The sequence below is a fragment of the Photorhabdus australis DSM 17609 genome (assembly GCF_000711895.1).
Classification (GTDB): domain Bacteria; phylum Pseudomonadota; class Gammaproteobacteria; order Enterobacterales; family Enterobacteriaceae; genus Photorhabdus; species Photorhabdus australis.
Map to the genome: position 1 here is coordinate 115,344 of NZ_JONO01000004.1, position 80,844 is coordinate 196,187.

Consider the following 80,844-nt stretch of genomic DNA (forward strand, 5'->3'; position numbering starts at 1 on the left):
GGTAATTGCATACGAATAACATTCAGGCGGTGATACAAATCTTCACGGAATTTGCCTTTCTGTACCAAACGTTCTAGATCCTGATGGGTTGCTGCGATAATTCTTACATCCACCTTCACGGGGGCATAGCCACCAATCCGGTAGAACTGGCCTTCTGCCAGTACCCGTAGCAGGCGAGTTTGAATATCCAGTGGCATATCACCAATTTCATCAAGAAATAGCGAGCCGTGGTTAGCTTGTTCAAACCGTCCATGACGCACCTGATTGGCACCGGTAAAAGCGCCTTTCTCATGACCAAATAGCTCTGATTCAATCAAATCCTTAGGAATTGCGGCCATGTTGAGCGCAATAAATGGCTGATTAGCCCGTGGGCTGTGGCGATGTAGGGCATGGGCTACTAATTCTTTTCCTGTACCGGATTCGCCATTAATCAGAACGCTGATAGAAGAACGGGAGAGACGGCCAATGATACGGTAAACGTCCTGCATGGCAGGCGCTTCACCTATCATGTCGGAAACTGGCGTGATTGCTAGTGGGTTTCTGGTCGGCTGATTCTGTTCGCGGGAGTGGCCTAGCGCCCGTTCCATGAGTGCGACTGCTTCATCAATGTCAAAGGGTTTTGGTAGGTAATCAAAAGCGCCTTGCTGGTAGGCACTGACTGCGGCATCCAGATCCGAGTGGGCAGTCATAATAATGACTGGCAGTAATGGGTTACTCTGCTTGATACTATTCAGTAGGTTGAGTCCATTCATTCCCGGCATGCGGATATCGGAAATCAGTACATCAGGCGTGTTTTGCGCCAACGCGGTTAGTACGCTGCCAGCATCGGTAAAACAGGTGCATTCCATCCCTGTGCTACTTAATGCTCGCTCAAGCACCCAGCGGATTGAGTTATCATCATCGACGATCCAGATTTTTCCTGGTTGCATAGTTATCCTCTATTTCTTGATAGGTAAGTAGATAGAAAATTCTGTGTGCCCCGGCCAACTGGTAAATTCTATTTTGCCGGCGTGTTGATCTATCAAATTGCGGGCAATGGATAGACCAAGACCTGTTCCACCTTCATGAGCACTGACCATTGGATAAAATAAGGTGTCCTGTATTTGTGGCGGGATACCTGGCCCGTTATCTTCCACATCAATTCTGGCGGCCAAACGATGGCGCTTACCATGCAGAGTGATCTGAAAGGCGGTTCGGGTACGCAGGGTAATAGATCCCCCCTGTTTTCCTAAAGCTTGCAAGGCATTACGGGTGATGTTTAGCAACACTTGTTCAATCTGATCAGGGTAGTGGGCCAATTCTGGCAGGCTGGGATCGTAATCTTTTATCAGTGTTACGTTATCCGGCATTTCCAGTGAGACTAACTGATAGACCCGTTCAGCAACATAATGAATGCTTTGCTTAATTTGTTCGCCTGGGTGTTGTGGCCCAAGTAATCTGTCCACCAGATGGCGCAATCGATCAGCTTGTTCAATAATCACTTGGGTATATTCCTGTAAAGCAGGATCAGGCAGTGCTCTTGAAAGTAATTGCGCGGCTCCCCTCAGTCCGCCGAGGGGATTTTTGATTTCATGTGCCAGCCCCCGAACCAATTCCCGTGCAGCTATCTGTTGGGCTTGTTGTACCTGCTCTTGGCTTAACCGGCGTTGACTATCCATAGGCGCCAGTTCCAGCAAGATAAATTGCTCGGAAATCGGTTGGGCACTGAGCGACATGATGTGAGAGCGGTTATCAACCACTAATGTCACTTCGCTATCAGTAAAACTCTGACCACTAACCAGACTGGAGCGCATCAATTCTGTATCCAGTGAAAAATAACTAAACAGTACTGGAAGCGGTGTACCAAATAGTTTACGGGCACTCTGAGCTAATAATTGCAGTGCTGAATGATTGGCATAACGGATCACAAGGTCGGTATCCAGTACCAGCACACTGTTAATCAGTGAGTTTAGTATTTGCCCAGTATCGGGTAGATTTTCCGTTTTCATCTGGTTACACTCCTGCACCTTTTTGGTGCACTGTATCATGTTCGAGCGTAAAACCTAGCAAAAGCCTGAACTCGGAAAGAGGGAAAAGGGCCCATCCGAGGATGGGCTAAAGGTTTCACGGCAACAAAAAATGATCAGCAGGAATGATGCTGCTAATTACACACTGTAATATAGTTCAAACTCTAGTGGGTGTGGTGTCAGGCGGACACGTTCCATTTCGCTGTTTTTCAATTCAATATAAGCATCAATGGCGTCGTCGGTGAATACACCACCACGGGTCAAAAACTCACGGTCGGTATCCAGTGCTGCCAATGCTTCATCCAGAGAAGAAGCGACAGTTGGGATCTCTTTGGCCTCTTCCGGTGGCAGGTCATATAAGTTTTTATCCATTGCATCACCCGGATGGATTTTGTTGATAATACCATCAAGACCAGCCATCAACTGAGCAGCAAAAGCCAGGTAAGGGTTAGCTGCTGGGTCTGGGAAGCGTATTTCAATTCGGCGAGCCTTAGTGCTTGCCACAACGGGAATACGGATAGATGCAGAACGGTTACGGGCAGAATAGGCCAGCATAACGGGTGCTTCATAGCCCGGAACCAGACGTTTATAGGAGTTGGTTGTCGGGTTAGTAAACGCGTTTAGGGCACGGGCATGTTTGATAATACCGCCAATGTAGAACAGCGCCAGTTCGGACAGGCCACCGTATTTGTCCCCGGCAAACAGGTTAGTGCCGTTTTTGGATAGGGACATGTGGCAATGCATACCGGAGCCATTATCGCCAACCAGCGGTTTTGGCATAAAGGTGGCGGTCTTGCCGAAATTGTGCGCCACATTATGCACGACGTATTTGTAAATCTGAGTTTCGTCAGCTTTCTTGGTCATGGTGTTGAAGCGGGTCGCGATTTCATTTTGGCCTGCTGTTCCAACTTCATGGTGGTGGGCCTCTACGACCAGTCCCATTTCTTCCATCGTCAGGCACATAGCTGAACGTAAATCCTGGGAAGAATCAACAGGAGGCATTGGGGCATAACCGCCTTTTACCGCCGGTCGATGACCTTTGTTGCCACCTTCGTATCGAGTCCCAGAGTTCCATGCGGCTTCGATATCATCAAGATGATAGTAAGAACCTGACATAGAGCTGCCAAAGCGCACGTCATCAAACAGGAAAAACTCGGGTTCCGGTCCGCACAGGACGGTATCTGCAATTCCGCTTGAACGCAGGAAATCTTCAGCACGTTTGGATATGGAACGAGGGTCACGGTCATAGCCTTGCATGGTGCCTGGTTCCAGGATGTCGCAACGTAGGATTAGCGTGGCATCATCAAAGAAAGGATCAAGCATGGCTGTGCTTGGATCTGGCATCAGCACCATGTCAGATTCGTTAATGCCTTTCCACCCGCCAATTGAGGAGCCGTCGAACATTTTGCCATCTTCAAAGAAGTCTGCATTAACCTGATGAGCAGGAATGGTCATATGTTGTTCTTTGCCTTTGGTATCAGTGAAACGCAAATCAATAAACTTCACCTGATGCTCTTCAATCATGGTTAAAATATGTTCAGCGGACATACTCGGTTTCTCCTGGTTTGTATCGGTCTTGATGAAATGGTCGTATAAGACTTAAAGAAAACACAGCTATATCATTTTACCTTAACAAGGCTATTTACTCGTTTGCAAACTATTACGTGTTTGTGAATGAATTGCGAAAAGCGTGCCAACTTTCTAGCACCTTGCAATATACTGTGTTATGGGTATGCCCATGGTAGGGTATCCTTATCTTTAGTGGAATTGCACCATGTTGGTGCGGTTATGTTACTATCGCGCACCATGTTAGTGCGTTTGTGCTGGAGTGCGTCTGTTTATGGGCGTGAAAGGGATCACAATTCCATCGGTGCCAAGTTGTTAAGAATAGATTATTGTGATCCTGTTTAGTACTTCGACTAATGTGTGTACAATAGCGCGCCATTTCTAAATGCCTGAGGCAAAGTTTGTGATCGAAAAATTGCGTAATATCGCCATCATCGCGCATGTTGACCACGGTAAAACCACCCTGGTTGACAAGCTGCTGCAACAATCCGGTACTTTCGGTGACCGTGCGACAGCGACAGAGCGTGTGATGGACTCCAATGATCTGGAGAAAGAGCGTGGAATTACTATCCTCGCAAAAAATACCGCCATTAAATGGAATGACTACCGTATTAATATCGTAGACACTCCGGGACATGCTGATTTCGGCGGTGAAGTAGAACGTGTTATGTCTATGGTTGACAGCGTACTGTTGCTGGTCGATGCCATGGATGGGCCGATGCCTCAGACCCGTTTTGTGACACAGAAAGCGTTCGCTCATGGTTTAAAGCCAATTGTAGTCATTAACAAAGTTGACCGTCCAGGAGCACGTCCTGATTGGGTTGTTGATCAGGTATTTGACCTGTTTGTTAACCTGGGGGCGACTGACGAACAGCTGGACTTCCCAATTATCTATGCATCAGCATTGATGGGAATTGCCGGTACTGAGCATGAAGATATGGCTGAAGATATGACGCCATTATATCAGGCGATTGTTGAGCATGTAGAGCCACCAAAAGTCGACCTTAATGGTTCATTCCAGATGCAGATCTCTCAGCTGGATTACAACAACTATGTTGGTGTTATCGGGATTGGTCGTATCAAGCGCGGGACTGTTAAACCAAACCAGAACGTCACGATTATTGATAGCGAAGGGAAAACCCGGAACGGCAAAGTTGGTAAAGTGTTGGGCCACTTGGGTCTGGAGCGTATTGAGAGTGAGCAAGCAGAAGCGGGTGATATCATTGCGATTACTGGCTTGGGTGAGTTGAATATCTCCGATACCTTGTGTGATACCAACGCGGTTGAAGCGCTGCCACCGCTGGCTGTTGATGAGCCAACGGTAAGCATGTATTTCTGTGTTAACACTTCTCCTTTCTGTGGGCGCGAAGGTAAGTATGTGACTTCACGTCAGATCCTTGAGCGCCTGAAGAAAGAGCTGGTTCACAACGTCGCATTGCGTGTTGAAGAAACCGAAGATCCGGATGCGTTCCGTGTTTCTGGCCGTGGTGAGTTACACTTATCTGTTCTGATTGAGAACATGCGCCGTGAAGGTTTTGAACTGGCGGTATCTCGCCCGAAAGTGATCTTCCGTGAGATCGATGGCCGTAAACAAGAGCCATTCGAGCAGGTGACTCTGGATATTGAAGAGCAGCATCAAGGTGATGTGATGCAGGCGTTAGGTGAGCGTAAAGCGGATCTACGTGATATGTTGCCAGACGGTAAAGGCCGTGTGCGCCTTGATTATGTTATCCCAAGCCGTGGTTTGATTGGTTTCCGTACTGAGTTCATGACGATGACTTCTGGTACTGGGCTGTTGTATGCAACATTCAGTCACTATGATGATATTCGTCCAGGTGAAATCGGTCGCCGTCAGAACGGCGTGATGATTTCTAATGGTCAGGGTAAAGCAGTTGCTTATGCGCTTTATAGCTTACAGGATCGCGGCAAGTTGTTCCTAGGTCATGGAGCGGAAGTGTATGAAGGCCAGGTGATCGGCATTCATTCCCGCTCAAATGACCTGACAGTTAACTGTCTGACCGGTAAAAAACTGACTAACGTCCGTGCATCAGGCACTGACGAAGCGACAACTCTGTCTCCACATATAAAGAAAACTCTGGAGCAGGCTTTGGAGTTTATTGATGATGATGAGCTGGTAGAAGTGACTCCTGTGTCTATTCGCCTGCGTAAACGTCATCTGACAGAAAACGAACGTCGTCGTGCGTACCGCAGTAAAGAGGCATCATAATCTTACTGTGATACTAATGCTTAGGGCGCCGATGGCGCCCTGAGTTTTTTAATTTTAAACAGATAAGATTATTTACCCAGCAATTGGTAGAACGTTGGGTTGTCATCGCATTGCCCACCACCACATTCCAAAACGGTGGAGATTAAATTTGCTGTAATTAATAGGACAAATAATCCAATAATAATCTGACCGAAAACAGGTGTGTTTTCCTTTTCCTCGGTTGTTTTTTCCAGGCTCTTTAATATCAACATGACTGATATGGCAATAATAGCAATAACTGAGGAAAGAAGAGCCCAAGTATAAAAGTGTATACCAAAAAGGGCGGAGCCATAGCCGATATCACCGGGCAGAATATGTAAGAATACTTGTCGGATGGCAATAATCCCAGTCACGATACAGCCAATAAGTGCGAGGCCATAATGTGCGCTTTTAATACCAAAGCGTAGATTAAATAAGAAACCAAATCCTATCATTATCATGCCTGTTCGCTGTAGCAAACATAATGGGCAGGGAAGTTCTGAAAGGACTAACTGGTAATAGAAGGCAACAGTAAGTGCAGCGCTAATACCCAATAATCCAATGATGTTGAATATCATGCCGTAGCTGATCTTCTGTTTTGTTGCTAATACCTGATTCATCAGATTGTCTCCAGTTAAAAAGATAGATTTAACGAATCAGTTGCATGATGGATAAACCAAGCGACAGTCGTCACCAAAAGAAGGCCCCATAGGGTATAACTGGTTTTATACTTGCCATATAGGGTGGTGATAACCGCAAATAATGCGAGTAAAAAAGGTAAAAACATATACATGGTTGATTCTCCTGTTTTTTAAGAACATTTAAGACCTTTCCCTGTAGTAGATTACGTTCTTCAGGGTTGGGAATTCATCGTACTAAGTTTAGGAACATTTACTGCGAATTACCCAAAGGCAAGTTGTCCATTAAAAGAAACGCTTTGGTGTCATTAATGGGAGCCACTCTCTTTGGTATCGCATTTGAAAACGTACAAACCTGCATTTATTAAAGCGAAGTTTGAATGGTGGTTTAACCCACTATTCATACTGTGTTACTAATAACAATTGTAGTCAATATTGTTTATGTCTGCCACTATTCATAAGGATGAGCGTGATTATAATTTGGTGAGAGTTTTAATGAGTCGTTTTTTATTTAATAGTTAAGCAAGAAACGATTAAAAGCGGTAAAGGGTATCTTGCTTTAAGACTCTCCATTTAACCATTATTAGTAGGGTTGTTTTTAAATGGTTTAGCCTATCTAATTTTTTACAATTCATTCTGCCAAAAGTTTGAGAAGCTATATTTAAATAGTAAATACCCAAGTTTTAGTTGATGTTGGGATGCTCTTTCAGATAAGAAGTCATAGGTTGGATACTCATTGCTTATAGAAAAGCAGTTATCTCAGACATTTTCTATGAGGAAATTATGTTTTTCTTATATAAAGAAATCGGAAATTAAAACCCCTCAACCGCTGATAGTGAGGGGCTATAATTAATATTCAACTATCTCTTTGGTTTTTATTCATTAAATACTTCGGTTTCTATATTGTTAGAAACTGATTTAGAGCGGACTTTCGCAAAGAAAACGATAGTGACAATTGCCATTGAGGCTAGACCGATAACGACGGAGGTATTCCAGTTTAAAGCAAAACCTTCTGGAGCGAATGCCAGATAGGTGAAGCATACCGCTGTCATAAACATGGCTGGCAGGGTAGTGATCCAATGGAACTTATCGCGGCGCAACAGCCATGCTGAGGCAGCCCATAACATGACCATGGCTGTGGTTTGGTTCGCCCAGCCGAAGTAACGCCAGATGATATTGAAGTCAGTTTTGGTAATCAGATAGCCGACAATAAACATTGGCACACTTAATAACAGGCGTTTAATCATTTTTTGCTGAGGAATATCCAGGAATTCAGCAATAATAAGCCGGGCAGAACGGAATGCGGTATCGCCAGAAGTGATTGGCAGAATCACCACGCCAAGGATTGCCAGAATCCCGCCGACAGTGCCCAGCAGAGAAGTGGAAACTTCGTGAACGACTAAAGATGCCGTACCTTTATCAATCACCGTCTGTAATGCGTTAGTATCTTCATAGAAGCTCAGACCCAGCGTACACCAAATTAGCGCGATAATACCTTCACCAATCATTGCACCGTAGAAAACAAAGCGGCCATTCTTCTCGTTCTGCATACAACGCGCCATTAGTGGAGACTGTGTGGCGTGAAAACCAGAAATAGCACCACAGGCAATAGTGACAAACAACAATGGCCAAACAGGCAGATCTTTCGGGTTAAAGTTAGTGGTGAAGTCCAACCCTTGTGAATAGAAAGGCTTATCACTCATAACTAAACCGACCATCAGCGCGACAGACATAAACAACAGTAATGCACCGAACAGTGGATAAAGGCGGCCAATGATTTTATCGATAGGAACCAGGGTTGCGAGAATATAGTAAGCAAAGATGACTCCAACCCAGATGCCAATGTTATCCCAGCCGATAGAATCTTTTAATAAGTTATTCAGTAAACCGGCTGGACTCAGAACAAATACCACACCAACCAGCATCAGCAGAATGACGGCAAAGATGTTCATGAAATGCTTCATGGTCTTGCCCAGTTCATTGCCGACGATGACAGGTACTGATGCTCCGCGAGCACGAACGCTGAGCATACCGGAGAAGTAATCGTGTACTGCACCGGCAAAAATGCAGCCGAATACAATCCATAGCATGGCGAGTGGACCATACAGAGCACCAAGAATCGGGCCGAAAATGGGGCCAACACCGGCAATATTCAGCAACTGAATTAACCAAACTTTGGGAGTGGACATGGCGACATAATCAACACCGTCAGCCATAGAAATAGCAGGGGTTTTTCTCTCTGGTCGAATAGTGAATATCTTTTCTACAATTTTGCCATATATGAAATATCCAGCCAGAAGAAGCCCAATACAAAGGAAGAACCACAACATATACTATAATACCTTACTCTACGTTTTTAATCTGGTTGCTACTTTATCGTTTCATAAGAAAAATACCGTGAAGTAATTCGCTTTTTACTTTTCTACTCTGTTTTCTAATTGGAAATACGATTAAAGTAAAAAGTTATTAATTAGCCAGGAGGTGGTTATGCTATATATTTTCGATATGGGTAACGTGATTATTGATATTGATTTTAAAAGAGTTTTAGCTGTGTGGAGTAATCTTAGTGGTACACCTCTTGCTACGTTGACAAAAAGTTTCTCTATGGGGGAAATGTTTGAAAAGCATGAGCGTGGTCAAATTACTGATCTGGAATTCGCTGATACTTTATGTCAGGAAATGAGTATTTCACTCAGTTTTGAGCAGTTTGCTGCTGGATGGCATGCTATTTTTATTGATATACGGCCTGAAGTCATTCAGATAATGAAGAAATTGCGTGAAGCAGGGCATCGGGTAGTGGTGTTATCTAACACGAACCGTCTGCACCAGGATTACTGGCCGCATAATTACCCTGAGATTGCGGCATCAGCAGATTACCTCTATTTATCTCAAGATTTGGCAATGCGTAAACCTGAACCTGATATTTTCAAATATGTTCTTGAGACAGAAGGGTTTTCACCGGATCAAGCCGTGTTTTTCGACGATATGCTGGAAAATGTGGCAGCAGCCAGTGCACTAGGGATCAAGGGCGTTCATGTTGTGGATAGGCAGACAGTACCAGGTTATTTCAAAGCAATCGGTTTTTCTGAATGAAATGAGGGATTGTACGGATAATGGGGGACGATATGCTGATGCTAACCTCTGAACAAGGAAAAATATGATTGCATTAATCCAGCGAGTAACACAGGCAAATGTTGTTGTTGAGAATGAAATTGTTGGAGAGATTGGGCACGGTCTGCTGGTGTTGCTGGGCGTTGAAAAGGAAGATGATCAACAGAAGACAAAACGGTTATGTGAGAAGGTGATAGGGTATCGGATATTCAATGATGAGCAGGACAAAATGAATTTGAATGTTCAACAGGTCGGGGGCAGCTTGCTGGTTGTCTCCCAGTTTACACTGGCTGCCGATACTCAAAAGGGCATGAGACCAAGCTTTTCTGGCGGAGCAAGCCCGGATAAGGCTGATGAATTATATCGCTATTTTGTTGAACGATGTCGCCAAAGTGGTGTAAAAACAGAAACCGGGCGGTTTGCTGCTGATATGAAAGTTAGCCTGACAAATAATGGGCCAGTCACTTTCTGGTTGCAGGTCTAGAACGCAAAACAGCCAGTAAAGCGCAACCATCCCCGATTACACATCATGATCAAGAGAAAAGGGCAGTTTCTATGTATCATCTGCGAGTACCTGAAACAGAACAAGAATTGGAAGCATATTACCGATTTCGTTGGGAAATGTTGCGTAAGCCGCTGAATCAGCCTGTAGGCTCCGAGAAAGATGGTTATGACACCATGGCCCATCACCAGATGGTCGTGGATGAGAAAGGTAACCCGGTGGCGGTAGGACGTTTATATATCAATGCGGATAGCGAAGGTGCAATCCGTTTCCTGGCAGTACATCCTCATGTACAGGGCAAAGGTCTGGGAAAACTCATAGCAATGGCTTTGGAATCAGTTGCCCGTCAGGAAGGTGTGAAACGGGTAGTATGCAGTGCTCGTGAATATGCGGTAGATTTTTTCAGCAAATTAGGATTTGAAAACCGAGGGCCAATTACCAGCCCACAAACGACACCTGTTCGCCATTTTCTGATGATCAAACCGGTTGCAACACTTGATGATATTCTCCATCGGCCGGATTGGTGCAACGAACTGCAAAAAGCCTGGTATAAGTATATTCCCCTCAGTGAGAAGATGGGTGTGCGGATTTCTCAATATACTGGCCAGAGTTTTATTACCACGATGCCGGAATCGGGCAATCAAAATCCTCATCAAACTCTCTTTGCGGGTAGTTTGTTCTCACTGGCAACGCTGACCGGTTGGGGGTTGATTTGGTTGTTGTTACAAGAACGCCAACTGGGTGGTGATATTATTCTAGTTGATGCCAATATCCGCTATAAAAAGCCGGTTGTTGGTAGGCCAAAATCTGTTGCTGATCTTAAAAATATGAGTGGTGATTTGGCTCGCCTGGCACAGGGCAGCAAAGCGAGAGTGAAGTTGGAAGTGGCGGTTAGTGGTGAGCATGGGCTAGGTGCTGTGTTTACTGGTACCTACATGGTATTGCCAAATGCTTACACGGCGATAGCTTAGGTTTTACAGTGGCATTAAATATGCCACTGGTGGTATTTAGCTCTATAGAATACAGACTTTGTGTGTTTATTAATCTGACAATCTTGATTTGTGTCCACAATAGTCCTACGATAAGGGAGCAAACAGTCAGAAGAGGGGGATACTATGAATACGGCCATATTAAAAGTTCGTGTTCCTGAAGAATTAAAAAATGCGGTAGTGAGAGCTGCTCAGGATAACAGTTTGGATATGTCTAGTTTTGTCCGCCTGGTATTAACCAGAGCGACAAAGGAACGCCACATTCCTAATGCCACAACGCAGGCGGCGATCCGTGAGCTAGAAAGTGGTGGTGGTACAAGTGTAGATACCGTAGATGAATTTTGGGATGAAATTTTTAAATAAAATATGCTCAAAATTCGATATTCATCTGCATTTAAAAAGGATTTAAAACCCTTTCAGCATGATAAATCAGCTATTTCTGTTATTAATACTGTATTAAAACTGCTTGTCACGGGAAAACCACTTCCCCGTGAATATAAAGAGCACTCATTGAAGGGAAATTATATTGGGTATCTGGAATATCATGGAAAGCCGGATCTCCTATTGATTTATAAGAGAACTGAGCAAGAGGTTTTCTTATATCGGGTTGGAAGTCATGCAAAACTATTTAAGCTGTGATCTCATCCCAAATAGCCCAATTTTTGGGCTATTTGGTGTTACTGGGTGTTTACACGGCTATAGCTTAATAACTGAACAGGTTTCACAGCCCATTGTAGATATCTGCCCTTTATTGATGGTTTGAGTTTCTTTGCCTGATTGTTTATCAGTAGCATCAAGTATGCCATTGATGGAGCTTTTCACGTCGTCAGCAGAAAGATCTCCTTGTATCCGCAGAGTGAAATTGCCTTTGCCCTGTAATTTCAACGGTACCCACTTCCAATGAGGCAAAATCGCTAAATCGGCATCTATTCCCCGGAAATCTAAAGTGAATGGCTTATGTACTTGTTGATCTATTGTGCCCTTAGCTTTCAGTAGCCCATCATCAACAGAGGCATCTAATTGATCAATGATCAATTTATTGCTCTCTGTGTGTAATTTAAGGTAAGGGCGATGTAATTCAATTTTGTTGAATGTTGCGCTGGTGGCGCTCAGATTTGAAGAACCGTGCCAGATTCCCCATTTCCCTTCTTTCAGTAATTCCATATCATGGATATAACCAGTGAGAGCGGTAAGCTGGAATGGAAAATCGGGATTAATATCAATCAACAAGCTGTTATTAATCGTCAGCTGGTTAATGGAAAATTCGGATATCCATTTAGGCAATGATTTTTTCAATGACTGATACCAATTCTGTGGCAAGGTATAAGTTAAACCAGCAACCGTAGCATTTGCGATGTTGAATTGCTTTGTTTGGTGATCCCATTGAGCTTTGATGTGGAATAATCCCTTTTCCCAACGGGTAGTGAGATTGGAAATACGGAGTTCATTGCCTGCAAGAAGCAGATGACCAATAGCGTCGGTGAAATGCAGATCATTCAGCGTAGTATCCATAACGTTGAAATCAATAATTCCCTCTTTTGCTTGCCAACTTCCGTTAGTCAAACCGATATTTTTTACTGAGGCATCCAAATAGTTAGCAGACCAGTTTTTACCTTCCAGCTTGGCATTAGTCAGGCTCAGATCTTTGATGCTGATTGCGGGTAATTGACTCACTTTTGACCATAACTCTTCAAGTGTCATTGGTGTTTGCCAGCGAACATTGCTGATAAGTAAATTATCCCACTGCCAGCTACCATCAGATAGACGTTGTCCATTACCCGATATTGAACCTTGTGCCAATGTTGCACCAAGTGAACGGATAATCAGGGTATTTTGCTGGCTATCTCCTTGCATAATGACTTTTTCAAGAGAAATATCATCAAAATTCAGCTTATCAGCACTGAATTGGAATTTTCCATTACCTGTCAATTTATTTGATTGTGGGTTCCAGGGGGTGATGCCGCCGATAATGTTTTGTCCCTGGATTTGCCAGTTTGCATTTTCTGACTGAATAGCCATCTGATTAAATTGCAGAATATTGGCGCTAAAAGGTAAAGATTGTTGCGGGCCTTTTATTGTTAATTGGCCCTGCTGTAATAACAGACGATGAAAATGACGTGGGGAAGTGAGTTGGTGCCAGTTGAAATCGAACGCTGCTATTTGAGCTTCTAAAGCAAAAGTGAGTTGCTTATTACGAATGACGATATTGGAAAATGTCAGAGTGCCTGGTTGTAGCCAGCGATGTTCGATATTGCCGATTTGGACCTGATAACGGCTGTGATGACTGAGCCATTGACTAAGCTGATGTGCTCCCCAGTTTGTCTGTATCACGACATAAATAGTGACCACTGCCAGTATTAGCAGTAATAACAGAGTAACCAGCGATTTTCCTAACCATTTCATCATCAAACTCCAACTTAAGCGGCTTAACAGCTTCCTTTTATGCCGTAATTTTCTTGTTCACTCAAGATATGATGTATAAAAGTTAAAAACACACAGAGGTGATTATTTACAAGGTTTATATCATTAATTGGACAATGAAAAACAGAGATACCAATCAATAACCATATTAATTTCCAGTCTTAATGATTTTCAGATGATAAAATAAATTGAAAATAAGCCATTGTTGTTTGTGAATTTATTTCAATAAAAATAAGTCGTAAGTGTTTATTTTTATTTAATTGTATTTTTATTTCCTATACAAATCTGAATTTTTTGTTAAAATTTTATGACATGTTTTTAGCTATACCCAATAGATTTCAAGTTGCAGAGCGGCGGCAAGAGAACGCATCCCCAGGAGCATAGATAACGATGTGACCGGGGTGAGTGAGTGCAGCCAACAAAGAGGCAACTTGAAAGATAACAGGTATATATTAATGGTTATATTGTGTGATTAATATAACCATTAAAATTATCAAAAATGGCGTAATAATATCGCAAAACTCTTCCGGAAAATGAATGTATTACGAGGTGACTGGCAATAAAGTAACAGTTTATTTGCATGATTAAACCTATTTTTATCTTAGTTTGATTGATGTTTGGAATAAAACGTTACGATTGATTTTACTTATTTTGCGGCGAATAACATAATGTCAGGAATATATTATGTCAGATGAAACGAAACAAAAATCGCAGGCTGAAAATAATACCCGCATAACCCGTCCACTAAATGGCAAGGAATTTCTGGATGGGTTAAATGATGGTCGGGAAATTTGGGCTTATGGTGAGCGTATCCACGATATTGCTAGCCATCCAGCTTTTCAAAATCCAGCTCGCGCTGTTGCAAAACTCTATGATGCCTTGCACGATCCTGCTTATCGTGACGTACTGACTACAGAGACTGATACGGGTAGCTGTGGTGTGACACATCCCTTTTTTCGTATCCCGCGATCACAGAAAGATTTAATTGCTGATCGTGATGCTATCGTCGCTTGGGCACGTATAAGTTACGGTTGGTTGGGACGAAGTCCTGATTATAAGGCTTCGTTTCTCACCACATTGGGCGTAAATCCGGAGTTTTATGGTGATTTTGCTGATAATGCGAAAACCTGGTACACCCGTTCACAGGAAAAAGTACTCTACTGGAATCACGCGCTTATTAACCCACCAATAGATCGTCATTTACCTGCTGATGAAATTGGTGATGTTTGTATTCATGTGGAAAAAGAGTGCGATGATGGATTAATTGTCAGCGGCGCTAAAGTCGTTGCCACGGGGTCGGCGATCACTCATTACAACTTTATCGGCCATTATGGTTTACCGATTAAAAAACGAGAATTTGCGTTGGTCTGTACGTTGCCGATGAATTCACCGGGATTAAAATTAATCTGTCGTCCCTCTTATGCACTGGCGGCAGATAGAATGGGAAGTCCTTTTGATTACCCGCTTTCTTCTCGCTTTGATGAGAACGATACTATTATTGTTTTGGATAAAGTGAAGGTCCCTTGGGAAAACATATTTATCTACGGTGATGTCGAGAAAACATCGTCGTTCTTTGCTGAAGCTGGCTTTTTTCATCGGGCATTGTTACATGGCGTGACCCGGTTGGCCGTTAAACTTGATTTTCTTTGTGGATTAATTATTAAAGGCGTTGAAGCGACGGGGACGCAGGCTTTTCGTGGTGTGCAAACACGTATTGGTGAGGTATTAGCATGGCGTAATATGTTTTGGGCGATTAGTGATGCGATGGTTAAATCACCTCAACCCTGGCATGGGGATGCTGTATTACCGCGATCTGAATATGGTATGGCTTATCGTTGGTTTATGACACTAGGCTACCCACGGATAAAAGAAATTATTGAGCAGGATTTAGGTAGTGCACTGATTTATGTTAACTCTCATGCCAGAGATTTTACTAACCCGGAACTTGCTCCTTATCTTAATAAGTATGTGCGTGGCTCAAATGGTTATAGCGCTGTTGAGCGCGTAAAACTGATGAAACTAATTTGGGATTCTATCGGTACGGAATTTGCCGGCAGGCACGAATTATATGAGCGCAATTACTCTGGCAACCATGAAAATATAAGAATCGAATTGCTATTAACCGCCCAGCAATCAGGGTTAGTGGATCAATTTAAGGGATTTGCTGAGCAGTGTATGAGTGAATACGATCTTAATGGTTGGATTGGTGACGATTTTATTTGGCCTTCCAGTCGCTAGGGCTAAACCATAATCACGCACAACTATGATTTTATGTGCGTGATTATTAAGTTGATTATCTGTGACCTGATATTGGATTTTTCGGCGGATATTATTTTTCCTGAGGAAATACCAGATTAAGAATGATAGCTGTCATACCACCAGCGACAATACCAGAAGAGAGTAAAGTTTTTAGCCAGTCAGGCGCGAACTGTAAAATTAACGGTTATTGAGAAACGCCCATTCCAACCGCTAAAGATAGTGTGATAATCATAATTGCCCGGCGGTTAAGTGCCTCTTTGGAAACAATACGGACACCAGACGCGGCAATTGTACCAAACATCACGATAGTAGCCCTCCTAATATCGGTTCAGGGATCTGTTGTACAAATCCTGCCACCGCAGGGAACAGACCTAACAGAATCAGCAATCCACCTCAATCGTGGGGCTGGATGCAGGAGTGGCCAAACTGGCCACACTTTCAGACGGCGCCATTTTCGAGCTGGTTACCCGTTTTAAAACCCGTCTGCGCAAACTGGCGAGGTTCCAGCGCCAGTTAAGCCGCAAATTCCGGGGATGAGGTGAAATTCCGGACTGAAAAAAACGCATTTTAATGATCAATCGCGTAAAAGCAATCGTTTGCGTAAAAATTATGTTATTTGTCATGATTTGCTCTGGTCACATTTTTATATGTTTTAACTTGTTTTTGTTGCAGATTTTTTTTCTAATCCAGCGTTGCCTGCTTTTGGCGTTTTCTAAAGGATGAGTCTAACGTCGTAGTAACTTACATAATTTTAACAATATAGCTGGGGTACACAGATGTATCATCTTGATGTTTATGGCACGCTTGTTGCGTCCGCATTAGTACTATTACTTGGGCGTAAACTTGTACAATCAGTTCCATTTCTTGAAAAATACACCATTCCTGAACCTGTCGCGGGTGGCCTGTTAGTTGCTCTGATTCTTTTAATACTTAAGCAAACGACTGGCTGGGAAATCAGTTTTGATCTGTCTCTTAAAGACCCTTTGATGTTAACTTTCTTCGCCACTATCGGCTTGAATGCAAACCTCTCCAGCCTGAAAGCGGGTGGTAAGGTTCTTTTCACTTTTGTCTTCGTCGTTGTTGGCTTGTTGTTGGTGCAAAACACAGTGGGGATCGCGTTAGCGGAATTGTTGGGTTTGGACCCACTTATGGGCTTGCTGGCGGGGTCTGTTACGTTGTCTGGTGGTCATGGTACGGGGGCTGCCTGGGGTAAGCTATTTAGTGAGCGTTATGGTTTTGAAAATGCCACCGAAGTAGCGATGGCCTGTGCGACTTTCGGACTAGTTCTGGGTGGTTTAATTGGTGGTCCGGTTGCTCGTTTTCTGGTGAGAAATACTCAAACTCCAGGTTTGAGGTCAGATGATACAGAAGTACCAACCGCCTTTGAAAAACCTTATACCGGTCGAATGATCACGGCGTTGGTCATGTTGGAAACTATCGCATTGATTGCTATCTGTCTGATGGCCGGTAATTTTGTGTCTGAATTTCTGCAAGGTACATGGTTTGAATTACCGACATTCGTCTGTGTGTTGTTTATCGGGGTTATCCTGAGTAACAGCCTGTCGGTGTTAGGTTTCTACCGGGTATTTGATCGGGCGGTGTCTGTTCTGGGTAACGTGAGCCTTTCCCTGTTCCTGGCAATGGCGTTAATGAGCCTGAAATTGTGGCAGATGGCATCACTGGCATTGCCGATGTTGACCATTCTCACCATACAAGCCATCGTCATGGCGTTGTATGCAATTTTTGTCACTTATCGGGTGATGGGTAAAAACTATGACGCAGCGGTTCTGGCGGCGGGTCACTGTGGTTTCGGTTTGGGCGCGACACCTACCGCTATTGCGAACATGCAGGCGATTACCGATCGCTTCGGACCATCTCATGTGGCATTTCTGGTGGTGCCGATGGTCGGGGCGTTTTTTATCGATATCGTTAACGCGATCGTGATTAAACTCTATCTGCTGTTGCCGGTATTTCCGGCGGTGTAGGGTAAATTAGTAAGATACTGCGCCAGCGATTCAGTTGGTGCAGTATTGTCTTTGTGCTCTTTGATCATTATTTATTTTAAGCAAGCACCGTCATGGTTTCACCGTCAAAACGACAATACAACGTAATATATTCGCAACCAGACGGCCACCAAGGGCCGCGAGTGTTCCAATTTATCAGCCAAAACCCCGGTGTGGTTCTCAAAACCTTTGCCAGCAACAAGGCCGTTTCCGCATATACCGTTAAACATTAAAGGATGGAAATATTTCCTCAAATAACGACGGGTCATTGTCATCTCTTTATTGTTTAAACGGCATAATAATTATTATATTAATAATAGTTTCCACAAAACATATCATAAGTGTCAAATATTTATTTTCTCCCTTATATTTATCCGAAAATTAACCAATATTAAAAAATCATATCCAATTCCTCACTAACGTATTAATATAAATAACGTTTCATAATTCTGCTACACGCAATCTTACTAACCCATTGTTATGCATGAAATTATGAATGATATAAAATGTAGAGCTATTTTGGAATCTTATTTATAACAAGAGAAAAACTTTCAGCAATTATTAATTCATACTAAATAATATATACCCAATAGATTTCAAGATGCATCTCGGCGGCAAGGGAGCGAATCCCCGGGAGCATTAGATAATTATGTGACCGGGGTGAGTGAGTACAGCCAACAAAGAGGCAACTTGAAAGATGACGGGTATAAAGTATTTTGGCCTTTAGCTAAGGATAAAAAAACATGAAAGATAATGCCTTATATGACCCTATTGCACATCTTTACGAGAGCTTTTCAGATGCTGCTGCCCATATCGAAGTAGAAATCAGAACCGTTTTCAATTTGGCAGGAGATATACACGGGAAATCAGTGTTAGATTTAGCCTGTGGATATGGTCTCTTTAGTCGAGAATACAAGAATCGTGGCGCGTCAAAAGTCATTGGAGTCGATATATCAGAGAACATGATAGCCATTGCGAAAAGCAAATCACAACAATACGGTGACGATATCGAATTTCACGTAAGAGATGTTTGCAAGATGGAGTCATTTGGCAAATTTGACATAGTTAATGCAGCTTGGTTATTTTGCCATGCAGAATCTCTTGAAGACCTTGAAACTATGTTCCGTGTTATTGCCGCTCATCTCAAGCCTTCCGGCAAACTAATTGCGTATACCGCTGAACCTGATTGTCAATTAGAAAAAGTGGATTATGAAAAATTTTGTATAAAAATTTTGAGTAAAGAACCGGTGAAAGACACAACTCTCGTAAGAGCTGAATTTCTTACCACACCACCTAGCCCTTTCACTATGTATCATTGGAGTCGTGAACAGTATCAAGCAGCGATCCAAAAGGCAGGGTTTAAACAATTTAAATGGCAAAAACCCATGCTGTTAGAAAGCGATATTGAGGCTCATCCCCCAGGTTTTTGGGATGATTATCAACGAAATTGCCTTGATACCGCTCTTGTTTGTCAGTTTTAATAAAATAATCCCCGAGATCTGTTGTCTTTCCTATACAAATCCCCCGATGAAAATCGAGGGATTTTTTTGAATTTCCCTCGTCCTGCAAAACAACTTTTCCTGACCTCCAGCCGGGATTCAGGTTTCTGAGGAAAACGGCGCTCGGGTAACTCACTTAAGCCGGGGAAACTCAGCACACCAAAATAAAGATCCTCACTGCGATCACGACCGGGGGATAGGTGACGATCAAGAATTTCCGTCATAGTCACACGTAATGAAGTTGAATAAGCTTCCGCGACATTCGCCCCCATCGGCGCATAGAATAGCGTTTGATTAGACGAATATGCTCTCACCCTAAATGTCCATTAAATTTTGTCCAACCTTTTTTGTCTAGGTGATTGCGCGTCTCCTAGAAAACATGCACAATCAACCCTGTTACTTTCATCACCTTATAAGGAGTGAATCATGCAAAGCATGACCATTGAGCAGCTACGCGCCGCAAGCGATGCCGGCGGCGTGGAAGGTGTGACCCTGAAAGGGCAGGGCGGAACCTTCCTTGTGCAGATCGCAACCCGCAGCGGTGCCGCCGTTTTGCTGGCGAAGGCCCGCAGCCAGGAGCCGCGCCGTTTCGGCAACCCCATTGCCGCCCTGAACGTGTTGCGCGACGTAGGCATCACCATCGGCCAGTTCGACGCCAGTGAGTGGAACCCAGACGAGAAAGAAAAAACCGCCGGCAATCGTGGCCGGGCCGAGGCAATGCGCAAGGCCCACCAAGCCGCCGCCTACTCGGAGTGGCTGGCCGCCGAGATTCAGGATGCTATCGACGACCCGCGCCCGAATCTTTCACACGATGAGGTTATGGCCGAGATGGACGCCGATATTGCCGCCTTGGCCGCCGAACACAAGCCCGCCAAAAGGAAGCGCGCTTGAGCGCGGCTGGCTGATTTATGGCGAAGGCAAAGACCCCTTACCGCATCGAGTGGCGACCGAAGGCCCGCGAGGATTTGCGCGCCATTGTTCGATACATAGGCAAAGACAACCCGACCAGGGCGCGCAGCTTCGGTCAGGAGCTACGCGACAAGACCTTGCCGCTTGCGCAGCACCCGGAGCTTGGCCGCACCGGGCGGCCCGGCCTGCCGGATTATGTGCGCGAGCTGGTCGCGCATCGGAACTACATTATTTTTTATCGCGTGCTGGACGAGGCGCGCACCGTCGAAATTTTGCGAGTGAAACACGTGGCGCAGCAAACGCCGTGACATGGTGACAGCGGATCTCTCTGCAGGAGATGGAGAGCGTAAAAAAGTGCCCCAGACTTTTTTACGCTCTCAATTAAAAGGGGTAGTGACCGGGTAGCTGCGATAACTGCCAACAAATGCAGGGCTGGCGTAGCCCCGCATTTACTATTGCTTAATGCTTTAAGATGACCTGCGACATTTCGTCACACAGACGATATCCGCAGCTTTTAACTTGTTCTTTGCTGCCGTTATCACTGACTTTGTAATATTGTCCGTGAATCATAATCGTCTAATAGATCATTCTGAATGTCGATAATGAATGGGTATTGCTCTCTTTAGTTAATCTATTAAGTATTATTTTGTTATTGCCGGTCATTAATCAATGGCTGAGAAAAATATAATAATTCAACCTATGGAATATTTACTTGAAATTTTATCACTCCCGCTCTCTACGAAATAGTTTTTAATGTAAATCCTAAAAAAACAAAGTAACTCACTTTTTTATAAATAGAAAATATATTTCGCCTCTCTTGGTGATTTTTATTGTTTGCTTTACAGTTAATACTTAGTAAATTAAGTTACATGTTTGCGTATTAATAAAAGTAGCAATAAGGATGTACAGATCCCCTAAATTCTGTTTCCCAAGTCTCATAATTTTAATTTTTACGCTTTATCGATAAAAATAATCTAAAACCAACTGCCAAAAAACCAATTTAGTATTAACCTATAGGTATCAGGAGATAATTTTTTCTATTATCTGATTCATCAAATATTGGGACTAAACACTTGGCCTTGAAATGCGGGCAGAGGAAATTAATAAAGCAACTGATTAATTATAAAGAGGCTGTAAATATCTTTATCAATCAAGCAGAAAAATAAGCATTAGGGGAGAAAGTAGCAAGCCGTTAAATATAAATAGCTCAGGAATGGAGATTCCATTCCTGATTATGGTGATTTAATCTTGTCTAACACTCAATTAAATCAGATGACAAACTCTCATTTATCTCTCTTGAGGAGATATATTGGTGCCGCTATCTTGTACATAATCATCAAAAATAATAATAAAACTGTTATGAGAAGTAGAATATGATTTTTCAATACCTCTCTGTATTACTGACAATATAAAACCATGCGTATCGGATAGATCCCACACCTTGACATCTTCACAATCAAGATCTAAATATTCTTCTCTACCCTATTCTCCACATTTATTAACTGGGGCTTTAGCCGGTTCAGTTGAGGGATTTTTAACATAAATATAAGTCATCCACTATGTTAATAATATAAATTTATAATAAATTCAATAGCATGATGGTGTAAATTAAGAAAACTAGAGAAATAATAAATTTTTTTAGACGGATAATGTCAAATATAAATAACCTATCTCTTTGCTATTATTTTCAATCTTGTTACTATATTCGTCATTACCTTCTTTACTACTCCATTTACTAATTGCAACTTTAACCACATTATCTGAAATATTTTTGACATAAATCATATTAACCTCTCCATTATATCAACGTAGATTTATTTAGTTCTAATTTAAAAATATCATAATGAAATCTAAATATAGTAAAAAAACCAACAAAACTACTATTTGTGTGACCTCCATCAAGGTTTTATACTTCGAAAAGAAAATATGTAAAATTACATTCATTGGGTTAATAGAAACATTTACTATTTAAACTTAGCAACTCAATATTACATTGATGTAAATATAATGATTACCATTAATATATTAATGACAATTTCCTATCATAGGTTTACATCTATTTCCGTTTTAACCTTTGAGCATAACATTGCGCTAATACCGCATACACTATAACTGAATTTGATAAAAAATGGCGGAATCGCCTGTTACCCCAGTTAGCTGATAAAAGACTGCGGATAGTGACACGTCGTATCAATTAATCCGAGGTATTAGATTCGATTTTTTAAGAAAAAAATAAAAACCATTTATATTTTTTGGGGGTATATTGTAATGCTGGTGCTAATTTGGAAATAATCGTAGTTTTCGTTCTTCTTAAATAATACATTGCAAATTAAATGGAATAATTCAAATAAAGCCCTATAGCAGAGCATCTTAATAATTGGATAAAGGATAAAACCAGATATCCGTATTTTTGGCCGTGTTGAGAAACAAAAAGTCCACTCCGATATATTCTCAATTACGCATTACTATAATGTGTCCGTTCCGGTAACCAGCGTTCAATTAAGGCGCGGGCATGTTCAGGATAGCGTTGGTGAATATGACGGGCAATGCGCTGAACTTCCGGTAACATCCCCTGATCTCTTAGCAAGTCAGCCACCTTGAATTCCGCATTCCCTGTTTGGCGTGTTCCTAATAACTCCCCGGGGCCACGAATTTCCAGATCTTTCTGCGCGATAACAAAACCATCATTACTGTCTCTAAGCACTTGCAGACGTATTCTGGCGGTACTGCTTAAGGGCGTTTTGTAAAGTAAAACACAATGAGAAGCGATAGCCCCACGGCCAACCCGTCCGCGTAATTGATGTAGTTGCGCCAAGCCGAGCCGTTCCGGGTTATCAATAACCATCAAACTGGCATTCGGCACATCTACGCCCACTTCGATAACCGTTGTTGCAACCAGAAGCTGTAGTTCTCCACGTTTGAAAGCCTCCATCACTGCCAGCTTTTCTGCGGCTTTCATTCGGCCATGTACCAACCCAACTTTTAATTCCGGCAAGGCGAGCGTCAATTCTTCACTGGTGACTTGTGCCGCTTGTGCTTCCAGCACATCGGAATCTTCAATCAGCGTACAGACCCAATAGGCTTGTCTGTTTTCATCAAGACAGGCGTTTCTGATCCGTTTGATAATTTCTTCACGGCGTGTATCCGGGATCGCAACGGTTGTTACCGGTGTCCTTCCCGGTGGTAATTCGTCAATAATAGAAGTGTCGAGATCTGCATAGGCGGTCATGGCTAAGGTTCGGGGAATCGGGGTGGCCGTCATAATCAATTGGTGAGGATGAAAACCTTGCTCACGCCCTTTTTCCCACAAAGCCAGACGTTGATGAACACCAAACCGATGTTGCTCATCAATAATCACCAACGCCAGACCGGAAAATTTCACTTGTTCCTGAAACATGGCATGCGTACCAACAATCATGGCGACCTGCCCGCTGGCAATAGCTTCCTGTTGTTTCTGACGCGCTTTTCCTTTTTGCTTGCCAGCCAGCCAGCCGATCTGAATATCCAAAGGCTCCAGCCATTGCCGGAATGTATTAGCGTGTTGTTCTGCCAGCAGTTCAGTCGGCGCCATTAAGGCGACCTGTTTACCATGCGCAATGGCACGCAACGCAGCCAATGCGGCAACCAGCGTTTTTCCTGAACCTACGTCACCTTGAATCAGTCGCATCATGGGAACATCTTTTGCCAGATCCTGCTCAATTTCCGCTACAACCCGTTGTTGCGCGTTAGTTGGAGAAAATGGCAGGCGGTTGAGGAATTGCGGTTTTAACTTGTCTTCAGTCGGCAGCGACTGAGCGTGATAGCGTTGGGCACCGGCCTTAACTGCTAACATACTCAAATGGTGGGCCAGAAGTTCTTCCAGGATCAAACGGCGATGAGCTGGGTGTTTGCCGGTTTCCAGATCAGCCAGCACAATATCTGGTGTGGGGCGGTGCAGAGTACGTAATGCTTGTGGCAGGCTGATCATAGAACGGCTTAGCTCTTCCGGCAGGAGTTCGTTGATAGCACAGGTATCTAGCAATTGCAGGGCCTGCTCAATTAGCTTACGAAGAGTCGCCTGACGAACCCCTTCCGTCGTGGGATAAATAGGCGTTAATGTTTCTTGAAGACGTACATTGCCAGCATAATTTTGAATCTTATACTCAGGATGGATAATTTCCGCCCCTTGACTACCTCTTCTGATTTCACCGTAAGCAACAACCTGCTTACCCTTTGCAAGATTGTTTTTCATTGCTGCAGAGAAATGAAAAAAACGCAGTGTGAGTACACCAGTGCCATCACTAATTTGGCAAATCATCATCCGGCGGCGGCCAAAAATAACATCGGTATGGAGAATTTCACCGGTGACTGTGGCAGAGATACCCGGTGAAAGATCATTAATCGTATAAAGGCGGGTTTGGTCTTCATAACGAAGGGGAAAGTGCAATAGCAGATCCTGCATGTTGATCAGGCCCATTTTTGCCAGTTTAGCTGCCTGACTTGCCCCGACTCCATGCAGGGAAGTTAAAGGGATGGCATCAAGCAGTTGGCCTTTCATACGATTTTTTTCTCCATTGATTACATGGCAGTTCGTCATGTTTCATTGGTTACGAACCGATCTTGCTTATTCTCCATAATAATACAGACCGGGTTAATGTAAGCAACGTAATATTTTCCTAATAATTGGTTGAAAATCATGTCAATACATTGCGAGTTAACATCTGTAATCATCAAGGTCATGTATCGTGTGCTAACGCTTGTCTAATCTTTACTTAGTCAACCAAATTTAACAGCAGAGTTCATAAGATGAAAAAATAATCAAAAAAAGATGTTTAAATCCTACCTCTCATCTGTATAACCCTCTGTAGCCCCGGTGAACAACATACCATTTGGGCAAATTGATGGTGTGTATTTTATTTCTGGATTGAGTCTGTTACTGGTTTATGTCTCGAAGTTGGGAACAGTTCTGTCAGGGGATAACCGCCGGGTTGTGCTATCTAATATATGTTTGGAGAAATAGTCATGGGCCAAAGAAAATATCTGACTCAGTCGGAAGTGGAAAGCATGCTGGAAATGGCGAAAGTTGGTGCTAATCCAGAGCGGAACTATTGTCTGGTGTACATGAGTTTTATCCATGGTTTTCGTGTCAGCGAAGCCAGACATTTACGATTATCTGATATGGAATTGAAAGAGCGATGCCTGTACATCCGGCGATTAAAGGGGGGATTTTGTACTAACCATCCCTTATTGCGTCGTGAAATTCGGGCAATTAAGGCATGGCTCAAAGTACGCAAAACTTTTTTGGGGGCAGATAGTGATTGGCTGTTCTTGTCTCGTTCCGGGAAGCCGCTTACACGTCAGCGGATTTACCAGATTATCAGTCGATTAGGGCAACTGGCGAATATTGCGGTTGTTCCGCATCCGCATATGTTGCGTCATGCCTGTGGTTTTGCCCTTGCAGACCGGGGTGTGGATACAAGATTGATACAAGATTACCTTGGACATAAAAACATTCGCCATACTGTACGTTATACGGCGAGTAATGCTGAACGTTTTCAAGGAGTTTGGGGAATGAAAGGTAAACGTTGATCGTTACAATTAGGACCATTTTGACAACGGAGATACACCCACCCTGAAACTATACTCAAACTTTTCTAATAAGAAAAGATACAGAATTGTATATCTTTGTAAAGCATTATGTATTCTAACATAGTTACACCATAATAACCTACTTTTTTCACTACGCCCTCCACAAACACCTCATTTCTCAGGCCCCTTTGATGAAATTGTTGATCTTATTTTTCGGATTCAACAACAAAATATTCTTAAGTTTTGCAAGTTGTCGTTTGATTATTTTATGTACGGTGAATTTTTGAACATAAATTCCAGGGTGTATCTCCGTTGTCAAAATGGTCCTAATTGACAATTTTATGTACAGCCGGGTGTTGCTGTTTATCAGCAAATGATATGTAAATCTATGTTGGACTTTTGTTCGATAGTTAAGTGGAATTAATGAAATGAAAAAGATATTAAAGATAAGCGTCGTGGCGGCGTTGGTTATGGGGGCAGCTTCGGCTGCTTTGGCAGAAGGTGAAACCACTAAGGTAGGACGTGTGGCGAAGAACACCCAGGTAAGGATTACCGGTAAGGTTGTGGCTGCGACGTGTGATGTAACCAGCCCCAATGCAAACGGGGACGTGGATTTGGGGAACGCTTCGGCAAACGCATTTGTAGCCAGCACTTTTACGGATCAAAAAGGCATCGCATCTTATGCTAAGGATGCCCCGAGATTCATTACTGTCTCTCTTATTAACTGTGATGACGACAATGCCGATGCCAGCAAAGTTCAGCTGCAGGTGACAGGGAGAACATTGGATGGATCGAATAACGCCATCTTTAATAACAGTGAAAAAGGTAAGAATGTAGGTGCAATACTCACTTATGAAAGTGGCGCTAATAAAAACGAAGTTGTTCCAAACAATGGCTATGTCCCTCTGAAAGGGGATGTTAAGGACAACGCCAAGGGCAAGGACTTCGATGGTCATTCCGTAACATTCACTGCGTATATGGCATCAACAATCCTTAAGCCGGGATCAGATCAGACTATTGAAGCTCCTATCACCTTCTCCTATGCATATAACTAACGTTTATGTGGTTTTAGCCTGAGGAGTAGCACTTCCTCGGGCTTCTTTGGTGAAAAATTCCAGATGATTGATGATGCCTTTTATTAGGTGGTTGCTGGCGGGCAGAGCCGAAATAGTGAGAAAGAAAAGATGATCAGTAAACTCCGACTTCCCAACATCATAGTAAAAAGCTTTGTATTGGGAGCTTTTTTGTTCGCGTCACAGAGTCAGGCCGAAGGCGGATTTGGCATCAATGCTACACGCATTATTTTCTTACAGGATAAAGCTGGAGCAACGGTATCGGTGCGCAATACAACAACCAATATTCCTTACCTGGTGACGACTAAAATCACTCGCACCGTCGATGGCAAGGGTAAAACACCCTTTTACGTCACGCCTCCTTTATTCCGTTTGGATCCTAAAGGAACCAATGTTTTGCGCATCTTAGGTGATACCAGCAAGTTGCCGACTGACCGGGAGAGTGTTTTTTATTTTAATGCTTCCGCTATTCCCGGTAGTAATAATCCTCCGGGCCAGCGCTTTGACAGCGCCAGGATTGGTGGCGGGATAGCTTATGCCATCGGCAATACCATCAAACTATTTTATCGGCCAACGGGGTTGGTGGGTACACCAGAGCAGGCATACAAAGCGCTGCGCTTTACCCATGCTTCTGGGGGCGTTCAAGTCAGTAACAATTCGCCTTATCACATCAGCTTTACCCAGATCAAAGTTGATGGCGTACCTGTGAAGTTTTCTGACAGTCATCCACAAATGCTGGCGCCTTTCAGTAGCCATGTTTATCCCGCTCAGAATAATCAGAACAAAAAGAGAGTGGAGTGGACGGTGATCAGCGATCTCGGCGGTGGAGAGAGCTTCAATGGTGAAATTCAGTAAAACTGGTATCTCAAGGGTTCAGCGTCTACGCGGGTACCTGAATTACATCGGCGTGGGCGGCGTTCTGTGGCTCTCTTCCGGTCCCTTGTGGGCGGCGAATTCCGCCATCGTCACATTTAAGGCTGATATTGCCTACGGAACGTGTGATATCGCTGTGGATAACAACAATATCGATCTGGGCAAAGTGCAATTTGCCAGCCTGGTATCAGGGAGCGCCTACGGGGAAACCAATCTCACTCTGAGAAATTGCTCAGATGTGATCGATGCAAACAGGGTTGCGCCTGCGATTACCATTACTGGAGAGCATTTTGGTACAAATGATAAGACGCTGTTTCGTACTAAAGACAGCGAGGTTCCAGCGGCAGTGGGCGTCACGGTGCGCTTGAAGAAACTGAATGGAACGGAATGGTCCTCAAATATAGCGGATAGTGAACCATTTTATCTGGCGGATAAAGGCACAGTCATAAATGCTCAAACTCCTTCTGTGCCGGTGAGGTTTTCACTGGTATGCGCCCCGGGCGCCGGGGAGACGGTAATGGTCTGTAAAAAGTCAGGAAACATTGCGGCCGTTGTGAATTTTACGTTTGATTATCGTTGAGTTTGCAGCGCGATATCCAGTTAACAAAATGGCTGTAAACGAGAGAGTTTTAAGGTGAACCAAAGTGACAAGGCGAGAAAAAAACAGAGTGAGTGACCAAGCAGCTTTGCTGAGTAATGGCGGCTGCTCGACGTTACGTATGGTGATACTCCGGCTTTGTTGGGGGATATTGGTTTCGCTGTGCTTGGCAGGCGGCGTTATGGCTGAATCCGAAGATCCTAAAAAACCGCCATTCCCACCGACGCAATCGAGTGGGATAAACGTAGCTCTGTCCATAGCTGTCGTGCCTGAACCTTGTGACGTCGGGATCAGTGGTGGTGATATCAATGGTTCGGAGCTGAATTTCGGCTCGCTGCCGGCGGCGGAGTTCAGTCAGGCAGGGGATGTATCAAGCACCAAGAGATTTAATCTGGAATTAACCAATTGTGGCGATCCGGATGCTGCGCCGAACGGACCTGATATCACCGTGTCAGGCAGCACCATCGACGCTGAACAAGGTTCAATATTTCGTGATCCTGTCTCTGGTTCCGATGATAACGCCTCTGAGGGGTTGGGGTTTATTTTTCACTTAGGGGATGATGAAAAGAAAATAAATCTGGATAGTGATTTGGTAATAAATAATCTTGAGAATCCTCTCAATTTGTTATTTGAGGATGGTCGTGCACAGCTTCCGGTAATGGTAGCGGTTGCACGTGGAAAGGATAGCAAGATTATTCGACCTGGCTCGTTAATTGCGCGAGTCGCGTTTACCTACTCTTATCCCTGAGATGCGGTTGATCACAATGATAAAAATGGGGACCAATGAGGGGAAGAGAGTTAGATGAAAATGAAAAATAACACTCTTATAAGCCGTGAGTTAATAACATGTCACAGCAGAGCGAAGTATTTGTGGCTCATCATGGTGCTGATTGGATGGATCATCGGTTGTGTGGCTTTGTCGGCTCAGGCAATTGAGATCACAATTAAAGGCAATCTGTTACGTCCGACTTGTGCGTTGAGTGTGAACGGCAACTACGGCGGCGCTACTGGTACTTATGAAGGTACTATGCCTCAGGTCTATGCGAGTCAACTGAAAAATAGCAAATATGTGGAGAGTTCCTTCTTAGACTTGGAATTTCAGCTCAGTCACTGTAGTCCAGGACAATCGCCAGCGTTGTACATATGGACTGCTGGTCCTATCAACTCAGGTGATTCGGAGCTGTTTATTCCTGTAAATGATGCTGGTACTACCAAGGGAGTGGGGATTAGGTTACAGGACCTGGGCGACCAGACGTTTGTAACGGTGAAGCCTAGCAGTGATCCGTTTCAGGTGTTGCTACCGTTGGCAAAAGATGGAGTAACGAGGACGTTCCGGGCTTATGTGGGTGGTTTAGGCGACAAAAATAATCCAGCAACGTGTAAAACCGAGAGTAACGAGACCAATGTGTTATGCGGAGGAGAGACGCGAGTGACCATACATTTTGAGTTTTCCTATGAGCGCTTAAAGTAGATAACGTTATCAGCCGGGTGTAGTTGAGGAATAGTGTCTGAGATGAAGTGGGATATGAGAAAGCAGATAGTTATAGGGATGCTGGGGATATGGGTGGTTATGGCGTCGTCATCAGCCCATGCGGGCCTGATGTTGAGGAAGACACGCATTATTTATCAGCAGGGTGACAAGGTGCAAAGCATCTCACTGCAAAATTCAGGCGCAGAGGTCTATTTGGTACAAGCCGCGGTGACGTCGTGGGATAACCCAAATACCCGTTCATCGGAGTTTACGGTGCTGCCCCCGTTGTTCCGTATGGAGGGCGATAGCTTGAATGTGATGCGTGTTATACGTACCGGTGGTGATTTCCCAGCTGATCGTGAGTCTCTGTTTCGTTTTCGGATTAACGCGATTCCGGCGAAGAAAACAACTGATGAGAACAAGGAAAATAGCGACGGCAAACAAGATGAGATTGGCGCGTCGCTATCTATCTCGCTGGGTATGAATATTAAACTTATCTACCGGCCGGATAAGCTGCCGATGACACCGGAACAGGCCCGTGGTCGGCTGACGTTTACACGAACGGGCAATAGTGTGGTAGTGACCAATCCAACACCGTATTACCAAACTTTTGCCCAACTGAAACTCGACGGCAAGGCGGTAGATTTTGATAAAGCCCCATCAATATTGGCGCCTTTCGGCCAGACGACTCTTCCCCTGGCCGGTAAGGTTGGCGGTAAGGTGGAATGGTCGATGATCACCGATATCGGCGGGGTGAGTAAGCTACAGAGCGGTACGTTACAGGCTGGCTGAGTATATTTTGAGATTGGAAGAGCATCACATGGCGGAGCGTAAGGTTTCAATCAAGCGGAGAGTGACGTCTGTGTTATGCGCTCTGGCAATGGTATCACCTGTTTTGCCACTGAGGGCGGAAGAGAGTCTGGAGGGGGTGTTATATATCAATGACGCCCGTGTGATTTACCTTGAATCATTCAACAATGGTGTTCCTTCGGCATTTATTAATAACAGCGACAGCAATTATCTGATTCAGTCAACGGTGCGGGAATTGGACCCTGCCACCGGTTTACCATTGGATGCTAAGGCGCCATTTATCGTGATTCCGCCTATTGCCAAGGTGGATGCGCATGAACGGCAGGTGCTGAAAATCCTGCGTACCGGCGGAGATTTTCCGAAGGATCGAGAATCTCTGTTTTTTCTGAATGTGCGTATGTTGCCTTCGGAGAAACCCTCATCGGCATCTAAGGGTTTCTCCGGCAAGGTGAAAATGACGACGGCGCTGGCGGTGAAGGTATTCTATCGTCCTGAAGGATTGCCAAAAGAGGGAGTCGCCGGTGCGGTGAAACAATTAAGCGCGTCAGTAAAAGAAAATGTTGTGACGCTGACTAATCCGTCACCGTTCTGGATAACGTTGCAGGCTTTACAGGTGAATTCATTTGCCGTGCGAGACCAGGATTTATTTAGGATGGTGCCGCCATTTGGTCGGCAGAGCTGGTCATTGCCGGTGGGTAAAGTGTCCCTAGGCAATAATGTCACGATATCGTGGCGTGCTATTGATGAATTCGGGTTAAGCACCGATGAAGAGAGTCGATCTATTGCTGTGTCTGGCAGCGGTGAATAGCGATATTGCGGGATACCGACAGAATAGATGTGAATTGAATATATTTAAATAAGAGATGGCGGTTTTAATAATGAAAATATTAATTCCGGTGATAGGCTGTCGTTTAGAGCAGCCGCCTATTTATCATCGTGTAAATCAAAGTATTTCTATTTCTCTGGTTTTATTAAAGTACTCAGTGAGATTACGCTTTTCTCTCATTTTCTGTCGGATGGTGTTGGTATTGCTGACTGGATGGGGTGTGCAGGCGACAGCGCGTGATTATTTTGATCCTGCTTTATTGGATTTTGGCTCGAATTCAGGACAACCGGTGGATTTATCACAGTTTGAAACTGCCGGAGGTCAGGCACCCGGGACTTATCGTGTTGACATCTACGTAAATGGCACTTTTTTTGATTCCCGGGATATTACGTTCCAGCGTCATGGCGACAGCGAGTTGGTCCCGGTATTGACGCCAGATTTGTTAGATATGGCTGGTGTCAATATCAGCGACACACCGACACTGAAAACCTTGCCGGCGGATAAGCCGATAGGGAGTCCGTTAGGTAAATTGATTCCCCAGGCTACGGCCCGCCTGAACTTTTCCCAGATGCGGTTAAATTTGAGTATACCCCAAATAGCGATGAAGCCTTCAACCAATGGTCAGGTGGACCCGAAATTATGGCAAGAGGGTATCCCGGCTTTTATCTTGAACTACAGCGTCAATGGCAGCCAGAATCGACGCTCGCAATTTGGCAATCAACAGACTAATCAGAGTCTGTTCGGTAGCTTCAATTCTGGATTGAATCTCGGGGCCTGGCGTCTTCGTAACACCTCCACTTATTCATATAACACTCAAACTTATAACCGGTATGACTCACTCAATGATGCAATGAAAAAAACCACTCAATCCCGGCAAAGATGGAACTTCCTGCAAACCTATTTGCAGCGGGATGTGGTGGCGTTACGCAGCGATCTGACGATAGGGGATACTTCGACCGGCAGTGTGGCGGGGCAGGTATTTGATGGTTTCCCCTATCGTGGGATTGGGCTGGCCACCAGCGATTCGATGATACCGGGTAGGCAGAGTGGTTTTGCACCGATTATCAGTGGGATAGCTAAATCTAACGCGCAGGTGACGGTGACACAGAATGGCAGTGTGATTTATCAAACCAATGTCGCGCCAGGCCCATTTCGAATCACAGATTTGGTGGGGAGCAGTACCGGCGGGGATTTACAGGTAACAGTCACCGAGGCTGATGGTACCCATCATGGTTTCAGTCAAGCTTATTCTAGCCTGCCGATGATGTTGCGGCAGGGGCAATTCAAATACGAAGCAGCGGCAGGGCGCTATCACACGAGTGGATATAGTAGCGGCGGGCGTAAGCCAGTGTTTGGCATGGTCTCAATGATTTATGGTCTGCCCGGCAACGTCACATTATATGGTGGTGGTTTGGTAGCGCAATCGTACCAGTCCGCGGCGCTGGGGACTGGGCTTTCCTTGGGTATGATGGGGGCGTTATCCGCGGATATCACCACTTCCCGGGCGCGGTTGAAAAATATGGCTGACATCCAGCGCGGAGAATCTTACCGGGCGAAGTATTCGAAAAGTATGCTGACCTCCGGCACGACGGTGGATTTAACCGCGTACCGCTATTCCACCCGTAATTACCTCAGTTTTTCCGATGTTAATACCCAAGGTTACAGTGTGTGGGGGGAGCTTCCCTCTTGGATGTCTCAGCGACGTCGTAGTAGTTGGCAAATGAGATTGAGCCAGTCATTGCCGGGTAACTATTCCCTGTGGCTCAGTGGTCAGCGGGATAACTACTGGGGCAGTTCTAAAACTAACACCACCCTGTCGATGGGATTGAACGGTTCTTTCTACCGTGTGGGCTGGGGGCTTAATTACAGCATCGATCGCATACGCGGCAACGGCGACTGGCCCGAGAACCGACAAGTTTCATTGAACGTCAACATTCCTCTGAGTCTGTTTGGCTCTTATGCGGCGCTGAACAATGCGTATGCCAACTATAGCTTGTTCCACGATAGCACGGGGCGCAGCAGTAACCAGTTAGGTTTGGGCGGTTCATTGCTGGATGACAATAGTCTGTCCTGGAGTGTATCGCAAAGTCAGGCTAATAAAGGGCAGGGAAACAGCGGGTCAGTATCAATGGGATACAGTGGTTCCCTTGGGCAGGCCAGCTTGGGATACAACTACGATTCATCGGGCGGGCGAGGGGTGAACTACGGGGTTAGTGGCGGATTGATCGCCCATCAGCATGGTGTCACGTTGGCATCGCGTATTGGTGATGCCGCGGTATTGGTGCGGACATCGGGGGTTGGCGGTATTCGTGTGATGAACTCCAGCTCGATTTCGACTAATCGCTGGGGATATGCGGTGGTGCCTTATGCCCAGACGTACAGCCGTAATAGTATCAGTTTAGATCCGTCATCGCTGCCGGAAGGGGCTGATATGGCACAAGGCAGCAAGAACGTATTCCCGACCAAAGGGGCGGTTGTGATGGTGGATTACCCCGTACGTATCGGGCAGCAATTGCTGATGAATCTGCTCTATCACGGTAAGCCGGTACCGTTTGGGGCAATGGCGGGGCTTAAAGGGGATACAACAACCAATCTGGCGGCGATCGTCGGAGAGGGCGGGCAAGTGTACCTGAGTGGCATGCCTCCCAACGGGGTACTCAAAGTGAAGTGGGGCAGCGCGCCGGACAGTCAGTGCGAGGTGGTGTTTAACCTGGGGCCGCCGCCGGTAAAAGCGAAGCAAGATAAGGGCTGGAGCCCCATGAGGCAATTGAACGAGACCTGCCGTTAAGATGGCAAGGTTAAGATGAGGTGGTGCACAGATAATTTGATGCGGAAAACCATCATTGTTAGAGGAAGAGGAACTCCTGAAAGGTGAGTGTAATCTGGCCGGAATGGAGGGAGATCAACGAATGAAAATTTCTAATATGGCAACTGGGAAGTTACTCCCGGTTGGGCAGCCGATGAATACGAAGAAGATGTTTATTAACAAGCTAAAACAGGATATTGGTTGGATGGTGGTTCATTGTCGCTGGTGGTCGATGCCGATATGGGTGGGGATGATATGCCTATCCGTGGGTATTTTTTCTTCTCCCTCAGTGTTTGCCGATCAGTCCCGAAATTGGAATGCTGATGTAGCTTTGAAAGCTTTGGGGCCTGAGCGGATGGTAAAACGGAGTGATGGAGTCATCAATTACCCGGCAGCGGGTAAAGCGACCTTAGATCTGTTTCAAATTCATAGTATGAGGGATATGGTGCCTCGTACAACTTCGTATGATCAAGAAGATCTGGATAAGGTCCGGTTCCAGCTCAGAGCTAGAGGGGAAATTTTTAAAGTTCCGAGATTAGTTTCAGGCAGTTACGAATGTACAATTATGGCTAAAACTAAATATTCTAAATGGCTTCCAGATGATGAACCTTCAAAAGGAACAGCCATTCAACACCTTACGGTGAATCTTGATAAGCCATACCCAAATGAAAATCTTTCCGACCCAGTACAGCTTGAGCCGGAACATCCTAATAATCAAGGTGATTGGGATAGAGCACATGAAAGAATAAGTGACCTCTATTTTGACGTGTCTTGTCGTGGGGTAAATTTTTCATGGCAGCGAAACCCTGATGAAAAAGTCGAATTCAATCGTGACGATAACTCACCAATTTTGAGTGTCTTAATTAATGGCGAGGAGCTTATGTCGTGGTCTAAACCAAGCCTTCCGCCTATTAAAGACCCGGTAACAGTACTGGAGCCGCCGGTTTGTGGTTTAGATGCTGGTACAGATGGTAAACAGTCGGAGGCAGTGTTTATGGGAGAGGTTCTCCGGTCGCCTGGGCCATATCCGGCACGGCTCCCAACAAATGGATTCAGCGGGTATGGAGCGTTTCGTATGAACATTACATGCACGGTAAGCGATAAGAAGAGTGCCGGTGGTGTGGCCACTGTGCGGTTTTCCGCCCCACAGCTAGCTGATAATAATGAAAGTATCGTAGTGCCTGATTTCGATGACGCGTTGAGGATTAAAGTGGTACCGGCTGTGATAGGTGGGAATACTAAGCTGGCGGCGTCAAACGCGATGGGGAGGCCAGTAAAATTGGGTCCTCCGACTAACCCGGCGGATGTTCTGTACTTTACTGTGGGTGATACGCCAAACACCTATTTATCTGAAAACAAATTTAATGTGGAAGTTTGGCAAGCAAAGGCGTTAGACCCTGGTACTTTTGGTGAATTTCAGGCCACGATGAACGCAACGTTAGTCGTGCGATAACGCCTAATGGCAGGGTATTTAAATATGGCATGGTGGCTTAGCCGCCCGAGTGCTTCATCTCAATAAATCACACTATTTCATTTCTCATGTGGTAACCGATCGACCAGTTAGTCACCAAGGGAGAGTAAAATGACAATCGATGTTAATGATTCAATGCCGCTTCAAATGAGCGGCAATCAGGCTGATTTGCCCGGAAATCAGACTATTACTGGCAAGCAGAGTAATCATGGGACTTTTCGTCTGCCTGTCTGCTTGTCTCATTTGAATGATACGCCGTTGTACATGGCGGTGGCATATTGGGGATTATTGAAGGGGCGTGCATTTACCAAAAGTGAAATCAGTCAGGTGTTTCGGGTGTCAGAAAGCCGGGCAAAGGATGTGATGAATTATATCTATAATGAGCGGCGTGATGTGATTTCCTGTGAAAAGGTCTTTTTTCGTGAGAAGCAGAGGAGTCGGCGTCTCATGCTGATTGTCACAGCAGTAACTGAACCTATGCCCCAGAGGAGTCCGACATCGGTAACGAAAACGACGAAGTCGGCACGTTCCCGAACATCATCACAGGCTAATCATATGCGTACCTGGTTTTTGCAACGCGCTTGCGGCCCATTTATTTCCTAAAGCGTATTACAATGTGGTTGTCTGGCGGGGCATAATGGAGGGTGAGTTTTTATCTATTCTGTGGGGGATGCCTTATGGGATGCTGGTAAGCCGGGTGGTACTGGTTATCAGCATTGTATTACTTATTGTCTGTGGACTGTTATTGGGCAACAAGGTTCGCCACTCTCGCTATCCCCGTATGCTGCTAGCGTATTGGTGCCGGGCATGGATTTTGCCACTATTGTTTATTGCTATTGGGTTGGTGTTAATGTTTGGTGTGGAGGGTGAGGGGGGGTTAGGCCGCATACTGGGTGAAGTTGATTCCGTATTGATGGGCCTATTCCTTGATTATCAGTATGATGCGCCGTCGGCTCTGTATCCGGAGACGTCATCGACAGCGGTCTCTTGTGGGGCGGCGGCGGATAGCGCTGTTGGCTGTTCACCTGCTGATCCGCACGGGCTGCATAGAGTAGAAAACAGTAATTAAAATAATAAGTAAAAGAAGATTTCCTAAGCGACGAGGGGAGTTTATCTGGTTTAGTTTCTGTTACGGCTGACTCGCATCACATCCGGCATAATGCGGATTTTGCGCATAATATTCGCTAATTGGATACGGTCTTTGGTGGTCAGCCGGATAAAAGCGCAGTAAACACGACCGTCTTTCTCTTCTGTATTCATGCTCTGAATATTGGAATTTACCGCGTTAATTGCGGCGGTCAGATTTGCCAGCGCCCCTTGATGGTTAAACATATCCACTTTTATTTCAGCAATAAAATCGCTGTTGATATCTTTATCCCACTCTACCGCCATAAATTTCTCTGGTTCTTTCTGATAGCCACGAATATTACGACAGGATTCATGGTGGATAACTAATCCTTTGCCGGGACTGATATGGGCGATAATCGGGTCGCCGGGGATGGGCCGACAGCATTTGGCAAAAGTAATCAACACACCGTCAGCGCCTTTGATCGGTAGTTTACGTGCTCCGTTGTTACTGCTGCTGGTGCTCGCGCTGCTCTCCTGTGCGCCTAGCAGGTTGCGAGCGACGACGATACTCATGGTATTGCCAAGCCCGATTTCAGCCAGCAGATCATCTATTGTCGCGAGTTTCATTCTCGTCAACTCTTTATTGATATTTTCTTGGGGAATATCAACCAGCTTTTTCCCATTACCCAGCGCGTGATTTAGTAGGCGGCGACCTAGCCCAATCGAATCTTCCCGCTTAAGGTTTTTTAGCAATTGACGAATTTTGGCGCGCGCTTTTGAGCTGACGACAAAGTTTAGCCAGGCGGCGTTTGGTCGAGCGCCCGGCGCGGTAATAATCTCAACCGTCTGGCCGTTGGTCAGCGATTGCGATAATGGATATGGCTGGCGATCAACCCGCGAACCCACACAGGCATGACCAATATCGGTATGTACGGCGTAAGCGAAGTCAACCGGGGTAGCGCCGACGGGTAATTCCACAATGCGCCCTTTCGGGGTAAAAACGTAAATCTCATCGGGAAATAGATCAGATTTCACGCTTTCGATAAATTCAAAAGAGTTGCCGGCGCTTTGTTGTAATTCCAGCAGGCTCTGCATCCAGCGTTGTGCGCGAACTTGCGCGGCGGTGCTCGACTCTTTCTGTTCCTTGTAAGCCCAGTGTGCTGCGACGCCCATTTCAGCCATTTGATCCATATCTTCGGTGCGAATCTGGATTTCAACTGGTACGCCGTGAGGGCCAATCAGAGAAGTGTGCAAGGATTGATAGCCGTTGGCTTTAGGGATGGCGATATAATCTTTTATTCTGCCTGGACGGGGTTTATACAGGCTGTGCATCTGCCCCAAAACGCGATAGCAGATATCAACATTGTTGACGATGACCCGAAAGGCATAGATATCCATAATGGAGTGGAAACGCTGCTCTTTGAGGTGCATTTTCTGGTAGATAGAGTAGAGATGTTTTTCCCGCCCGCTGACTTTGCATTCAATATTGGCTTCGGCCAGCCTGCCTGCGATTTCAGACAGAATTTTCTGGATCATCTCTTTACGGTTGCCACGGGCTGCTTTTACCACCTCTTTGATAACCCGGTAGCGGTTAGGGTGAAGGGCCTCAAACCCAAGCTCTTCTAACTCGGTTTTCAGATGGTGAATACCCAGACGATGAGCCAAGGGGCTGTAAATCTCTAACGTTTCTCGGGCGATACGACGGCGCTTATCTGGACGTAACGCCCCGAGAGTACGCATATTATGGGTACGGTCTGCCAGTTTGATCAAAATGACGCGGATATCTTGCACCATCGCCATGATCATTTTGCGGAAGTTTTCCGCCTGCGCCTCTTTTTTATCGCGGAAATTCAGCTTATCAAGCTTGGAAACCCCTTCAACTAACCCGGCGACCACCGGGCCGAAAGGTTGGGCGATATCTTGAAAGGTGGCGGGCGTGTCTTCAATAACATCATGCAGCAAAGCGGCCATCAGTGTTTCATGGTCGAGACGCATCTCGGCCAGAATACAGGCAACCGCGACAGGGTGCGTAATGTAGGGTTCGCCACTGGTGCGGGTTTGCCCTTCATGGGCATCCCGCGCAACAGAATAAGCCTGCTTGAGGAGTCCAATTTGACTCTCAGGCAGGTATTTCTGGATAAGCAGATTCAGGCTTTCGAACAGATACAAGGCAGACCTACCGTAGATTAACGACGACTTTCTGCGATAGCAGAAACCGCCTGCATTTCTGCGGCTTCCTGCTCTTGTTGTTCCTGGCGCTCACGGACATCCAGGATCTTACCGTTAATTAGCCCCTCTTCCACTTCACGTAGGGCAATAACCGTGACTTTATCGTTCTCTTCCGCCACCAGCGGGTCTTTACCGCCTGTTTGTAGTTGACGCGCTCGACGAGCGGCGACCAATACCAGGTCAAAACGGTTACCAATTTTTTCTACAGCGTCTTGAACAGTTACGCGTGCCATATGTGTGTGACTCCACAGGTAAAGAAATGACTGGGCATGATACTGAAACTTGGTTCAGTCTGCCAATAATTTGCTGATTAAAGCATCATGCCGTTGTGCCTGGCGCTCCCGATGCAGGCGTTCTGAACGGATGATGGTGTGCAGATCGGCCAATGCCGTATTGAAATCATCATTAACGATTAAATAATCATACTCGTTATAGTGAACCATTTCAGCAACGGCTTGCTCCATACGTTTCTCAATAACGTCTTCACTGTCCTGCCCCCGGCCACGCAGACGGCGACAAAGCTCCTCCTTCGACGGCGGCAGGATAAAAATACTACGGGCAGATGGCATTTGTTTGCGGATCTGCTGTGCTCCTTGCCAATCGATATCAAGAAAGACATCAACCCCACTGGCAAGCGTTTCTTCAATCACTTTCCGGGATGTACCGTAATAATTATCAAAAACACGAGCATGTTCCAGAAATTCATTATTATCGATCATCTGGCGAAAGGCTTCTTCCGTGATAAAAAAATAGTGTTCACCATGATTCTCACCGGGGCGCATTGCACGCGTGGTATGGGAGACAGAAACCTGAGTATCATACAAAGGTTGAGTTTTTAATAAAGCCTGAATCAGACTTGATTTACCCGCCCCGCTTGGCGCGGAAACAATATATAACGTGCCTTGGATCATGATGGTGTCTTGGTTGGGTAATAACAGCAACGCAGCAGAATAAAATTCTAGTATACACGCACCTGCTCATACCTGTCGCGTTATCGATGGGTTTTCGCCGAAATTTTATTGGTGAAGGATTGCTAATGGGTATTTTGTATCGTTTGGGGGAGCTCTTTGCTTAGAATTTTGCTCTATGAATTATCACAACTGTTGTTAAATGAAACAAAAATGTTGTATTTATTGTTTTATGTGTCATAAGAGATCCCTGAACCATTGAGGAAGAAAATAATGAAGGATCTGGGGCTTTAAGTTCCGGTTATCTATCTTAAAGAGAGGTACTATGTTTAATTATCCGATAAAACTAGAATATGACGAAGAGACAGGAAGTTATGTGGCTAGTTGTCGTGATCTTCCCTTATTCAACTCAGTAGGTGACTCAGTTGATGAAGCTCTTCTCGAATCTATTGATGGGTTGGTTACGGCTATTGCTATAGAAATTGACAAACGTCGGCCTATACCTGAAGCATCTGTGTTGGAGGCAGGTGAATATGCTGTCAGTCTCCCTATCCTCGTCGCAATGAAAGCGGCATTGCATAATGCAATGATAGAGACAGGAACACGCAAAGCCGATCTTGCTCGACGATTAGGGCAAAAGGGGCCACAGATTGATCGGCTTCTTGATGTTGAACATTCATCAAAGGTTGAAGTTGTTGAATTGGCCTTGCATCAGTTAAATAGAAAGCTAGATATAGCGGTTAATACTACACTACATCATTAAATAAAATATCACATAAGTTGAGATATTTTGTGAATGAAAGTAATTGAAAGAGTAACATGAACAAGTAAGCGGATAATACGATTGAGTGTGAGTGAATTAGCAAATCAGTATAATCACTGGAATTAAATATTCTGATATTTCAGATTAATAGCAAATAAGATGAATTATAACTCGGTCTATTATCTGTATTGCTTGGATATTCAACCGGGGATTGCTCCCCGGCTGTTTTGTTAATGATCTTTATTGATTATTGCTATCCGCTTTTCTCTTCCAGGGGAGATTATCTGGGTTATCATGGGGGGCTGACTGCTTCTGGTTAGCACTTTCCGCACTAGTCGGCCTCATGACAGCCGGGTCTTTAAACTTATCATTTGGATTGTCGTCTGGTGGCGTCCAGAAAGCGACATTATGAATCCAATTACAGTTGTCTTGCATCTCAATTGACGGCACCCCGTTTGCCCACTCACTTTCCCACTCAAATTTCTCTTCAGGTTTACGTTCCCATGAAAATCCAGCCCCTTTGCAGGTTGCTGTGTAAACTAGGTCTGTTATGCTAGATTCCATAACATTTTGGTCCCCCTGGAACCGGTGGATCTCATGATTTACAACGGCAGCATCCGTGTAAAGGTTTGCGATGGCTTCGCCGGGCGCGCCATCTTTACGCTTGGCAACCATCTTGCAGTAATACTTACCTGTGATCACATGTGGAACCCTGAAGATTCTGTTTTGTGCTCTAACCCAAAACATGCCGTCTTTTAACATTAAATCTCCGGTCGGCGTTGGAAACTCATGATCGACTACTTGTGGAAAGGCAATTGTTAAGTTAGTGGACCCCCTTGCTGGGTAATGAACCGGTTTACCTTGGTTGTCTTTCCCATTGATGATTGGTTGCCCGAGAGTTTTGAATATGTATCTTGCATCCCAGGAGGGAGTAGCAGGGTATATTGGGTCTGGTGTTGGTTGTTTACTGGGGCAGTTATTAGTAGCGGCCAATACCGAGGTGGAAAAAAGCGCCCCGATGGATACGCACATTACCCATACCGGCCATCGTTTATTTCGGCCAACATTCTGCTTGACGCTGTTGATGAACGTTTTTTCAGTATTCATCGGATATTCTGACGGGGATTGTTCCCCGGTTGGTATATTAAAAATTTTCATTCTCTGTGATAACCCTGTCCCGGCCAGATTGTATTGGCCTTTTAAGGGCACTCCTTCTTTAAATGATTATTTTCTGCATCGGGTTATCCGTGCAGGCCAACATTACAGATTGCATTCATATAAGGGTATTGCTGGAACTTATGTTTGAGGCGAAATCGTCTGGATTCATATTACCCTCCTAAATTTAAGGTTGTAGTGAATTAACCTTTTTACCCACAGGGGAGCCTGTACCGTAAAACTAAACCCCTTGCGGATTACGCTGATTTTTTATTGCGACTGATAAGACATAAATAAGTTTAGCAACTCTTTAAAAAAAAGATAATAGAAATATAAAAAGATTAAAAGAATGTGATAACTAATAGTTATCGGTTGATAACTGTAGGTTAACGCTAAAGTTGATTGTTGTTGGTGGTTGCTAAGATTGTTTTTCACAAATAAATGATAAGAGTGACAATAATGAGATTTAAATAGAGGAATTTAACGGGGATATACATCTTTATGACTATTATTACGTGAACGAGTAACTTAATTAACTAATAACCTGTTGTCGGGCTGGAAATAAGGTGTTGCTAAGTTGTTTTCGTAATTTACGTTCTATATGGTTTGGGGAGTGGTGGTTATTTTGTGGTTTTTAATATTTATTCTTAAAATTGTCGCGTTAAGTTATTGTCTTTTAATTTTTATTTGCCAGTGGATTTTGCTAATAACAGCGAGCGGGGAGTTGATATTTTAAATGGAATAAACGATAGGCTGAACCGAGTGTTGTGGCTCAGCCTTGGTTTTAGTAACACTTATTAAGTGCCTAACTGGGGATTGCTCCCCGGCTGTTTTGTTAACGATTTTTATTTATTGCCGCTATCCGTACTAGTCGGCCTCATGACAGCCGGGTCTTTAAACCGATCATTCGGGTTGTCGTCTGGTGGTACCCAGAAAGCGACATCATGAGCCCAATTGCAAAGGTCTTGCATTTTAATTAACAGTGCTGGGTTGTCCCACACACTTTCCCATTCAAATTTCTCTTCGGGTTTACGTTCCCATGAAAATCCGCTCCCTCTGCAGCCTGCTGTGTAAACCAGGTCTGTCACATTAGATTCCAGAACGTTTTTGTCTCCCTGGAATCTGTGGATGATATGATTTGCGATGATAGCATCCGTCTCAAGGGTTGTTGTGGCTTCGCCAGGCGTGCCATCTTTACGCTTGGCAGTCATCTTACAGCTATACTTACCTGTGACCACATGTGGAACCTTGAAGATTCCGTTTGGTGTTTTAACCCAAAACAGGCCCTCTTTCAGCTTTAAATCTCCTGTCGGTGTTGGAAACTCATGATCGACTACTGTTGGAAAGATACCCGCTAAGTTAGTGTACTTCCTTGCCGGGTAATGAACCGGCTTACCTTTGTTGCCTTTCCCATTGATGATTGGCTGCCCGAGAGCTTTAAATATGGATTCTGCTCTCCAGGCAGGAGTGGCAGGGTATATTGGGTCTGGTGTTGATTGATCTGGGCATTTTGCAGCGGCCAATACCGAGGTGGAAAAGAGCGCCCCGATAGACACGCCCATTACCCATACCGGCCAGCGGCGTATTCGGCCAATATCCTGCTTGACGCGGTTGATGAATGTTTTTTCCGTATTTATCGGAGACTCTGACGGGGATTGTTCCCCGGTTGGTATATTAAAAATTTTCATTTTTTGTGATAACCCTGTCCCGGCCAGATTGCATTGGCCTTTTAAGGGTACTCCTTCTTTAAATGATTATTTTCTGCATCGGGTTATCCGTGCAGGCCAGCGCCAACGTTACAGGTTGCATTTATATAAGGGTATTGCTGGCACTTATGTTTGAGGAGAAATCGTCTTGATGCATATTACCCTCCGAAATTTAAGCTTGTATTGAATTGACTTTTTTACCTACAGGGGAGTCCGTTAACAAAAACTTAATCCTTTTGGGGTTAAGCTGATTTTCTATCGCGACTAATAAGACATAAATAAGTTTAGCAATTCTTTAAAAAAAAGATAATAGAAAAGGCAAAAAACGAAAAGAATGTGATAACGAAAAATTATCAGCCAATAACTATAGATTAACGCTAAAGTTGATTATTGGTAGTGGTTTTCAAGATTGTTTTTCACAGGTAAATGACAATAATGAGATTTAGGCGGAATAGTTTGTCGGGGATGTACATCTTTATGGCTATTATTTACTTACGTGTACGAGTAACTTAATTTACTAACAACTGATTGCAAGGCGGAAAATAAGTCGTTGTTAAGTTGTTGCCGTAACTCTCGTTCTGTGTGGTTTATGAAAAATTAGTTATTTTGGGATTTTTGATATTTGTTTTGAGAACTGTTTCGTAAAATTATTGTTTTTTCAATCTTTATTTGTAAGCTAATTTGGGTAATAACAGTGGGTGGGTGAGATGATATTTAAAGTAGAATAAGCGATAGGCTGAACCGAGGTATTGTGGTTCAGCCTTGGTTTTACTGTTTTTTAGTCATTCATAATACCAATCGGCTAATCATCATATTCGCTATGTACTATATTATTCCCCCTATCCAAAAGGTCCCAGGCTAATCTTTGGCCATTCGCCCGTAAAATGGTGAATGCGCTGCTGGATGCACTTAGGCTGATGATATCTTGTAGTTGGGCTATTCCAGGTGGTATCTGGATATTAAGTTCTTTGGACCCCCAAGCGACCACGCTACGGTTTGCCCGTAGAGCCGCGAAAGCATAATGACCTCGCGAGGAATCATCAAGATCGGTTGTACTCAGGCTGACGATATCCTTTAATTTGGCAATCTCGGGTGGAACACTAATAAGACCCCAGGAGACCACACTGCGGTCTGCCCGTAGGGCTACAAATGTGTTCCTTGATGAGTATAGGCTGACGATATCCTTTAATGCGGCAATTGCGGGTGGAACCTGACCACCAGAGTCCGGGTCCCCCCAGGCGACGACACTGCGATCTGTACGCAAAGCGGCGAAAGCACCATTTGTTGCACTTAAGCTGACAATATCCCGTAATGCGGCAATTTCTGGTGGGACTTGGCCGCCATAGTTTTGATGCCCCCAGGCGACTACGCTACGGTTTGCCCGCAGGGCGGCTACAGCATAGGTTGTTACACTTAGGTGGATAATATCCTGCCATTTTGTAATTTCAGGAGGTATGGGATACCCGGGCCAGGTGACTACGCTGAGGTCTGCTCGCCGGGCGATAAAAATATTATTTATTGAACTTAGACTAATAATATCCTCTAACTTTTTAATGTCTGGCGGGACCGGGACTTTTCCCCAAGCGACCACCCTACCGTTTGCCCTAAGGGCGGTAAAGGTGTCATTTGTGAAGCTATATGTTATAACTTGTTTGGGCCAGCCACGGTTGTAATCTCCGCAAGCGTTTGGGTTACGGCCTGGCCACCAGGCTGCACAGACACTATCCGAAATGTTATGTATTGAACTTATGCTTATAATGTCCTTTAATTCAGCAATTTCTGCTGGTAATTTGCCGCCATATTCCTGATGTCCCCAAGCGACTACACTACCGTCTGCCCGCAAGGCTGAGAAAGCATAATTTGTTGAACTCAGGCTGACAATATCCTGTAATTTGGCAATTTCTGGCGGTATAGAGCCGCCATACTTCTCATCTCCCCAAGCGACCACGCTACGGTCTGCTCGCAGGGCTGCGAATGCATAGCCTGTTGAACTCAGGCTGACGATATCTTGTAATTTGGCAATTTCTGACGGGATAGAGCCGCCACCGCTCTCATCTCCCCAGGCGACTATTCTGCCATTGGTTAATAACATGGCGCTCGCGGTGTAAGTGGAGGTGATGGAGACCTTGTTGTCTTTCCTATTGATTATTGGCTGCCCGAGAGATTTGAATATGTATTCTGCGTCCCCTAGATCTGGTGTTGGTTTACTGGGGGATTCAGTAGCAGCCAATACCGAAGTGAAAAAAAGCGCTCCTATAGATACACACATTACCCATGCCGACCACCGGCGATTTCGGCCAACATTCTGCTTCACTCTATTGATGAACGTTTTTTCAGTATTCATCGGATACTCTGGCGGGGATTGTTCCCCGGTTGGCATATTAAAAATTTTCATTCTTTGTGATAACCCTGTCCCGGCCAGATTACATTGGCCTTTTAAGGGCACTCCTTTTTTAAATGATTATTTTCTGCATCGGGTTACCCGTGCAGACCGTTATTACAGGTTCATTCATATAAGAGTATTGCTGGAACTCATGTTTGAGGAGAAATCGTCTTGATGCATATTACCCTCCGAAATTTAAGGTGGTATTGGATTGACCTTACCTACAGGCAGTCTGTACCGTAAAACCTCTGCTCAATGGATTAACTAGTAGTCGTATTCATAATGTAATTTATTATCATCAGCTGAACCCCAGCCAACTCTCTGACCATCGGCCCGCAGTATGGTAAATGAGTTTCTTGATGCACTTAGGCTAACGATATCCCGTAATTGGGCAATATCGGGTGGGATTTGGCTGCTGGAATCATTTCCCCAAGCGATTACTCTGCCATTTGGCAATAACATGGCGGTTGCCCCTTTGGTAGAGGCGATAGGAATATTATCATCAGCGTGACTATTCCTGCTTGGTTGCCAATATTGTTTTATAGGATTACCGCCAGTATCCATGTTTGGTGAGGGATCGTTATTTTGACTCATATTATTCTCCTAATGATGGTGATATCGGATTGACCTTTTTACCTACATTACCCACAGGGGAATCTATGCCATAAAACCTATCCTTTGTGGGTTAAGCTGATTTAATACTAGCCATTCTTTGATGAGTAAGATAATAGAGAGAGGTTATCGGCTAATAACTTTAGGTTAATACTAAATTGATTTTTTGGTAGTTGGTTTTAGATTATTTTTTATCGATAAGTGATGAAGGTTAAAATTATGAGGCTTGAACGACAGAATTGAGCGGGAATATACATCTTTATGGCTAAGATAATTAATACGTGAATATGTAACTTAATCTGCTAAGTATTAATTGTAAAAAAAGAATAAAAAACACCAGGGTGGTTTCTGTAATATTCGTTCATTCTGTTTATGAAAGTATCAATTGTTTGGGGAGTTATTTCATTTTGAGATTTATTTGGAAGTTGATATTGGTGATAACAGAGGAAGAGCGCGCTAGGATTTGGATCAGGTACAGTTTGAATTCCGCATTTAGCTAGACCAAACTCGAAAGCGATATCACGGTGGGTATAAGTAGCGCTACCCCGGCCTGACTTGGCGTACAGGCCAATGGCGTCGGTAGCATCGATCCATTTTTTGGGTGATAGTGAGAAACGGTTCAAACACGCCTGGCTTTTAAACCTCTCGGATTCCAGTTAATGCGTCAGATTTTCATCATAATATCTGCTCTGTGCAGTATATGAAAAAGTCTGTCACCTTAGAATTTCAAGAACTTATTTTTTCGAACCGCTTCGCAAAGTTGTTATTTCTGCCTTGGACTGTATCTCTTTATCCTCTATTTTGCCGTTATGCATGGATAGCCAAGGAGCAACGGATGCTTAATTTATTGATATTGGTTCTATTTATTGTTTTCAATACACCGATAGTTGCGGCTGAGATATTAGATACAGAGAATAATTGTCCTGATTGAGCCGGTATTTTTTACATGATGATATATTCAGGCGTTATAGTCGTTCGATCACCAGCTCGTAGTTAGATGGATGTGTTGGAAATAACGTAAGAAAAATTCTATTGTCATAAATAACTAAGGCCATTGTCGGGCAGAATGTAACACCCTGAGTACTTGCAAAAGATTTCCCTGAACTTGGTAGATAATAACGTAATGGGGATGAACGACAGCCTCTCGTGTCCCTTTTACCCTACCGGGTCTATACATATTAGGGTGTTGGCAGGCAGTTTCTGCCGTCAATTCAAATCCATTATCTAGTTCAATTGCAGCTAGTGGATTATCCAGCGCGATATACTCCATAATAGCCTCACGATCAGCCAAAGCCATTGGCTTCCATTCCAACTCCATTATATCTCCTTACGTAGGGCCGCTTTTTTGGCTGCAAACCGTGCTTTAACTTCCTCATGGGGAATGCTGGGGTGGGGATCATCGATAGCTGCCTGAACTTGCTTACGGAACCATGCATCATAAGCAGCAGCCTTATGCGTCCGTTTCAGAGCTTCTGCTCTGTCTGGGCGGGCCGTTTTCGTTGGTGTGTCCAGATGATAATTGGCTGCATCTACATTGAACTGTGCAATGCCTACGTCTTTAAGATAGGTGACAAGGGTTTCCAGTCGTTTGAACAGGCGTACTTGACGGCTACGCTGGGCAACCAGAGGACGTTCCACCGTGCCATATTTCACCATCAGGGCCCATCCATCGTTGTGACCTACCACGTGTACCGAGTTAACAGCGCCAGCTTCAACCAGTCGATTTAGTGTGGAATGATCAATTGTTTCTATGACCATAAATGTTCTCCTGAGTTATTTATATGCCAAGTATTTAGAGTAGCATATGCATTTAATTATTAATTGCAATGCAATAAATAGTTAAATGAGTCAGGTTCTCACCATAATTATCGGTTTTGTGCAGTATATGAAAAAGTTCGCTATCTTGGGATTTCAGAAAGTTATTCCTTCGAACCGCTTCGCAAAGTTATTATCTCTACCTTGGACTGCATCTCTTTATCCTCTATTTTGCCGTTATGCATGGATAGCCAAGGAGCAACGGATGCTTAATTTATTGATATTGATTCTGTTTATTGTTTTCAGTACATCGATAGTTGCGGCTGAGACATTGAATACAGAGAAAAATTGCCCGGATTGAGCGGGTATTTTTTACATTCTCCGCAGAAGGGGTCTGACGGTTCTAGTTATCTTTCTTCTCTTTGCGGGTTCAGGTGTTCGTTATGATGGCATCGAGGGCTGAGATAATTTTGTTTCTGGATGAGGCAATGTCATTTTTAGCAAAATCCGCCGTAAACCCTCGCCCAATGCGGGCGGTGATATAAGGCGAAAAGCCCGCAGGGCTTTCAGGTTATTAACCATCACGTTCACTGCCAGCTTGGGGGGGGACATGGCCAAAAAAAGCGGTTAAAATACATAAACTATCCCGATGAGCGCTGATGATGTTAAGAGCCACCAAAGTCCGCATTTACCCGACACCAGAACAGGCAGAATTTCTCAATGCCCAGTTCGGCGCTGTTCGTTTTGCGTACAACAAGGCTTTGCACATCAAAAAACAGGCTTATCGGCGGCACGGTGTCAGTTTAAGCCCCCGTAAAGATCTGAAGCCTTTATTGGCTGTAGCGAAGAAATCCCGTCAGTATTCATGGCTCAAAGAGTATGATTCTATCGCGCTACAGCAGGCGATAATCAATCTTGATGTGGCTTTTTCCAACTTTTTCAATCCGAAACTGAAAGCACGTTTCCCAACATTTAAGCGTAAGCATGGAAAACAATCCAGCTATCATTGCGTTGGAGTGAAAGTGCTTGATGGTGCAATCAAAATCCCGAAAGCCTCGCCGATTGCAGCCCGGTTGCACCGTGATATTACGGGGACGTTGAAAAGCATCACGTTGAGTCGCAGCGCGACAGGGAAATACTATGCGTCGTTACTCTGTGATGATGGAGCAGAAGTGCCAGCCAAGTCAGCATTGATAACCAATATCACGGGGCTTGATGTAGGGCTGAGTCATTATGCAATCAAATCAGACGGTACAAAGGTAAGTAATCCACGGCACTTAATTAATGCCCGTCGAAACTTACGGCGAAAACAAAAAGCCTTATCCCGCAAGCAAAAAGGGAGTGCCAATCGTCGTAAAGCCCGAATACAGCTAGCGGGTGTACACGAACGGGTAGCTAATGCCCGTGCTGACTTTCAACATAAACTCTCTCGAGCAATTGTTGACGAAAACCAAGCGGTAATTGTAGAGACGTTGAAATCAGTCAATATGATGAAGAACCATAATCTGGCTCGTGCTATCGGCGATGCGGGCTGGCATGGATTCATCACAAAACTGGAATACAAAGCAGCAGAAAGAGGAGTTCATCTGGTCAAACTGGATCAATGGTTCGCCAGTTCGAAAATCTGTCACTGCTGCGGTAACAAAATGACTGAAATGCCATTACACAAGCGTATCTGGCAGTGTCCAGTGTGTGGAGTTGAGCATGACCGAGATATTAATGCGGCAATCAATATCCGACACAAGGGCATATTGGAATTAAAGGCGGCGGGACTCGTCGTAACAGCTCATGGAGACCCGTGTAAATCCGTCATATCGACGGTCGCGGTCTGAGAAGTGGGAAGCCTCGCCGTTTACGGCGGGGAGCAGTCACATACCAGAGGAACAATAATCCTTGTTGTTAAATCATCAAAATAATCATTCTGGATAATAAGGTAAAACGGCCAAAGCCTGTTTGTTTTGGCCGATGGATTACGATACACATCAAATTGCTGTGGCATTACAGGCTCCCGAAAAATTCATCGTCTGTGAGCATTCCAGCTTTCGCCATGAATATGTTCATAGCCTGCATATCTTCTTTCTCTTTCTCATCCTGTTTAGCTTTTATAGCCTGCGCCAGAAGGATATCTAGTGTTGCTGAGAGATTCATGTCCATACTATGGGCTTTATCGACCAGTGAAGCCGTCAGGTACACGTTGGTGCTTCTTTTGGTGCTGTTACGGGGAGAGGTAACGGTATTCATGGTGTTTACTCCTATGCGCAAAGGTATGATGGGTAACGGAAAAACAATCAAGTATCCTGCTTCTTGAAAGACTTAGAATTTAATTATTAATTGCAATGCGATAAATAGTTAAATGAGTCAGGTTCTCACCATAATTATCGGTTTTGTGCAGTATATGAAAAAGTTCGTTATCTTGGGATTTCAGGAAGGTATTCCTTCGAACCGCTTCGCAAAATTATTATCTTTGCCTTGGACAGCATCTCTTTATCCTCTATTTTGCCGTTATGCATGGATAGCCAAGGAGCAGCGGATGCTTAATTTATTGGTATTAATTCTGTTCATTGTTTTCAGTACACCGATAGTTGCGTCTGAGACATTGAATATAGAGAAAGATTGCCCGATATGGTCGCAGGACAAATTACAACGTGAAACAAAAAGCCTGATGCAACAAATGGCTCGCTGGGATCAACTTTATCGTCAGAAAGGGATCAGTGAGATCGATGATGAAGTTTATGATCAATTAATGGCAGAGTTAATTCATTGGCAACTTTGTTTGAAACAAGTACCTGATTCAGATTTTCCGGTGGAAGTTTTTTCCGATAATAAGCTCGCTCACCCGGTTGCTCATACTGGATTAAGTAAACTGAAAGACGAACGGGAAATTAACCGATGGTTGCACGGCAGATTACCTGTTTGGTTACAGCCAAAGATTGATGGCGTGGCGGTGACATTGATTTATCAGAACGGAAAGCTGGTTTCATTAATCAGCCGGGGCAATGGCGCCGAAGGGGTAAACTGGACAGCAAAAAGCCAACATATTTCCGATATTCCCCAAGAGATAGAAAACGCGCCGCCTTATATGGTATTGCAAGGGGAGCTTTTTCTGCATAAGGATGGGCATATACAGCAATCTTCTGGCAGTGATGGCGCGCGTAATCGTGTTGCCGGTTTAATGATGCGTAAGGAGCATTCGCCAGAATTAAAGCAAGTCGGTTTATTTATCTGGAGCTGGCCGGATGGCCCTGTGGATATGGAAAGTAAATTGCGGAAATTAGCAGATATGGGTTTTCCATTAGCGCAGCGCTACAGCCATAAAATAGAGAGGCCAGAACAGGTACAGAAACTACGGATGCATTATTTTGCACAACCCATGCCTTTTGCCACAGACGGTATCGTGCTGAAACAGGAAATTGAACCTAAAGGGAATCAGTGGCGGTCTGGATCTAACAGTTGGGCTGTGGCATGGAAACACCCTTTACGCCATCAGGTCACACAAGTCAGAGAAGTGAGTTTTACTATTGGCAGAACGGGCAAAATCTCAGTTGTGCTTGGGCTGGATAAGGTAAAACTGGATGACCGACAAGTCAGCCGAGTCAATATTGGTTCTGTTCGTCGCTGGCAACAGTTGGATGTGTTGCCGGGGGATCGGGTGACTCTCACGCTGGCAGGTCATGGTATTCCGAAATTAGCTCAGGTGGTGTGGCGGATCAAAGAGCGTCAGAATATTCAGCCGCCAGATAAGCAGCGTTATCATGTGCTGAGTTGCCTGACGTTAACGGCGGGTTGCGAACAACAGTTTAATGCGCGACTGAAATGGCTTGGTGAAAGTTTGCAAATGACAGGTGTCAGTAGCGGTAGTTGGGCAATGTTGACCGAACAGAAGTTAGTTACTGATTTAACCGATTGGTTAGCGCTTTCAGTTCAACAAATTGCGGCCTTACCGGGCATTGGAGATAAACGAGCACAGGCTATTTATTCACAATTCATCAAGGCAAAAAATCAGCCTTTTTCCTATTGGATGAAAGGGATTGGAGTGCCTTATATGGATAAGTTGTCTGACGATGTTGAGCACTGGCAGCAACTGGAACAGAAATTAGCTGAAGCACAGTTAAAGCAACAGCTGACTTCCAGGCAATTGAAAAAGTTGTCTGATTTTGTCAATGACACGCAGATTAAAGCAATCGCGGAAAAACTGTCGGTAACAGGAATAAAAGGCTTTGATCGGGGAAACGGGGCTGAGCTGGACCCCGTTGGTATGGATCAGTGATCAGAATGTTCATAATTAAAGACAGGTAATCCAAGGCGGTAGCGAATAGCAACCAATCTTGCTGTCAGACCTGCGATTAGGGTAATCAGTACAATGCCGTTTTGCGGTAACGGTGTGTGTTGTAAGCCAATATATAACCAGGCGGCGGCAAAAGAGACACCGGCATAAATCTCTTTCTGGAAAACCAACGGAATGGTGTTACATAGCATATCGCGTAACACACCACCGAAAACACCGGTGATAACCGCAGCAATGGCAGCAATGATTGGGCCATAGTTCATATCCAACGCAATCTGGGCGCCGATAATGGAGAAGACAATCAAGCCAATGGCATCAAGAATAAGAAACAGACGGCGTAAATGCTTCATCATGGGTGCAACCCACGTGGTGATCACGGCGGCGCAGGCGACGGTGACGATATATTCAGGGTGCTTAACCCAGCCAAGAGGATAGTGTCCAAGCAGGATGTCCCGAACGGAGCCTCCGCCAATGGCGGTTACCGAAGCAATAATAATCACGCCGAACATATCCATTTTTCGGCGGCCCGCAGCTAAAGCGCCGGTCATCGCTTCGGCAGTAATACCAATGATATAAAGAACACTTAGTAACATAGGTTATTCGATGTGCATAACGTAAATAAGGTAAGAATAATGTCGAAGTGGTAAAGTCTCGACTGAAATTTTTTAGTTCCATCTGTTTCGAATTAATATTATTTATCCGAAAAAACTTGATGTAAGGATAATGCAATGGCCTTTCAGGATCGGCAAATCACGTTTGATAATCGCAGCCATCAGCTTACTAATATTAATGTCTGGACACCAGACAGCCAGTGGTTAGCTTATGATGTTCGTCCCCATGGTGCTTCTTTTACCGGTTTAACGATAGAAAAAATTCATGTGCATAGTGGCAAAACAGAAATTATCTATCAGGCCAAAGAGGGCGCTCATGTTGGCGTGGTGACAGTCAGCCCAACAAAACCTGTCCGGTATGTGTTTATTCATGGGCCAGAATTCCCAGATGAGCAATGGCATTATGATTTTCATCACCGACGAGGGGTGATTGTTAGTGAGGATTTACCGGAAAAAGCGGTCACCTTGGATGCCATGGATATTACTGCCCCTTATACACCGGGAGCGTTACGCGGAGGCAGTCACGTTCATGTATTCAGCCCGGATGGTAGTCGTTTGAGTTTTACTTATAACGACCATGTTATGCATGAGCTTGATCCAGCACTGGATTTACGTAATGTCGCTGTCGCTGTGCCCTTCAAATCAGTTGAGCCGCCTAAACACCATCCCCGTGAATATGATGGTAGTTATTTCTCTGTCGTGGTCAGTAGTACCAATTTTCAGCCGGAACCGGGTAGTGATGAGATTAACCGTGCCTATGAAGAGTGTTGGGTCGGTCAAGCTGGATATCGTAAAGTGGAGGGAAGTTGGCAGCGTTGGGCGTTGGCATTTATTGGCGATACTATTTCTACAACAGGGGAAAAAGTACCGGAAATCTATATCGTTGATTTACCTGAACAGAATGCTGATTATGCAATTGCAGGGGAAAAATCGCTGGAAGGTACGGAAACGACATTACCTGCACCGCCTGCTAATGTTATGCAACGTCGTCTGACATTTACCAATCATAAACGTTGGCCGGGAGTAGTGAATAATCCACGCCACTGGTTGCGGGCTTCACCGGATGGTGAACAGATTGGTTTTTTGATGAAAGATGACAATGACATTGTCCAACTGTGGACGATATCGCCAAATGGTGGAGAACCGCGTCAGATAACGAAGAATCATTATGGTATCCAATCTGCTTTTAGTTGGGATCGTAGCGGTCAGTATGTTGTTTTTATTTGTGATAACAGTGTGATGCTGTGTGATGTGCAAAATAGTCAAATGCAGCGTTTGACAAAGCGTACCGAGAAAGCACCTGCTGCGGAGGCAGTTGTGATTTCGCCTGATAGCCGTCATGTTGCCTTTATGCGTGAAGTCGATGGCTATACGCAAATTTTCCTGGTGGAAACCGGGCTAAAATAAATATATTTACTACCAGTTGGCTATCCACTGGCGGCAATCAATCAACCAGAACGAAGGATTAATTGGTATTAGGCTGATTTTGTGCTTTTTCTATTTTTTCAATTCGTTCTTTTGGTGAATTTGCTGACTGATCCTCATCAGACTTTATATAGTCATAAGGTAATAAAAGGGTATCTAACAGTGCAGAAAAAGGGAGATCAATCGCTAGCAATGGCCTCACTATCCAGCCAGTATCATCATCTTTCAGCATTTCGATATTTGCCTTGGTGCCGGGATAATAACCACGGCTAGGTCCTGAATGTGTCATGATGCTGGTACATCCGCTAGTTAACAGCCATCCTAATGTGACGCAAAATAGAATTAATTTATTACTCTTCATCGGTTTTATTGATCTCGTATGGTCAAACAGCCAGAACAGTCCACGTTATCCAATTTATCCAAGTTACTCTGTACCTGTCGGGTGACTAATATTTACCAGGAGAACTTAGCTAGGGGCTTCTATACCCGTTATCTTTCAAGTTGCCTTTTTGTTGGCTGCACTCACCTTGGTCACATAGTTCGCTATGCTCCCGGGGGGCGCTCCCTTGCCGTCGCGATGCATCTTGAAATCTATTGGGTATATATATCAATTACTATAATCACGCTATGCAACATTGAACATAGCATTAATACCTGAGAATAGTGAATTTTTTATGTCACACAATTTTTTCGTTCTTCGGATGAGTAAAAAACCAATTTAAGCCATTATATGAGTTGATAGCCTATTAATTAAACCATCTTTAAGGATGTGGTGATTTGGTCTGAGCTAATATACTTAATTGTTTCCATTTTTACCCGATTGGCTGGTTGTATGTGAAATTTGTTGAAACACAGCAGCAATATGATGCGATAGACGACAACACAATTGAGGCGGAGTTAGCTATGAATATTAAACCGATCAGAACGGAACAGGATTATAAGGCAGCTTTAAAAGCTATCTCACCAATGTTTGATAATCAGCCTGAAGTGGGATCTCCCGAATTTGACTATATGGAAGTCATGGTCTTGCTGATTGAGTCTTATGAGGCTGAACATTTCCCGATTGACCCGCCAAACTTAATGCTCTGCATTAGCCCTCAGTAAACGCACAAAAACCGGCCTATTCGAGCCATTGGATTTATAATTTTCTGATTAAATAGGTACTGCTTAAGAAGAGTGGATAGACAAGGAATGTTTATTCTCTTCTTCTTAATGCATAAAACATTCTACAAACTCTGATAATAATCATGTAAAAGTCCTCGTTGTCATTTAGCTCCTGCACTTCCCAGCAGGAGCTTTTTATTGTTAATTTCAGGCTGCTTGTTGATGTGCCAGTTCAATTTCTTCCGCCAGAATTGCAATGCCTTTTTCGATACTTATTGGGTCAGGAACGTAGTTCATACGCATACATTCGTGAGCATGTGGCCAGTTTTGCTCCAGTCCGGGGAAGAAATAGTGACCTGGAACCATTAACACACCACGTTTTTTCAATCTGTGATAAAGCATTTCTGTGGTTATCGGCAAATTTTTAAACCAAAGCCACAGAAAAATAGCGCCTTCTGGTTTATGAATAAGGCAAAGTTCTGCTGGCAGATAACGACGGATAATTTGGATCACGTCCTGCCCTCGTTGTTGATAGAACGGGCGGATAACTTCCTGTGACAAACGAAGCAAGTCATTGCGTCGGATCATTTCCAATGCCATTGCGGGGCCTACACCGCCCGGCGCAAGGCTGATGATGCCATTCATGTTACTGACGGCATTGATGATTTTCTCGTTAGCAATAATGACTCCGCAGCGTGAACCCGGTAGACCTAATTTGGATAAGCTCATGCACAGAATAATATTGGGATTCCACAATGGTGTGGCTTCGCTGAAAATAATACCTGGGAAGGGGACGCCATAGGCATTATCAATCAGCAGCGGGATTTGATGTTGCTTGGCCAGGCGATCTAACCGTTGTAGCTCTTCATCAGTGATGACGTTACCGGTTGGGTTGGTTGGACGGGAAACACAAATCAAGCCGATATCTTTGGTAATCTTCAGATGATCAAAATCAACGTGATATTTGAATTGACCTTCTGGTAATAATTCAATATTGGGTTTATTGGCAACAAATAAGTTGTCATTTAGTCCTGAATCGGAATAACCAATATATTCCGGTGCTAGTGGGAACAGCACTTTACGAATAGAACCATCTTCACAGTGCCCGGCAAGCAGGTTAAATAGATAGAAAAATGCACTTTGGCTGCCATTGGTCAGGGCAATATTTTGTGTGCCAATTTCCCAACCAAGCTTTTCGCGCAGCATTTTTGCCAGTGCCTGAATTAATGTATCTTTACCTTGAGGGCCATCATAGTTACATAACGTGTCAGCAAGTTGACCGTTTGCTGCCATTTCAGTGAGTAATTGCTGAAAATAGTCATCCATTTCCGGGATATGTGCGGGGTTACCGCCGCCTAGCATAATTGCCCCGGGAGTCCTCAACCCTTGATTAAGATCATTCATCAGGCGGGTTATGCCTGCATCTTGTGTGAATTTGTTACCAAATTGAGAAAAAATCATAGCCGCGTTCGTTGTCAGTATGTTGTTGGGGTTAGGAGATATAACACCATACTCTGCGTATTATCGGCGTGCAATCGAGAAAATTATGACTATACCTGTTATCTTTCAAGTTGCCTCTTTGTTGGCTGCGTTCACTTACCCCAGTCACCCAGTCACCTAGTTATCTATGCTCCTGGGGATGCGTTCTCTTGCCGCCGCTCTGCAACTTGAAATCTATTGGGTATATTGGTTATTTAATATTTAATTTGGCATTTCAAATAAGTGCTAAATGGTTTAGTTAATATCCGGATTTATTATTCAATTGAATCTTAGTGAAAACCGCCGTAAATCCTGTCCCTGTAAAACAGTTAAATAATCGATCATAAAAAATTCGCAAATGAATGGCTTAACAGAATGCGAATTGGGTTATTGGTAGTGTTATTTGGCATTTATATTTATTATGCAAAATTGCAATACCTTAAATATGCCAGATTAAACTTGTTTTACACTGCTTTAAACCCGAAAATCAAGCGGCGAATAGCTACAGTGCAATAGTCATTCACGGAATTTATTTTCGACATAAACAGCTGATTATATGATCGTTGATTAAACCTACAGCCTGCATAAATGCATAACAGGTGGTACTGCCGATAAATTTAAAACCTCTCTTTTTCAGCGCTTGTGATAATGCATCTGAAATCTCTGTTTTTACCGGTACCTCGGTAATAGTTTCCCACTGATTAATAATGGGTTTGTTATCGACAAAATGCCAGATAAAGGCACCGAATTCTTCTCCTTGTTGCTGCATTTTAAGGTATGCACGCGCGTTGTTGATAATTGCGTTAATCTTGGCTCGATTACGAACAATGGTGCGATCCTGCATTAACCGTTCTACATCGTTTTCATTCATGACGGCAATTCTTTCCGGATCAAATTGGTGAAAACATTTACGGTAGCCTTCACGTTTTTTCAGAATCGTCAGCCATGACAATCCAGATTGTTGCCCTTCTAAACAGATCATTTCAAACAGCTTTTGACTGTCTTTTTGTGGCTTTCCCCATTCATCATCGTGATAAGTCAGATATTCAGGATCAGTCGTAACCCAATGACAGCGTATTAATTCCATAATTGTGATTTCCTGTGTTGTTGGTTGAGAATCGATCATACTTTAACTGTATATACATACAAGTAAAATAGTCAGATGAGGATTTTTTTATTTCAGGGCCGAATTGAACGTTAATTCAGGGCTGTATATCTTAAGGTCAAAGGGTATACTGGCCTACTTCCTTTCAAATTCATATGTATCGCGTGCGAATCCAACATGCAAAAGTTTGATACCAAAACCTTTCAGGGGCTGATCCTGACATTACAGGATTATTGGGCGCGCCAGGGCTGCACCATTGTTCAACCATTGGACATGGAAGTTGGCGCTGGTACTTCTCATCCAATAACTTGCCTGCGTGCGCTTGGCCCGGAGCCAATTGCTGCGGCTTATGTGCAACCTTCCCGCCGTCCGACGGATGGCCGTTATGGTGAAAACCCTAACCGTTTACAACATTACTATCAGTTTCAGGTCATTATTAAGCCATCTCCAGACAATATTCAGGAGTTATATCTGGGTTCTCTGAAGGAGTTAGGATTAGACCCAACAGTTCATGATATCCGTTTTGTTGAAGATAACTGGGAAAACCCAACATTGGGTGCCTGGGGATTGGGTTGGGAAGTGTGGCTTAACGGAATGGAAGTGACTCAGTTCACTTACTTCCAGCAGGTCGGCGGCCTTGAGTGTAAACCCGTTACAGGCGAGATCACTTATGGTCTTGAGCGTCTGGCAATGTATATCCAGGGCGTAGACAGTGTTTATGATCTGGTTTGGTGCGATGGCCCGCTGGGTAAAACTACTTATGGCGATATTTATCATCAAAATGAAGTGGAACAATCCACCTATAACTTTGAACATGCGGATGTGGATTTCCTGTTTACCTGCTTCGAACAGTATGAAAAAGAAGCTCAGGATTTGCTGGCGTTAGAAACGCCACTACCTCTGCCTGCTTATGAACGTATTCTCAAAGCGGGTCATACATTCAATTTGCTGGATGCCCGTAAAGCTATCTCGGTGACGGAACGTCAGCGTTATATCCTGCGTATTCGCACTCTGACCAAAGCTGTTGCAGAAGCGTATTATGCCTCCCGCGAGGCGTTGGGTTTCCCTATGTGTAAAAAGAATCAGAACTAAGAGGCTGTCATGACTCAACAGACTTTCCTGGTGGAAATCGGCACAGAAGAGTTGCCGCCGAAGGCTCTTCGTTCACTGGCTGAAGCATTTGCCGCTAATTTTGCGGCGGAGTTGGATAACGCGAATTTGGCGTATGGTGAAGTAAGTTGGTTTGCAACCCCGCGCCGTCTGGCACTGAAAGTTGCTAATCTGGATGAGGCTCAGGCTGATCGTGAAGTAGAGAAACGCGGTCCGGCGATTGCTCAGGCATTTGATGCTGAGGGTAAACCGACAAAAGCGGCAGAAGGTTGGGCTCGCGGTTGTGGTATTACGGCTTCTCAGGCTGAACGTTTAGTGACGGATAAAGGCGAGTGGTTATTGTATCGTGCGCTGGTTAAGGGCCTCAGTGTAAAAGAACTATTGGCGGGTATGGTCAACAATGCGTTGAGTAAGTTACCAATTCCCAAATTGATGCGCTGGAGCGATAAAGAGACTCAGTTTGTTCGTCCGGTTCATACCGTTACCATGTTATTCGGTAATGAACTGATTGAAGGCGAAATTCTGGGTATTAAATCCACTCGTGTCATTCGTGGTCACCGTTTTATGGGTGAATCTGAGTTTACGATTGATAATGCGGAACAGTATCCAGAAATTTTGCAGCAACGCGGTAAAGTGATTGCGGATTATGTCACTCGTAAGGCGCTGATTAAGCAGGATGTAGAACAAGCGGCGGTTAAACAGGGTGGTATTGCTGATATCAGTGACAGCTTGCTGGAAGAGGTCACTTCGCTGGTTGAGTGGCCGGTTGTGCTGACCGCGAAATTTGAAGAAAAATTCCTTGAAGTGCCATCTGAAGCATTGGTTTACACTATGAAAGGTGACCAAAAATACTTCCCGGTTTACGACAATGCGGGCAAGTTGATGGCGAACTTTATTTTTGTCGCCAACATTGAATCTTCTGATCCGCAGCAAATTATTTCTGGTAACGAAAAAGTGGTTCGTCCACGTTTGGCTGATGCAGAATTTTTCTTTAAGACGGATCGTAAACAGCGTCTAGCAGATAATCTACTTCGGTTAGAAACGGTTCTGTTCCAGAAACAGCTTGGTACTTTGCGTGATAAAACGGATCGTATTCAGGCGCTGGCTGGCTGGATTGCAGAGAAAATCGGTGCGGATGTTAATCACGCTACCCGGGCTGGTCTGTTGTCAAAATGTGACCTGATGACCAACATGGTATTTGAGTTCACCGAGACGCAGGGTGTGATGGGAATGCATTACGCTCGTCATGATGGTGAGGCGGAAGAGGTTGCTCTGGCACTGAATGAGCAGTATCAACCGCGTTTTGCTGGCGATAAACTGCCATCTACCGGTGTTTCTTGTGCGTTAGCCATTGCGGACAAAATGGACACTCTGGCGGGTATTTTTGGCATTGGTCAGCATCCGAAGGGTGATAAAGATCCGTTTGCGTTGCGTCGTGCTGCGCTGGGTGCTTTGCGTATTATCGTTGAGAAAAAACTGCCACTGGATTTGCAGGCACTAACAGAAGAAGCCGTTCGTTTGTATGGTGACAAGCTGACGAATACCAAGGTCATCGATGACGTGGTGGAATTTATGCTTGGCCGCTTCCGTGCTTGGTATCAGGAGCAGGGTTACAGCATTGATACCATTCAGGCTGTGTTGGCCCGTCGTCCAACCCAACCCGCTGATTTCGATGCCCGTGTCAAGGCGGTGACTCACTTCCGTACATTGGATGAAGCGACAGCGCTGGCAGCCGCGAATAAGCGCGTTTCTAACATTTTGGCGAAGTCTGAAGAGACACTGAATGAGAAAGTCAGTGCTTCTGTGCTGAAAGCGCCTGAAGAGGTGAAACTGGCAACGCATCTGGTGGTTTTACAGGATAAACTGGCACCTTTGTTTGCTGAAGGGTGTTATCAGGAGGCATTGGTTGAGTTGGCTTCCCTGCGTGAAGTTGTCGATGCTTTCTTTGACAATGTGATGGTGATGGATGAAGACCAGCAGGTGCGAGTGAATCGCTTAACTTTGTTAAGTGAATTGCGTGAGTTATTCCTGAAAGTTGCGGATATTTCGTTACTGCAATAATAAGCTGAAATAGCTAATTCCGGCTGTTGTGAAATGCAATGGCTGGAACTTAATACCTCTAACCTTGATTTTGTAGCTCATTCGAGCTACGTTTTATTTATAAATTAAAAGGGGGATTTATGGCTGCAAATGCGTTTGTTCGGGCAAGAATCGATGAGACATTAAAAGCAGAAGCTACCGAGGTTTTGGCTGGTATGGGGTTAACCATATCTGATCTAGTGCGTATCACCTTGACTAAAGTTGCGAAGGAAAAAGCATTACCGTTTGAAATGCGAGTACCTAATAAATTGACTGCCGAAACTTTGGCTAAGAGTGATCGTGGTGAAGACATTCATCAAGCAAAGGATGCTGACGATTTATTTGATCAGCTTGGTATCTGATGCGCAAGCCAAGATATTCAAGTCAATTTAAGCGTGATGTGAAATCTGCACAAAAACGTGGCAAAGATATGAACAAACTTAAGGTCCTAATGAGTTTGTTGATTGATAATAGACCATTGCCTGCTAACTATCAGGATCATCCTCTCCGTGGTGAATGGAAGGAGTTTCGTGATGCTCACATTGAGCCTGATTGGTTATTGATTTACAAAGTAGTTGGTGATGTCGTTAGGTTTGAACGAACAGGAAGACACTCTGACCTATTTGATGAATAAACCTTTCTGGGGGGACTGGGTAGCAGGTTAAATTAACTTAGTTAGGAAAAAGAAAGTCCAGATTTAGCTACAACATTATTTTTTACCTAATTGACGTATTTCTGTGAAATCCGTGATAAAGTGCGGCGTTCATGCTGTTTTTACCAACAACTAACCCATGATTATCAAAAAGGTATTGACGGTCTGTAATGAGCGCAGTAAGATTCGCCTCGTTTTCGGCGAGTAGCGCAGCTTGGTAGCGCAACTGGTTTGGGACCAGTGGGTCGGAGGTTCGAATCCTCTCTCGCCGACCAGATTTACAGTTTGGGGATATAAAATTAAGTCCGCAGACTTAAAAGGAAGTTGAAAAGCCTTACAGTGATTGCTGTAAGGCTTTTTGTTATCTGCTGCTCACCCTAGCAGTCACAGTCGCCTGGTGCATAAGTTTGTATGACTTTGATATCAGTATAAAAGTTCTTTGATCTTCCGCCTTTGAAAAGACCATAGTGTTTCTTCCCATCACCAATTAACTCAAAAAGAGTATGGTAACGGCTTTTAGTGATCATATCGGCGGTATTGCGGCATATGGGAACAGCTCTGCCTGTCTCAAAAATATGCTCTCGATCCAGCACAAACTGATCCGGTGCATCCGGTAAATTGCCTTTGTAAATGACAACTTGACCATAATCTTCACAACGGTCTTCCAAATCTAATTTGAATAGCCTCAGCGTCATTGAATATAGTTTTGCACCGCCTAGTTTTGCTTCGATCTCCTTATTATTTATGGATTTCAAGCAGCTATTAATGATACGAACATCATTGAAACCAGCTGTTTTTGCTAGTCGGATGAAATCTTCAAAGTACAACGCATCACCGATACACTCACAAACAATCTGTTGGTCATTTTTCAGTGATTGATCCAACCTTCTATCTAAAAAAATGTCAGAAAAATAGATTTCACCGCCCGATTTGAGCAAGCGAGCCATACCTGCCAACACGCTTGCTTTAGATACCGATAGATTGATGACACAGTTTGAGACGATAACGTCTATACTTTCAGGCGGTAAATTAAGTTGTTCTAGTGACTCAATATAGCCTTGCTGAAAATGCACATTGGTCGATGAATAGTTAAAGGTCTGACGATGATAATCCACAAAACGCTGGGCAAATTCGATTTGTTCTGCTGTTGCGTCAATACCAATAACTTTACCCTCAGTACCGACGAGGTGGGACAGAATAAAACAATCACGTCCACTCCCACATCCTAAGTCTAATACTGTCGTTCCTTCTAGCAAGGGAGGAAAAGGTGTACCACAACCATAAAAACGGTTTTGTACATCAGGATGGATAAACTTAAGAACTTCTTTGATTTTGTCTGAAGTAGAGTTGTCTACAGTGCATACATTTATAGCAAGATCCTCTCTACTAGACAGGGTTTTGCCATAATAGTGTTGGATGTCTTCGAGCCGCTGTTTAACCGATTGTTCGCTCACATTTATTTCCTTCAAATTAAATGGTTAATAGGTCGTACAATAGATTCTTTATATTTCCGATCAATGCATAGATGGTCAATGTATAAAGTCAAAAAAAACTGTCATTGCTGACGATTGATATGTGTAGCGACTTCCATCCAGGCTTCCACGGCTACAGCAAAGGCTTCGCGCCCTTTGTCTGTTAATGTGTATACTTTGCGTCCACGACCTGCAACGGTTTCGTTGTGTACCGTTACATACCCACCCTGTTCAAATTCACGCAGCACTGGATAAATTGTACCTTCAGTCGGCGAGCAACATCCTTGGGTGGAGCACTCAACCTCTCTGGCAATTTCATAACCATGCATAGGCCGCTGTTGCAGAACACTGAGAATAAAAAATTTGGATAGACTCATCTTAATGATGCCGTTCCAATACGTTCTATCCGTATAGTCTACTGTTGTCCGTTTAACAGTGCTGAGTGTTTTTTTAGATTTGTTCATAACGGCATCATATACATTGATCATCAAGGTGTCAATGTATAAGGTAGTTCATTAATTCACTTTATTATTGACTTTATTCATCAGTATGAATCACCTAATTTATAGAGATAAAGACCATACTAGAATTATGTCAATTACGCTGTTTCTGCTCCATGATAGGATTCGGATCAATTTCTGACAGCACTCAATGCCATGCTTTTTTTCTTGTTCCGTTTGATCAAATGGGTAATAAAATTGGCAATCCCCTTGTGCTATTCAGATATATCAAGGTAGTTATCATTTGAAAGTCCGAGAATACCTAATGTAACTAATTAAAGTGTTTTTTTGAGTTTCATTTGTTTTTTTACAACTAAATTAGCCACAAAAGATGAGTTAGATCCTGCCCTGTAGCCAACCACAAGGTAAATTAATACATTTAAACCATTAAAGAATGGCCTTTCCAGAGACTATTGTTTGAAATCCATAAATATAATTACTTATTGAATTGTAAAAGTGATAACCTTGCATTGAAGTTATTAAAGTTTTACTGTTTTGTTATTTAATCATGATAGGTGAAATTATGGAAGATAAAACTATGAGTTTCTCTGTAAACAGAGAGCTGGATGTTCATTCAAAAAGTTTTGATGCCTTCATATCATATATGGAAAACAGCAACGATCTTTGGGTTATAAAAGACAAAGAATCTCGATTCGTCTATGCTAATGATGCTACGCTTTATTACAGTGGCCTTCCTAAGGGTTTTAACATAGAAGGTAAACTTGATAGTGAATGTCCGGCACCGTCGGCTGAGTTTGCAGATATTATACAAGCTAATGATAGAAACGTAATGACCAGTAAAAAAACCATTCCAGTACTAAACACCTTCATTTATGGCGGGAGAAAAAAAATGATCCAACCATTTCTGGCCAATATTACACCGCTAATGAAGGATGGAGAGTGTATTGGGGTTGTTGGACATGGTAGAAAACTTGAAATTTATTCCATGTATCATTTCGAAAACAATAGGCATCCTGACTCATTAACTTTTGGCACACCAACTGATTTATTTACTGATAGAGAGTTCGATATAGTATTTTTTGCTTTGCAATCACTGAGTGCTAAAGATATAGCTAAAAAATTAGGTATTTCATATAGAACGGTACAAAGTAGGCTACAATTAATTTATCAAAAAATGGGGATAAATTCATTAAGCCAGTTAAAAGAATATTGCAGGGGTAAAGGATATGATAACTATGCTCCTACTAGATTTATTAATCCTAATCCCTATATACCTCTAGTGTAACAATGAGCCACCTCCTAAGGAGGTGGTCTTTTACTGTTATTATCTTTTATACCTGTTATCTTTCAAGTTTCCTCTTTGTTGGCTGCACTCACTCACCCCAGTCACCTAGTTATCTATGCTCCCGGGGATTCGCTCCTTTGCTGTCGCGATGCATCTTGAAATCTATTGGGTATATATGGTTTTTTATCTCATTGCGACCATATTGAAAATGTTATCAATAATGAAATAACAAAGATTGATTTTCTTATAGGAAATTTCTGTTCGGAAAATAATCTATAATTATCTAATTCATAATTATCGAGATAAAATAACCTTATCTTTTGCTTAATAATTATTCTTGTATTTCGGCTGGCTCAGGAAAATATCCACCATTTTCCAGAGTTGACTGAATCATATTCTTTATTTCATCCTCTCCTAATTTTTTTCCCTCTTCATTTTCATAGCCTAATGTTAAAACAGCATTAATAAAGGGAGCGATATTAGCTTCTGATAAGTTTGTATTCCAGTTTAATGTGTTGGATGGGCCACCAGGTTCTTTATTGATAAGTGTGACAATTTTCCCATAAAGATCTTGTGTAATGGTCCAGCGCATATCTGTACTGCTCCAGTACCATCTTCCCAGTAGAAAATGATGCCAGAACTCTTCCCAACTCTTATATTCTCTCTGAACGGTGTGAGTAATAATTTGTACAAAATTGTCTGCTTCCTCCCGATCCAGATATTCTGTACTGATACCATTGCAAATTAACTTGATATAACGGACGTAATCCCAGGCAAGAAAATTTACTGTTTGAATATTGTTTAAATTTTTACGAACAACTTCGGCCCGCCAGAGAAGTTCTTTAGCTTCTCCATCTTCATCCTCTTCTTTTTGTATGTCTTTCTTTATTTGCTCATAATCTGATTCGGATACGTCAGAGAAGAAATAGACTTCCTGGCGGAATTTATGCCGGTGACCATTAGTTAATAAATGAAATAATTGAGCAATCAGGCTTTCTCTGTCATTAATACCCCAGGCAGTCTGAAGTGAGCCAGCATCTTTGCTGCCGGGAACAATAATCGGATCATTACAGGGATACTCTTCAACAGCAGCATAAGGAGTTCCCAATATATAAGCCCAGTCTTTAGGTTCAAATTTTGGTAATTTACCAGATGCTCTATTTTGGTATTCATTTCTCAAATTATTAAGGATCTTTTTCTCAACAATTGATTTCATAATGATGACTGCGAAGATAATAAAGAGAATAATAGAAACAATGGTAACTAAAATATAGTGATACCATCTCCAATCTGAGAGTAAATCTGAAAACATGATTGTTGCTATTCCTTATTTAGTATGAAAATGGGTTATTTATATGAATTAGTTAAATTGGTAACTTATATTAGTTACTATATACTCTAATGAAATATATTTAAAATATAGGATACCGGTTTCGATATGGGTATTGAATATTTAAATAAAATGAGAAAGTAACTTATGTTTTCCATACTAACAAAATTATTAATAAATATAAAGCTGAATTATTAATTTTATCTTAAGTAATTAATCATGTTGCTGAAATATCTATAAGAATGTAGGTGTTTCACTTAATATATTTCTCCATTACATTTCTCTGGCACGCAAAAAAGATTGGGATGATTGAGTGAATGTTTAAGGTATGCCATGGTCGTTGCAGTTTGGTTATTACTTGTCTACTGGTACACCATTAATAGAATCAAAGAGATTAAAGGTTATAAGAGTGGATAGACCACTAATAGATTTTTATATTGCTTTACATGGTTAGTGCTACCCTTATTTAATTCACTTTTCAGGTACCAATTTTATTAGGCACACAATATTTTGTGCCAGTTTTTACCTTTCCCGCTGAAATAATCGTTTACTAATTAAGCACTCAGCAACAAATTTTACGTCTTGGATAATAGTTACTCATGCTGTAACCATTGCCTTATCATGGTCTTTTTGGCTATAAAATGTGCATTGCGTCATGTTTTTGTGCTAATTATGTTAATAATAGGTTTCCTTTGTGTTTTCCTGTTGCTTATGACATCTGTTGAGATCTTATTGACGCAAGAGACAACAGTTGTTTAATTGATAAGCCGAAAATAATAAAAAAACCAACAGCACAGTTCCTGAAACAAAATGCAGGTTCTGGCTGTACACAACAACATCACAAATGGAGTGCAAGAGAATGACAACTTCCTCTAAAAAGACTGGGTTATTAAAGCTAGGGATCAGCTTAATTGCATTGGCAGTCACTGCTAGCGTTCAGGCAAAAACATTGGTTTATTGCTCTGAAGGTTCACCAGAAGGATTTAACCCACAATTGTTCACAGCGGGTACAACTTATGATGCTAGTTCCAGACCTCTGTACAACCGTTTGGTTGATTTCAAAACAGGTAAAACGGAAATTATCCCGAGTCTGGCTGAAAAATGGGATATTAGTGATGACGGTAAAGTTTACACGTTTCATCTGCGCAAAGGCGTTAAGTGGCACGATAACAAAGACTTCAAACCAAGCCGCGAATTCAATGCTGATGATGTGATTTATACTTTCATGCGGCAAAAAGATGCAAACCACCCATACCACAAGGTGTCAGGCGGCAGCTATGAGTATTTTATTGGCATGGGTATGGGTGAGATGATCAATAAGGTTGAAAAAGTAGACGATTATACTGTTCGGATTGAGCTAAGCCGCCCGGAAGCGCCATTCCTGGCTGACTTAGGAATGGATTTCGCTTCTATTATGTCAGCAGAATATGCCGATAAGATGATGAAAGCCGGTACGCCGGAGAAAGTCGATCTGAATCCAATTGGTACAGGCCCATTCCAGTTGGTGCAATATCAGAAAGATTCTCGCATTCTGTATAAAGCCTTCAAAGAATATTGGGGAGATAAAGCCAAAGTTGACCGGCTAGTTTTCGCTATTACTCCCGATGCATCCGTTCGTTATGCAAAATTACAGAAAAACGAATGTCAGATCATGCCATACCCAAATCCGGCGGACATTGCTCGCATGAAGCAGGATAAAGATATCGTCTTGATGGAACAGCCTGGTCTGAATGTTGGTTATGTTGCTTTCAACGTCACCAAAAAGCCACTGGATAACGTCAAAGTTCGCCAGGCGCTGGCAATGGCTGTCAATAAAGACGCTATCATTGATGCGGTTTATCAGGGGGCTGGTCAGAAAGCCAAAAATCTGATTCCACCAACGATGTGGAGTTACGACAATACTCTGAAAGATTACCCATACGATCCGGAAAAAGCGAAACAGCTACTAAAAGAAGCAGGAATGAGCGATGGTTTTGCTATCGACTTGTGGGCAATGCCAGTACAACGACCGTATAACCCGAATGCTCGTCGTATGGCTGAAATGGTTCAAGCTGATTGGGCGAAAATTGGTGTTAAGGCCAAAATTGTCAGCTATGAATGGGGTGAATACTTAAAACGGGCTAAAGATGGCGAACATCAAATTGTGATGATGGGTTGGACGGGGGACAATGGGGACCCGGATAACTTCTTCGCAACTTTGTTTAGCTGCGCAGCTAAAGAACGAGGTTCCAACTACTCTAAATGGTGTTACAAGCCGTTTGAAGATGTCATTCAGCCAGCACGGATCGCTTCTGAACATGCTAAACGTGTTGAACTTTATAAGCAGGCTCAGGCTGTGATGCACGAACAGGTTCCGGCGCTGATTATCGCTCATTCCACAGTTTATGAACCGGTACGTAAAGAGGTGAAAGGTTATGTCGTTGATCCTCTGGGCAGGCATATTTTCAGCAACGTATCTCTTGAATAATTTTGTTTTTACTCGGTTGTGATAGCCATCTCCCTGATTTTTCAGCGGGGATGGCGATTTCTCCTCAGCTATCAGTCATCACTGAGGAGGCTGACAAACAAGTAGAGGCAAGAAGTTCATTGAGTTGTGAGCGAAAGGGGGAAAGTCCTCCCCCTTATCAAGCCAAGCGGCCTGAGAGCTGTAACCGGCATTTAAAAAAAGAGAGTTTGGGATATGTTGCAGTTCATACTCCGACGTCTGGGGTTAGTGATCCCAACGTTTATCGGCATTACTTTGCTGACTTTTGCTTTTGTCCATATGATCCCCGGAGACCCGGTGATAATTATGGCGGGGGAACGTGGAATATCGGCTGAGCGTCATGCTCAGCTAATGGCTGAAATGGGGCTGGATAAGCCACTCTGGCAGCAATACTTTCATTATGTGAATGGTGTATTACACGGAGATCTTGGTATCTCCCTGAAAAGTCGCATCTCTGTGTGGGAAGAATTTGTTCCCCGTTTCAAGGCAACCCTCGAACTGGGGGTATGCGCCATGTTGTTCGCTATTGCTGTGGGTATTCCGGTTGGAGTACTGGCCGCAGTCAAGCGAGGATCGGTTTTTGATCATACTGCAATAGGGCTTTCTTTAACCGGATATTCTATGCCGATCTTCTGGTGGGGGATCATGTTGATCATGTTGGTCTCTGTCCAGTTGGATCTGACTCCGGTATCCGGGAGGATAAGCGACAGTGTTTTCCTTGATGACAGCAATCCGCTGACGGGTTTTATGCTGATTGATACCCTTATCTGGGGAGAAGAAGGCGATTTCAAAGATGCCATGATGCATATGATCTTGCCTGCTATTGTCTTGGGAACGATTCCACTGGCGGTCATTGTCCGTATGACTCGCTCTTCTATGTTGGAAGTGTTGGGTGAGGATTATATCCGTACTGCACGTGCCAAAGGCTTGAGCCGTATCCGGGTGATTGTGGTTCATGCTCTGCGCAATGCATTGCTGCCAGTTGTGACCGTCATAGGCTTGCAGGTGGGTATTATGCTGGCAGGGGCAATCTTGACTGAAACCATTTTCTCCTGGCCGGGGCTTGGACGCTGGTTGATCGATGCCCTGCAACGCCGAGATTATCCGGTGGTGCAGGGAGGCGTATTACTGGTGGCGATCATGATCATCCTGGTAAATCTGGTGGTTGACGTGCTGTATGGCATTGTTAACCCGCGTATCCGTCATAAGAAATAGGGGGCACATTATGTCTCAAGTGACTGAGCCTGTAGCAAACAATGCGCCTAAAATTATGACGCCGATACAGGAGTTCTGGTATTACTTCAAGCGTAATAAAGGGGCGGTTGTTGGTCTGGTTTATATTGTATTGATGTTACTCATTGCGCTGTTGGCCGGGGTACTCGCTCCACATGGTGCGGCTGAGCAGTTCCGTGATTCCTTGCTGACGCCACCAGTGTGGCAGGAAGGAGGAAGCTGGCAGTTTATTCTGGGTACTGATGATGTAGGGCGTGATTTACTTTCACGCCTGATGTATGGCGCCCGGCTGTCATTGCTGGTGGGATGTCTGGTTGTGGTGTTATCCCTGCTGATGGGCGTTATGCTGGGTGTGCTGGCAGGTTATTTCGGTGGTGTGGTGGATATTATCATCATGCGTATCGTGGATATTATGCTGGCACTGCCAAGCTTGTTATTGGCTCTGGTGTTAGTAGCAATATTTGGCCCATCAATTGTCAATGCTTCGCTGGCACTGACTTTTGTTGCTCTGCCACATTACATCCGTTTAACGCGCGCTGCGGTACTGGTGGAAGTTAATCGCGATTATGTCACTGCTTCACTAGTGGCGGGTGCTGGTTCCATGCGTCAGATGTTTGTCAATATTTTGCCTAACTGTCTGGCACCGTTGATTGTGCAGGCTTCTCTGGGTTTTTCTAATGCCATTCTCGATATGGCTGCTTTAGGTTTTCTGGGAATGGGGGCACAGCCACCCACGCCGGAATGGGGAACGATGCTGTCTGATGTATTGCAGTTTGCCCAAAGTGCCTGGTGGGTGGTGACATTCCCGGGATTGGCAATTCTGCTGACAGTGTTGGCATTTAACCTGATGGGTGACGGTTTGCGTGATGCACTTGATCCTAAACTCAAGCAGTAGTGAGGTAGCGAAATGGCACTGTTAAATGTAGAAAAATTATCGGTTCACTTCGGTGACGAAGAGGCGCCATTCCGCGCCGTTGACCGCATCAGCTACCGTGTAGAGCAGGGTCAGGTTGTCGGGATTGTTGGCGAATCTGGTTCTGGTAAGTCGGTTAGTTCATTGGCTGTGATGGGATTGATTGATTATCCGGGCAGAGTGATGGCGGACAAACTGGAATTTAATCAGCGTGATTTGACCAAAATCTCCGAGAAAGAGCGCCGCCAATTGGTCGGGGCGGAAGTGGCAATGATATTTCAAGACCCGATGACCAGTCTGAACCCTTGTTATACCGTTGGGTATCAGATAATGGAGGCGCTGAAAGTACATCAGGGTGGAAATCGTCGTACCCGCCGCCAGCGGTCGATTGATTTGCTGACATTGGTTGGTATTCCCGATCCGGCTTCGCGTCTGGATGTTTATCCACATCAGTTATCGGGTGGTATGAGTCAACGAGTCATGATCGCAATGGCGATTGCTTGCCGACCAAAATTACTGATTGCTGATGAACCGACAACGGCTTTGGATGTCACTATTCAGGCGCAAGTTATTGAACTGTTGTTGGAGTTGCAACAACGGGAAAATATGGCGTTGGTATTAATCACCCATGACCTGGCATTGGTTGCGGAAGCGGCTCATCATATTATCGTGATGTATGCCGGTCAGGTTGTGGAATCCGGCAAAGCATCAGAGATCTTCCGGGCGCCACGCCATCCGTATACTCAGGCGCTGCTTAGGGCATTACCTGAATTTGCTGCGGATAAATCCCGTCTTGCCTCTTTACCGGGCGTTGTACCGGGGAAATATGACCGACCTATCGGTTGCTTGCTAAATCCTCGTTGTCCATATGCTGGTGACTATTGTCGTCAGGTGGAGCCGGAATTAAGAACGGTAGGAGAACGTCAGGTGAAATGCCATATGCCACTGGATGATGCGGGGAGGCCAACGATATGAGTGAACAGACTTATCAGGAACGGAAAACATCGACAACGCCGTTATTAAAAGCGATAGAACTGAAAAAATATTACCCGATCAAAGGGGGATTTTTTTCACCTGCTCGTACGGTAAAAGCGCTGGATGGTATCTCTTTCGAACTGGAGAAAGGAAAAACGCTAGCAGTTGTTGGTGAATCTGGTTGTGGTAAATCCACGCTAGGACGGTTGCTGACGATGATTGAAAAGCCGACAGAGGGTGAACTTTATTATCAGGGGCAGGACTTACTGGTACCAAATAAGGAAGCTGAAAAGTTACGCCGCCAGAAAATCCAGATTGTGTTCCAAAATCCTTATGGTTCACTTAATCCACGGAAGAAAGTTGGACAGATCCTGGAGGAACCGCTGCTAATCAATACCAAACTGAGTGCACATGAGCGCAAAGAGCAGGTGTTGCAGATGATGGAGAAAGTGGGACTGAAAACCGAACACTACAGCCGTTATCCGCACATGTTCTCTGGTGGTCAACGTCAGCGAATTGCGATTGCCCGTGGGTTGATGTTGAACCCAGATGTGGTGATTGCAGATGAACCAGTTTCTGCGCTGGATGTATCGGTGCGGGCACAGGTGTTAAATCTGATGATGGACTTGCAGCAGGATTTGGGACTGTCTTATGTCTTTATTTCTCATGACTTATCTGTGGTCGAGCATATCGCTGATGAAGTGATGGTGATGTACCTCGGTCGCTGTGTGGAAAAAGGCAGTAAGCAGATGATTTTCAGTAACCCACGTCATCCCTATACGCAGGCATTGTTATCAGCAACGCCAAGGTTGAATCCTGAATTACGCCGTGAACGGATAAAGCTGACCGGTGAATTGCCAAGCCCAATGAATCCACCACCGGGTTGTGCATTTGCGGCCCGTTGTCGCCGAGCGCTGAGTATGTGTACTCAGCTTCAACCAAAACTGAATCAACATGGTGATCAACTAATTGCTTGTTTTGCGGTTGATCAAGATGAAAATATTGCTGTGGAATAATGACTTGGCAATTATTCAATAAAATATCTTTGGTGATAATGGGTTAACCATTATCACCATTTAAATATTTCTGTGTGTTTCTAACAGTGACAGATAGGCACTAAAGGTAATTATTTCTGAAAAATAACGACTTGGATAAGTGAAACAGGGATCGTTAGCAGTAAAATCAAGTATACTCAATTTTATTGATGACATGTTATAACTGCGATATCCCATAAGCATTGGTTTGAGTGAAAATGAAATTGCGCGTCAAACGTTCGTTAACCATTAAACAGATGGCCGCAGTGACTGGTGTCACGTTGGTAACCATTGCTATTTTTATTGCTATTCAGTTGTGCCATCTTATACAGCAACGTAAAGACGATTATATCAGCCAGCTTAATAATGCAGCAGTCCAGGTACAGGTACCGTTAACAGAAGCACTGCTCAGGTCTGATCTCAGTAAAGCAAAAGAGTTGCTGATAGGGCTACGTACTGCGGGTATTTTGGGGCGGGCAGATGTGGTGTTACCGGAGGATATTCGGGTGATACGATTGAATTTTGCCACCCATCGTCCGATTCCCGAACTGGCTAAACGTATTTTTGGGATACCTGTTGAAGTGAGCATTCCTCTTTATGCGTATGGCTCAGTACCAGCAAATGCCAAACCGTTGGGACATTTGATTTTGCAGGTGGATTCCAACCGGGTATATCGTTTTGCTATTAATACATTGGCACTGATGCTGACGGCTTATTTATTGCTCGCGCTTATTCTTACGGTATCAATAAGCTGGTGTATCAACCGGATTATTGTGCACCCATTGCGTGACATTGCACGGGATCTTAATAACGATCAACCACCGGAGCCAATGACTTGCCCTAAACACCATCAGGATGATGAGCTGGGCCTGCTGATCAGGGGATATAATCGTCAATTTGATAAGCATAAATTTCCGTCATCAAGAAACCATCCAGGGCGGTTTGAGGTCTAACCCTCAATTATAATCCTGACAGGATCTCGCCTGCTAAAATTCAGGTTTTTGTTTTTTCTACCGATTGTTATTGGTCAAGGGGAACATCTTCCATTATCAATAGAAGGTTAAAACCAAGGGTAGACATCTATAGGGGCTTACATGCAGGGTACGAAAATTCGTTATTTTATTGGTGGGATAATGCTGGTCGTTGCAGGCCAGACGCAGGCAGAAGTCCTGCAACCTGACCCTGCCTGGCAACAGGGTAAGCTGGAGAACGGTTTTAACTGGCAAATTTTGCAAACGCCACAACGTCCTAATGACAGAATACAGTTGCGTCTGGTTGTGAAAACAGGTTCGCTCGCGGAGAAAACCCAACAAACAGGTTATACCTGGCTGATTCCTAAAGTCGCTCTGTTCAGTAGTAAAAGTTTATCTTCTGCCAAACTGGAACAGCTATGGAACAGCGCCATTGATCCGAAATACCCGCTACCTCCTGCTATTGTTTCATATGATTTCACCCTCTATAGCTTGAGCTTGCCACATAACCGTCCTGAACTACTGAAAAGTGCGTTAAGTTGGTTGGCTGATGCTGCAGGTAAAACGGCGTTTACGCCAGAAACCTTGCAACATTCCATGAAAATGGCCAATACATCGGTAGCAACTTATCCACCGGATATACAGGACCCGGTATGGCGTAGGCGTCTGAAAGGTTCAACCTTGTTAGGGCATGATCCGGCTCAGAGCGCCGCTCACCCTGTTGATTTAGATAAACTTAAGCAGTTTTATCGGCAATGGTATACCCCTGATATGATGACGTTGTATGTCGCGGGCAACGTGGATAGCCGTACTCTACCGGAAAATATCAGCCAGTCGTTTTCATCATTGAAAGGCAAACGTCATACTCCAGCGACTGTTGCAACATTGTCACCAATGAAACCGGAGACCATCGGGATCATTAGCGATAAAAAGAAAGAAGACACCTTATCCCTGATTTGGGATCTCAACTGGCAGCCGATTAATGATTCACAAGTGCTTAGCCATTATTGGATCAGTGATATTACCCGAGAAGCACTTTATCGTTACCTGCAACTTGGGTTAGAGAAGAAAAATGATAAATCACTGAAATTGGGTTTGGATTGTAAAGTTCAGTACCAGCGAGCGAGTTGTGCTCTGAATCTCAATACTACGGCAGATAATCTAAAGCCAGCAATGGAATATCTGGCGGCTGAGTTGGTGACATTGCGTGATAAGGGATTGCCGAAAGGGCAGTTTGATGAGCTGTATGCACAGAAACAGACACAGCTCAAGCAATTATTTGCCATGTACGGCCATACCAGCACTGATATTCTGATTAATCAGCGCCTTTTATCCCAACAGAGTAATGTTGTGGATATTGCTCCTGAACAGTACCAAAGCTTGAGGCAAGCCTTTTTGGCTTCTTTGACACCTGAAATGCTTAACCATGAACTAAAATATATCCTTTCGCAAGAAGTCGCATTTGTTCTAATTCAGCCGAAAGGGGAGGCAGAGATGGATGTGAACCAGTTAAGAAATAGCTTTGATCAGATAATGTTGCCTGCATCGCATAAGGTTGATCCTCCGGCACAACCGCCGGTATCCAAACCGGATTCTTGAGAGGTATAGAAAACAGCGTCTTTCGGCTAGATAAATATGGTTATAGCATGCTCTTCTTCTTAACATAAGAAGAAGAGCAAAGAGCTAAAAAAATCAAACGAGTCCAACAAATACCGATATAAATACTGGGGCTAACAACGTTAGTACAAATCCACTTGCGATTGCATATTTAATATCTTCATTAGTGCAATTTTCTTTAATAAATGGTAAAGCTGAGTCTAATGCTGCCGCACCAGATATCCCTATTGCGCCTTGAGGATAACTCTTCCCAAGAAAATAAAGGAAGAATATACTAAATATTTCTCTAAATAGATCAGTCATGAAAGACAAAGATCCATAATGAGGATTTGTCATTGATGTCACCATAGGCCCAGATAATGAAAACCACCCATATCCACTAGATATTAACATAGACTCACTGATTGAATAGTCAGTCAACATAGAAAATATCAGCGCGCCAATAACAGTACCTGCGATAGTGAAAATAGGGATTTTAATGTGATTAATTTTTATATCCTTAAAACTAAAATTAACCAAATCTAACCCTACAAGTAATATCAACGTGTATAACGCATAATTACTCGATATATTGTGTTCTGCCAGGGATAAATTTGTAAACTTATAAACTAAAACTCCTAAGCAGAAAAACATTATAGCTTTAAAACACCCAATAAATGGATCTAAGAATGATTGTTTCCCTTTTTCTTCAATCGGGCAAAATTTTCTTTTAAATAATATCAAGAATGTTGATATTGATATTAAAGAAGATAACACTATGGATTCAATGATAATTGATGTTCCCAGGTTACTATTTATGAAAACTTCACCTAATTCAATTCCCATCATAAAAAGCAGAATCATAACTATCATAGTTATGCTTCCTACTAACTTTGCTTTGATATTTTCCTTGATTAATTTACCAAGAAAAAAACCTAGAGCTAGTAAAAAACAGATAATAAGAATTGAAGTGATTGATTCCTTCATTATATATCCTGTTTAGTCATTGAGAAGTCTATAAGGATCATGCTCCTTTCTGCCTCGCCATCGTCTTCTTTTAACGTAATATGAGATATATAATGGCTGACTAATTCATCGCAAACCGCGAAACTCTCTAAGAAATTTTCTAATGTAAACTGACTGATTATTTCGTCGTTACTAACCTCTTCTATTTTTTTATTCCTGGCTGAAACTTTTCCTATATAATTTATCCCGCCATCGATATTTTCACTTCTATTTATTAAATGGGCAAACGTAAAAGGCTCACCGTCTTGGTGGAAACAGTCAGGAGAACTAAATCCGGGTAGTTTATTATCCGTACACTTTACCTTAACGAAGTGTATTCCAGCATATATAGGTAGATAATGGTCACTTAACCCAAATGTATTCTTAAAATCATCAAGAATTATATTCTCCAATAGTGCATTATTTTTTGCTTCATCGCTTAATGAATTAAAATATCTCATGTTTTTATGTTCTGGGTTATTACTCCCTTGATCATAACCAGACTGATTATTGCCACTGTTATCTTTTGCTGTTGGTAACCAATATAACTTGGGTTCTTTTAGCCATGGGATAATTACGGCATTTCCATACCGGCGGAATCGGGAAACTTTGGCAGGAGCATAAGCGTCGGGTTCTAATTTGCTGAATTCATTTAATAAATTATCTTTATCTTTTTCTGAATACTCCAGATTTAATTGATAATGGGAGAAGCCTACAGATTTTAAGTTATTTTTAGTCATATAATTAAAAAAATTTATGTTTTATTGTGGTGTGATGGTATCAAAAATGAATATTATGTCTATAATTATTTTAACTATTTACTAACAAACACATAACTAAAAATAAAACAAGAAACGGGAAAAAATCGCGTCTAACTTGGCGGATTTACTTATGTTTATTGATGTCTGTAACTTAAGAGATTACACAAAGAAAGGGTTACATCACGTAGGATAAAAGTCAGTCGATGATGGCTCTTTGACGATAGGATATGCAGCAGGAGTAAGCACATCCCGGAAAAACTTCTGACATAATGAATAAGCAGGCATAGAGTTATCTTATTGAATTATTGGCAAAGATTGTCAAAACACTATGCCTGTCTCGTTTTATGGGAATACATCAGCGGAAATACCGCCCTTATCATACCAAAGTCGAGCTATTTTTAGCCGCGGCTCTAAGTTCAGTCACATTCTGGCCACCGATTCCCCAGTTATCCGTTTCGACTTCGTCAATGATAACAAAGGTTGTTGCAGGATTTTTACCCAACACATCGACTAGTAACTGAGTCGCTCCTTCAATCAATTGCTTCTTTTGTTCTGCTGTAGCACCTTCACGAGTAATTCTGATATTAACAAACGGCATAAACAGCTCCTTTTCATTGATTATTTATTGGCAGATAGGATCTGCCAGGGCACATTTATTCGGTATTTTTATCTTGATTATTATCTACGGTGGCTATCCAGGCAGCGCAGAATAGCGTTAAACGGGCAAAGAGATAGAAAAATGTCATCAGACCGATAACAGAGCCGAACGCGGCGCCAGAAGGGGAGCTGGCGAGGCGTGGCAGCGTCATGGTCATAATATATTTAATAACTTCAAAGCCGATAGCTGCCATCAGTGTTCCTTTCAACAGAGCCTTGCGTTCTGGCTGGTGGTGGGGTAACACCCAGAATAGCCACAAGAACAGAAGATAATTGGCGGTAATAGAAATTGCCAGACCAATCAGGAACCAGGATGGCCTCAGCCATTCAATGCCACTTAATCCTAATATTTCGACTATGATTGCCTGTGCGGAACCGGCGATAGAAGTCAGTGATAGAGTGATAACCAGCGCTAACAGTAGACCAATCAGAGAAATGGCATCACGAATATATTTAAAATAGATCTTCTTTTCGTCTTCCTGATTACGCAGCCAAACGGGGTGAAATTGCGCGAGAATAGCCTGGCGTAAATTACTTACCCAGTTCACCCCGGAATAAAGTGCAATGGCTAAGCCGGTTAATCCCACTGTAGTACGTTGTTTAATTGCGGTATCGACACTATTTTTCAGCGTATTAGCTAATGTCGGATCACTAATACTGTTTGCGATACCATTAATCAATTTTGCCAGTAAATCGGGATTGGAGGCCAGAATAAAACCGGCAATAGCGAAAGAGAGCATCAAGATTGGGATTAGTGATAAGAATGAAAAATACGTTATTGCGGCGCCAAACTGATTACCCATTCGATCATTAAAGCGCAGAGTTGCGCGAATAAAGTGAGCGACGACAGGAATATTGCGGATATAATTTCCTACTCTGACCGTCAGAGAAATGGCTCTTTTACCGTGATGAATTCCTTTCTCCAAAGGTGTTCTGGATAACCTTTCCGGCTGATGCCCGGCTATTTCCTGTCTTTTAACTTCATTTGGCATGTATAGCCTCGATAGTTACCTTGAATAAATATGAGTGATCTCATAGTGCCATATTTCTACGAGATTATTCTGTTGTCAAATGTGAGCTTTTATCAACGTGATATGTTATCAGTTTAACGGGGAGAATGTGGTTGCGATAAGCTTTCGGTACGCTGATTTTTCAGACGACAGTCACGGGTAAAATGTAACTTTCTATTTATTAGTCATATAGGTGAATAACTCAGGAGGTAATTAATATGGCTATACGGTTTATCTTTGTCTTTAAGACACGGTGGATTTGCTTGTGAGAAAGAAATTAATTCACTTTTTCCAGTCATTGCCACGTATATTGGCAATTATTGGTAACTTATGATTTCAGATAATAGTCTCAGGTGAATAAACCGGTAAAAACAGCAAATAAAATTGCGTTTTTTTCAATTCATTCGCCGCTCAACAGAAGAACGTACAGCACAAAACGTTTCCGCTATCAGAGCAACGCCATTGCCACGATATCGCCTCAGCCTCGTCAAACAGAAGGAAAGGTTTTTACCTGTTCGTGCAATAACGAAAATCCAATTTTTGCAAGTGACTTTTTCCAGAAATGAGACCTAATTTCGTGACACGAATCACAAAATAAAACAAAACAATAAAATTAATTTGAAATCATTAACATTGATTATTAAATGATTAATATTAATCTATTTTTTATACAATGCTGTTACAAAATAATCACATTGGCCTGTTTTTTACCTTGTCATATAACCCATTGTTTTTGCTGATATCTTAACCTAATCCCCACTTTTAATTGCCTGAGTGATAATCAACCCTAAACATTGATCACTAAATGAAATTTAGGGTTAATACCGCTTCAACATTGTGGAATAGAAAGTCAATGAAAAGCAGTATTTTAGTCTTGGTGGTTTTTTGTCGCCCTCGGGTTTCCCAACTTCTCCTTATCCCCACCGGATTCAATCTGTACTGGCCGTCCGCATTCAAATCACCCGTTGCCAGTGTGTAGCCTGTAGGGGAACGCAAGTCATGAACAAACAGTTATATCGTATTATCTTTAATCAAGCCCGCCAGCTGTGGAGGGTGGTGGCCGAGATAGCGCGGGCCGGACGGGGACGAACCGGACGCCGCGCTCGTCGCCCCGCGTCACCCTCGTGTTGTTGCCGACTCACCGCGCTACGGTTTGGGCTGTTATTCGCCCTGGGCGGCGTTTCGCTCACCGCACAGGCGGCGATTGTGGCGGATGGGCAGGCGCCGGGCCGTCAGCAGCCCACCATCATTCGCAGCGCCAACGGGACGCCGCAGGTCAATATCCAGACCCCCGGCGCCGACGGCGTTTCCCACAATACCTACCGTCAGTTTGATGTGGATAAACCCGGCGTTATCCTCAATAACAGCGCAAAAGCAACCGAGACCCAGCTGGGTGGGATGGTGGCCGGCAATCCCTGGCTGGCTAAAGGCGAAGCCAACATTATTCTCAACGAGGTCAACAGCCATAACCGCAGTCACCTCAACGGCTGGATTGAAGTCGCCGGGCATAAAGCCGAGGTGATTATTGCCAACCCGGCGGGTATCACCTGTAACGGTTGTGGGTTCATTAATGCCCATCGCAC

General features: G+C 43.7%; 74 protein-coding genes, 1 tRNA gene and 4 pseudogenes (1 of these 79 cut by a window edge). 45 read left to right on the plus strand and 34 right to left on the minus strand.

The genetic code is table 11. The features are described 5' to 3' along the window. The 3 genes from glnG to glnA form a co-directional block, all read right to left on the minus strand. A protein-coding gene (gene glnG, locus BO26_RS01445) for a nitrogen regulation protein NR(I) (RefSeq protein WP_036768263.1) crosses the window boundary here: on the minus strand, positions 1-929 show its 5' portion. 526 nt of this gene lie to the left of the window's left edge; the window shows 929 of its 1,455 coding nt (coding positions 1-929); its start codon is at positions 927-929; its stop codon lies off the left edge, out of view. 9 nt (positions 930-938) lie between these two features. Further along, positions 939-1,988 carry a nitrogen regulation protein NR(II) gene (gene glnL / locus BO26_RS01450; protein ID WP_036768264.1) on the minus strand — a complete coding sequence of 350 codons (1,050 nt, stop codon included), beginning with the start codon at positions 1,986-1,988 and terminating at the stop codon, positions 939-941. Positions 1,989-2,144: 156 nt separating this feature from the next. Then, entirely contained in the window at positions 2,145-3,554 is a 1,410-nt protein-coding gene (gene glnA / locus BO26_RS01455) for a glutamate--ammonia ligase (RefSeq protein WP_036768265.1), read from the minus strand. A gap of 403 nt (positions 3,555-3,957) precedes the next feature. Here glnA and typA point away from each other — a divergent pair, with 403 nt between their 5' ends. Beyond that, positions 3,958-5,799: a ribosome-dependent GTPase TypA gene (gene typA / locus BO26_RS01460; protein WP_036768266.1), complete on the plus strand. Its 1,842-nt coding sequence runs from the start codon at positions 3,958-3,960 to the stop codon at positions 5,797-5,799. Between the two features lie 68 nt (positions 5,800-5,867). Here typA and BO26_RS01465 read toward each other — a convergent pair whose 3' ends face one another. From BO26_RS01465 to BO26_RS01475, 3 genes are all read right to left on the minus strand, one after another. After that, complete coding sequence (locus BO26_RS01465) at positions 5,868-6,437, minus strand: disulfide bond formation protein B (protein WP_036768267.1); 570 nt, start codon at positions 6,435-6,437, stop codon at positions 5,868-5,870. A 14-nt stretch (positions 6,438-6,451) separates the two neighbouring features. Next, positions 6,452-6,610 (minus strand): DUF5993 family protein, encoded by a 159-nt coding sequence (locus BO26_RS23860; RefSeq protein ID WP_219847624.1) that lies wholly within the window; start codon positions 6,608-6,610, stop codon positions 6,452-6,454. A 720-nt stretch (positions 6,611-7,330) separates the two neighbouring features. Continuing rightward, the gene (locus BO26_RS01475) at positions 7,331-8,785 is read right to left on the minus strand and encodes a carbon starvation CstA family protein (protein WP_036768268.1); all 1,455 of its coding nucleotides are present in this window, start codon (positions 8,783-8,785) and stop codon (positions 7,331-7,333) included. 157 nt (positions 8,786-8,942) lie between these two features. On the opposite strand from BO26_RS01475, the gene yihX reads away from it, so the two are divergent. From yihX to BO26_RS01500, 5 genes are all read left to right on the plus strand, one after another. After that, positions 8,943-9,548: a glucose-1-phosphatase gene (yihX, locus tag BO26_RS01480; protein WP_036768269.1), complete on the plus strand. Its 606-nt coding sequence runs from the start codon at positions 8,943-8,945 to the stop codon at positions 9,546-9,548. Between the two features lie 64 nt (positions 9,549-9,612). Beyond that, the gene (gene dtd / locus BO26_RS01485; protein ID WP_036768270.1) at positions 9,613-10,050 is read left to right on the plus strand and encodes a D-aminoacyl-tRNA deacylase; all 438 of its coding nucleotides are present in this window, start codon (positions 9,613-9,615) and stop codon (positions 10,048-10,050) included. Positions 10,051-10,121: 71 nt separating this feature from the next. Then, a complete protein-coding gene (gene fabY, locus BO26_RS01490; protein WP_036768271.1) occupies positions 10,122-11,039 on the plus strand; it encodes a fatty acid biosynthesis protein FabY in 918 nt (305 codons plus the stop codon). A gap of 144 nt (positions 11,040-11,183) precedes the next feature. Continuing rightward, positions 11,184-11,420, plus strand: a complete 237-nt coding sequence (locus BO26_RS01495) for a type II toxin-antitoxin system RelB/DinJ family antitoxin (RefSeq protein ID WP_036768272.1) — start codon at positions 11,184-11,186, stop codon at positions 11,418-11,420. Between the two features lie 3 nt (positions 11,421-11,423). Next, positions 11,424-11,696, plus strand: a complete 273-nt coding sequence (locus BO26_RS01500; RefSeq protein ID WP_036768273.1) for a type II toxin-antitoxin system YafQ family toxin — start codon at positions 11,424-11,426, stop codon at positions 11,694-11,696. Between the two features lie 57 nt (positions 11,697-11,753). On the opposite strand, the gene BO26_RS01505 is transcribed toward BO26_RS01500, so the two are convergent. After that, positions 11,754-13,463 carry an AsmA family protein gene (locus BO26_RS01505; protein ID WP_236637229.1) on the minus strand — a complete coding sequence of 570 codons (1,710 nt, stop codon included), beginning with the start codon at positions 13,461-13,463 and terminating at the stop codon, positions 11,754-11,756. Positions 13,464-14,162: 699 nt separating this feature from the next. Here BO26_RS01505 and BO26_RS01510 point away from each other — a divergent pair. Further along, positions 14,163-15,716, plus strand: a complete 1,554-nt coding sequence (locus BO26_RS01510) for a 4-hydroxyphenylacetate 3-hydroxylase N-terminal domain-containing protein (protein WP_036768275.1) — start codon at positions 14,163-14,165, stop codon at positions 15,714-15,716. Positions 15,717-15,807: 91 nt separating this feature from the next. Here the strand turns inward: BO26_RS01510 and BO26_RS21815 are convergent. Then, positions 15,808-16,124 (minus strand): annotated as a pseudogene (locus tag BO26_RS21815) (solute carrier family 23 protein); the annotation flags it as partial. Here BO26_RS21815 and BO26_RS23865 point away from each other — a divergent pair. The 3 genes and pseudogenes from BO26_RS23865 to BO26_RS01525 form a co-directional block, all read left to right on the plus strand. Then, positions 16,125-16,268 (plus strand): annotated as a pseudogene (locus BO26_RS23865) (RNA-guided endonuclease InsQ/TnpB family protein); the annotation flags it as partial. Positions 16,269-16,513: 245 nt separating this feature from the next. Beyond that, positions 16,514-17,722 carry a sodium/glutamate symporter gene (gene gltS / locus BO26_RS01520; RefSeq protein WP_036768276.1) on the plus strand — a complete coding sequence of 403 codons (1,209 nt, stop codon included), beginning with the start codon at positions 16,514-16,516 and terminating at the stop codon, positions 17,720-17,722. Between the two features lie 761 nt (positions 17,723-18,483). Next, positions 18,484-19,221: a class I SAM-dependent DNA methyltransferase gene (locus BO26_RS01525; RefSeq protein ID WP_036768277.1), complete on the plus strand. Its 738-nt coding sequence runs from the start codon at positions 18,484-18,486 to the stop codon at positions 19,219-19,221. Here the strand turns inward: BO26_RS01525 and BO26_RS23385 are convergent. After that, positions 19,218-19,553 carry a hypothetical protein gene (locus BO26_RS23385; protein ID WP_131817564.1) on the minus strand — a complete coding sequence of 112 codons (336 nt, stop codon included), beginning with the start codon at positions 19,551-19,553 and terminating at the stop codon, positions 19,218-19,220. The two genes, BO26_RS01525 and BO26_RS23385, sit on opposite strands and share 4 nt — an antisense overlap. Before the next feature lie 112 nt (positions 19,554-19,665). Between BO26_RS23385 and BO26_RS01535 the strand changes: the two genes are divergently transcribed. Further along, a complete protein-coding gene (locus BO26_RS01535; RefSeq protein WP_036768278.1) occupies positions 19,666-20,130 on the plus strand; it encodes an antitoxin PaaA2 family protein in 465 nt (154 codons plus the stop codon). 17 nt (positions 20,131-20,147) lie between these two features. Next, on the plus strand, positions 20,148-20,456 hold the full coding sequence (locus BO26_RS01540; RefSeq protein ID WP_036768279.1) for a type II toxin-antitoxin system RelE/ParE family toxin: 309 nt from the start codon (positions 20,148-20,150) through the stop codon (positions 20,454-20,456). 1,330 nt (positions 20,457-21,786) lie between these two features. Here BO26_RS01540 and BO26_RS23640 read toward each other — a convergent pair. Together BO26_RS23640 and recG are read right to left on the minus strand one after the other, a co-directional pair. Then, a complete protein-coding gene (locus BO26_RS23640) occupies positions 21,787-21,933 on the minus strand; it encodes a hypothetical protein (protein ID WP_167332151.1) in 147 nt (48 codons plus the stop codon). 670 nt (positions 21,934-22,603) lie between these two features. Further along, complete coding sequence (recG, locus tag BO26_RS01545; RefSeq protein ID WP_036768334.1) at positions 22,604-24,685, minus strand: ATP-dependent DNA helicase RecG; 2,082 nt, start codon at positions 24,683-24,685, stop codon at positions 22,604-22,606. A 464-nt stretch (positions 24,686-25,149) separates the two neighbouring features. Between recG and BO26_RS01550 the strand changes: the two genes are divergently transcribed. The 12 genes from BO26_RS01550 (at position 25,150) to BO26_RS01605 (ending at position 36,713) form a co-directional block, all read left to right on the plus strand. Further along, complete coding sequence (locus BO26_RS01550) at positions 25,150-25,716, plus strand: tyrosine-type DNA invertase (RefSeq protein ID WP_036768280.1); 567 nt, start codon at positions 25,150-25,152, stop codon at positions 25,714-25,716. 428 nt (positions 25,717-26,144) lie between these two features. Further along, a complete protein-coding gene (locus BO26_RS01555; RefSeq protein ID WP_036768281.1) occupies positions 26,145-26,771 on the plus strand; it encodes a fimbrial protein in 627 nt (208 codons plus the stop codon). Positions 26,772-26,900: 129 nt separating this feature from the next. Next, positions 26,901-27,644, plus strand: coding sequence for a fimbrial biogenesis chaperone (locus BO26_RS01560; RefSeq protein ID WP_036768283.1), 744 nt, complete (start codon positions 26,901-26,903; stop codon positions 27,642-27,644). Beyond that, a complete protein-coding gene (locus BO26_RS01565) occupies positions 27,628-28,242 on the plus strand; it encodes a fimbrial protein (RefSeq protein ID WP_236637230.1) in 615 nt (204 codons plus the stop codon). The genes BO26_RS01560 and BO26_RS01565 overlap by 17 nt, the downstream gene beginning before the upstream one ends. Before the next feature lie 88 nt (positions 28,243-28,330). Beyond that, positions 28,331-29,008 (plus strand): fimbrial protein, encoded by a 678-nt coding sequence (locus tag BO26_RS01570; RefSeq protein ID WP_477706995.1) that lies wholly within the window; start codon positions 28,331-28,333, stop codon positions 29,006-29,008. Positions 29,009-29,062: 54 nt separating this feature from the next. Further along, positions 29,063-29,731: a fimbrial protein gene (locus BO26_RS01575; protein WP_036768285.1), complete on the plus strand. Its 669-nt coding sequence runs from the start codon at positions 29,063-29,065 to the stop codon at positions 29,729-29,731. 42 nt (positions 29,732-29,773) lie between these two features. Continuing rightward, a complete protein-coding gene (locus tag BO26_RS01580; protein ID WP_477706997.1) occupies positions 29,774-30,523 on the plus strand; it encodes a fimbrial biogenesis chaperone in 750 nt (249 codons plus the stop codon). Positions 30,524-30,551: 28 nt separating this feature from the next. Next, positions 30,552-31,349, plus strand: coding sequence for a fimbrial biogenesis chaperone (locus BO26_RS01585; RefSeq protein WP_036768286.1), 798 nt, complete (start codon positions 30,552-30,554; stop codon positions 31,347-31,349). Between the two features lie 70 nt (positions 31,350-31,419). Next, entirely contained in the window at positions 31,420-34,155 is a 2,736-nt protein-coding gene (locus BO26_RS01590; RefSeq protein ID WP_236637232.1) for a fimbria/pilus outer membrane usher protein, read from the plus strand. 121 nt (positions 34,156-34,276) lie between these two features. Next, positions 34,277-35,626 carry a hypothetical protein gene (locus tag BO26_RS01595; RefSeq protein WP_157835517.1) on the plus strand — a complete coding sequence of 450 codons (1,350 nt, stop codon included), beginning with the start codon at positions 34,277-34,279 and terminating at the stop codon, positions 35,624-35,626. A gap of 129 nt (positions 35,627-35,755) precedes the next feature. Further along, entirely contained in the window at positions 35,756-36,247 is a 492-nt protein-coding gene (locus tag BO26_RS01600) for a CaiF/GrlA family transcriptional regulator (protein WP_036768289.1), read from the plus strand. Between the two features lie 34 nt (positions 36,248-36,281). Further along, positions 36,282-36,713, plus strand: a complete 432-nt coding sequence (locus BO26_RS01605) for a hypothetical protein (protein ID WP_036768290.1) — start codon at positions 36,282-36,284, stop codon at positions 36,711-36,713. 50 nt (positions 36,714-36,763) lie between these two features. On the opposite strand, the gene spoT is transcribed toward BO26_RS01605, so the two are convergent. From spoT to gmk, 3 genes are read right to left on the minus strand one after another with little or no spacing between them, the layout of a single operon-like run. Then, on the minus strand, positions 36,764-38,881 hold the full coding sequence (spoT, locus tag BO26_RS01610) for a bifunctional GTP diphosphokinase/guanosine-3',5'-bis pyrophosphate 3'-pyrophosphohydrolase (protein WP_036768291.1): 2,118 nt from the start codon (positions 38,879-38,881) through the stop codon (positions 36,764-36,766). Between the two features lie 17 nt (positions 38,882-38,898). Then, the gene (rpoZ, locus tag BO26_RS01615; protein ID WP_011144672.1) at positions 38,899-39,174 is read right to left on the minus strand and encodes a DNA-directed RNA polymerase subunit omega; all 276 of its coding nucleotides are present in this window, start codon (positions 39,172-39,174) and stop codon (positions 38,899-38,901) included. Positions 39,175-39,228: 54 nt separating this feature from the next. Beyond that, complete coding sequence (gene gmk / locus BO26_RS01620; protein ID WP_036768293.1) at positions 39,229-39,852, minus strand: guanylate kinase; 624 nt, start codon at positions 39,850-39,852, stop codon at positions 39,229-39,231. A gap of 322 nt (positions 39,853-40,174) precedes the next feature. Here gmk and BO26_RS01625 point away from each other — a divergent pair, with 322 nt between their 5' ends. Then, positions 40,175-40,612: a type II toxin-antitoxin system HicB family antitoxin gene (locus tag BO26_RS01625; RefSeq protein WP_036768294.1), complete on the plus strand. Its 438-nt coding sequence runs from the start codon at positions 40,175-40,177 to the stop codon at positions 40,610-40,612. A gap of 240 nt (positions 40,613-40,852) precedes the next feature. Here the strand turns inward: BO26_RS01625 and BO26_RS01630 are convergent, their stop codons facing one another. The 6 genes from BO26_RS01630 to relB all read right to left on the minus strand — a co-directional run bounded on the left by BO26_RS01630 (position 40,853) and on the right by relB (position 48,226). Continuing rightward, the gene (locus tag BO26_RS01630) at positions 40,853-41,770 is read right to left on the minus strand and encodes a hypothetical protein (RefSeq protein ID WP_236637233.1); all 918 of its coding nucleotides are present in this window, start codon (positions 41,768-41,770) and stop codon (positions 40,853-40,855) included. 842 nt (positions 41,771-42,612) lie between these two features. Then, positions 42,613-43,455 carry a hypothetical protein gene (locus tag BO26_RS01635; protein WP_201771234.1) on the minus strand — a complete coding sequence of 281 codons (843 nt, stop codon included), beginning with the start codon at positions 43,453-43,455 and terminating at the stop codon, positions 42,613-42,615. 820 nt (positions 43,456-44,275) lie between these two features. Next, positions 44,276-45,868 (minus strand): RCC1 domain-containing protein, encoded by a 1,593-nt coding sequence (locus BO26_RS23870; protein WP_051690834.1) that lies wholly within the window; start codon positions 45,866-45,868, stop codon positions 44,276-44,278. 252 nt (positions 45,869-46,120) lie between these two features. Beyond that, positions 46,121-46,450, minus strand: a complete 330-nt coding sequence (locus BO26_RS01645) for a hypothetical protein (RefSeq protein WP_036768295.1) — start codon at positions 46,448-46,450, stop codon at positions 46,121-46,123. A gap of 1,063 nt (positions 46,451-47,513) precedes the next feature. Continuing rightward, complete coding sequence (locus BO26_RS01650; protein ID WP_036768296.1) at positions 47,514-47,786, minus strand: type II toxin-antitoxin system RelE/ParE family toxin; 273 nt, start codon at positions 47,784-47,786, stop codon at positions 47,514-47,516. Further along, the gene (gene relB / locus BO26_RS01655) at positions 47,786-48,226 is read right to left on the minus strand and encodes a type II toxin-antitoxin system RelB family antitoxin (protein ID WP_036768297.1); all 441 of its coding nucleotides are present in this window, start codon (positions 48,224-48,226) and stop codon (positions 47,786-47,788) included. The genes BO26_RS01650 and relB overlap by 1 nt, the downstream gene beginning before the upstream one ends. 127 nt (positions 48,227-48,353) lie before the next feature. Between relB and BO26_RS01660 the strand changes: the two genes are divergently transcribed. Continuing rightward, complete coding sequence (locus tag BO26_RS01660; protein WP_157835518.1) at positions 48,354-48,584, plus strand: hypothetical protein; 231 nt, start codon at positions 48,354-48,356, stop codon at positions 48,582-48,584. A gap of 80 nt (positions 48,585-48,664) precedes the next feature. Here BO26_RS01660 and BO26_RS24770 read toward each other — a convergent pair whose 3' ends face one another. Then, positions 48,665-48,808, minus strand: coding sequence for a hypothetical protein (locus BO26_RS24770; RefSeq protein ID WP_477706996.1), 144 nt, complete (start codon positions 48,806-48,808; stop codon positions 48,665-48,667). Positions 48,809-48,885: 77 nt separating this feature from the next. Here BO26_RS24770 and BO26_RS01665 point away from each other — a divergent pair, with 77 nt between their 5' ends. Then, positions 48,886-50,055 (plus strand): RNA-guided endonuclease InsQ/TnpB family protein, encoded by a 1,170-nt coding sequence (locus tag BO26_RS01665; RefSeq protein WP_036768340.1) that lies wholly within the window; start codon positions 48,886-48,888, stop codon positions 50,053-50,055. Between the two features lie 41 nt (positions 50,056-50,096). On the opposite strand, the pseudogene BO26_RS01670 reads toward BO26_RS01665, so the two are convergent. Both BO26_RS01670 and BO26_RS01675 read right to left on the minus strand, forming a co-directional pair. Continuing rightward, positions 50,097-50,222: pseudogene (locus BO26_RS01670) on the minus strand (CcdB family protein); the annotation flags it as partial. Continuing rightward, positions 50,222-50,464, minus strand: a complete 243-nt coding sequence (locus BO26_RS01675; RefSeq protein WP_036768299.1) for a type II toxin-antitoxin system CcdA family antitoxin — start codon at positions 50,462-50,464, stop codon at positions 50,222-50,224. The pseudogene BO26_RS01670 and the gene BO26_RS01675, both read right to left, overlap by 1 nt. 154 nt (positions 50,465-50,618) lie before the next feature. Between BO26_RS01675 and ligB the strand changes: the two genes are divergently transcribed. Next, a complete protein-coding gene (gene ligB, locus BO26_RS01680) occupies positions 50,619-52,490 on the plus strand; it encodes an NAD-dependent DNA ligase LigB (protein WP_236637234.1) in 1,872 nt (623 codons plus the stop codon). Here ligB and BO26_RS01685 read toward each other — a convergent pair. Further along, complete coding sequence (locus BO26_RS01685) at positions 52,484-53,101, minus strand: trimeric intracellular cation channel family protein (protein ID WP_036768301.1); 618 nt, start codon at positions 53,099-53,101, stop codon at positions 52,484-52,486. The two genes, ligB and BO26_RS01685, sit on opposite strands and share 7 nt — an antisense overlap. A 135-nt stretch (positions 53,102-53,236) precedes the next feature. Here BO26_RS01685 and BO26_RS01690 point away from each other — a divergent pair, with 135 nt between their 5' ends. Then, positions 53,237-54,526, plus strand: a complete 1,290-nt coding sequence (locus tag BO26_RS01690; RefSeq protein WP_036768302.1) for a YidR family protein — start codon at positions 53,237-53,239, stop codon at positions 54,524-54,526. A 58-nt stretch (positions 54,527-54,584) separates the two neighbouring features. Here BO26_RS01690 and BO26_RS01695 read toward each other — a convergent pair whose 3' ends face one another. Then, positions 54,585-54,905, minus strand: coding sequence for a YceK/YidQ family lipoprotein (locus BO26_RS01695; protein WP_036768303.1), 321 nt, complete (start codon positions 54,903-54,905; stop codon positions 54,585-54,587). On the opposite strand from BO26_RS01695, the gene BO26_RS23645 reads away from it, so the two are divergent. After that, on the plus strand, positions 54,832-54,990 hold the full coding sequence (locus tag BO26_RS23645) for a hypothetical protein (protein WP_167332150.1): 159 nt from the start codon (positions 54,832-54,834) through the stop codon (positions 54,988-54,990). The genes BO26_RS01695 and BO26_RS23645 overlap by 74 nt on opposite strands. Before the next feature lie 457 nt (positions 54,991-55,447). Then, positions 55,448-55,621: pseudogene (locus BO26_RS01700) on the plus strand (helix-turn-helix domain-containing protein); the annotation flags it as partial. A 234-nt stretch (positions 55,622-55,855) separates the two neighbouring features. Here BO26_RS01700 and BO26_RS01705 read toward each other — a convergent pair. Then, positions 55,856-57,109 carry a valine--pyruvate transaminase gene (locus tag BO26_RS01705; protein WP_036768304.1) on the minus strand — a complete coding sequence of 418 codons (1,254 nt, stop codon included), beginning with the start codon at positions 57,107-57,109 and terminating at the stop codon, positions 55,856-55,858. A 547-nt stretch (positions 57,110-57,656) separates the two neighbouring features. Further along, positions 57,657-58,214 carry a DNA-3-methyladenine glycosylase I gene (locus BO26_RS01710; RefSeq protein WP_036768305.1) on the minus strand — a complete coding sequence of 186 codons (558 nt, stop codon included), beginning with the start codon at positions 58,212-58,214 and terminating at the stop codon, positions 57,657-57,659. 195 nt (positions 58,215-58,409) lie between these two features. Between BO26_RS01710 and glyQ the strand changes: the two genes are divergently transcribed. The 5 genes from glyQ to BO26_RS01735 all read left to right on the plus strand — a co-directional run bounded on the left by glyQ (position 58,410) and on the right by BO26_RS01735 (position 62,348). Beyond that, complete coding sequence (gene glyQ / locus BO26_RS01715; RefSeq protein WP_036768306.1) at positions 58,410-59,324, plus strand: glycine--tRNA ligase subunit alpha; 915 nt, start codon at positions 58,410-58,412, stop codon at positions 59,322-59,324. A 9-nt stretch (positions 59,325-59,333) separates the two neighbouring features. Then, positions 59,334-61,403 (plus strand): glycine--tRNA ligase subunit beta, encoded by a 2,070-nt coding sequence (gene glyS / locus BO26_RS01720; RefSeq protein ID WP_036768307.1) that lies wholly within the window; start codon positions 59,334-59,336, stop codon positions 61,401-61,403. A gap of 119 nt (positions 61,404-61,522) precedes the next feature. After that, on the plus strand, positions 61,523-61,783 hold the full coding sequence (locus BO26_RS01725; protein ID WP_021325378.1) for a type II toxin-antitoxin system RelB/DinJ family antitoxin: 261 nt from the start codon (positions 61,523-61,525) through the stop codon (positions 61,781-61,783). Continuing rightward, on the plus strand, positions 61,783-62,055 hold the full coding sequence (locus BO26_RS01730) for a type II toxin-antitoxin system YafQ family toxin (protein WP_036768308.1): 273 nt from the start codon (positions 61,783-61,785) through the stop codon (positions 62,053-62,055). The genes BO26_RS01725 and BO26_RS01730 overlap by 1 nt, the downstream gene beginning before the upstream one ends. Before the next feature lie 216 nt (positions 62,056-62,271). Next, a tRNA-Pro gene (locus tag BO26_RS01735) sits at positions 62,272-62,348 on the plus strand. Between the two features lie 102 nt (positions 62,349-62,450). On the opposite strand, the gene BO26_RS01740 is transcribed toward BO26_RS01735, so the two are convergent. Both BO26_RS01740 and BO26_RS01745 read right to left on the minus strand, forming a co-directional pair. Next, the gene (locus BO26_RS01740) at positions 62,451-63,527 is read right to left on the minus strand and encodes a methyltransferase domain-containing protein (protein ID WP_236637235.1); all 1,077 of its coding nucleotides are present in this window, start codon (positions 63,525-63,527) and stop codon (positions 62,451-62,453) included. Between the two features lie 101 nt (positions 63,528-63,628). After that, on the minus strand, positions 63,629-63,922 hold the full coding sequence (locus BO26_RS01745; RefSeq protein ID WP_036768309.1) for a PadR family transcriptional regulator: 294 nt from the start codon (positions 63,920-63,922) through the stop codon (positions 63,629-63,631). A gap of 646 nt (positions 63,923-64,568) precedes the next feature. Between BO26_RS01745 and BO26_RS01750 the strand changes: the two genes are divergently transcribed. Further along, a complete protein-coding gene (locus BO26_RS01750; RefSeq protein WP_036768310.1) occupies positions 64,569-65,291 on the plus strand; it encodes a helix-turn-helix transcriptional regulator in 723 nt (240 codons plus the stop codon). Between the two features lie 331 nt (positions 65,292-65,622). Here the strand turns inward: BO26_RS01750 and BO26_RS01755 are convergent, their stop codons facing one another. Continuing rightward, positions 65,623-66,603, minus strand: a complete 981-nt coding sequence (locus BO26_RS01755) for a DUF1266 domain-containing protein (RefSeq protein ID WP_036768311.1) — start codon at positions 66,601-66,603, stop codon at positions 65,623-65,625. An 877-nt stretch (positions 66,604-67,480) separates the two neighbouring features. On the opposite strand from BO26_RS01755, the gene dppA reads away from it, so the two are divergent. From dppA to BO26_RS01790, 7 genes are all read left to right on the plus strand, one after another. After that, positions 67,481-69,088, plus strand: coding sequence for a dipeptide ABC transporter periplasmic-binding protein DppA (gene dppA / locus BO26_RS01760; RefSeq protein WP_036768313.1), 1,608 nt, complete (start codon positions 67,481-67,483; stop codon positions 69,086-69,088). Positions 69,089-69,301: 213 nt separating this feature from the next. Beyond that, positions 69,302-70,321 (plus strand): dipeptide ABC transporter permease DppB, encoded by a 1,020-nt coding sequence (gene dppB, locus BO26_RS01765; RefSeq protein ID WP_036768314.1) that lies wholly within the window; start codon positions 69,302-69,304, stop codon positions 70,319-70,321. Between the two features lie 10 nt (positions 70,322-70,331). Then, on the plus strand, positions 70,332-71,234 hold the full coding sequence (gene dppC, locus BO26_RS01770) for a dipeptide ABC transporter permease DppC (protein ID WP_036768315.1): 903 nt from the start codon (positions 70,332-70,334) through the stop codon (positions 71,232-71,234). Positions 71,235-71,246: 12 nt separating this feature from the next. Then, positions 71,247-72,227 (plus strand): dipeptide ABC transporter ATP-binding protein, encoded by a 981-nt coding sequence (gene dppD / locus BO26_RS01775; protein ID WP_036768316.1) that lies wholly within the window; start codon positions 71,247-71,249, stop codon positions 72,225-72,227. Further along, positions 72,224-73,243, plus strand: coding sequence for a dipeptide ABC transporter ATP-binding subunit DppF (gene dppF / locus BO26_RS01780; RefSeq protein WP_036768317.1), 1,020 nt, complete (start codon positions 72,224-72,226; stop codon positions 73,241-73,243). The genes dppD and dppF overlap by 4 nt, the downstream gene beginning before the upstream one ends. A gap of 236 nt (positions 73,244-73,479) precedes the next feature. Further along, positions 73,480-74,214, plus strand: a complete 735-nt coding sequence (locus tag BO26_RS01785) for a HAMP domain-containing protein (protein WP_036768318.1) — start codon at positions 73,480-73,482, stop codon at positions 74,212-74,214. A gap of 141 nt (positions 74,215-74,355) precedes the next feature. Next, positions 74,356-75,831, plus strand: a complete 1,476-nt coding sequence (locus tag BO26_RS01790; RefSeq protein ID WP_036768319.1) for an insulinase family protein — start codon at positions 74,356-74,358, stop codon at positions 75,829-75,831. Between the two features lie 93 nt (positions 75,832-75,924). Here the strand turns inward: BO26_RS01790 and BO26_RS01795 are convergent, their stop codons facing one another. From BO26_RS01795 to yhjD, 4 genes are all read right to left on the minus strand, one after another. Then, positions 75,925-76,815 (minus strand): LysO family transporter, encoded by an 891-nt coding sequence (locus tag BO26_RS01795; protein ID WP_036768320.1) that lies wholly within the window; start codon positions 76,813-76,815, stop codon positions 75,925-75,927. Further along, positions 76,815-77,573 carry a 2OG-Fe dioxygenase family protein gene (locus BO26_RS01800; protein ID WP_081861817.1) on the minus strand — a complete coding sequence of 253 codons (759 nt, stop codon included), beginning with the start codon at positions 77,571-77,573 and terminating at the stop codon, positions 76,815-76,817. The genes BO26_RS01795 and BO26_RS01800 overlap by 1 nt, the downstream gene beginning before the upstream one ends. A gap of 397 nt (positions 77,574-77,970) precedes the next feature. Next, entirely contained in the window at positions 77,971-78,192 is a 222-nt protein-coding gene (locus tag BO26_RS01805) for a 2-hydroxymuconate tautomerase family protein (protein ID WP_036768321.1), read from the minus strand. A gap of 55 nt (positions 78,193-78,247) precedes the next feature. Continuing rightward, entirely contained in the window at positions 78,248-79,243 is a 996-nt protein-coding gene (gene yhjD / locus BO26_RS01810; RefSeq protein WP_036768322.1) for an inner membrane protein YhjD, read from the minus strand. A 1,017-nt stretch (positions 79,244-80,260) separates the two neighbouring features. Here yhjD and BO26_RS01815 point away from each other — a divergent pair. Beyond that, positions 80,261-80,844, plus strand: a 584-nt coding sequence (locus tag BO26_RS01815; protein WP_036768323.1) for a two-partner secretion domain-containing protein, incomplete at its 3' end; no start/stop codon positions are given.

Excerpts from the sequence above, each read along its gene's own strand:
- BO26_RS01590 (WP_236637232.1), top strand. The coding sequence starts at position 31,420 with ATGAAAATATTAATTCCGGTGATAGGCTGTCGTTTAGAGCAGCCGCCT.
- BO26_RS01695 (WP_036768303.1), bottom strand. The coding sequence starts at position 54,905 with ATGAAGAGTAATAAATTAATTCTATTTTGCGTCACATTAGGATGGCTG.
- BO26_RS01555 (WP_036768281.1), top strand. The coding sequence starts at position 26,145 with ATGAAAAAGATATTAAAGATAAGCGTCGTGGCGGCGTTGGTTATGGGG.
- BO26_RS01595 (WP_157835517.1), top strand. The coding sequence starts at position 34,277 with ATGAAAATTTCTAATATGGCAACTGGGAAGTTACTCCCGGTTGGGCAG.
- BO26_RS01660 (WP_157835518.1), top strand. The coding sequence starts at position 48,354 with ATGAAAAAGTTCGCTATCTTGGGATTTCAGAAAGTTATTCCTTCGAAC.
- BO26_RS01500 (WP_036768273.1), top strand. The coding sequence starts at position 11,424 with ATGCTCAAAATTCGATATTCATCTGCATTTAAAAAGGATTTAAAACCC.
- BO26_RS01725 (WP_021325378.1), top strand. The coding sequence starts at position 61,523 with ATGGCTGCAAATGCGTTTGTTCGGGCAAGAATCGATGAGACATTAAAA.
- BO26_RS01465 (WP_036768267.1), bottom strand. The coding sequence starts at position 6,437 with ATGAATCAGGTATTAGCAACAAAACAGAAGATCAGCTACGGCATGATA.
- dppA (WP_036768313.1), top strand. The coding sequence starts at position 67,481 with ATGACAACTTCCTCTAAAAAGACTGGGTTATTAAAGCTAGGGATCAGC.
- BO26_RS01790 (WP_036768319.1), top strand. The coding sequence starts at position 74,356 with ATGCAGGGTACGAAAATTCGTTATTTTATTGGTGGGATAATGCTGGTC.
- gmk (WP_036768293.1), bottom strand. The coding sequence starts at position 39,852 with ATGATCCAAGGCACGTTATATATTGTTTCCGCGCCAAGCGGGGCGGGT.
- BO26_RS01635 (WP_201771234.1), bottom strand. The coding sequence starts at position 43,455 with ATGAAAATTTTTAATATACCAACCGGGGAACAATCCCCGTCAGAGTCT.
- rpoZ (WP_011144672.1), bottom strand. The coding sequence starts at position 39,174 with ATGGCACGCGTAACTGTTCAAGACGCTGTAGAAAAAATTGGTAACCGT.
- glnA (WP_036768265.1), bottom strand. The coding sequence starts at position 3,554 with ATGTCCGCTGAACATATTTTAACCATGATTGAAGAGCATCAGGTGAAG.
- BO26_RS01690 (WP_036768302.1), top strand. The coding sequence starts at position 53,237 with ATGGCCTTTCAGGATCGGCAAATCACGTTTGATAATCGCAGCCATCAG.
- BO26_RS23645 (WP_167332150.1), top strand. The coding sequence starts at position 54,832 with ATGATGCTGGTACATCCGCTAGTTAACAGCCATCCTAATGTGACGCAA.
- dppD (WP_036768316.1), top strand. The coding sequence starts at position 71,247 with ATGGCACTGTTAAATGTAGAAAAATTATCGGTTCACTTCGGTGACGAA.
- BO26_RS01525 (WP_036768277.1), top strand. The coding sequence starts at position 18,484 with ATGAAAGATAATGCCTTATATGACCCTATTGCACATCTTTACGAGAGC.
- BO26_RS01650 (WP_036768296.1), bottom strand. The coding sequence starts at position 47,786 with ATGGAGTTGGAATGGAAGCCAATGGCTTTGGCTGATCGTGAGGCTATT.
- BO26_RS01475 (WP_036768268.1), bottom strand. The coding sequence starts at position 8,785 with ATGTTGTGGTTCTTCCTTTGTATTGGGCTTCTTCTGGCTGGATATTTC.
- BO26_RS23640 (WP_167332151.1), bottom strand. The coding sequence starts at position 21,933 with ATGATTTATGTCAAAAATATTTCAGATAATGTGGTTAAAGTTGCAATT.
- BO26_RS23870 (WP_051690834.1), bottom strand. The coding sequence starts at position 45,868 with ATGAAAATTTTTAATATGCCAACCGGGGAACAATCCCCGCCAGAGTAT.
- BO26_RS23860 (WP_219847624.1), bottom strand. The coding sequence starts at position 6,610 with ATGTATATGTTTTTACCTTTTTTACTCGCATTATTTGCGGTTATCACC.
- glyQ (WP_036768306.1), top strand. The coding sequence starts at position 58,410 with ATGCAAAAGTTTGATACCAAAACCTTTCAGGGGCTGATCCTGACATTA.
- BO26_RS01580 (WP_477706997.1), top strand. The coding sequence starts at position 29,774 with ATGAAGTGGGATATGAGAAAGCAGATAGTTATAGGGATGCTGGGGATA.
- fabY (WP_036768271.1), top strand. The coding sequence starts at position 10,122 with ATGTATCATCTGCGAGTACCTGAAACAGAACAAGAATTGGAAGCATAT.
- BO26_RS01665 (WP_036768340.1), top strand. The coding sequence starts at position 48,886 with ATGTTAAGAGCCACCAAAGTCCGCATTTACCCGACACCAGAACAGGCA.
- recG (WP_036768334.1), bottom strand. The coding sequence starts at position 24,685 with ATGAAAGGCCAACTGCTTGATGCCATCCCTTTAACTTCCCTGCATGGA.
- BO26_RS01505 (WP_236637229.1), bottom strand. The coding sequence starts at position 13,463 with ATGATGAAATGGTTAGGAAAATCGCTGGTTACTCTGTTATTACTGCTA.
- BO26_RS01565 (WP_236637230.1), top strand. The coding sequence starts at position 27,628 with ATGGTGAAATTCAGTAAAACTGGTATCTCAAGGGTTCAGCGTCTACGC.
- BO26_RS01705 (WP_036768304.1), bottom strand. The coding sequence starts at position 57,109 with ATGATTTTTTCTCAATTTGGTAACAAATTCACACAAGATGCAGGCATA.
- BO26_RS01645 (WP_036768295.1), bottom strand. The coding sequence starts at position 46,450 with ATGAGTCAAAATAACGATCCCTCACCAAACATGGATACTGGCGGTAAT.
- BO26_RS01535 (WP_036768278.1), top strand. The coding sequence starts at position 19,666 with ATGCAAAGCATGACCATTGAGCAGCTACGCGCCGCAAGCGATGCCGGC.
- BO26_RS01510 (WP_036768275.1), top strand. The coding sequence starts at position 14,163 with ATGTCAGATGAAACGAAACAAAAATCGCAGGCTGAAAATAATACCCGC.
- BO26_RS01730 (WP_036768308.1), top strand. The coding sequence starts at position 61,783 with ATGCGCAAGCCAAGATATTCAAGTCAATTTAAGCGTGATGTGAAATCT.
- ligB (WP_236637234.1), top strand. The coding sequence starts at position 50,619 with ATGAAAAAGTTCGTTATCTTGGGATTTCAGGAAGGTATTCCTTCGAAC.
- glnL (WP_036768264.1), bottom strand. The coding sequence starts at position 1,988 with ATGAAAACGGAAAATCTACCCGATACTGGGCAAATACTAAACTCACTG.
- BO26_RS01755 (WP_036768311.1), bottom strand. The coding sequence starts at position 66,603 with ATGTTTTCAGATTTACTCTCAGATTGGAGATGGTATCACTATATTTTA.
- BO26_RS01600 (WP_036768289.1), top strand. The coding sequence starts at position 35,756 with ATGACAATCGATGTTAATGATTCAATGCCGCTTCAAATGAGCGGCAAT.
- BO26_RS01805 (WP_036768321.1), bottom strand. The coding sequence starts at position 78,192 with ATGCCGTTTGTTAATATCAGAATTACTCGTGAAGGTGCTACAGCAGAA.
- typA (WP_036768266.1), top strand. The coding sequence starts at position 3,958 with ATGCCTGAGGCAAAGTTTGTGATCGAAAAATTGCGTAATATCGCCATC.
- BO26_RS01550 (WP_036768280.1), top strand. The coding sequence starts at position 25,150 with ATGGGCCAAAGAAAATATCTGACTCAGTCGGAAGTGGAAAGCATGCTG.
- yihX (WP_036768269.1), top strand. The coding sequence starts at position 8,943 with ATGCTATATATTTTCGATATGGGTAACGTGATTATTGATATTGATTTT.
- dppF (WP_036768317.1), top strand. The coding sequence starts at position 72,224 with ATGAGTGAACAGACTTATCAGGAACGGAAAACATCGACAACGCCGTTA.
- BO26_RS01785 (WP_036768318.1), top strand. The coding sequence starts at position 73,480 with ATGAAATTGCGCGTCAAACGTTCGTTAACCATTAAACAGATGGCCGCA.
- BO26_RS01585 (WP_036768286.1), top strand. The coding sequence starts at position 30,552 with ATGGCGGAGCGTAAGGTTTCAATCAAGCGGAGAGTGACGTCTGTGTTA.
- BO26_RS01800 (WP_081861817.1), bottom strand. The coding sequence starts at position 77,573 with ATGACTAAAAATAACTTAAAATCTGTAGGCTTCTCCCATTATCAATTA.
- BO26_RS01625 (WP_036768294.1), top strand. The coding sequence starts at position 40,175 with ATGTTTAATTATCCGATAAAACTAGAATATGACGAAGAGACAGGAAGT.
- BO26_RS01605 (WP_036768290.1), top strand. The coding sequence starts at position 36,282 with ATGGAGGGTGAGTTTTTATCTATTCTGTGGGGGATGCCTTATGGGATG.
- BO26_RS01495 (WP_036768272.1), top strand. The coding sequence starts at position 11,184 with ATGAATACGGCCATATTAAAAGTTCGTGTTCCTGAAGAATTAAAAAAT.
- BO26_RS01745 (WP_036768309.1), bottom strand. The coding sequence starts at position 63,922 with ATGAGTCTATCCAAATTTTTTATTCTCAGTGTTCTGCAACAGCGGCCT.
- glyS (WP_036768307.1), top strand. The coding sequence starts at position 59,334 with ATGACTCAACAGACTTTCCTGGTGGAAATCGGCACAGAAGAGTTGCCG.
- yhjD (WP_036768322.1), bottom strand. The coding sequence starts at position 79,243 with ATGCCAAATGAAGTTAAAAGACAGGAAATAGCCGGGCATCAGCCGGAA.
- dtd (WP_036768270.1), top strand. The coding sequence starts at position 9,613 with ATGATTGCATTAATCCAGCGAGTAACACAGGCAAATGTTGTTGTTGAG.
- BO26_RS01675 (WP_036768299.1), bottom strand. The coding sequence starts at position 50,464 with ATGAATACCGTTACCTCTCCCCGTAACAGCACCAAAAGAAGCACCAAC.
- relB (WP_036768297.1), bottom strand. The coding sequence starts at position 48,226 with ATGGTCATAGAAACAATTGATCATTCCACACTAAATCGACTGGTTGAA.
- dppC (WP_036768315.1), top strand. The coding sequence starts at position 70,332 with ATGTCTCAAGTGACTGAGCCTGTAGCAAACAATGCGCCTAAAATTATG.
- BO26_RS01710 (WP_036768305.1), bottom strand. The coding sequence starts at position 58,214 with ATGGAATTAATACGCTGTCATTGGGTTACGACTGATCCTGAATATCTG.
- BO26_RS01560 (WP_036768283.1), top strand. The coding sequence starts at position 26,901 with ATGATCAGTAAACTCCGACTTCCCAACATCATAGTAAAAAGCTTTGTA.
- dppB (WP_036768314.1), top strand. The coding sequence starts at position 69,302 with ATGTTGCAGTTCATACTCCGACGTCTGGGGTTAGTGATCCCAACGTTT.
- gltS (WP_036768276.1), top strand. The coding sequence starts at position 16,514 with ATGTATCATCTTGATGTTTATGGCACGCTTGTTGCGTCCGCATTAGTA.
- BO26_RS01630 (WP_236637233.1), bottom strand. The coding sequence starts at position 41,770 with ATGAAAATTTTTAATATACCAACCGGGGAACAATCCCCGTCAGAATAT.
- BO26_RS01795 (WP_036768320.1), bottom strand. The coding sequence starts at position 76,815 with ATGAAGGAATCAATCACTTCAATTCTTATTATCTGTTTTTTACTAGCT.
- BO26_RS01750 (WP_036768310.1), top strand. The coding sequence starts at position 64,569 with ATGGAAGATAAAACTATGAGTTTCTCTGTAAACAGAGAGCTGGATGTT.
- BO26_RS01540 (WP_036768279.1), top strand. The coding sequence starts at position 20,148 with ATGGCGAAGGCAAAGACCCCTTACCGCATCGAGTGGCGACCGAAGGCC.
- BO26_RS01685 (WP_036768301.1), bottom strand. The coding sequence starts at position 53,101 with ATGTTACTAAGTGTTCTTTATATCATTGGTATTACTGCCGAAGCGATG.
- BO26_RS01575 (WP_036768285.1), top strand. The coding sequence starts at position 29,063 with ATGAAAATGAAAAATAACACTCTTATAAGCCGTGAGTTAATAACATGT.